Here is a 113,105-nt window from a genome sequence, read left to right as displayed (position 1 = left end):
CATGCAGGCAACCATCGTCGAGGCGCTCAACGACGCACTGCACGAGGAGATGGACAACGACGACCGGACCATCGTGTTCGGCCAGGACGTTGCCGAGTCCGGCGGCGTCTTCCGCGTCACGGAGGATCTGCTTGAAACGTACGGCGAGAAGCGGGTTCTCGACACGCCGCTGTCGGAGATTGCGATCGTCGGCGGGGCGATCGGGCTGGCAACCTTCGGCTACCGTCCGGTCGCGGAGATCCAGTTTTCGGGCTTTCTGCCGCCCGCGTTCGACCAGTTGGTGACCAACGCCAGCCGGATCCGGTGGCGGACCCGCGGGGAGCTCACCGCGCCGATGGTGGTCCGGACGCCGTACGGCGCGGGCGTCCGGGCGCTCGAGCACCACTCCGAGAGCCTGGAGGCCGCCTACGCGCACATCCCGGGGCTGAAGCTCGTGATCCCGAGCACCCCCCACGACGCGAAGGGGCTGCTCGTCTCGGCCATCCGCGACCCCGACCCCGTCCTCTTTTTCGAGCCGAAGCACGTCTACCGCTCGTTCCGCGAGGAAGTACCCGAAGGGAGCTACACCGAACCGCTCGGCGAGGCCGCCGTCCGCGAGGAGGGCGAGGACGTGACCGTGATCTCCTGGGGTGCGATGATGCACCAGACGCGGGAGGCGGTCGATCAACTGGACGTCGATTGTGAGGTGATCGACCTCCGGTCGATCTCGCCGCTCGACAGGGAGACGGTGCTCGAGTCCGTAAAGAAGACCGGCCGGTGCGTGATCGTCCACGAGGCGCCGAAGACCGGCGGGTTCGCCGGGGAACTCGTCGCGACGATCAACGACGAGGCGCTGATGTATCTGGAGGCGCCGATCGAGCGGGTCACCGGCTTCGACGTGCCGGTGCCGCTGCTGTCGATGGAGGACTACTACATCCCGCACCCGCCGCGGATCGCCGCGGCCATAGAGGACGTTATCGAGTACTGACCGCTGCAGCGGGCTCGATCTATTTCGTCGACTTCGACGACGAACGAACGAGTTTGGTTCGGCGAATACCGTCAACAGATCGGTAGCGGGCGGGACTGGAAGGGGCCGCGTTCTCGCTGATCGAGACGACGCAAGCACCGCAGGAGCGAGCGTAGCGAGCGACGAGGCGCGCAGCGAGTCGCAGTCAGCGAGAACGCGGGGGCTTCCCGGATATTCACGTCTCCGGTCGTACAATTCAATGTTGGACTAAACCCGACGGAAAAACGGCTGATTACCGGTTCAGCGTGTGGATCGCCTGCTCCATCGCGTTCTCGGCGGCCTCCATCGTCGCCTCCGACAGCGTCGGGTGGGTGTGGATGGTGCTGGCGACGTCCTCGATCGTCGCACCCAGTTCGATCGCCAGCCCGAGCTCCGCGATCAGTTCGGAGGCCTCCGGGGCCACGATCTGTGCGCCGAGCAGGAACCCGGTCTCCCCGTCGCCGACGAGGCGGACGAAGCCCTCCGATTCGTTCATCGTGAGCGCCCGGCCGCTGGCGCGCATCGGCATCTCCCCGACCACGGGGTCGTAGCCGGCGTCGGCGGCCTCGGATTCGGTCATCCCGACGGTCCCGATCTCGGGGTCGGTGAAGACTGCGGCGGGGATGGCCTGGTGGTCGAGCGCGGCGGGTTCGCCCGCGGTCGTTTCGGCGGCGACGACGCCCTCGGCGCTGGCCTTGTGCGCGAGCATCGGCTCGCCGGCGACGTCGCCGACGGCGTAGATGTGGTCGACCTCGGTCCGGGCCCGGTCGTCGGTCGCGAGAAAGCCGTTTTCGTCGGGTTCGAGCCCGATCGTATCGAGTTCGAGCGTGTCGGTGACGGGCTCGCGGCCGACCGCGACGAGCACCTTGTCGGCGTCGTAACTGGCGGTTTCGCCCTCGTCGGTCTCGGTCACGACCTCGATTCCGTCTCCGGTCTCGTGCCACTCGCTTGCGCCCTCGCCAAACTGGAAGTCGACGCCCAGATCCGCCGCACGGGAGCGGACGACCCGCGTGACGTCCTCGTCGTACGCCGGGAGCGCGGAGTCGAGCATCTCGACGACGGTCACGTCGGCACCGACCTTCGCGAACGTCGTCGACAGCTCCATTCCGATGTAGCCCGCGCCGACGACCACCAGTTCGTCGGGGACCGCCTCGGCCGCGAGCGCGTCCTTCGAGGCCCACACGGGCTCGTCGGCGAAGGAGAACCCGGGGATCTCCAGCGGCCGCGAGCCGGTGGCGACGATGCACTCTTCGAACTCGACGGATTCCATCCCCTGGCCCTCGCCGCCGTGGGCGATGCGGGCAGTGTGGTCGTCTTTGAACGCCGCGGTTCCCTCCAGCAGGTGGACGCCGTTGGCCTTACACAGCTTCTCGACGCCGCTTGTCAGCTGGTCGACGACGTCGTCCTTCCAGGCGGCCAGCCCGGCCATATCGACCGCGGGGTCGGCGTGGATCCCCATCGCCTCCGCGTTGCCGGCCTCGTGTGCGAGGTCGGCGGCGGTGATGAACGCCTTCGATGGGATGCAGCCGTGGTTCAGGCAGGTGCCGCCGTAGGCGTCCCTCTCGACGAGCGTGACGTCGAGGTCGTGCTGTGCGGCGCGGATGGCGGCCACGTAGCCGCCCGGTCCGCCGCCGATCACCAGTACGTCGGTCCCGGTCGCAACGTCTCCCATTACCATCGTTACTCCAACAGAAGCAGGTCGGGGTCGTGAAGGTACTGTTTTACTTTGTTCGTGAACCGCGCCGCGATCGCGCCGTCGACGATCCGGTGGTCGACCGACGCCGAGATGGTGAGGATCTCCCGCGGCACGACCTCGCCCTCGTGAACGGCTGGCTTCTCCTTGATCTCGCCGAGCGCCAGAATCCCCGCCTCGGGGTAGTTGATGATCGGCGAGGCGTGCTCGCCACCGACCGCGCCCAGGTTCGTGATCGTGAACGTGCTGCCCCGGAGTTCGTCGACCGAGATCGTGCGATCGCGGGCGCGCTTCGCGAGGTCCTGGACCTCCCGGGCGATCTCGAGCAGCCCCTTCCGATCGGCGTTCTCGACGACCGGGACCATCAACCCGGCGTCGGTTGCGACCGCGATCCCGATGTGGTACTCGTCGTGGAGGACGATCTCCTCGGCCTCCTCGTCGAGTTGGGAGTTCATATACGGCTCCGCCCTCAGCCCCGCGATGACCGCTTTGATGACGAACGGGAGGTACGTGAGGGTGACGCCGGAGTCGTCGGCGACTTCCTTGAGCCGGGTTCGGGTCTCGACCAGATCGGTCACGTCGACCTCGTCGTGGTGGCTGACGTGCGGCGCGGTGTACTTCGATTCGGCCATCCGATCGCCGATGGTCCGGCGGATGCCGGTGTACGGAACCCGATCGCCGGGTCGAGGGCCGGACTCCTCCGCGGCCGTGGTCGCCTCCACGTCGGTTCCGGGTGTCGCCTCCGCGTCGGTCTCGGGTGCCGTCTCCCCGTCGACTGTGGATTCCGTCCCCGCCGACGCCGACGACTCGGGTGCCGAGGCTGTCGGCAGCGTCGCTCCCTCCGGTGTCGCCTCTCTCCCCGCGTCGGCGTAGGATCGGACGTCCGCGGGCGTCACGAACGCCTCGCCGTCGCGCTCCTCGCTTGCAGGCACCGCGTCGAGGTCGACGCCCTCCTCCCGTGCGAGCTGCCGGGTCGCGGGCATCGCGAGCGTCCGGTCGCGGTCGGCACGGGAGCGGCCGGCGGCGCCGGACTGGATCGACTCGCTTGTGCCGTTGGTGCTCGCCCCGGCGGTGACCGTTCCGTCGCCAGGACTCTCCCTGGAGCCGTCATCGGCAGCCGCCCCGGACCCGGCGCCCGCAGCGGCCTCCACGTCAGCCTCGGTGATCCGCCCGCCCGGACCGCTGCCCGCGACGTTCCCGAGGTCGACGCCCTCCGCCCGCGCGAGCCGGCGGACCCGCGGCGGGGCGAACACGCGACCGTCGGGGACCGCCGCGTCGTCGGTCGGATCGCCACCCACGGCGCCGGCGGAGCCCTCATCCGCCGCCCCCGCCGTTGCTGTATCGTCGCCCGCGGCGTCGTCCTCGTCGGTCTCGAAGACGACGAAGACCTCGCCCACCGGCACCATCTCCCCCTCCTCGGCGCGCAGTTCGGAGACGACGCCGTCGTAGGCCGAGGGGATCTCGACCATCGCCTTGTCGGTCTCCACCTCGGCGATGGGCTGGTCCTCCTCGACGCGCTCGCCCGCCTCGACGAGCCAGGTCACGAGCTCCCCCTCGGCGACGCCCTCGCCGACGTCGGGCAGCGCGAACTCTTTGAGTGCCATCTTCGCTTCCCATCTCCGCCGCGACCACTATACGTCCTTCGGTGGTCGGCGTGAAGAGAGCGGCGTGACGACACCGGGGACCGATAGCGACCGCCGTTCATCATCGTCGAAAGCTATATGCCCCGAGTCCATCCACACGTGGGTATGGGACGCGGTACGAAACCGATCGGCGCAGTCGAGCGATCGTTGGAGATAGTCGCGGCGCTCGACGAACTGGGGTCCGCGGGGGCCTCGGCGGTCGCCCGCGAACTCGGGCTCTCGAAGAGCACGGCGTATACCCACCTGCACACGCTGGACGAAGCCGGATACGCGGTGAAAGAGAACGGCGAATACCGGCTGAGCTGTCGGTTCCTCGAACTCGGATCGAACGTCCAGTACGGGATCGAACTCTACCGCCGGGGGAAAGACGAGGTTCAGAGCCTGGCCGCCGACACCGACGAGCGGACGAACCTCGTCATCGAGGAGGACGGGATGGGAACCTGCGTTTACACGACCGACGCGAAGGGGTCGATGGACATCCATATGGGCCCGGGCGACAGGTACCATATGCACGCGACAGGCACCGGTAAGGCCATTCTCGCCCACCTCCCGCCCAGCCGCGTCGACGAAATCGTCGCCGAACACGGGCTGCCGGAGTTCACCGAAAACACCGTCACGACCCGCGAGGAACTCGACCGGACGCTCGCGGAGATCCGCGAAGACGGGATCTCCCTCGACGAGGAGGAGACCGTCGAGGGGCTCCGGTGTATCGCCGCGCCGATCGTCGTCGACGGCGACCCGCTGGGCGCCCTGAGCGTCTCGGGCCCGTCGGAGCGGTTCAGCGATGCGGAACGGGAGGCCGAACTGACGGAGGCGGTCAGGGAGGCCGCAAACGTCGTGCAACTGAACTTCGTTTTCTCCTGAGACCGGACGTTTGCCACGGTTCGGTTCGAACCGTGCGGACTGAGCGAGTTATCCGAACGGTCCGGTCAGTGGGTCCAGGCCGCTCCGAGCCGGTCCAGTCGGCGGCGGTCGTTCATTCAGATTGAACGAGTGGCTATCGGGGCCGGCGGCTTGCTCACGGGCGAGCCGTGGAGCCGACCGTGAGGTCAGGAGGCGCCCTGCACCGCCGTACTTCGACGGCAACAGGAGAAAGCTAACAGATGTACGTCTGTTAATTCTGACCGCCAGGACTGGGCTACGCCGAGTTTACTACCCCGTGGTCGAAGCACGGATGTCGTCGTGTGTAAACCGGCGTAAAGCCCGCTCCGAGCGCAGTAGTTCTTTTGAATTGGTAAGTAGTAATTTTGATAAGATAATTGGTGGGAATAGTGTTTTCGAGTTTCGGTTATCGTAACGTTGAAAGGGTACTGAAGGTACCTGAAGGGATGACTGCTAAATCGAATTATTTGAAAATTGTACTTTTAGTATATTTAATATGATCGCATCCCGTCGCGAGTATGTGACGATCCACGTGTCGGGGTCAGTACCTGCGACACCGACTGCAGCGAGACCACGACCAGCCTCGTGCGAACCCGTCCCGGGAGGCCGCGTGGTCTGCCCGGAGTTGATACCGTCGGCTGTAGTCGCGTGACGGATTTCGACACCCCGGGGGTGTGGAAAATCTTCACGTAGTTATAGCCGACAGTATGAGTCGACCGTGCTCGCGGGAGACGACGGGCGCACGGGTATCCAAGGCGGCCCCGGGACCGCTCGGGAAGGGAGATCAGTACGGACGGATCGACTACCTTGGAGTCCGACAGTCTCCGCTACGCTGCTGTCTGCCCGTACCGTCGGCTACAGCGCGCTACTGTCGCGGCACGCCGCCGACCGTCCCCGGTCGGCTCCCACCCTGAAGTACCCCGACCCGGCCGGCGACGGCCCCGATTGCGAACCCGACGAAGTGGGCGACCACCGCGACGCCGGGGCCGGCGGTCAGAAGCGTCACCGCGGCCGCGACACCGAGCAACAGCGCCACTGACCCGCGTCGGCCGATCTCGATCCGCGCGAGGACGCCCTCGGCCAGGCGGTTGCCGGCGAGCAGGTAGCCGAACCCCGCGAGGAGGGCCCCGCTGGCACCGAGTACCGCGACCGGCGTTCCGAGCGCCGCTCCGACGAGGAACTCCACGCCGGCCGAGACCATCCCCGTGGCCAGGACGAACGCGTGAAATCGGATCCGGGAGGTCGACCGCTCGAGGACGAGCCCGACCAGAACGAATCCGACGGCGTTGGCGAGCAGATGACCCAGCGACGCGTGGGCGTAGACGGTCGTGACCAGCGTCCAGGGGCGTCGCACCGGCGTCGCCAGCGCGAACCACTCGATCCCGAACCCGACCGCTCCCGCGACCTGCTGGAGGCCGAAAACCGCCGCGAGGACGACGAGGAGATCGACGGTCGCCCGGCGGGAACGGGGCATATCCGTGTTATCGGGGGCGCAGGCAAAACTCCGCCGGCTCAATCGTCCGCGTCGACCGCCCTGGCATCGTCGACCTGGGCGTCCCACAGGGCGGCGTACTCGCCGGACTCGGACAGCAGGCGGTCGTGAGTCCCCGATTCGACGACCTCGCCGTCGTCGAGCACGACGACCCGGTCGGCGTCCCGGATGGTCGACAGCCGGTGGGCGATCACGAACGCGGTCCGGTCCTCGATCAGCCGGTCGATGCTCGCTTTGATCTCCTCTTCGGTCTCGGTGTCGACGTCGCTCGTTGCCTCGTCGAAGATGATGATCGCGGGGTCGTTGAGCAGCGCCCGGGCGATTGCAATCCGCTGTCGTTGGCCCCCGGAGAGTTTGATCCCCCGCTCGCCGATCTGTGTCTCGTACCCGTCCGGGAGCTCCGAGACGAACCCGTCGGCGGCTGCGGCCTCCGCGGCGGCGACGACCCGTTCCCGCGCGGCTCCGGGGTCGCCGTCGCCGCGTTCGCCCGCCAGCACGTCGCTGTCGCCGTACGCGACGTTCTCGGCGACGGTGCCCGAAAAGAGGTAGGGGTTCTGCTCGACCACCGCGATCTCCTCCCGCAGCGCCTGGAGGTCGTACGCCCGGACGTCGCGGCCGTCGACGGTGACACGGCCCTCGTCAACGTCGTGGAGCCGCGGCACGAGTTTCACAAGCGTCGACTTGCCGGCGCCGGTCGCGCCGGCCAGCCCGATCGTCGCCCCGGCCGGTACGTCGAGCGACACGGATTTCAGGACCGATTCCCGCTGGTCGTAGCTGAACCACACGTCCTCGAAGGCGACGTCGCCGTCGATCCGGTCGGGGACGTACGGGTCGTCGGGCTCGGTGACCGTCGGCTTCCGGCCGAGCAGCCCGAACACCCGCTCGGCGCTGGATTTCGCGAGCTGGTACTTGTTGGCCGACCGGCCGATCCGTCGCATCGGGGAGTAGAGCCGCCGGAGGTAGAGGAAGAAGGCCGCAAACGCTCCCGTGGAGATCAGCGCGGCCTCCCCGGGCGGCGTCGTGATGATAGCCCGTCCGCCGACGTACAGGATGAGCACGAACACGACCCCCGTGAGCAACCGGAGCGTGGCGAAGAAGCCCCGGCGGATCCGCAACGCCGCCACCTTCTCGTCGTGGTACGCCTCGCTCCGTTCGGCGACCCGGTCGCGTTCGAAGGCGTAGCGGTTGAACGCCTTCACCACGGCGACGCCCCCGAGGTTGTTCTCCAGCCGGGTGTTGAGCCGCGCGACCGTCTCCCGGAGGGATTTGTACCGCGGCTCGATCCACCGGAGGAAGGCCGCGCTCGCGAGTCCGATGATCGGGACCGGCGCCAACGCGATGATCGCCAGCGTCGGCGCGTAGTACCACAGCACGGCCGCGATGCCGCCGACGGTAGCGACCACGCGGATGAGCTGTCGGAACTCGGTGTTGAGGAACTGCTCCAGCCGGTTGATGTCGCTGTTGAGGATCGACATCATCCCCCCGGTCTGGTGGTTTGCGAAGAAGTCCATCGAGAGGTGCTGAAGATGGTCGTAAGTGTCGTTCCGGAGGTCCCGCTGGACCTTCTGTGCCGACGACTGAAGCAGGTACCGCGACCCGAACCGGGTGACCGACCGGAGCAGGTACGCGAGCGCCGCGATGGCGATCAGCCGCTGGAGGAACGCCAGCCGGGCGGCCTCGCCAGTGATCGCGCCGCCGGGGAGGAGTCCGGCCTCCGTCAGCAGCCCGGGGTCGGCCGAGTCGAGGACGACCCGGTCGATGGTCGTCGCGACGATGACAGGCGGTACCAGCCGGGCGAACCGCGTCAGCATCGCCGCGAACACGCCGAGCGTGATCCGCGGCCAGTACGCTCCGGCGTACCCCAGCAGCAGCCGCATCGGGTGACCGTCGACGGACTCACGAATCCCGCTGAACCCGCCGTCCTCGTCGCTCACCGGACCACCGCCCCGACGCGGGTGGTGCCGGGCCCGCACTCCCGATCGAAACCGAGTGTCATCACGTGGATACCCGTTGGTTCGGGCCCGACGAACCCAAAGCTGTTGTTTTGGTGTCGGCCGCGGCCCGACGCCGGACGGCAGGGCTATATGTATAGCCCCGGACTCGGACCGAGTCGATACGTGTAGTGGAACCACTTCCGGGGGTGGGGACCGACCGGAGAAGTATGAGCGCGCTACTCCCACGACGCTCGCCCGTCGAACCGACCACGGACGAATCACAGGTCGTCAGCCTCGACGACGTCGGCTCCGAGGCGGTGTTCTCCGTTCTCTCCTCGGAGGTCGCCCGGACGCTCCTCGCGGAGCTGCACAATGGGCCCGCGACGCAATCGGAGCTAGCAGACAGCGCCGACACCTCGATCCAGAACGTCAGCTACCACCTCGACAACCTCGTGGACGCTGGACTCGTCGACGTCGTCGACCAGTGGTACTCGGAGAAAGGTCGCGAGATGGACGTGTACGCGCCGGAGGGGTCGCTGGTGTTGGTGGTCGGCGACGCCGGCGACCTGACCGAGTCCGACTCGGAGCCGGAACCGCAGCCCGTCGAGACCCCGCCGAGGGCGGGCGACTGATCCGATCAGGATGCCTTTCGACAGGGGGGGTCCGGAGCGTACCGCTTCGGAGGCGCAATCGGATCGTCGCGTTCGGGGGCACTCCTCGAACGACCCAGTCGACGGGACGGCAGCCACAGACCGGATCCCGCGGCCGTCCTGGGTTCCGACCGACGGCGTGATCGCCCCGTCCCACGACAGGCAGGTGCTGGTGGTCGGGACGACGCCGACCGGACTCACGCTCGCTCGCTTGCTCCGTGCGGCGGGTTACGATCCGGTACTGGCACGCGGGTCCGACGCGACGCACCCCGCTCGAATCACCTACCTCCCACCGGCCGCGGTCGAGGTGGTGGGCGCACTCGACCTCGGGGAGCGACTGCTGGACCGCGCTCGCCGGATCACACGGGCGACGGTTCGGGTGGCTCGCGGCGACGGCGACCGGCGCGGAGAACCGGGCGGATCCGAACCCGGCACGCCCGACAGGGCACCGCCGGTCGTCGTCCCGACACGGACACTCCGTCGGATCCTCCGCGACGGGATCGACGACGCGGCCGTGGCCGACGGACGCACGGTCGGATCGCTCTCGCCGGGCGATGACGGCGTGGCGGCGACGTTCGGCGACGGCGTCAGGGAGTGCTTCGACCTGGCCGTCGACGCCTGTGGGGCGGCTACGCGACCCGAACACGGCGTCAAACGACGGTCGCTCGTACGGTACGAGGCGACTCACTCGGCGGGGAGCGGCGGGAGTGCGGTCGAGGAGGTCCGGGGGCCGGCGGTCGCGGTTCGGCGCCTCCCCGGAGTCGGGGGGACCGACGCAGTCGTCCGGATCACGACGTCGGAGACTGAGGCCACCGTCGACGGAATCCGGCGTCGGGTCGCGGCCGACGACCGGGTTCCCTTCGACGTTCCCGGCGCCGACTCACTCGAAGGGGTACGCAGCGAGTTCGCCCCCCTTCCGGAGCCGCCGCTTCCGGACCGGTGGTGGGGGTGTGGCCGGATCGCACGGTGCGGTCCCGCCGCGTGTCCGGCCGCCTCGGCCGCCGGGATGGGGGCGGCGCTCGGGATCACGGACGCACTCGGGGTGGTGTGGGCGCTCGCCCGGACCGAGTCGGCGGTGCGGGCGGCGGTCGACGGTTACAGCGCCCGTCGGGCGCAGCGGCTCACCGGCCTTCGGAGTGCGGCCACCGCCGGCGACCGAGCGGCCGCCGCTCCGGACCCCCCGGACTCGGGGCTCGAATCGGTGTACGCGCTGCGGGCAATCGGGCTCGAACCGTTCTTCGGGACCGCACCGACAGCGTTGCACACGGCCGGGAAGGCGTAACCGTACCGCTCCCTCAGCCGTCGGGCCCGAACAGGAACTCGAAGGTCTCCCGCTCTGCGACCCGGAGGTGTTTGTTGAACGTCGGCTGGGTGATCCCGAGCCGGCTTGCGACCTCGCTGCTGTCGTGTTCCCGCGGCCACTCGAAGTACCCGGCCGACAGCGCCGTCTCGATCACCTCCAGCTGCCGGTCGGTGAGCTCCTCCCGAAGCGTCCCCGCGAGTTCGGTCGGCGATTTCGACCCCTGGGTCCGCTGTCGCTTGGCCGCGAGTTCGAGCGAGGGGGCGACCTCCCGGAGCCGATCGGCGAACGAACGGACGTCGGTCTCCCCCGGAACTTCCACCCTGATGGTAGTGCCGTCCGGCTCCGCGGACGCCTCCCGCACCATCCCGCCGTACTCCGCGATCGGCGCCCCGAACCACTCGTCGGCCCGAACCTCGACCAGCGTCGTCCCCCCGTCGTCGACGACATCGACCGATCCCGGCAGCGTCCGGCGGGCCACCTCCGGGACGTCGTCGGGGACGGCCCCCTCGAAGCTGTAGTAGACGCTCGACGGGCCCGTCTGGCGCGCAACTGTCCGCTGGAGACGTACCCGACAGCCCGCCCGCTCGGCCGCCCGCGCGAAGGGGAGGTCCTCGCCCGGCCCGTGGAACTCCAGTTCGACGGTTTCGTCCGATTCCAGCGCCCGCCGTCGCTCGATCGCCGCCAGCGCGTTCGCGATCGACGTGCCGAGTTGTGCGAGCGTCTCCCGCTCCCGGTCCTCAAAGGAGTTCGGGGCGTCGGTCCCGATGGTCAACACGCCGTGGGTCACCCCGTCGTAGGTCAGCGGCACGGCACACAGCGACTGGTAGCCCGCCGACAGCGCGCGCTGCCGCCACTCGCTCGCCGGGCCGCCGCCGACCAGGGAGTTTGCGGTCCGCACCGAATCGGTTCGCCACGCCTTGACCGCGGGGTGAGGGTCGGCCCGCTCCTCGCCGGTCCGCAGGCGCATCGCGTCGATATGTTCCTCGGGTTCACCCGAGACGGCCCGGCAGGAAAGGCGGTCGGCACCCACCTCGACGCCGCCGACCCACGCGAGGTCGTAGGGTCCGGAGGTGGCGAGCCGGTCACACACCGCCCGCTCGATCTCTCCGGGGCTCGTCGCCTCGGTGATTGCGGCCTCCACCCGGCGGGTGAGCCGGGCGATCCGATCCAGCCGCTCGGCCCGTTCCGTCTGGGTTCGGAGCTGCTGTTCCCGATCCGCAACGCGCTTCTGTCCCTGGAGGTGCGCTAGCGCGGCTTCGAGGGTCGCCGCCAGGACGTGCGCCGTCTGGACGACGTCCGACCCCAGCGTTCCGTCCGGCGAGCCGACCACGAGCACGCCGTGCGTCCCCAGCGGGATGGCGCGCCACGCCGCGAGGTCGTCGACGCCGCCGGGCGCTGCCGGTCGGTCGTCGCCTCCGACATCGCGCTCGGCGTCGTCGGGCCCGACGACCGTCCGGGACGCGAACGCCTCCCAGAGCGGTCCGTCGTTCGGCCCAACCGGGTTCGCCTCCGTCTCCGAGAGCGCCCCCGCGAGCACCTCCGGGCGGAGGACGCCGGCGCCGTCGTCGTAGAGGAACGCGCCGACCGCGGGCAGCTCCAGCGTCTCCCTGGCCGCAGCGACCGCCGTTTCAGCCGCCTCCGCCGTCGAGTCGGCGGTCGTCAGGTCCTCGGTCGCCTCGTCGAACGACGCGATCCGTCGCTCCCGGGCCTTGCGGTCGGTCACGTCGCGGTTGACCGCGATCCACCGGTCGACCGAGCCGCTCTCGTCCGTGACCGGATACCCGCGGACGTCGATCCAGCGGACCTCGCCGTCGCGGTGACGGACCCGGTACTCCAGTTCGTAGGTGTCCTGTGGCTCCCGGTCGGGGTCGGTGAGGTCCGCGCGGATCCGGTCGTACTCCTCGCGGAACCACTCGCGGTCGTCGGGGTGGACGCGGTCGATGAACGCCTGCGGGTCGTCGTACACCCGCTCGATCGGCAGGTCCCAGAGGTCCTCGAACGACGGCGAGGCGTAGTACACCTCGCGTTTGTCCGGCGAGGAGAGATAGATCGCCTCGTCGACCCGCTCGGCGATCGTCCGGAGGTTCCGCCGGACCCGCTTCCGTTCGGTGATGTCACGGGTCACCACCACGATCCGGACCGGCCCCTGGCCCCACTCGAAGGGGTAGTATTCGGAGCGGACCCACCGGACCTCGCCGTCGGGCCGCTCGATCCGGTACTCGATGTCGTAGCTGTCCGCGTCGGCGCCGGCGGTCACCTCGTCGGCGACCCGCTCGACGAACTCGCGGTACGCCGCCCTGTCGTCGGGGTGGAGGGTGTCGAAGAACCCGTCGTCGTACCGCCTGCGGATGTCGTCGAGCGACTGCCCCCAGATCTCCTCGTACCCCCCGCTCAGGTAGTCCGGCCCGCTTTCGGCGGTCGCGAGGTTCGCCGCCGGCGTGATGTAGACCGCGTCGTCGATCCGGTCCAACACCTCGCTGAGGCGTCGTTCGGTGCTCCGTCGCTCGGTGATGTCCCGGACGCTCCCGAGTACGCGCTCCTCGCCGCGGATCTCGACGACGCTCAGGTGGACCTCCACGGGGAAGGTCTCGCCGTCCGCGGTCCGGTTCCGCCACTCGAAGAGCTGTGGCCCCTCCTCGCGGGCCGCCCGGATACGGTCCCTGGCCTGTTCGTACCCGTGGTCCGGGCCGGTGACGACGTCGACGGTCTCGCCGATCAGCTGCTGGCGGTCGTAGCCGTTCATCTCGCAGAACTGCTCGTTGACGTCGCGGATCTCCCCGGTTTCGGGGTGGTGGACGACGAGTCCGTCCGAGACGTTCTCGAAGATCCCGCGGTAGGTCGCCTCGAGTTCGCGACGTTCGGTGATGTCCTCGACGACACCGACGAACCGGGTCTCATCGCCGACCTCGACCGGGTAGCCCGTCGCGCGAACCCACCGGACCTCATCGGGGTCGGGGCGGACGCGGTACTCGAAGACGTACCGGTCGTCGGCCTCGCCGGCCTCGATGTCGTCGAGCATCGCGGCGAACTCCGACTCGAACGTCTCCCGATCCCGCTCGTCGATCCGATCGACGAAGCTTCGGGGCTCCTCGTAGAGCCGCTCGACGGGTTCGCCCCAGATCTCCTCGTAGGCGTCGTTGACGTAGAACACCTCCGAGAAGTCCGGTTCCGAGAGGAAGATCACCTCCTCGATCCGTTCGGCGATGAGCCGGAACCGTCGCTCGCTCTCGCGGATCTCACGGCGGTTTTCCACCCGATCCAGCGCAGTGGCGGCGTGTCGCGTCAGGATCCGGACGGCGTCCAGCGTCACGTCGTCGACGCCGTCGGCGCCCGCGGTGGCGCCGAGGACCCCGTGGTCGCCGAGCGGGACGAACACCCCGCCGTCGGCGCCATCCGGACCCGTTTCCTCGGGGCCGACGGTCGTGACCTCCCCGGAGTCGAGGGCGGCTTCGGGTCCGCCGTCCGCCGGGCCGTCCCCCACGCTCCACCGGGACGTCGCCCCGGCGACCGGCGTCAGTCGGCCCTCCTCCGAGGCGATCCAGCAGGCCGGTGCGTCGAGATCGAGCACCGACCGGGCCGCCTCCGCGGTCGCCGCACACACCGCCCGCTCGGAGTCGGCGTTCTGGATCCGCTCGGTGGAGTCGTAGACCCGGCGCACGAGCCGTTCGCGTCGTTTCCGTTCCGTAACGTCCGTATACCAGACGTACGCCTCCGTGTCCGACTCGGCGTCGGGGGCGGCGAAGTGGATCACCCTGAACAGGAACTCGCGTGGCCCCGTCGCGGTCAACCGGGTGGCCTCCATCTCCAGCGGCTCCCCGCGCTGGACACGGCTGCGGATCCGGTCGTGGTCCGGCCGGTCGGCCGGCGGGACGAGCACGTCGACGAGGCTCTCACCGATGATCTCCTCCGGTGAGAACCCGAACACGGACTCGAAGGCCGGGTTGACGCTCCGCACGATCGGCTCGTCGTTCTCGAAGCGGATCCGGATCACCGGGTCGGGGTTGTTCTCGAACAGCACCGACCGGCGCTCGCGGTCGGCCACCGGGTCCGGGGCGTCGGCGTCAGCCGCCGATGCGACCCGGTCGGCCACCGCTTCCGGGTCCGTTTCGAGGAGCTCACGCGGGAGGGCCGCGTCGACTCCCGTCGACAGCGCGTCGGCGACGCGGTCGGATGCCCAGTCGTCGACGAGCGCGACCGCCGGCAGTGGCGTCTCCCGTTCGTACCGGACGGCGGTCTCCGCCGCGTCCACCCCGTCCGCGGTCCCGTCGACGAGGACGCAATCGAAGCGGTCGGTGTCGAACGTCCCCGGGTCGGCGGTCGGCGGGAGCGCCTCCACGACGAGTCCGGTCGGTGGGTCGTCCGTCCGGTCGGGGAGGGCGTCCCCGACGCGACCGCCCCCCACCGCCCCGATCCGGAGCGTACGACCCTTCGCCCGATTCATACCATCGCTAATCGGAGCCACCGACGTAAATCGTTGGTTCCGGAGGGGCGCGACGCGGGCTGGTGGGCCGTGGGAGGTGTGACCCGACGGTCGGTCGCTCGTGGGCGCCGGGTTTATGTCCGGCTCCCGCCTGGTTCCAGCCAAATGGACGGTGAACCGCCGGAATCCGAGGACCCAACCGAGACCGCCGGGATCCGGGACGTGTTCGACCGTCTCTTCCGGAACGGGCGGACGAACGCCGTCATCGCGTGGGCTCTCGTCGCGGTCCTGGCGGGTGTCCTCGTCGACAGCGCGGTCGACGTGGACCTCGCGTGGCTGCTTTTCACCTCGTTCGTCGCCGTCGTCGTCCTGTTACCGCCGGTCGCCTTCCGGGAGTGGCGCGTGATGTTGCCGTGGGAGCTGCTCGTGGTGTCGCTGTTCCCGATCCTGGTCCGGGGGCTGTTCGGCGGAACGCTCGGGACGTTCGCCACCTACGTCGCGCTGGCCGGGCTGGCGCTGCTCGTCGTGGTCGAACTCCACACGTTCACCGCGCTGCGGGTGACACACTGGTTCGCCGTCGTCTTAGTCGTCCTGACGACGTTGGCTGCGGTCGGCGCGTGGACGGTGTTCCGGTGGAACGCCGACAACCTGCTCGGGACGAACTACCTCGTCGACAACGAGACGTTGATGATGGAGTGGCTGTACGTGACGCTTGCCGGGATCGTCGCCGGACTGCTCTTCGACGGGTACTTCAGGTGGCGCGACCAGTGGCTCTGGCGGGCGATCCGCCGGGTGGTGCGCAGATGAAGCGGCTGCTGCCCCGCCCCTCGACGCGAACGCAACGTCGGCTCACCCGCGTGATGCAACTGCTCCTCTCGGCGCTTGTGGTGTACGGCGTCGTGGCCGGCGAGCCGAAGGCGATCATCAACGGCGGCGTCACGCTTTTGATCACGTTCGTGCCGGCGCTTCTGGAACGGAACTACGACCTCCCGCTGGACCCGTGGCTCGGGTTATGGATCACCACCGCGGTGTTCCTGCATACGCTCGGGTCGGCGGGGCTCTACACCCGAATCTTCTTTTGGGACAACATCACCCACGCGGTGTCGGCGTCGCTGATCGCGGCCGCGGGGTACACGACCGCCCGCGCGGTCGACCTCCACAGCGACGAGATCCACATCCCCCGGCGGTTCGTCTTCGTGTACATCTTCGTGATCGTGCTCTCCTTTGGCGTGGTCTGGGAACTGTTCGAGTTCGGCCTCGACATCGCGGCGGAAGTCACGGGGCTCACGATGCCGCTTGCCCAGCACGGCCTCGACGACACGGTCAAGGACATGATGTTCAACTCCCTGGGCGCCCTGCTGGTTGCGGTCTTCGGCCAGGCGCACCTGACCGGGGTGGCGCAGTTGGTCGAACAGCGCTTACTGACGCCCGAGTGATCGCGCGGGCGGCGAAGGGTCGAATGACCACATCGGGCCGTGACCGATAGCAGTTTGTCGAGCATAATTGTATTTCTGCCATTATATAATTCAAACAGGTATTTTTCAGTGAAACTGTCCGTGAATCAACTTTTGGACGATATCGACCGGAATGACGATGAGATTTCGAAGTCGGTTCAGATACTAATAACGAGAAATAAAGAATTAGCAATACTAATTCAGAGACTCTAACGCCCCTGGCGTGTCCCCGAGTCAGTACGGTTTGCTGAAGTACGGTTCTTCGAACATCGTCAGCGTCTGTCCCAGGTCCTGTTCGACCGCGTTCTCGTAGACGCGGGTCGTCCACGCGACGTCCTCCATCGGGAGCCCCGGCGAGTAGAGGATCGACCGGCCCGCGGTCGAGGCGGTGTCCTCGCCGCCCACGACCTCGTGGAGCGCCCGCAGGTCCGACTCCTCGAGGTCGAGGCCGATTCCGTCGTCGACGGCGGCGGCGAGCGCGTTCATCACCTGCCAGTCCATGTGCGCCGCGAACTCCAGCGTGTTCCGCCGGACGTCACAGAATACCAGGTCCTCGTCGAACGACGAGAGGTCGGTCCGCAGATCGCCCAGCGGGACCACAAGACAGTCGTCTTGCAGCCACGAGCCCTCGATCTTCGGCGGCGGGCTCCCGGTCGCGGCCACGACGGTCACGTCAGCGCCGGTCACGGCCTCCGCAGGGGAGCTGATCGGATCGATCTCGGCGTCGAGGTCGCCGGCCATCTCGGCCTCGAACGCCTCGGCCTTCCACAACTCGGGGTGGAAGATCCGGAGCGTCTCCAGGGAGTCGAGCGCGGAATCGAGCGCCAGCGCCGACGTCTGCCCGACCACGCCCGGGCCGATCACGGTTGCGGTCGTCGCGCGGTCGCCCTGGATCCGCGCGGCGCCGACGCCCGCGACGGCGCCCGTCCGCATCGCGCTTGCGACCTGCCCGTCGATCAGGAACTCGGGTTTGCCGCTCAGCGGGTCGTTCAGCGTGATCGTGTGGATCGACCGCGGGAGCCCCCGTTCTGCGGGGTTCGTGATGTTGGACCCGTACCACTTGATCCCCATCTCGTGGATGTCGCCGCCGACGTACGCCGGCATCGCGCTGAACCGCCGGTCCGGGCCGGACTCGAGCCCCTCCGCGTTCGAGAGGTTTCCGGGGAACGACGTCACGTGGCCGTGCATATCGTGCCCCGGATTGCCCATCAGGACGCGGCCGTCGTTGTACAGCCCGAACACGTAGTCGATCGTCTCGACGCACCGGTCCATGTCCGCGAGCCCGGCCTCGATTCCCTCCTCCTGTGAACAGAATCGAAGCTCTACTGGCTGTTGCTCGGTCATCGTTCCGTTCGAGGATATAAAAGTATATATTTGTTTTGCATACGGCCGTGTTTTCGGGACGAATCGGCTGCGGCAGCTCCGGATTCCCGCCGGACAGTCACTCGAACCGTGACACCTCGAACATCTCGGTGGGGTGGTCGGTCCGTCCGTCGATCGCCAGGTCGGCCAGGACCTCGCCTACCGCAGCCGCGAACTTGAACCCGTGACCCGAGAAGCCCGCCCCCAGCACCACGTTCGGATGGTCGGGGTGGACGTCGAGGATGAAATCCCGGTCCGGCGTGTTCGTGTACATACACGTCGACAGCCGCATCGTCGGCCCGGTCCCGGCGGGCATGTACCGCTCGGCGAACGACCGGAGGGTCGCCTCGTCCTCGCGCGTCGGCGCGCGGTCGAGGTCCTCGGGGCTCCCCGTCTCCCCGTGGTGGTGATGCTTCCCGAACTTGAACCCGGGCACCTCGAAGGTGGGGAAGCCGTAGAAGTTGCCCTCCGGTACGTCGGCGACGAACACCGGGAAGTTCTCGCGGTCGAACTGCGCGGGGTCGGTCGGCTGGAACCACCCCAGCACGTTTCGTTCGGGCGTGAGATACTCCGCGACTGCCGGACAGAGCCGCCCCGTCCACGCGCCCGCGGTCATCACCAGCGTCTCGGCAGCGTACTCCCCGCGGTCGGTGGCGACCCGCACGCCCGACTCGTCGGCGCTCCAATCGGTGACCGCTTCCCTGGCCCTGATCGTCGCGCCCTGTTCGTGTGCCGCCTGGACGTGCGCCACGATGCACTGATCCGAGTGGAGGAAGCCGCCGTCGGGCTGGTAGACCGCCTCGTAGTCGTCGGGGACGTCGTGACCGCCCGGCCGCGCACTCAGCTCCGCGCCGGTCAGGATCTCGTGGTCGAGGTCGTGGACCGCACACGACCGCTTCGACCCGCTGACGACGTCGCTGTCGGGCGGCCCGAAGTCGATGGTGCCGGTCCGGTAGAGCAGCTGTCGGCCGTAGGACTCCTCCAAGTCGGTCCACAGGTCCAGCGACCGCTGCACCAGCGGGACGTACCCGGAGTCCTCGAACAGCGGAACCCTGATGATCCGGGTGATGCCGTGCGACGAGCCCTGCGAGTGCGGGATGTCGTATCGCTCGATGCCGAGGACGTCCTGGCCCCGCGCCGCGAGGTGGGACGCCGCGGCGCTACCCATCCCCCCGACACCGAGGACGATCGTGTCGTACGTGTCCACACGGGAGGATCGACGGTCTCCTTTGAGTGTGTACCGGATCCGTCCCCGCGGGACGGGGTTGAATCAACGGCGGCGACGGTCGAAATAATGCGCGAGCGACGGACCCGCGATCACCCGAAGTCGAACGTCCGGACGGCGCCCCCGCCCATCCCGTTCGTTCGGAGGTGTTCCGCGAGCGCGACGTCAAGGGAGCCGAGCCCGATGGGCACGAAGACCACGCGCTCGTCCGGACCGGCGTGGGAGTCGTTGTCGCCGTTCAGGACCGCCCCGATGGTCGAATCCAACTCCGCCGCCGTCACCTCCCCTCGGTTCGCCAGATCCGACAGCGCGCCGCGCTGGAGACACTGCTCGGTGTGGTCGACGACGATCCGGTCGGCGCCGAGCACGGTCCCGTCGGTGAGTTCCCGGTAGGAGCCGAGCGCGATCACCAGTCCGCCCGACCCCAGCCACGACTCCTCGACCACCGGCGTCTTCGAGTCGGTGACCGTCACCACGACGTCGGCGTCGGCGGCCGCCTGTGGGCTGTCCGCGGTGACGACGTCGGCGGCCATTCCCGGTCCGAGGTCGGCCGCGAGGTCGGCCGCACGCCCTTCGGAGACGTCGTACAGTCGGAAGCGTCCGACGTCGACCAGGTGGTCGATCACCCGGAGTTGGAACCGTGCCTGGAACCCGGCGCCGAAGACGCCGATCGATTCCGGCGGCTCCGCGAGCAGGTGTCGCAGTCCGACCACGGACTGGAGTGCGGTTCGGACGCCCGTGATGTGCATCCCTTCCAGGATCGCGGTGAACTCCCCCCGCTGGAGGTCGAAAAGCAGGATCTGCGAGCTGATCGGCGGCTCGGTGTCCGTGTCCCAGGTCGCGACCGCCCACTTCATCCCGGCGACGTCGAGCCAGTCGACGTACGCCGGCATTCCGATCGAGAAGGCGTCCCTCCCCGGCCACTCGCCGTCGTCGCCGAGGTGCATCGTCGACTTCGCGGGGTTGAGAACCCGCCCGCGCGCTCCTTCGACGTAGGTCGTCTCGACGACGTCGAGGGCCGCCGGCAGTTGCAGGTGTCGCTCGACGTCACGCTTCGAGTACAGTTCGGTTCCGGCCCCTCCGAGACGCTGACTCATACGTTCTGGGAGGTCATATGGGGCTGTTGGTGGTGGGTCGACGGGGGAACGCCGTGCCGTTGCGGCGTCACGGGTCGGTCCGGTAGATCGCCTTCTCGTGGGTGTAAAACTCGTAGGCGCGGTGGCCGAGTTCCTTCTGGGTCTCCGAAGAGGACGCCTTCATCCCGCCGAACGGCATCTGGATCTGCGATCCGGTGGTGGTGCCGTTGATCTTGACCACGCCGGCCTCGATCCCCTCGGTGAACCGCCGTGCCGACGCCATATCGCCCGTAAAGAGGCTGGCGGACAGCCCGTACTCCACGTCGTTGGCGACGTCGAGCGCCTCCTCGAAGTCCGACACCGTCAGGATCGACAGCACCGGTCCGAAGACCTCCTCCTGAGCGATCCGCATTTCCGATTCTACGTCGGCGAACACCGTCGGCTCCACGAAGTACCCGGAGTCGGTACCGGCGGGTCGGCCGCCACCGGTCAGGAGCGTCGCGCCCTCGGACTCCGCGACGTCGATGTACCGGAAGTTGGTCTCGTCTTGGCCCGCGGAGACCGCCGGTCCCATATCCGGGTCCGACATTCCCGGCCCGGTCTCGATGTCCTCGGCGCGTTCGACCACGGCCGCGGTCACCTCGTCGGCGACGTCCTCGTGGACGATGAGCCGGCTCGTCGCCGTACACGCCTGGCCCGTCAGCCCGAACGCGCCGGCGGCGGCCGCGTCGGCGGCCGTCTCGACGTCCGCGTCCGGCAGCACCACCTGCGGGTTCTTGCCGCCCATCTCCGTCTGGATCGGGATCCCGCGCTCGGCGACTGTGCCCGCGATGTGGCGCCCGACGTCGGTGGAGCCGGTGAAGGAGACGGCGTCGATCCGGCCGTCGGTGAGGATCCCGTCGCCGATCGTCGATCCCGACCCGACGACGAGGTTCACGACGCCCTCGGGGAGCCCCGCGGCCTCCAGGTGTTCGACTAACGCCCGCGCGATCATCGGCGTCTCCGAGGACGGTTTGAACACGACGGTGTTGCCCGTGGCGATTGCCGCCGCGAGCTTCCAGGTCGGGGTCGCGATCGGGAAGTTCCACGGGGTGACCAAGGCGACAGTCCCCAGCGGCTCCCGAACGGTGTAGGTGACCGTCTCGGGGTCGGTGGAGGGCAGGGTGTCGCCCGCCGCCGTCCGTGCGAAACTCGCGAAAAAGCGGAACAGCTCCGCCGCCCGCCCGACCTCCGCGCGGCTGGAGGAGATCGGTTTGCCCTCCTCGCGGGTGAGCGTCTCCGCCAGTTCCTCGTGGTGGTCGTCGATCCGATCTGCGACCGCGTACATCACCGCGTCGCGCTCGTCGGGCGTCGTCGCCCCCCAGGTCTCGCTTGCGGCGTCGGCGGCTCCGATTGCGGCCGCCGCCTGCGACCGGCTGGCGCCGGAAAACGAGACGATGGGATCGTCCGGGTCGGCCGGATCGCGGATGACCAGTTCGTCGTCGCTGTCGCCGTCGCGCCACTCGCCGTCGATGTACTGAAACTGTGTGTCTGTCATTCGTGTGTCCTGTCGGTCGCGCGTCCGGTCCGCGTGCCCGCCGCATCGACCCCCGACGCCGGGACGCTCGGCAGTCGGGACGGGACGTGAGCGGACGAGCCATCGACATACGGGGCCGCATCCTCCCCGGCCGATCCGGGACTCACGGCGGACCGGCGGCTGCGCCGACGTTGGAGAAGCGTACCGCACACCGCGTGGTAAAAATTTCGGTAGTCCGGACGACACTCCCGGAGGCGTCCCCGTTCTACTCGTTGATGTTGAAGCCCGCACCGCGGTACGATCCCTCGAACTCGGGGGCGAGGACCTCGCTGCTCCGATCGAAGATGTCGCGCCAGACAGCCTCCTCGATTGCGACGCCCTCGTTGAGGGCCGCTCCCGCCCGGTCGCTGATCTCCGCCGGCCGGAACGTCCGGGTGAGGGCCGCCGTGCGTTCGTCGACGAACCGGTCTACGACACGGCGCAGGTCGCCGGAGTGACGGGAGTGGTCGGGGTCGAGACAGAGCAACGTGAACCCCTGATCGACGTCGGCTTCGCCCCCCGACGGCGCCGTCGACTGCTGCAACAGCCGGTTGAGAAGCCGTTCGCCCGCAGTGCCGTACTCCGTTTCGGGGGCTCCGGTGAAGAACGCCTGCGTCAACGGGTTGTCCCGGCGGTCGTAGGCGCCGCGGCCGATCACAGCGGACAGTTCGGCGTGGCCGGCCGAGGGGGAGTCGAGTTCGCGTTCCGCCAGAACCGGGTGAGGATCGTCAGGTCGGCCGAGGATCGTCCGCGGCCGTCCGTCACCGCCGGTGGCCAGCACGACCGACAGCAGCCCGCGTTCGGCAGCCGCGTAGGCGGCGTGGCCCAGTGTCGGGGCGGTCTCGTCTTCCGGATCCGTCCCGACGTGGACGACCCCGACGCCGTGTCGACTCGCCCCGGCACACGCCAGGTCGACCGCGGGCGTACTCGCGACCAGGCTCGGCTGGGTCGATCCGTCGATCACCGACACGAACGCGCTCCGGTCGGCGATCGTCAGTGCGTTGGGATCCCACTCGGGGAGGTCCGAGAGGAGAGCGTGCAGCGTCGTCAACCCCGACCCGCGGTACAACTCGGTCCACCAGACCGACTCCGCGGCCGCCCGGGCCGGTCCCTCGTCGAACCCCGCGGCGACGAAGCACCGCTCGGCCAGTTCAAGCACCTCGCGGACGGCGAGCCGGATCACTGCTCCCTCCGGGCTTCGGTCCGCTGCGGCTTCGAGGGGTACAGCCAGTAGTTGTCGGCGCCGTTCCGGAGGTCCTCCGGCAGCGGCGCCCCCTGATAGAACGTCCCCCGGACCCAGCCCTGCGATTTGGGGTGGGCCTTCTGGATCCCCCAGATAGCCTTGAGACACGAGATGAACGATAGCGGGACGAAATCGGCGTCGAGCGGGTTCGCACGGATCTCCGCGTACCGGAGGTCGCGGACGGTCTGGATCCGCTCGACGATGCTCCGGTGTTCGGGGTGCTCGAACAGGAACGCCGCCACCGTTCCGGTGCCGTCCCAGGCCCCGAGGTCGACGTGGAGCGCCTGGACCTGCCGGGCGACGTCGATGGGGAAGCCGTACTCCTCGTACTCGTGTTCGCCCCTGATCCCGAGCCGCGGCTCCTCGCTGTCGATCGACCGGTACCAGAAGTACCGCTCGGCGCCGGGGGCGTCGAAGTTGATGTCGAGCGCCCACTGGTAGTCCGTGGTGACGATCGATTCCAACGTTTCGAGGGTCATCTCCGGGACCACGTCGCTGCGCTCGGAGACTGTCATCGACTCCTCCAAGCCCGCACACGCCTCGGGGTAGACGTCGAGGAGCAGCGAGTGGACCAGCTCCTCGGTCTCGGCTTCGAGTTCGTCGCCGGCCCACGCACAGAGCCGCGTCCACAGGGGTTCCCCGCCCGGGTCCCCGCGGAGTTCGTCCATCCGGCGTTCGGTCCGTTCCAGCCCGGCGGCGATCTCGTCCTTCGAGAGGAAGTAGTCCTTGGTGTCGCACTCGTCGTCGGTGAACCACTGTTCGGCGCGCCGGAGGACGGTCCGGAACCGGTCGACCTCCTCGGGGGTCGGGTCGATGGTCTCGGCCCGCGCTAAGGCGACCTCCCGGGCGCGGAGCCACGAGTGGAGGAGCTGGGGGTGGTTGATCAGGTAGTGGACGATCCCGATCCCCGAGGAGTTGCCCGTGCCGAGGTACCGCTTGATGTCGTGATCCAGCGTGACCGCGTCGTCGCTCCTGGCGGCGGCGACGTGGTCGGCGAGGTCGTAACTGAAGACCCGGAGCAGCCACACGGTGAGCATCTGGGCGAAGTACGGTTTCTTCAGCGGGTGATCGCCGTCCATCGACTTGAACTCCTTCGTCCCGTTGAGGCCGTTGCCGTAGTAGCCCGACGAGCGCATCAGGTAGCCGCCGCGGGCGCAGAAGTCCACGTCGGGTTGGTGGCCCTCGGCCAGCGCGTCGACGACGTGGCCGAAGAAGCGGGAACTCCGGTTCGCCCGGGTCCAGATCAGGATGTCGGCGGTGGCCCGTCCCTCCCGGACGTGGGGGAGCTGTTCGTACTGGGCATCCATCAGTTCGGGCGTGGCCCGCCCCTCACACAGGAACCCCCACATATCCCAGTCCTCGGCGATGATGCGGTCGGTGTTGGCCTCCTCGCCGGAGGCGTGCGAGAAGACGCCGAAGGAGAACAGCCGGTCGGGGGTTTCGATGGTGTAGACAACGCGGCCGACGCCGTTTTCGTCCAGATCCATCCGGGTCGGGCGGACGTCCCACTCCTCGTCGACCATCTTGTCCATCAGCAGCCGGGCGAAGCTCAACCGGGTCTGCTTCAGCGAGGCCAACCGCCCCGGCTGCATCAGCTCCGCGGGGTCGCGAAGCCGGTTCGGGTCGTATCTCTCCGGATCCCGATTGGTAGCCATTACCGGATGCGACTTTGCCACTCTAATTAAAATCTTCGGTAAAGCGCAATAGATTATGTAGGTTCCCGCGAGTTCCGACGCCGACTACACCGCACGCCCCCAGAAGCGGAGGAAGTTCTCGCCGAGGATACCCTCGGCCGTTTCGAGGGGGAACCGATCCTCTATCGCCCGTCGGACCGCGGGCCACTCCTCGTAGGTGGTGAACTCCCCGAGTCCGGCGGCGATCTCCCGGGCCTCGACCGCCTCGCGATCGAACCCGAGTTCGATGATGTGCTGTTTGTAATACGCCAGTAGCTCCCGGGGAAACCGGGTGTCCGCGGGGAAGAAGTCGGTTCCGAGCCCGATCCGATCGTGGCCGACGATCGACGCGGCGTGCTCGAGGTGGTCGAGCAGAACGTCGAGGCCGGGATCGTCCGCGCCCGGCGCGATGAACCACGGAAGGCTCACGATCCCCAGATAGCCGTCCCCGTCCGCGAGGGCTTCGAGCTCGGCGTCGGACTTCCCGCGGTAGTGGTAGTCCACCGCCTGGCACGTGGCGTGGGTCACAGCCACGGGGTCGTCGGAGTACTCGATCGCATCGAGGGTGGTCTGTCGCCCGCAGTGGGACACGTCCACGACCCCGCCGAGGTCGTTCACGCGGTCGACGGCCGCACGCCCGAACGTGGAGAGGCCCCCAGCCGAGGGGTCGTTACAGCCAGTGCCGAGCAGGTTCTGGTAGTTGTACGTGAGCTGAAACAGCCTGACACCCTCGTTGTACAGGGTGTCGATCCGGTCGAGCGACCCGTCGATGGCGGCACCGAGGTTCTGGGTGTTCAGCACGATCCCCACGTCGCCGTCGGCGGCGACCCGGCGGGCCTCCGCGGGCGAGGTGACCTTCCGCAGCCACTCGGCCGCGTCGAAGCGGGACTGCCACCGGGCGAGGTCGCGCCGCTGGCCGGTCCGCTCGGGGACGTCGTCGTGGGTCCAGGGGGTGACGCTGAGGAGGTTCACGCCGGCCGCGGCGTAGATGTCCCGGACCGACGACCGGAACTCGGGGTCGCGCTCGAACCGGCGGACCTCGTGGTCCCAGATCGCCTCCCAGGCCTGCGCTTTCGTGTTCCCCTCGGCGACCAACTCCCGAACCGCGCCGTTGAGCGCCTCGGCGGAGCCGTAAGCGCGGATGACCTGTTCCCACGGGGCCGACGAGGTGTAGTCGAAGATCGGTTGCTCCGGGGACATACTCCGAGGTGGGAGAACTACTATATAAAAATTCGGTAACACGGGCGGCCGTAGTCCCGAATGAGACCAGGGAAACATATATATGTTAGTAGCAAAACGTACTCGGTAGAGTTTAGTATGGCTCAAGCTAGCGATCAAGGAGCGCTCGCAAACTTCGTCGACGAAATCGACCCGATCCCGTTCGCGCTCGGGGCCTTGGTCACGTTCGTCTTCATCGGACTTGCGGCGTTCAGAACCGACTGGGTGTCGAGTCAAATAACGACCGCGTTCTCCGTGTTCGGGGAGGGGTTGGCGTGGATGTACCTGCTCGCAATGTTCCTGATGCTCGCGATCTGCGTCTACCTGATGGTCAGCCCCTACGGCCGGATCAAACTCGGCGAGGGCGACCCCGAGTACAGCAACTTCTCGTATCTCACGATGTTCTTCTCGGCAGGGTTGTCGGCGGGGATCGTGTTCTTCGGCCCGGTCGAGGCGCTGACACACTTCAGTTCGGTCCCGCCGCTGTTCGCGGGGAGCGCCGAAGCCGGGACCGAGAGCGCGATGGTGCCGGCGCTCGCGTACTCGATCTTCCATTACGGGGTCTCCGCGTGGGGCGGCTACCTCGCGATCGGGATCCCGGTGGCGTACTACGCCTACAAGATGGACGCCCCGTTCCGGACGTCGACGGTGCTGGTCCCGGTTCTGGGGAAGGACGGCCTCGACGGCGTGATCGGGAAGACGATCGACACGCTGGCGGTGGTCGCCACCCTCGGCGGCATCGCGACCGGGTTGGGGTTCATCGCGACGCAGATCCTCACCGGGATCACCTACCGGACGGGGATCCAGTTCGGGAACTTCGAGACCCTGCTTGCGATCACGGGGATCACGATCATCTTCACGCTCTCGCTCGTGGCCGGGATCGACCGCGGCATCCGGCGGCTCTCTGACTTCAACATCGTGATGATGGGGATCCTCCTGGCGGCGACGCTCGTCGGCGGGATGGTGATGAGCAACATCTCGGCGCTGAGCGTCCTGAACACGGGGGCGCTTGCGGTCGGGACCTACGTGCAGAACTTCTTCAGTATGAGCCTGTTCACCGGGACCGGCGTCGAGGGCGGCACCGGGTGGACGTCGTTCTGGACGGTGTTCTACTGGTCGTGGTGGATCGCGTGGGCTCCCTTCGTCGGCCTGTTCCTCGCCCGCATCTCCAAGGGCCGGACGATCCGCGAGGTGCTTTTCACCGCCCTCATCACGATGACTACCGTCTCGGTCGTGTGGTTTACCGTCGTCGGCGGCACCTCGATGTGGATGCAGTTCGCGGGCGTCTCCGACATCCTGGGTGCGGTCGGCGAGTTCGGGAACGGCGTCGCCGGCTACGCGCTGTTCGGGGCGCTGCCGCTGGGCGCGCTGTGGCAGCCGCTGTTCCTCATTCTGGTGGTCACCTTCTTCGCCACGTCGGCGGACTCCTCCACGCTCGCGGTCGCGATGCTGACCACCGGCGGCAAGGAGAACCCTTCGAGCGTCAACCGCGTGTTCTGGGGCGTCCTGCAGGGGCTCATCGCGTCGATCCTGGTCGTGCTCGGCGGTGCGAGCGCGCTCCGGTCGTCGGTGATCATCACCGGCGCGCCGTTCGCCATCGTCTGTGTCCTCTCGCTGTTCTTCTTCCTCCGGCAGCTCAGCGACGACCACGGTCACGTTCTGTTCGACGGCGACCGGTCGTGGTTCCGGAGCCCCAAGAAGACGACGTCGAAGTCGCCGGTCGACGACGTCGCGGCCGGGGCGCAGGACGACGACTGAACGGCGCGCTTTCGCTTCGAAGGCCGTCTTCGTCCGTGGCTCCCCTCCGTGGTTACGGTTCTGGAAAGCGGTATTACAGCGATGCCGAACAGGAGCCAACTCTTATTACAATACTCCGTGTATGCCGGGTATGGCCGGAAACCAGGGACCCGAACCCGGGACCGTCGGGGCGACCGAGACCTCGTTCGCGATCCTCTCGTACCTCAAAGAGCAGTCGGGGGCGAACGTGACCGAGATCGCAACCGGGCTCGATCTCTCGAAAAGTACCGTCTACAACCACCTCCGAACGCTCAACCGGCTCGGATACGTGGCAAAGGAGGACAAACGCTACCACCTGGGGCTGAAGTTCCTGGACCTGGGGAACGCGGCCCGGGACCGGCAGGACCTCTACGAGGTTGCGAAGGGGGAGATCGACGACCTGGTTTCGACCATCGGCGAACACGGGTACGTGATGGTCGAAGAGATGGGCCGAGGGGTGTACATCTACCAGTCGAAGACCGCCCGGGGGATCCAGACGGACTCCCACATCGGCACCACGGTCGACCTCCACGCCACTGCCGTCGGGAAGGCGTACCTGGCGCACCTCCCGGAGGACCGACGCGCGAGTATCCTGGACGACCTCGACCTCCCGTCGCGCACGGAGTCGACGTACACCGACCGCGACCGTCTGGAGGCGGAACTGGAAGCGGTCCGGCGCCAGGGGGTCGCGTTCAACAACGAGGAGCGGTTCGTCGGCCTGCGTGCGGTCGGCGCCCCGGTGTTGGGCCCGGACGACGAGGTGCTCGCGGCCATCAGCATCTCCGGCCCCACGACGCGGTTGACCGGCGACCGATACCGGAGCGAGATCCCGGAGAAGGTGCGGGAAACGGCCCGGATCATCGGGATCCGGGCGACGTACTCGTGAGACGCTATCTCGATAGCAAACGACTGTTTTGCAGCGCTGTACTCCGTTGGTATCGACTGCTCGTTGGCCGGGCGCCGAGCGTGATTTGCCGGCTGTCCCCGTGACATACGTACGCCTGTTATTTTCGGCGCCGTTTCGAGCCGCTTCACCTCGATATCGACGGGCCGGGACCCCGAAGTCGAAATATAGAAACAGCAATATGAGTTATTCTTGTAATATTATATATTATGACATAATTTTCGTATCTTTGGCGAATGGCCTCGCCTCGAAGCTCGAAATCGAATTTTGTGGCCTTTCAGACGTATTGAATGTAGCTCCGAATTCCCTTGCTTTCGTCCGTTACTGATACCAGTCTGATATTATACTCGTATGATTGCTTTTCATAATTAAAGCGCAGTAGTAGGAGATTGACATCTAACAGCAACCGACACCCCGCTCGCTCAGCCGTCGACGAAATCGACGCCGGTGATCCCGTAGCGTGCACCGCCGTGTTCGCCATCGGTAAGCGCCACGTCCCAGCCGTGTGCCTCGGCGACTTCCGGGACGATCGCGAGCCCGAACCCTGTTCCTTCCTCGCCTGTCGTGTAGCCCACCTCGAAGACCCGCTGGCGCTCCGACGCGGGGATGCCAGGTCCGTCGTCCTCGACGGAGACGCCGTCGGGGAGGTTGTCCTCGACGACTGACACCCCCTCCGCCGTGGACGGCCGCGTTCCGGACGAGGTTCCCGGTCACCTGTCCCAGCACCGTCGGGTCCGCGCGGATCCGGCGATCCGCCGCCACCGTGAGGGAGGCGTTGTCGGTGGACACCACCTCCCGGGGGCGTTCGACGATCGTCCCGAGGTCAACGACCTGAATGTCGGGATTCATCCCACCCGATCGGGCGAGTTTCAGCAGGTCGTCGATCGGCGCCCGCGTCCGGTCCAGCGTCGACTGGACCCGATCGAGGTGTGCCATCTCCCCAGTCTCCTGTGCCAGTTGGACGTAGCCGGCCGCGACGTTCAGCGGGTTCCGGAGGTCGTGGAAGACGACGGAGACGAAGCGGTCGAGCCGTTCGTTCTCCCGAGCGACCCGGTCTCTGGCCCGCTGGGCTTGCAGCCCGTAGCTCACCCACCGGCTCATCAGGTCCACGAGGGTCGCTCGTCCTCCGCGGCGACCTCGCAGTCGGTCGCCGACACCGGGACGATGTCGCCCACCTCGACGGCGTCGACGACCTCGAAAGTGTACTCGTCGCCCGCGATCATAGAGAGCGAGCCGAAGGCGGTGTCCAGCTCGTCGCGCCCGAGTGCGAGCAGCGACTCAACCTGCTCGGTGAACGTCCTCTCCCGGTCGGGTCGGCGACGACCTCGTAGATCGACCGCAGGGTCCGCTGTCGGCGTTCGGGTTCCCGTTCCCGGGCCTTCCGCTCGGAGACGTCGCGGAAGTGAAACCGGAGTCCGCCGTCGAAGTCGGGGGAGACGTACACCTCGAGCCACCCGTCGATCGGTTCGTAGTAGCCCTCGGCGTTATCGGCCGATCGACGCTCCATCGCCGTCCGGTAATACTGTCGGCTATAGTCCCGTGACGGAGTTCGACATTTCGGGGTGTCGAAACTCTTCACGTAGTTATAGCCAACAGTATGAGCCGACTCGAACTCGGTGTCCGTGACCTCGGGGAAGGCCTCCCGGAAGTCGGAGTCGACGACCGCCTCGGCGTCGACGCCGAGGACGTCCCCGGCGTGCGTATCGAGGACGGTGACCTGCCAGGACCGGTCCGCTTCGAGGACGGCGTCGGTCATCCGGTCGATGATGGTACGGAGCCGCCGTTCGCGGGCTTTCAGGTCGTCACGTCGATTCCGCCGGGTCGTGCGGTCTCGGAGGCAGAGAGCCCGACAGTGACCCCCGTGTCCTCCGACCCGCTGTCGAAGGAGAGGGTCCCGCCGGCACCCTCGATGACCCACTTGCTCGGCCACACGCCGACCCCGCTGCCGTGTGTCAGCGGCGACATCGAGAGCGCGGGGGTTTCCGTCCCCTTCCCGCCGATTTTCCTCTCACCTAACGCGTCAGGATTCGTGCTCGCATCCGGAATCGCGGGCGACCGACGGTGGCTTTTTGCGGTGTCGGCCGAACATCGGGGTGTGACAGACGACACCGACAGGTCGGGCGTCCACGTGGTCGCGCTCTGCGGCAGCCTCCGGGACGGAAGCTACACCAGACGCGCGCTGTCGCGGGCGCTCGACGGCACCCGAGCGGCCGGCGGCACCGGGACGGTGATCGACCTGCGGGAGTACGACCTCCCGCCGCTGGACCCCGACCGGGAAACGCAGGGCGACAGCGACGCGGTGGTTCGGCGGGTTCGGGAGGCCGACGCCGTGCTTCTGGGAACGCCGATGTACCACGGCTCCTACTCGGGCGTGCTGAAGAACGCCTTGGATCACTGCGGGTTCGACGAGTTCGAGGGCAAGACCGTCGGGCTGTTGGCCGTCGCCGGCGGCGGGTTCCCGGTGACGGCCCTCGATCACCTCCGGTCGGTCTGTCGAGCGCTCGATGCGTGGGTGCTCCCCCACCAGGCGGCGCTCCCGAGCGTCTCCTCGAAGTTCGACGCCGAAGGGATCGTCGACGACGGGCTGGACGAGCGCGTGCGGGTGCTCGGCCGGCGCGTCGTGGAGTACGCCCGCATCGAACCGGACCCGTCGTCGTTCGAGGCCGGCGAGAACGTCGGCGCCGGCGACTGAGCGGGCCCCGGCGACCGGGACGAGTCCGGCCGGGAGCCACATCCGAACGGCAACCGTTTTCCCACCCGCGGGTATCTCCGCATCGTATGCACGCCATCACGAACAGCGGGTGGATCGAGGTCGTCACGGGGTCGATGTTCTCCGGCAAGACCGAGGAGCTCCTCCGGCGGCTTCGACGTGCGGAGATCGCGGGACAGGCGGTCGCGGTGTTCAAGCCCGCGGTCGACGACCGATACGGCGATGCGACGGTCGGCTCCCACGTCGGCCGACAGTGGGAGGCGTCGGTCGTCGAAAGCGAAGACGTATGGGAAATCAGGGAGGGACTCGACGACCAGGACATCGTCGCGATCGACGAGGCGAACTTCTTTTCGACCGAACTTCTCGAAGTCTGCCAACGGTTAGCCGACGACGGCCGGCGGGTGATCGTCTCCGGGCTCGACCAGACGTACCGCGGCGAGCCGTTCGAGCCGCTCCCGCAACTGATGGCGGTCGCGGAGTACGTCGACAAGCTCCGGGCGATCTGTGCGGTCTGCGGCGAGCCCGCCACCCGGAACCAGCGGCTGGTCGGCGGCGAACCCGCACACGCGGACGACCCGACCATCGTGGTCGGCGCCGAGGAGTCCTACGAGGCGCGGTGCCGGAACTGTCATATCCTCCGGCGCGATTAGTTTCGACCGTGACAACCTGGGTAGAGAACCCGACCGGCGGCCGGGACCGCGGGCCGCGCGGCCTCCTTCGAGCGTGGCTCGAGGTCCTGATCCGGCCGCGGCAGTTCTTCCGGAACGGCGTCGCCCCCGGGGACCAGGCGCCGGGACTCGTGTTCGCCGTCGCCGTCGCCGTCGCGTACGTCGCCGGGCTGTTTGCGTTCGTTCCCGCACGGATCCCGGGGTTCGCGCTCGGACCGGGCGTGTCGGCCGCGCTCGGACTCGCGTTGGTTGCCGTGGTGGTCGCGCCGGCGACGCTGCACCTGGCAGCGGCGCTTCAGACGGTCATCCTGATCGTCGTCGTCCCCGGTCGCGCGGGCGTCAGCGAGACCGTCCAGGTGATCGCGTACGCCGCTTCGCCGTGCGTGTTCGCGGGGGTCCCGATCCCCGCAGTCCGCGCCGGGTGTACGGTCTACGCCGCTGCCCTCCTGACTGTCGGGCTTCGGGAGGTCCACGGGACGACGACCGCACGGGCCGCAGTCGCGGGTGCGGTTCCCGCGACGCTCCTGTTCGGGACCGCCTTCGGCGGGATCGACGCCGGAACGGCCCTGGTGCGCGCTGCAGGACTGATCTGACCCCGGCGGAGGCGGCCGTGTTCCGACAGCGGAGATTCGACAATCGTTTTAGGCCCCACACGTTTTACACACCTAATGGATTGGATTACGCACGACGAGGACGTCTGGTTCGATTTCCGCGGTAGCTCCCCGAAGCAACTCACGCCCGGCCGGTACTACAAAGGAACCGTCGACGGATTTGCGGACTTCGGTGTCTTCGTGGATCTCGCGCCCGGCGTCACCGGGCTCCTGCACCGCAGCGAACTCGACCGCCGGCTGGAGACGCTCGATTGGGAGTCCGGCGACACGGTGTTCGTCCAGGTGAAGAACGTCCGGAGCAACGGCAACATCGACCTGGGATGGTCGATCCGGCAGTCGGAGTCGGAGTTCCGCGGGGCGCGGGTCCACGACCCCGACGGCGACGCCGACGGCGAGGAGATCGAGAACGGCGATTCCGACGGGCCGAGGGCCGTCAAGAAGACCCCGAAGGGTATCTCGACGAAGTCCCGGGCGTCGAACGGGACGGACTCGGCGGAAACGACCGGCGAGTCGACCACGGCTGACGAGGAGGGTGGCGGGCGAGCCGGTTCGGCGGCGGACCAAGGTCCCGACGCGGGATCCGATGCCGTCGATGCCGACCACGACGCCGCCACCGACACCCCGGAATCAGGACGGCAAGCAGGCGCCGTCGAAGCGGAGCCGGAGGCGACCGAGGCCGAGGCCGAACCGGAGCGGGTCACCGTCGACTCCCTCGGCGACCGCGTCGGCGAGACCGTCCGGATCGAGGGCGAAGTCGTCGGCGCGCGACAGACCGGGGGGCCGACCATCTTCGAGGTCCGCGACGAGACCGCCGTCGTCGACTGTGCGGCGTTCGTCGAAGCCGGCGTTCGGGCGTACCCCGAGGTTGAGGAGGGTGACGTCGTACGGCTCGACGGCGAGGTCGAACTCCGTCGCGGCGAGCTTCAGGTCGAAACCGAGGCGCTTGCGGCGCTCGACGGCGAGGACGCGGAGGCCGTCGAGCGTCGGCTCGCGGACGCACTCGCCGAAAAGGCACGGCCCGACGAGGTCGATCCGCTCGCCGGCGAGCCCGCCGTCGAAGCGGTGACCGACCAGCTCGCGGACGCCGCGGAGGCGATCCGTGGGGCGGTGCTGGAGTCGCGGCCGATCGTGATCCGGCACGCCGCCACCGCCGACGGCTACGTGGCCGGCGCGGCGATCGAGCGGGCCGTCCTCCCGCTCATCCGGGAGGAACACGCCCGCGCCGACGCGGAGTACCACTTCTTCACCCGCCGGCCGCTCGACGACCCGGTCTACGGGATGGACGCCGCGACCAGCGATGTAACGCGGATGCTCCAAGACAGCGAGCGTCACGACGAGAAGCTGCCGCTCGTGGTCCTTGTTGGAATCGGCGGGACTACGGACTCACTGGATGGCCTCGGGCTGCTCGGCGTCTACGGCGCCTCCCGAGTCGTCGTCGATGCGAACGCAGTCGACACGGGTGTCGTCGAGGAGACGAACGTGCTGGTGTCGCCGTCGCTCAGCAACGTCGACGCTACGGGCCTCTCCACCGGCGCTTTGGGTGCCAACCTCGGGGCGGCGGTGAACGCCGATGTCCGGACGGACCTCGCGCATCTCCCGGCGGTAAGCTACTGGGAGTCGCCTCCGGCGGCGTACACGGAACTCGCGGGTGAGGCAGGGTACAGCGCCGACCGGACGCGTGACCTCCGCGAGGCCATCGCGCTCGAAGCCTACTACCAGTCGTATCAGGACAAACGCGAACTCATCACGGACCTGCTGTTCGAGGACGACGGCGGACTTGCGGGCCACGTCTCCGAGCAGTTCCGGAACAAACTCGACACGGAAGTCGAGACCGCCGAAGCGAACCTCGAACTGCGGGACGTCGACGGCGTCTCGGTTGGCGTGCTCGACGCCGACTCCTACAGCCATCAGTACGACTTCCCGCCGACGGCGCTGCTGGCGGACGAACTCCACCGCCGGGCCGACGGCCGGACGGCTACGGTCGTCTACTCCACCGACGAACTGTTCGTCAGAGCGGACGACGCAATCGACGTCAGGGCGGCAGCGGCGGCCGCCCGTGAGGCGGTTCCCGAGGGCGGAGTTACCGCGTCCGGGATCCGACAGAACCGCATCGAGTTCCTGTCGGGCGCCCGCAACGCGGTCGTCGACGCCGTCGCCGACGCGGTCGTCGCGCAGCGCTGAGCCGCGGGCCACGTGCGGCTCCGACGTGGCCACAACCCACCCCGGAGCGACACGCTTAACCGCAAAACGGGCGGAACGACGCGTAATGAATCGTCGTCTACCTGGCCACCGAGGGGGGAGCCGCCGGTGAGCACCGACGCCGACGCGGAGCTGGAGCCGACGGAGACCGAGGCGTTCCGCCGGACCTGCCGGGAGCTGGTCGACCGGATCCTCGACGGGGAGGTCGGCCGCGACGACCTGGAGTCGGCGAAACTGGAGGCGTGTTCGACGTACTCCTCGCCGAAAGTGCCGAAGAACACCGAGATCCTCGGATATGCCCCACAGGGTCGACGCGAGGAGGTGAAGGAGGTCGTCCAGCGGAAGCCGGTCAGGACCGCCTCGGGCGTCTCCCCGGTCGCAATTATGACCTCGCCGCATATGTGCCCACACGGCAAGTGTCTCTACTGTCCCGGGGGGCCGGCCTCGGAGTTCGACTCCGCACAGTCGTACACGGGTCACGAGCCGGCGGCCGCCCGCGGTGAGCAGAACGACTACGACCCCTACGGCCAGGTGACGCTCCGGCTGGAGCAGCTCAGACATATCGGCCACCCGGTCGACAAGGTCGAACTCATCCTGATGGGCGGGACGATGACCGCGCGCAGCCACGACTACCAGGAGTGGTTCGTCAAGCGCGCTCTCGAAGCGATGAACGACTACGACCTCGACGCGGAGCCGGCGCCCGACGATCAGGAGTCGTTCAAGCCCGACCCCGACGACGTGGAGTTCCGCTACCTCGAGGACGTGATCGCCGAGAACGAGACTGCCGACATCCGGAACATCGGGACGACGTTCGAGACGAAGCCCGACTGGTGTGATCCCGAGCAGATCGACCGGATGTTGGACCTCGGGGCCACGAAGGTGGAGGTCGGGGTCCAGACAACCTACGAGCGGATCAACCGGGAGATGCACCGCGGCCACGGCGTCCAAGCGTCGATCGACGCCAACCGGCGGCTCCGGGATGCGGGGTTCAAAGTCGGGTTCCATATGATGCCGGGACAGCCCGGGATGACCGAGGAGATGATCCTCGAGGACTTCCGGCAGCTGTTCGAGCGCGAGGAGTACCGCCCGGACTACCTGAAGATCTACCCGACGCTGGTCGTCCGCGGGACCCGGGTATACGACCGGTGGCGACGCGACGAGTTCGAGCCGCTGGACAACGAGACCGCGGCCGACATCGTCGCGGAGGTAATGGGAATGATCCCCGAGTACACGCGGCTCCAGCGCGTCCAGCGCGACATCCCGGCGGACTTCATCGACGCCGGCGTCTGGAAGTCGAACCTCCGGCAACTCGCCGAACAGCGTGCCGAGGAGAAGGGGATCGACGTCCGCGACATCCGCGCCCGCGAGGCCGGAATGAACGACGCGACGCCCGACCCCGAGCGGGTCGAACTCGACATCGAGACGTACGGCGCCGGCGGCGGGACCGAGTTCTTCCTCGCGTTCGAGGATCCGGTGGCGGACCTCCTCGTCGGGTTCTGTCGGCTCCGGTTCCCGAACGATCCAGTTCGACGGGAGCTGGCGAACGCCGCGATCGTCCGCGAACTCCACGTCTACGGGAGCGAGGCCGGAATCGGGAGCGGCGCGGGCGAATGGCAGCACAAGGGGTACGGCCGGCGGCTGGTCCGTCGGGCGGAGGAACTCGCTGCTGAGGCGGGCTACGACAAACTGGCGATCATCTCCGGGATCGGGGCCCGCGAGTACTACCGGCAGAAGCTGGGGTACCGCCAGGACGGCCCGTACGTCTCGAAGCGCCTGGGATAGGGCGAACAGTCGGCACTCCCGCGTGGCCCAGTCGTGGCCGACCGCTCCCCGCGTCGACGTGCCGAGCAACCGCGACCCGACGCGGGACTGGTGTCAGGTCACGGGGACCCTGGCCGCGCGTTCGTATATAAGCGTCCGTGTCGGGCGACCGCGAGTAACGACCGTCAGGCGTCGCCGTCGAGTTCCTTCTCCATCGCGACGTGTGGGATCCCGGCCTCCTCGAACTCCGCGCCGTAGGCCTCGTACCGCAGGCGTTCGTAGAACTCGCGGACGTGCGTCTGCGCGTGGAGGGTGAGTTCGTCGAACCCCTCCTCGCGGGCACGAGCTTCGACGGCGTCCATCAGCCGGCGACCCCACCCGTCGCCGCGGCTGTCGGCGGCGACGGCGACCCGCTCGACCTTGCCGACGGGTCCGTCCACGGGTTCCGCCGACGCTGCCTCGCCCGCGGGTCGGAGCCGCGCGGCACCGATCGGCTCCCCGTCGGCGTAAGCGACGAAGTGGGTCGCGTCGGCGTCAGGTTCGTCGTATTCGTCGTACTCGATTCCGGGGTCGACGCCCTGCTCGTCGACGAACACCGACCGCCGTACCGTGAAGGCGTCGTCGCGCTCCGCGTCGGTTTCGGCGACGAACACGCCGGTGTCCTCCGCTCCGTCGGAGCGGGCGGTCGGCGCGCTGTCCCGGTCGCTCTCGGAGGTCACACCCGCTCGAACGGCCGGCGGGGAACTGAGCGTTTCGGATCAGCCCCGAAAGCCGGTCCCACAGGGGGCGCGTCTGCTCGGCGTGTAGCGATCCACCCGGGCGAACCCGGGCAGAAAGTCCAGTCGTGTCGCCGGAGGGCGACCGCAGTCGGTAGTTAGTTACGGACGAGATTCGCCGCGCGGGGTCCCTTGGGGGAGGATTCGATCTCGAAATCGACGTCCTGTCCCTCTTCGAGGTCCGGGCCGCCGACATCCTCCATGTGGAAGAACACGTCGTCGTCGGAGTCGTCAGTCGAAATGAAACCGTAGCCGCCAGTGTCGTTGAAGAAATCAACAGTTCCGTTTGCCATTGCAAACAAACGTAGACCGTACTCGGGTATAACACTTCCGAGGGTCGCGGTGTCACGGACCGTCGGGGCGTGTCGTCGTCACCGGAGCCGGCGGATCGACTGCCGGACCGGCGGCTCCGGGTCACAACTTTCGAAAAGAATGTCGGGGTGTACCGGGTCGTTGCTTACTCGAAGAGTTCGACGGCCTGCTCGTACCGGGCGCTGGGTTCCTCCCAGTCGACGACCTCGAAGAAGTTCTCCACGAAGTCGCCGCGGGCCGGACCGTAGTCGTAGTAGTAGGAGTGCTCCCAGACGTCGAGCGCGAGGATCGGGTGGCCGCCCCAGAACGCACCCTCGTCGTGGTTGTCGACGGCGACGTTCCGCAGCTGGTTCGAGTACGAGTCGTAGATCAGCAGCGCCCAGCCGGAGGCGTCGCCGGCTGCGGCCTCGAACTCACCCTTCCAGGCCTCGTAGGAACCGAAGTCCTCCTCGATCCGGTCGCCGAGCGCGCCGCCCGGCTCGTCGCCGCCCTCCGGCGACATGTTCTGCCAGAACAGCTCGTGGAGGATGTGTCCGCTGGAGTTGTGGGTGACGTTCCGGATGGCGCCGGCCGACGACGAGAAGTCGCCGGACTCGCGGTTCCCCTCGAGCGTCTCCTCGGCCGCGTTCCAGCCGTTCACGTAGCCCTGATGGTGGGTGTCGTGGTGCCACGTCAGGACCTGTTCGGAGATGTGCGGCTCGAGCGCGTCGTAATCGTATGGAAGTGGATCTAGTTCGTAGCTCATAGTTCTGCCTCCGATTCTACTATAGGTCGTATTCCTGTTAAACGTTAAGAGAGATGTGGTAACACGTTACACTACACGCGACACGACGACGCGATCGGTTTCGTCGTCGGGGAAGCCGTTTTTGCGTCCACGGGTCCGAACCGTGAGTATGTCGAGTCCGAGCGATCACGAAGAACCGAACGTGTACGGCGAGCCACTCCAGCCCTGCAATCACGACCCCGAGACGGGCTTTCTCCGCGACGGACACTGCCGCCACCTCCGGCGCGACCCGGGCCGCCACGAGGTGTGTGCGGTTCTCACCGCGGAGTTTCTGGAGTACAGCAAAGCACAGGGCAACGATCTGATCACGCCGCGTCCCGAATACAACTTCCCGGGGCTCGAACCCGGCGACTGCTGGTGTCTCTGTGTGCCGCGGTGGGTGGAGGCCCACGAGGCGGGGCGTGCGCCGCCGGTGGTCCTGGAGGCGACAAGCGAGGCGGTCCTGGAGGACGTTTCCCTCGCGACGCTGGAATCGTACGCGGCAGTGGAGTGATCAGCGCCGGACGCCCTCAATCGTCGCCGCGGGCGGCCTCGAACATCGACAGCGCCTCCTCCCGACGCTCGCTGTGGTCGACGATCGGCGCCGGGTAGTCGGTGTCGACCTGCGCCCGTTCGACCGGCGAGAGCTCGTGCCACTCGTGGATGGTGTCGGCGTCGACGCCCCGGAGTTCCGGGACGTACTGTGTGATGTACTCGGCGTCCGGATCGTAGCGTTCGCCCTGACTCATCGGGTTGAAGATCCGGAAGTACGGCTGGGCGTCGGTGCCGGTGGACGCCGCCCACTGCCACCCGCCGTTGTCGTTTGCGGTGTCGTGGTCCACGAGGTGCGTCCGGAAATGATCGTAGCCCGCCCGCCAGTCGATCCGGAGGTCCTTCGTGAGGAAGGAGGCGACGATCATCCGGACGCGGTTGTGCATGTACGCTTCGTCCAAGAGCTGTCGCATCCCGGCGTCGACGATGGGGTAGCCGGTCTCGCCGCGCTTCCACGCCCGGAGCTCCTCGGGGTCGTCGCGCCACTCGATGTCGTGTTCGTACTCCTTGTAGTTCTCCGTGACGACCTCCGGGTTGAAGTACAGCACGTGGGTGTAGAACTCCCGCCACGCCAACTGGGACTGGAACTCCTCGACGGAGTCGACCTGCTCCTCGGGCGTGAACCCGGCCACGTCGGCGCCGCCGTTCTCGGCGCGTTCCATCGCAGCCTCGGTCGCCGCGTACACCTCGCGGATGCCGATGGTCCCCCACGCCAGGTGTGCGGAGAGCCGGGAGACCGCCCCGCGCGTGGGGTAGTCGCGGTCCTCGTCGTACCGGAAGATCCCGTCGGCGCAGAACGTATCGAGCCGGTCTCTCGCCGCGTCGGTCCCTGCCGTCTCCACGTCGGCGTCGGGAGCAGCGAACCCCAACTCCTCGATAGCCGGAAGCGGATCGCCGTCGACATCCGCTAGCGCCGAGGCATCGGGGGCGTCGACCGGATCGGCCTTCGGGCGGTCCAGCCACTTCCGCCCGAAGTACGTGAACACCGAGTAGGGATCGCCCGCGTTGGTCGTGATCGACCCGGGTTCGTGGAAGATGGCGTCGTGGAAGGAGTCGTATTCGACGCCTTCGTCGTCGAGCGCGTCGCGCACCCGGTCGTCGCGGTCGCGTGCGAATCCGGAGTAGCCCTTGTTCCAGACTACCCGGTCGGCGTCGTGCTCCCGGGCGAGGGCGGACAGGATCGACGCGGGGTCGCCGCGGACGACGAGCAGGTCCGACCCGTGGTCGCGATACCACGCGCGCAGCGAGTCGAGCGCGTCCAGCATAAACCGGACACGCGCGTCGCCGGCGTACTCGAGGACGCCGTCGTCGAGGACGAACACCGGGAGCACCCCGCCCGAGGGCGCCGTCCCCGACGCCCCGTCCGTTCCCGCGGCCGCGTCCGCTGCCGCCGCGAGGCCTCGGTTGTCGGCCGCCCGGAGGTCGTCGCGGTGCCAGTGAATCTGCATAGCGGTGCCAGGGACTCGGGTGCCGTAACCGTGTCGGCGGCGGAAGGAGAGGCCGGTCCGAGGCGGCGACGCGACGGATCAGCTCTCGGGCATCGGGATCGGGTCGATGGCGTCCCGCCGGCCGTCGAGAACGCGGAATCGCTCGGCTCGTCGGCGTTCGAGCAGGTGAAGCAGGCGCTCGGCCCACCGGAGCTTCCGGGCCTTTTCGGCGCCGACCCCGGGGTCGTCGAAGTCCCACCCGACGAATCGGAGTTCCGCCGCGCCGAGTTCGTCGGCGAGGAACGCCGCCCGATCGCCGTCGGTGAACCCGCCGAAGTTGTACACGGCGTCGACCGGGGAGGCCTGCGTTGTCGCGACCGTCTCCGACGCGTCGAGCCGCGGCAGCCACTCCTCCACCAGATCGAGGTTGTCGCCGTGGGCGTGGGCCGCCACCGGGACGCCGGTCGCGGTCAGGTCCCGCGCCGTCTCGGGGTTCTTGTCGAGGTCGGTGACGTGGAGGTCCACCGCCAACCCGGCCTCTCGGACCACGTCGGCGGCCGTCGACGCCGCAAACACCAGATCCGCGTCACCGACGCGGTCGACTTCCTCCGGAAGCGACGGGGCAGCGCCCACTACCGCGACGACGTCGCCGGCGGCAGCGAGGCGGTCGAAGTCGAACGGGGTCGCATACGTTGCGATGGCGTCGCGGGCGCGTTCGTCGCCCTCGCGGGGGTAGCCGAAGTCCGCGAGGATCGACTCGTAGACCGGCTCCCAGGATTGAAATCTCATAGCTGTGGCTCCGGGGTGTAACGGTGCGAGCCGGAATGGCACCAAGTACCCCTACCCGAATGCCCTTCCGGCCTCCAGTCGTCCGGTTCTTGTGGGTTCGGTATAAGCTTTCTCGTGTTTTGCCGTGTGAGACGCTCACGGGCGGGTCGGGGTCCCCGTCGTGCGTATTCTTCGGTCGGCGCTGCCGCCGCTCGGAGCGACCGATGCGTCGGGAGGTCACGGCCCGTCGGAGGCGGCCGCACCCGGCGACCCCCGCTTTCGCTCATCTGACGGCCGAGCCGACAGTCGCAAGCGCCCCGTCCAGCGCGTCGCTACGTCCTCCGCCGACGTCGAGTTCGGAGAGCGCCCGCGACGTGCCGAAGACGAGGACCGACCGCCCGCCGTCGGCATCGCCCGCCCCCGACACGACCGTTACGTCGGCGTCGGTCGCGGCGGCGGCGAGCGCGCCTATGTCGGCGTCTGAGAGCCCGTCGAACTCGAACACCCGGACGACCGCGTCGCCGGAGACCGACGCGGCGTCCGTCGCGTCCGATCCGGCCACGTCGTCGACGCCGACGCGGTCGAGGTGCCGTTCCGCCTCGCGCGGCGTCGTCACGTCGAGTTCCTCGACCGAAACGTCGCCGGCCTCGCGGACCCGGCGCCGGGCGAACTCCTTGCCGATCAGCGCGGCGTCCCGTGTTTCGGCGACGTCGTGGGTCCGGATCACGTGTGCGCCGCGTTCGACCGCCATCGACGTCGCCGCCAGCGAGACCGGCAGCGCCGCCTCGGTCGAGCGGCCGGCGACCTCCCGAAGGAAGTTCTTGCGGTTGATCGACACCAAGATTGGATACCCGAGGCCGCGGAACTCCCGGAGCCGCCGGAAGGTCTCGCGGTCGTCTTCGAGGGTCTTCTCCTCGGACCACCCCCCGAAGGCGGGATCGATTATGGTCTTGTCGGTGAAGCCGTTCCGCCCGAGGGCGTCGTAGATATCGTCGACGTCCTCCACCGCACCCGGCCGCGTCAGGTCCGGCGGCGACGCCATCTTCCCGACGGCGACGTCGTGTTCCGCACACACCCGCGGCATCTCGGGGTCCGCGAAGCCGCAGATGTCGTTGACCATATCGTACCCCCGGTCGAGGGCGGCCTCCGCGACCTCGTGGTACCGGGTCTCGATCGAGAAGACGGCCTCCCCGGAGACGCTTTCGAGGGTCTCGACGGCGGTGTCGAGCCGTTCGAGCTCCTCGTCGGCTGAGAGCACCTCGAAGCGCTTGTTGGCCGACTCCAGGCCGACGTCGACGATGTCGGCGCCCTCGTCGATGAGTTCCTCGTCGACGTAGGCGGCGGCCTCGCCCGGGTCGTCGAAGACGCTCGGGTCGTAGGGCGACTCCTTCGAGACGTTCAGAACTCCCATGATCCGCGGCGGCTGCTCGTCACCGATCCCCAGTCCGGCGGCGTCCACAGTTCGCATACCCGTTTCTGGAACGGCGGACACATATACTGTGTGTCCGCGGCCCGCCCCGCCGACGCCGGCCGCTCGGCGCCGACCCGGCGGGACTTTTGTCGGTCGACCACAACCGGGAGGTGTGCCCAGGCCCAAATCCGCCTTCGACACGCTGTACCCCTACCGGCTGTACGAACCCGAGGAAGTACTTGACCCCGACCTGATGTACACGGTCCCGGAGATCGCGCGGCTGCTCCAGGGGATCGACCCCGAGGTCGAGTTGGCTGCCGATGCCGAGGACCGGGTGGTCGCGTGGACGATCCCGTGGTTGATGGCCCACGCCGAGGAACTCGTCATCAACGATCCTGTGGGCGACGAACCGGGGTACTTCGGGCTGGCGAGCGAGGGGCGGCCCGCCGACGAGATCCCCGACGACATAGAGGACGTGCACGCGCCGGAAGATCCCGAATGAGGCGCTGAGGGCGGCGACGCCGATCCGTTCGCCTCACCGGGACCGAACCGAGCGGGCAGCCATCTCGATGTCGTCGAGTGGGGCGTCGGTCGCGCTCGGCCCGTGACCGACGTGGAGCGCGGCGAGGTCGTCGCCGACGGCCGCTCGGAGCCGGTCGACGCTCGCGACCAGGGCCTCGAAGTCGCCGCCGGGGAGGTCCGTCCGGCCGACCCCGCCGTTTGCAAACACCAAGTCGCCCGCGAAGCAGACCCCCGAAACCTCCGAATGGAAGCAGAGGTGATCGGACTTGTGACCCGGGGTGTGCAGCGCCTCGTAGTCGTGGTCGCCGATCTGAACGAGGTCGCCATCCGCGACCGCGTTGTCGACGAGGTCGTGATCGGGGTCGTAGCCCCACGTTTCGACGTCGAATGCGGTCCTCACGTCGGGGACGTTGTCGACGTGGTCTGGATGGGTGTGCGTGATGTAGACCCGATCGAGCGTGTCGATCTGCTCCCGGATGCGGGCGACGACATCAAAGTTCGCGCCGGAATCCACCAGCGCGGTCGTCTCCCCGGTCACCAGAAACGCGTTCGAGGTGAACGCCCGGACGCCGGCTGCGAGGTTCGTGATCACATCCGGGGTTGACGGTCGGCCGACTTGCGTCTTTCCGCTCGGGGCGGGGTCGACTGCTCGTCGCCGTGACGGGGGCGCGACGCTTTTCACCTCCGACTTCGAGATGCGGGTGTGTACCGCAAGGGCCACTACGGCGTCTCGCTGCTCGTGTTTGCTCCGGTCGCGTTCGCACTGCTCGCAGTCGAGCGTGCGGACCTCGCGGTCGTCACCGGCGGCGCGATGCTCTGGCTGGCGATGCTTCCCGACCTCGACCACCGGATTCCCGGGATCTCCCACCGCGGACCGACCCACTCGCTGCTCTTCGCGGCGCTCGTGGGCGGAGTGTTCGCCGCTGCAGGGATGGCGCTGGAATCCGTCGGCGGCGGGGTGGGTTCGATCGCCGGACTCCCGATTCCGGTGCTGGGGTTCGTGATCGGCGCGTTCGCGGTCGTCGCACACCTGCTCGGGGACGCGTTGACACCGGCGGGGGTCAATTTCCTGTGGCCCGCCTCGACCCGCACCTACACGATCGGCCTCTGCCGGGCGGACAACACCGTCGCCAACTACGGGCTCTTCGCGGTCGGCGTCTTCGCCGCGGGAGCGGCCGCATATCTCGGCGTTACGGTCTGAGGCCGCAGTATAACCCGTTCGGGAGGCGGCGACCCGACGACACAAGCGTTATATGTCCCCTTCGCGTTCGCTAGACTGCAATGGCGACAGGCACGGTTGCGTTCTTTAACGACACGGGCGGTTACGGTTTCATCGAAAGTGAGGATTCCGAGGAGGACGTCTTCTTCCACATGGAGGACGTCGGCGGTCCGGACCTCGAAGAAGGCCAGGAAGTGGAGTTCGACATCGAGCAGGCCGACAAGGGCCCGCGCGCGACGAACCTCCAGCGCCTGTAAGGACGCACCACGGAAGCGGTACTGCGGTCGGCGGTCACGTCGATTCTCACCACGGTTTTCCTTTTCTCACGCCCGCGAGCGACGCGGCCGCCGGGTCACAGGTCGCCGTCCTCGGCCCGCGCTCGCAACTCCGCGGCGCGGTCCCGGATCGCGGCCCACTCCTCGTCGTCCTTCCGGTCGACGTGTGAGTACATCAGCCCCATCCGGCCGGTCCCGCGGAGCGTCTCCTCGTTGCGCTTCAGGAAGTCCCAGTAGAGCGCGTTGAACGGGCAGGCGTTCTCGCCGGTGGTCTTCGATTTCGCGTACGGACAGGCCGCACAGTGGTCGCTCATCTTGTCGATGTAGTTCGCCGACGACGCGTACGGCTTCGAGGAGAGCACGTCGGTCCCGAACGACCCCATCCCGACGACGTTGGGCGTGGTCACCCAGTGGTAGGCGTCGACGAACCCCAGGTGGAACCACTCGTTGAGTTCGGCGGGGTCGACGCCGTAGAGCAGCGCGAAGTTCGACAGCACCATCAGCCGCTCGATGTGGTGGGCGTACCCCCGGTCGTGGACGTGTTCGACGGCCTTCGAGAGACACCGCATATCGGTCTCGCCGGTCCAGTACGCCGGCGGGAGCGGCTCGGTCTGGTCGAGTTGGTTGGCGTCGGCGAGGTCCGGCATCGACCGGCGGTAGACGTGGCGCATAAACTCCCGCCACCCCACGATCTGCCGGACGAACCCCTCGACGCTGTTGAGCGGGGCCGATCCCGACTCGTAGGTGTCGACTGCGGCGTCGACGACCTCTCGGGGACGGATGAGTCCGAGGTTGAGCGCCGCCGAGAGCAGCGAGTGACACAGCGCCCACTCGTCGTCGAGCATCGCGTCCTGGTAGGCGCCGAACTCCGGGAGCCGGACCGAGACGAAATGCTCCAGCGCCTGGAGCGCCTCCGTCCGGGTGACTGGCCAGACGAACCCCTCGGGATCGCCCCAGTGGTCGTCGTAGCGGTCGGCGACGAACGTCTGGACCTCCCGGGTTATGTCGTCGGGCTCGAACCGGGGCACGTCCGGCGGCGTCCACTCCGCCGGCGGCGTCTCCCGGTTCTGGTCGTCGTAGTTCCACTCGCCGCCGACCGGGTCCGAACCGTCCATCAGGATGCCCGTCTCCCGGCGGACGTGACGGTACCAGTGCTCCTGGCGGAAGGTCCGCGACCCATCGTCGCCGCTGCCCGTCTCGTCGGCCCACGCGTCGAACTCCTCGCGCGTAGTCAGAAACAGGTCGTTCTCGACGAGAGTCAGCGTGCCGCCCCGCGCCTCGACGAGCCGACGCCGCCGGTCGTCGGCGCCGTGGCTCGGCGACCGCAGCCCCACCAGGTGGTCGCCCGGGTTGGTCTCGAAGTACCGATCGAGACCGTCGCCGAACGTCTCCGCTCGAAGGTAGGTAACGTCGTAGCCGCGGTCCCTGAGCTCGTCGCGGAAGTGTCGCATCGCGCTAAAGACCAGCGTGAGCTTCTGCGGGTGGTAGCGACGCCGGTCCGCGAAGGCGTGGGCCTCGATCAGGAGGACGTGATCGGCGGTGTCGAGCGGGGCGACCCCGGGACCGAGTTGGTCGCCGAGCAGCCAGACTGTCATCATCACCCGTTGGGTTCCCGGAGACAAAACCGCCACGGTGACCCCGGCTGAGAGTCGGTCGCGGGTCCGATCGATCGGCGGTACCCGAGGGCAAGAATTTAGACACTTGGCTGGGATGGTAATAATAACTTCACATGGACGGCCCCACACCCCAGGTCCTCATAGTCGAGGACGAAACCGACCTGGCGGACCTCTACGCCATCTACCTCTCGGATCTTTACGAGGTGCAGACGGCGAACGACGGCCGTACGGCGTTGGAGCTCGTCGAAGACGAGACCGACGTAGTCCTCTTAGACCGCCGGATGCCGGATATGACCGGCGACGAGGTGCTCTCGGAGATCAGATCCCGCGGGATCGACTGCCGTGTCGCGATGATCACGGCCGTCGAACCGGACCTCGACATCGTCGAGATGCCGTTCGACGATTACCTGGTCAAGCCCGTCACCCGCGAGGACCTCCACGGGCTCGTTGAGGTACTGCTCCGGCGCGCCGGGTACGACGAGCGAACTCAGGAGTTCTTCCAGCTCGCCTCGAAGAAGGCCGCCCTGGAATCGACCCCGGACGTCTCCGTCGAGGAGGAAAGCGAGTACCAGGAGCTCACCGCACGGATGGAGGAGTTGCGGGAGGACTTAGACGAGACGCTCTCCGAGCTGACCGACGACGACTTCCGACAGGCGTTCGCGTCGTTCCCCGATATGGACGCCGAGATCGACGACGACGCCGCTTTCGGCGACGAGACCGACTCCTGAGACGGAATCCCCTCCCGGTCCGATCGACAGAACCCGAGAGGCCACTTCGGTATCGGGCGTTAGCGGCTCCCATCGGCGCCGGAACCGGCCCGGTCCGGACGCCGACTCCCCGGTTGCGGATCGACGTGGGCCGGCGCCAGGAGGTCGTCGATCCGCTGGTCGTCGAGCCACTGCAGGAGCCGCACGAGTTGGTCGGCCGCCGCCTCGAACAGCCGCTCGCCGATCTCGGGCGTGGCGTCGGTCTGGTCGCCGAAGACGCCGTTCCCGGAGTTCTCGATCGCGTCGTAGAACGTCCGCGCGCCGTAGCGCTCCAGGAACTCGACGTCGTCGACGTCGCGGACGCCGCCGTCGCGGGCGGCCGCAAGCTTGTCGTCGCGGACGAGTTCCGGGGCGAGATGCTGGATCATTGCGGTCTCCTTCGGGCCGCCGTGGGGGCCGTTGAACTCGAAGGCCTCGTCGACGAGCTCCGGGATCGACTCGTCCCACATCCACTCCACCGCATAGATGGTGCCGTCGTCGCGGAGCCGACGGCCGACCTCCCGGAGGTGTTCGACGTTGCCGCCGTGGGCGTTGACGAAGACGACCCGGTCGATCCCGTGGTACGCGAGGTTCCGGGTCATCGACTCGACGTAGTCACGGAAGACGGGGGCGTCCACCCACATCGTGCCGTGGAACTGCCGGTGGTGTGGGCTGACGCCGACGTTCACAGTGGGGGTACAGAGGAACCCCGTCCGGTCGGCGGCCTCGCGGGCCAGTCCCTCGGCGATCAGGTGGTCGGTTGCGAGCGGGAGGTGCGGGCCGTGCTGTTCGGTCGATCCGAGCGGGACGATCGCAACCGACTCCTCGGCGACGTACTCGCCGAGCTCCGGCCAGGTTCGGTCTGCGACGTACATACCGGGGCGAGACAGCCGCCCGTAAAGAAGGTACGGCACGCCGCGGACGACGAGGGTGGCGGTCGCCGTGGCGAACAGTCGGCACTCCCCGGTCCCGCGCCGACGTGCCGAACAGCCGCGGCCCGACGCGGGGTGACCCCCTACGACATACGGCGGGTGGCCCCCCGATCCGTGATAAAGTTACTCCGCAAGGGTCGCTTGGTCGGCACCCACGTCTTCGGCGTCCGCTCCGTCGTCGGCCCCGCGGAGTTCGTAGAGTGCGGCTGCGAGTGCCCCGAGACCGAGGAGGAGCACCGCAAACTGGGCCAGCCCGCCGACGATGGGGATCCGTCCCAAGACGGCGACGGCGGCCACGCCCGCCACGAGCGCGGCCCACCGGTTGCGGTAGTCCCCGAGCGACAGCAGCCAGGTTCCGGTCACGAACGCGCCGTACACCGACGCCGCGAGCAGGACGGCGCCGAAAACCAGGACCCCCACGAACGACAGGGGGATCCCAACGATCGTCACGAACAGGATCAAGAGTGCGACCGGCGTTCCGACGAGCGTGAGGAGCCCGATTCCGCCGCTCCGGAGCGGCCGCGTCGTCCCGACCTCGGCGACGCGGCCGCCGAAGTTCGGCATCGCGAGAAGCAGGATCACGCCCAAAAGCAGGCTCGACAGCGCGGAGTAGACCGCGCCCACCCACGGCGGGATCGACGGCAGGTCCGGGCCGGAGCCGCCGCCGAACGCGCCGGGGCTCGCGACTTCGAGATCCTCGTCGCGAGTCACCTCGCCCGAGATGGCGGCGCCGTCGGCGATTGTCGCGTCCTCGGACCGGTAGGTCAGCGACCCGTCGACGGTGGCTGTCGGGGTGACCGTGAGGGTGGTCGCGTCGACGGCGGCGTCACTGCCGACCGATCCCGCGAGTCTGGCGTTCGCGACGCCCGCGTCGAGGGCCCCGCCGATCGTCGCTCCCTCACGGAACTCCAGCGCCGCGGCCGAGACGACGATGTCGCCGTCGACGGTGCCTTCGAGGATGACGCTGCCGGCGGCGGCTTCGAGGTCGCCGGTCACCCGGCCCGTCTCGGTGACGAGGACCGACCCGGCTCTGGCGGAGACGTCGCCGTCGACCGTTCCGGCGACGACGACCGCGCCCGCGGTGGCGTCCAGCGAGCCGTCGAACGTCTCGTTCTCGTCGATCCGGACGACCGCGCCCGAAGTCTCGGACGCAGGGCCATCCGTGCCGGACTGCTGTGCGACCGCGACCGTTGGGAGGCCGCCGAGGACCACGAGAACCGCGAGGAGGGCGACGACCACCCGGCGTTGCTGGCGTGGCATCGTTGATCGCTGGGAGGGACCGATCATCCGGGGGTTACGTGGCCGTCCGGATTAATTCCCCGGGGTCACCTGCCGGGTGGCTTTTTGTCAGTTCGCCGTATCCGGGAGGTATGGAGTACACGACCCTCGGCGACACCGGCACGACGGTCTCGAAGGTCTGTCTCGGCTGTATGAGCTTCGGGGACCCCGACTGGCGGGAGTGGGTGCTCGGCCCGGAGGCCGGCCAGGAGCTGATCGACCGCGCGATCGAACTCGGCGTGAACTTCTTCGACACCGCCAACCTGTACTCGCTCGGCGGGTCCGAGCGGGTGCTCGGGGACGCCCTCGCGGAGTACGACCGTGACAAGTTCGTGGTGGCGTCGAAAGTGTTCCACCCGATGGACGAGGAGGACCCCAACTCCCAGGGGCTCTCCCGGAAAGCCGTCGAACAGGAACTCGACAACTCCCTGGATCGACTCGGGATGGACACGCTCGATCTCCTCCAGATCCACCGGTGGGATTACGACACGCCGATCGAGCGGACGATGCGAACCCTCGACGCCGCCGTCGACCGTGGAAAGACGCGGTATCTGGGCGCCTCATCGATGTGGGCCCACCAGTTCGCGGAGGCCCAGCATATCGCCGACCGCGAGGGGCTGACGCCCTTTTCGACGATGCAGAACCACTACAACCTCCTGTATCGGGAGGAGGAACGCGAGATGCTGCCGCTGTGCGACGAACAGAACGTCGGCGTCATTCCGTGGTCGCCGCTGGCGCGCGGTCGCCTCGCGCGCCCCCACGAGGAGGCGCAGGCGACGACGCGGGGCGAGACCGACCAGCACGCCATCAGACACCCGTATCTCGAAGGCGGCGGCCCCGACGTCAACGAGCGAGTGGAGGAACTCGCCGCCGAGAAGGGCGTGAAGATGGCACAGATCGGGCTGGCGTGGCTCTTCGAGAAGGAGATCGTCGACGCACCCATCGTCGGCACCACGAGCGTCGAGCACCTCGAAGACGCCGTCGAAGCCCTCTCGATCGACCTCTCGGACTCGGAGGTCGAGTACTTGGAGGAGCCCTACCGACCGGTACGGGTGGCCGGGCACGAGTAGCCCCGGCCCGCTCGACCCCGCCCGCCGGAGCCGACTCACTCCGCCGGCCGGGCCGACGCGTGACCCGTTCCGTCCGGACCGCCGGAGAGCCGCCACACCGCCCGCGCGGCAAGCACCGCGATCGCGACCTCCGAGAGGCCGACGGCGAGGAACGCCGCGAGGTAGCCAGCCGTCGACGTGGCGAGGCCGCCGATCAGAAAGCCCGCGAGGAAGCCGAGGCTACCGAAGACGTTGAACCCCCCGAGCGCCGCGCCGCGGGTCTCGGTCGTCGCGACGTCGGTGACGAGCGCCATCGTCGCGGGCGCGACCAAGGCGCCGAGCATCCCGACCACGACCATCGCCGCGACCGCGAGCCACAGCGCGGGTGCCACCCCCACGGCGACGATCCCGAGGCCGTAGCAGACCGAGCCCGCGACGACCGGAACCGCGCGGCCGATCCGGTCCGACAGCATCCCGGCGGGGTACTGCAACAGCGCGAACGGCACGAAGAAGGCCGCAAGCGCCAGCCCCGCCCCCGCGGCGTCGAGCCCGAAGGTGGTCCGGAAGTAGAAGACGCCGACCAGCGCGAAAAAGCCCGCCGTCATCCGGTCGATGAACCCGAAGGCGTAGGGCACGGCGAGCACCGGCTGTCGGCGCAGCCCCCGGAGCGCGTCGCCGGGGTGGAGCCGGTCGCTGCCGAGTTCGTCCTCCGGCACCGTCAGGAACAGCACCCCGACCGCGGCGAGGGTCGCCGCCGCAGCGTACAGCGGGTACAGCGGGTCGGCGTCGGCCAGCCGACCGCCGATCACCGATCCAAGCGCCGCCCCGAGTCCGATCGCGATGCCTGCGGCGCCCATGTTCCGGCCGTTGCCGCCCGCGAGGTCCGCAAGGGCGGTGATCGACAGCGAGAACGCCCCGATGGTGGCGGCGCCGCCGACGACCCGGACGACGAGGACGGCGGCAAAGGGGAGCCCGAGCGTCGGCGCGGCGGCCAACACCAGGTAGCCGGCCGCGCCGCCGAACGCCCCGCCCGCGGCCAGCGGCATCCGGCGGCCGAGGGCGTCGCTGGCGGCGCCCCACACGCTCGCGAACGCCACGAACGCCGCGAACTCCGCGACCAGGAACCACATCCCCGCGGCTACGGTGGCCTCGCCGCCGAGCGCGACGACGACGTCCTCGATCCCGGGGTAGAGAAACACCTGCGAGAGCAGGACGCACCACACGCCGACAGCCAGCCGGAGCCGTGTCCCGCGGCGAGTCACGGGCGCGTGTTGTGGCTCCTGGCGCATAGCCGCGTCGTTTCGTCCGGCGCAGGATCCGGCCACGGCAGCGACGCGAGGGGGCGAACGGAACCCACTTTACCGTCTGTGCCCACGGGCCGATATGGACGACGGCGGAGCCGACACCTCGCGCCGGGACGTGCTGAAGGCCGCGGTCGCGGCCGGCGGCGCGTCGGCGCTGTCCGCGTGTCTCGAATTCGCCGAGGACGAGGATCCGGTTCCGACGGGGCCCGACGACCGCTCGTCGCTGCCGGCGCGACAGCACGCCTGGAACGACCGCGTTCGCACCGACGATCACGGCAACACGCTGCTGCCCCGGCACCAGGTGCTGCTGTACCTCTCGCTTTCGGAGTCGGGCCCGCCCGGGGAGTCCGACCGGCGGGCGGTCGAGGGCGTCCTCCGGACGCTTGATCGTGCCTACGAGCGGAGCCACGACGGACTGCTGTTCTCGATCGCGTACTCGCCGCGGTATTTCGATCGGTACGAGGCGTCGCTGCCGGCGTCGATCGACCTCCCGGAGCCGCAGGCGTTGTCGCCGTTCGAGTCGCCCGAGTTCGACCGGCAGGATGCGCTGTTGCACCTTGCGTCCGACCGCGCCGAGGTCGTACTGGCGGCGGAGGCGGGGCTCACCGGTGCGGAAGCGACGGTCAACGGCGTGGCGATGGAGCACACGCTCATCGACACCCTGGAAGTCGTGGACCGCCGAACCGGCTTCGTCGGCGCGGGGATGCCCGCCGAACGGCAGGACGGCCTCGAGGGGATCCCCTCGTCGAACCCTGTGCCCGAGGCGTCGCCGCTGTTTATGGGGTTTATCGCCGGCTTCCGGCAGAACCAGGCCTCCGAGGACTACGTCACGCTCGCCGACGGCCCCTTCGCGGGCGGCACCACCAAACACGTCTCGAACCTCCGGATGCGGCTCGAGGACTGGTACGGCGAGCAGTCCTACGACGACCGGGTCGCGGAACTGTTCTCGCCGGTCCACGCCGAGCAGGGGTTGGTGGAAGGCGTCGGCGAGAACCTCGGCGACGACAACGGGGTGACGCCGGAGATCGTCGACTCGATCCGCGAGCACGCCCGGGAGTTCGCCCGCGTCGGCCACGCCCAGAAGGCCGCCCGCGCCAACCGCGACGACGAGGGGCGGGTCCGGACACTGCGCCGACACTTCGAGTCGACCGACGACGACGAGGCGAGCCTCCACTTCCCGAGCCTCCAGCGGAAGATGACGACGTTCGAGGAGGTCCGGCGGGCGATGAACGGCACTGACCTTGCCGACGAGCCCGCGATCCGCCAGCGGGTGAACAACGGCATCCTGGAGTACATCTTCGTGAAGCGGCGGGGGAACTTCCTCGTCCCGCCGCGGTCGCTGCGCGCGCTCCCGACGCCGGACGGGCGGGTGCCGGGGCTAGAGCGATAACGGATCAGTTCGGACCGGCGCCGGTCAGCCGGCGTCTTCGAGTTCGCTCCGGATCGCCACGTCGACCGTCCCCCACTCGTAGCCGCGGAGTCCCTCGCCGTTCACGAAGATCGCCGGCGTTCCGGGCACCTCGCGGGCTCTCCCCTCCTGTCTGTCGGCCTCGACGACCGACCGGTAGGGCTCCTGTTCGGCCGCCGCGGCGACGGTGCAGCCGTCGACGCCGAGGCCGTCCGCGACCTCGCGGACGACCTGGTAGCCCTCCTCGGGGAGCCGGCTCTGGTCGTCGAAGACGCCCTTCGCGAACGCGAAGAACGTCTCTGCGTCCGTCCGATCCTGGACCGCGCGGGCGGCGGAGGCGGCGCGCCAGGACCACTGCTCGTCGACCGGGATCGGGAAGTCGAAGAAGCGGTAGCGGATCTCGCCGGGGTCGATGTACTTCGATTTGATCTCGGGGTAGGTTTCCTGCGTGAACGTCTGGCAGTGCGGACAGGCGTAGTCCTCGAAGACGTCGACCGTCACCGGGGCGTCCGTGGGGCCGAGCGTCGGCCGCGGGAGCGACGACACGGTATCGAGAGACCCGACGTCGCAGCCGTCGGGGAGCGCGCTGGCGGACCCGCCGCCGAGACAGCCGGCCGTCGCTCCGACCGCGGCGGCGCCGCCGACCGCGGCGAGGTAGGACCGTCGCGTGGTGGGCATACCTGCGGCAACGGCGCGGACGCTTATATACTATCGGGCAGCGGGATCGCCGGTCGCAGGCACCACGAACCCGGGGTGACGGCCGTCACCGTGGTGAATCAGTCGACTTTTTACCGCCGCGCGTCGCCTTCGAGTATGGAGTTCGAAGAGGACGACACCGTGGTACTGCACGACAAACACAGCGAGTTCGACGGCCAGGCGGGGACGATCACGCAGGTGGTCGAGACGATGTTCGGCGACGCCACATACACGATCAGCTTCGAGGACGGCCAGGAAGTCGGGATCGCGGCCGACCAGCTCGAACCCGCCGAGGCCGAGGAGTAGACGGAGTTTTCCCGTCGGCGGTGCGAACGTGAGCTATGCCTTCGATTCCGTTTCACTACGTCGACCTGCGGACCTTCTGTTACGAGACCGAGCAGGTCACGCGGGTCGAACGCGCCCTCCGAACGTTCCTCCCCGAGGAGTTCGAGGTGACGCGAGCCGAGAGCGAGGGCCACCACGGCGACCGGATCGTCGTCCTCTCGGCGCGGGTGGAGAACGCCGACGGCGTGCGGCACGTTCTCTCGAAACTGGCGGAACTCCCCGAGTTCGACCGGCTGCTCGGGGAACTCGACGACCGCGTCACCGACAACACCGAACTGTTCCTGCGGCTGAACAAACAGGCCGCCTTCCGCGGGACGGTTCGGCGCGGCGACGGGATCACCCTGCGGGCGAAGGTAGAAGCGTATCCCGCGACAAAGGAGGCCGCCGTCGAGAACGCCCGCGAGGCGCTCGGCCACGCGGAAGCGCTGGATTCCGGCGACGATGAATGACCGTGGACGGGGAGCCGTCGGCGCGCGGCGTCGAGACCACGGGTCAGCGGGCACTCCGGCGTTTCACCCCCCCGGCGCGCGACCACAAGAGGTATTTTCATAAACCCACGCGGAAAACGAGGTCACATACGGTGGCGTGAGGCCACCACGACCAACCTATGAGTGCTGAACCGCCGCTGGTGCTCGTCGTCGAGGACGAACGGGACCTGGCCGACCTGTACGCGACGTGGCTGAGAGGCGAGTACCGCGTCCGCGTGGCCTACGACGGCCGCGAGGCCATCGAGAAGTTCGACAGCGAGGTCGATGTCGCGCTGCTCGACCGGCGGATGCCCGACCTCTCCGGCGACGAGACGCTGGAGGCGATCCGCGAGAAGGGGGGCGACTGTTGGGTCGCGATGGTCACCGCGGTGGAACCCGACTTCGACATCGTGGCGATGGGGTTCGACGACTACCTTGTCAAGCCCGTCACCCGGGAAGCACTCGCAGGCACTGTCGAAAACCTCCTTCTCCGCAGCACCTACGACGAGGGGATCCAGGAGCTGTTCTCGCTGGCCTCCAAGAAGGCGCTGCTTGAATCGGAGAAGGATCCGGCTACCCTTGCGGCCAACGAGGAGTACCAGCGGCTCTCCGAGCGGGTCGCCGAACTCAGAGCCGAACTCGACGAGACCCTGGCGAACTTCGACGACGGTCACGACATCGAGGCGATGTACCGCGACCTCGGCGACGCGTTCGACGACGAGTCGGATCCGGGATAACACGTAGTCGCGGACCCCCGTCGATACGGTATTCAACCGTTCTCCACGCCCGAGAGCATCGCTCGACGCTACCCGTCTTTTTGTATTAGAATTGAACACTAAATTAATATAGTATCATATCAGAAAATGTCAGAAAAATTTAATTTAAATCCGCCGTATGTATCTGATGTCATGTCCGAAAATGACACCAACGCTGTCGCAGAATACCTCGCCAACCACCCCCGCGCGATGGGCGTCCTGTTCACCGCCCTGCTCCTGCTCTCGCAGGCCGGCTCCGCCGCTGCCGGGAACAATGTCGGGATCTCCGGCCCCTGAACCGGTCAGAACGAATCGAGATCCAGCGTATCGCTCCACTGAAGCTTTCCGTCGACGACAACCGGGTTGTTCTCCAGTGAGAGGAAATCCTCCAGCTCCGACTCCGTCAACTCGAACGTGTCGGCCGTTCCTGGGGTAAGGTAGTACGGTCGATCGCCCGGAAGAACTGGGCTCACGATGCTTCCGAGGTCGAACTCGACAACCGGGTACGTCGTGTAATCCACCTTATAAACGTCGCCATCGTTCCTGATCTCACACAGGTTCGGGAGCGCCCCTTGTGCTTGTGTCACGTGGTAGCTCCCGTCGCCGACCACGATGTAGTCGCTCCCGACGTAGGAGTCGCGGCCGGCGATCTCCAGCGAGGGCCGGATCGGGAAGCCGTAGTTCAACAACCGCGCGAGGCTTCGCCCGATGTCGATCGCACCGTCGTTGACGACGTCGCTCAGGGTGACGATCCCCGCGATCGCCCCCTGCTCTATGAGCTCCATCCCCTGCTCGTAGGACTGACACGCGTTGAGGAGGAAGGAGTCGACGCCGACCTCCTTGAGGGTCCCGACGTCGAGTGCGCCGTCGGGGCACTGGAACCCCTCGTCGTCGATGTGGCCGATGTAGTGGAGGAACTCGGTGTCTGCTTTCAGCACCTCCCGGAGGGAGGCGGCGGGGAGTTCGTAGTAGGTTCGGACGTCGAACGGCAGCGACTCCCGGGAGCCGTACACCGCCTCGACCGCGTCCTGCTCGGCGGCCATCCGCGGGTCGTTACAGACGACGGTGATACTGATGTCGCCCTCGACCGGCTCCCGTGACAGCCGGTTGCGGTACGCGGCCGTCGAGGCTTTGCTCGCACCGATCGGGACGCCCGGCCCGGCCCAGGCCTGTTCGAGCGCGTCGGTCTCGGGCGGTTGGACGTAAGTCCGTGTCCCTCCGGACTGCCGAGGTTGGACGCTCGTACTCCGCGTGAACGGCTCGGCGTCCGCCCCCGCTCGGGGGGTTGCGGTCGGATCCGGCGACGACGACGGCCGGCGGAGGAACCCCTCGACGGCGTCGGCCTGAACCGCGGATCCGGTCGTCGGCGCCGTCGTCTGGGTGGTTACGACCGCCAGGTCGTTGGCGAGGAAGGGGAGGAGTTCCACGTTCGACGCCGACGGCGCGACGTGAGCGCCCAGTTTCCACTTCGGGGCGTTCGCCTCGATCGCCCCGTACGGGACCTCCAGGTACGATTCGAGCTGGGCCCCGGTCGACCGGCCGTAGAGGTCGGGGAAGTCGAGGTCGACGTCCGCGGCGAGATCGGATTCCAGCGCGGTCCGCTCGTGGAGGTCGACCTGGTAGTAACCCTCGGTCCGGGTGAGACAATCCAGGAGGAACGTCCGTTTGAGCAGTCGTTCCACGCCGGTCTCGAAGTCGCGGCCGACGCCCAGTTCGTGGGTGAACCCCTCGTCGGTGACGAGACGGGCCGTCTCGCCGGGAACGACCGTCGCGCCGAGGTAGTACGCAAGCGGCGCGACGGTGTAGACGTGCCGCCGCGTCTCCGGCAGTTCGATCGTCACGCCCGTCTCGGGGGACGAAAGGCCCGCGGGAGCCTCGAACGCGTCGCCGCGATCGAGGAGCGGCGGGTGCCCGCGAAGCGTCGGGTACGAGCGCTCGACGCTCGTCGTCTTCAGCGCCGAGCCCAGCAACGAGACCGCACGCATCGCGTCCCGCGGCCGGTCGGTGGTCGTGATCGTCGCCGCGGGCCGTTTGTGGTGGGAGCGTGCGCCGACAGTCACGTCGGTCTCGGAATCGAATTCGATCCGGGTCCGCGTCGCGTTGGAGACGACCCGGAACGGGGCGTCGACCCGCAGGTACAGCTTGATCGGCGCGAACAGTTCCACGCTGTAGCGTCCCGCGCCGAACGACTGCTCGTCGAAGTGTTCGGTCCGGGCCAGCAGGTCGCCGTCGTCGTTCCGGATGCACACCGAGACGACCGTTTCGAGATCCAGCCTGTCGGTTCGGACCGCCGCCGCCGCGTCGGCGGGGAACCGGAAGCGGCCGGGGTCGGCGTCGCCGATCTCGACCGGGTCGGGCGTCGAGAGCACGACCTGGCTGCGTTCGATCGGGTCCGATACGACGAGGCCGCCCGCCTCCGCGTGGGCGAACTCGATTTCCAGATGGCGCCCGTCGTCGGAGAGACCCCCGTTTGACCCCGCCTGATCGGCGATCCGTTGCATCGTGTGAGCCTTTCACTCACGCCGGATAAAAAGGTGCTGGGGGTGTTCCCGTCGGGTCACGCGGTCCCGTCGATCGGGAGCCACTCCGAAGTGACCGCGGCGTCCCGGAAGTGCCAGCGGTGGATCGGCTCGCTTCCGTCGAGGTCAAGCTCGACGACCGCGTCGAAAAGCGGCGCCAGCCGTCGGACGGCCGCCGAGTCCACCGGCCGGGACAATCGGACGTGGCCCATCCCGTTGGCGGCCCGGATCTGATGGGTGAACAGGTGGAGAAACCGGAACACCGTCTCGGGGGAGTACGCCGACAGGAGGGGGTTCACGCAATCGAACGCCACCCGGAGCTCCGCCGGGTCGAGTCCGCCAGCGACGTCGTCGAACCACCCGATCGCGCCGCAGACGGCGACGCCGAGGTCCGCGATCGACCCGTCGACGGTCTCGACGGCGCGGTCGTATCCGCCCCCGTCGGACGGCAGGGCCGCCGAACCGGGCCCCGCCCCGGAACCGCTTTGACTCTCCGCGACCCCGGCCGACGACCTGGCGGACGCGACCTGACACCTGAACACCCGGGTCCACTCCGGGGTCCAGCGGTCGACGGCGGCGAGTCGCGCGTCGGGGCTCCGCCCCTGCTCGACGAGTAGCCGGCGTCGATCGGCCCCCTCACCGAGCATCCCGGCCGACAACCGCGAGTAGATGGACCCCGGAACCGCGCCGGCGACCAGAAGCGCACTCCCGTCGGATTTGAGCTCCTCGAGGGCGGTCGCAACCCCCACGGTGGTGCCGACGGCTTCGTCGTCGACGCCGTCTCCACGCGTCATTCGTTCGTACCCAGGACCGAATCCAGTAATAGGTTCTGCTTCTCCTGTGACATTACAGCCGGTGGCTTCCGAGAGACCCGGAGGGTTCCGGCGAGCGAGCGGTTCCGGCGGCGGCGCGGGCCCCACTCGGTCGGCGGCCGCGTCAGTCGGCCCGGAGGAACGATTCGATCCGGTCGAGTGCGGTCTTCAGTTCGGGCATCCCCGAGGCGTACGAGACCCTGAGGTGGCCGCCGCCGCCCTCTCCGAACACCCGGCCGGGGACCAAGGCGACCCGCTCCTCGCGGATCAGCGCCTCGGCGAACGCCTCGTCGTCCTCCCACCCGGGCGGGCACTCCGGGAAGACGTAGAAGGCGCCTTTCGCCTCGAAGCAGTCCATTCCGATGTCGTTGAACCGGGAGATCACGAAGTTTCGGCGGCGGTTGAACGCCTGCCGCATCTCCGCGATGGCGTCGTCACAGCTCTCTAAGGCTTCGATCGCGGCGTACTGGGCGGTCGTCGGCGCCGACAGCATCGTGTACTGGTGGATCCGGTTCATCGCTCCGATCACGTTCGGCGGCCCCAGCGCGTAGCCCAGCCGCATCCCGGTCATCGCGTAGGCCTTCGAGAAGCCGTTGAACACGACGGTGCGGTCGGCCATCTCGGGCAGCGTCGCGATCGACACGTGGTCGTCCTCGTATCTGAGCGCCGCGTAGATCTCGTCTGAGAGCACGAAGATGTCGTGTTCGCGGGCGAACTCGGCGACCTCCCGGAGTTGCTTTCGCGTCATCACCGCGCCGGTCGGGTTGTTCGGGTAACAGAGCACGAGCACCGACGCCGACGCCGCGCCGGCGCGGTCGAGGTCCTCGTAGGTGAGCGCGAACTCGTTTTCCAGCCGGGTGCCGACCGGGAGGACCTCCCCGCCGGCGAAAGAGACCGTCGGGCCGTAGGAGAGATACGACGGCTGCGGGACCGCGACCGTGTCGCCGGGGTCCACCAGCGCCCGCATCGCGAGGTCGACCGCCTCGCTGGCGCCGGTGCTCACGAGGATCTCCTCGTCGGGGTCGTAGGAGAGATCGTACCGCCGGACGTGCTCGCCGATCGCCTCCCGGAGGTCGCGGCGCCCGCGGTTGGCGGTGTAGGAGGTCCGGCCGCGCTCCAAGGAATCGATCGCGGCGCTGCGGGCGGCCCACGGCGCCGAGAAGTCGGGCTCGCCGACGCCCAGCGAGATCAGGTCGTCCATCTCCTCGGCCAGCTCGAAGAACCGCCGGATTCCGGAGGGTGGCGTCTCCCGGGCCCGCCGGGACAGCGGGCTCGACTCCCCGTCGGATTCCCTGGCCGTCATGGCGAGATGGCGAGGCGATCGTCGTCGTCGCCGTCGCCGAAGTAGACGCCGCGTTCCTTGTAGGTCGTCATCACGAAGTGGGTCACCGTCTGGGTGACCTCCGGGATCGGAGCGATCTGCTCGGAGACGAACCGCGAGACGTCGTGCATCGACTCGCCCTCGACGTCGACCGCGAAGTCGAAGCTCCCGGAGACCAAGCGGAGCGACGAGACCTCGGGGAACTTCGCGATCCGAGTGGCGATGTCGCGGTACTTCGTCTCCCGGTCGAGTTCGACGTTCAGCTCGACCTCCGCCCGGACGTGGGACTCGTCGACCTCATCCCAGTCGACGACCGCCTGGTAGCCGCGGATCGCTCCCTCCGACTCCAGCTCGTCTACCAGCGCCTCGACCGTTGCTGCGTCGGTGCCGAGCTGCCGCGCAATGTCCTCGGTGCTCTCGCGAGCGTCACTCAGCAACAGGTCGAGCAGTTCCCGCTTCGCTTCCATACCGGACCGAAGTGTGCCCCGTTGAAATGGTTTGCTCTCCGGGAGAGACGGAGTGAGCGGGGCCGCGGCGTGCTGCACGCGAGCGATGTCGGGGGTCGCAACGGGGCCAGTGGGAAAGGTCCAATACCCCGGGGCGCACCCTCCCCAACGATGGCCCTCTCGGACGTCTTCCTCTCCCCGCTCGGCCTCGCGGCCCTGGTGGCGGCGCTCCCCGTCATCGTCCTCTATCTGATCCGGCCGGATCCCCGCCGACTACGGCTGCCCACGACCCGGTTCCTGATCGACGCGGAGGGGACGTCGTCGTCGCGGCCGCTGTTCGAGCGGCTGAAACGGAACGTGATCCTCCTGCTGCAGTTGCTCGCGATCCTGCTTTTCGCGGTCGCGCTGGCGGCGCCGTACGTCCCGGCCACCCAGTCGGAGACCGTCGAGGAGACCGTCGTGGTCGTCGACGCCACGGCGAGTATGACCGTCGAGTCCGGCGGCGCGACGCGGTTCGAGCGCGCCGTCGACGCCGCCGGCGGGGTGGTCACGTCGACCACCTCCGTCGTGGTCGCCGACGCGGGGGCGTCGGTGCCGCTCCGGGCCGGGACCGCCGCGGACGCCGCGGGGACGCTCGGCCGCCTCCGCCCGACCGGCGCACCCGGCAGCCTCCGGACCGCGATCACGCGGGCGACGAGCCTCGCCGGCGAGAACGCCCGGGTGGTCGTCCTCAGCGACTTCGCCGGCGGCAGCGACTGGCGGGGCGCGGTGCAGGCGGCGGAGGCGCGGGGCCTCACGGTCGATCTCCGGCAGTTCGACGGCGGCGGCGCCGACAACGTCGGGATCGTCGACCGGCGCTTCGCCGGGGCGGAGGTCACGGTCTCGGTGCAGAACTTCGGGCGCGAGGCCGCGACCCGCCAGGTGTCGCTGGGCGGGGAGTCCGAACGGGTGGCACTGGCGCCGGGGGACGTCCGGAGCGTTACGCTCCCCGTACCGCCCGACGGCGGCGAGGTCAGGCTGTCGCCGCGGGACTCGTTCCGAACCGACGACGTGGCGTACGTGGCCGCGCCCGCCGACGCGACGGTCGACGTGCTCGTTGTCTCGAACGACCGGAACCGGTATCTGGAGACCGCGCTGTCGGTCATAGACCCGGTGGAGACCACGGTGGTCGCGCCGCCCGAGCCGGTGCCGGCCCCGCCGGAGGACGCCTACGACGTGGTGCTGTACACCGGGGTCGACGAAGGCGAGATCCGCGAGGAACACGTCGCTGCGGGTCGGGCGGCGCTTTCCGCCGGCGGCGGCGTCGGGATCCAGGCGGGCGAGTCGATGCCGGTCGGAGCCTACGGCGATCTGCTCTTGGTCGACCCCGCCGCCGTCGCCTCGAACCCGACGCTCGGGAGCCCCGCCGAATCGGAACTCACCCGCGACCTCTCGTTCCCGCCGCCGGAGCGGTACGTCAGGGGGCAACTCCGCTCGGGGCGGGCGCTCGTCTCGACGACCGGCGGGACCCCGATCGTCGCAACCGACGCCCGAAACGGCGGCCGGATCCTCTACTACGGCTACGTCGAGTCGGCGTCGACGTTCAAGTACGACTTCGAGTACCCCATCTTCTGGAAGCGGAGCGTGTTCGCGCTTGCGGGCCGGGAGTCGCTGCCGCGGTTGAACCTCGCGACCGGCGACCGGCTCCCGATCGACGGCGAGGCCACGGTGCGGACGCCCCGCGGCGAGGTGACGGCGGCGTCGCTGACCGCGTCGGAGCCGGGGTTCTACACCGTCGATGGGGTTCGGTACAGCGCGTCGCTGCTCAGCCCGGCCGAATCCGACGTTGCCGCGCCCGACGTCGAGGAGTCCACGGACGGCGGGGCGACGACCAGACGGGAGCAGCGGCGGGGGCCGGAGCCGCTGACCGAGTTCGTCGCGCTCGGCGTGATCGCGGCGGCGTTGGGGGAACTGCTCGCGCTCCGCAGGCGGGGTGATCTCTGATGGTCGCGGTCGAACTCACCGAGACGCTGTCCGTGGGACTGTCGCGGCCGGCGTTCCTGCTGGTGTTCCCGGCGGCCGCGGCCGCGGTGTGGGCGCTGCTCTACCGCGGGGCGTCGGGGACGGCCTCGCCGCGGTCCCGGAAGTGGCTGTTCGCCGTTCGCCTCCTGATCGTCGCCCTCGTAGTGCTCTCGGCGGCGGGGCCCTACACCGTCCAGCCCCGCCAGACCGCGGGCGACCCGAGCGTCACGCTGCTCGTCGACCAATCGGACAGTACGGCGGTCACGCCCGATCTCGCCGACCGGCTCTCCGAGGACATCGAGGCCGAGGGCGTGGCGGTCCGCCGGGTGCCGGTGGGCGCAAACGACTCCTCGCCGGTCGGCGACGCGGTCGCGGCCAACCTCAAGGAGAACGGGAGCATCGTCCTTCTCAGCGACGGCCGGGTGACCGAAGGCCAGTCGCTCGGGGAGGCCGCGGACCTCGCGCGGGCGGTCAACGCCTCGGTCTCGGTGGTGTCGCCCGAACCCCGGACCACCGAGCGGTACGTGACGGTCGCCGGGCCCGAGAAAGCGAGCCTCGGCGTCGAAAACCGGTTCGCAGCGAGGGTCGACGGCGTCGGCGGGAACGTCTCGACGACGCTTACGGTCAGCGTCGACGGCGAGCAGGTCGTGGAACGATCGTTCGAGACAGCGCCCACGACAGTCGAGTTCAACCACACCTTCGAGACCAACGGCACCCACACGGTGACAGCCGAGATCGACGCACTCGATCGGTTCTCCGAGAACGACGTCTTCAGAAAGACCGTCCGCGTGGTCGAACGGCCGAAGCTCCTGTACGTCTCCTCGGGCGAGTACCCGTTCCGCGAGTACCTCGGCGACCTCTACGACGTCGACACGGCCGAGGCGGTGCCTGCGGATCTCTCGCCGTACTACGCGGTGGTGGTCCAGGACACGCCGGCCGACTCGGTCGGGGACGTCGACCGGCTCCAGGAGTTCGTGATCGACGGCGGCGGGCTGTTCGTCGTCGGCGGCCCCAACTCCTTCGAGCGCGGCGGCTATCGGGGGTCGAACCTCGCGTCGATGCTCCCGGTGACAGTCGGGGAGGGCCAGCGCAGCGCCACCAACATCGTCCTGGTGGTCGACGTCTCGGGCAGTGCCGAGGATGGGATGCGGATCCAGAAGGCCGCGGCGCTGTCGGTGCTTGAGCAGCTCGGCGACGAGAACGAGGTCGGGCTGGTCGGGTTCAACTTCCAAGCCTACCGGGTCTCCGAGGTCGAACCGCTCTCGGAGAACCGGCAGGAACTCGAGGACAAGATCCGCCGGCTCCGCGCGGGCGGCGCGACCGACATCGCCGCCGGCGTCCGCGGCGGCGGTGAGCTCCTCGGCGACCGCCGCGGGTCGATCATCGTCGTGAGCGACGGCGGCGACAGCCCCGACGAGGCCGCCGCGGCCGCGGCCCGGCTCTCCGAGCGCGGCGTCCGGGTGATCACCGTCGGCGCGGGCGAGCGGATCAACGAGCGGACCCTTCGGACGGTCGCCGGCGCGGGCGGCGGGAGCTACTTCCGGGCGACCGACACGACGCGGCTGGGGATCCTGTTCGGCGGCGCCGGCGCCGCCGGCGGCTCCGGACTCGTCGTTCTCGATCGGCGCTCCTTCGTCACCTCGGGGGTGACGCTCACCGCCTCGCCGGGGTCGTTCAACGACGTGTCGGTCCGGCGGGGCGCGAACTACCTGGTCGCGGGCGGCGACGGGCGTCCCGCCCTGGCGACCTGGCGGTACGGCCTCGGCCGGGTCGCGACGCTCACCGCCCACGGCGAGGACGGCACCCTCGACGGGTTGCTGCGGGAGCCGGACTCCCTGCTTCTGACCCGGACCACAAACTACGTCGTCGGCGACCCCGAGCGGAAGGCCACCGGGATCGTCGGTATCCCCGACACCCGCGTGGGCGAGCCGACGACGGTGACGTACCGCGGGGCCGACCGGCCGGCCGTCGACGACCCCGCGTTCCGGCGGGTGGGCGAGGAGACGTTCCGGGCGAGCGTCACGCCCGCCGAGCCGGGGTACTACGAGGTGCTGGGCGCGGCGTACGCCGCGAACTACCCCCGGGAGTACGCCGCCTTCGGGCCGGCACCGGAGCTGGACACCCTGATCGAGGAAACCGGCGGCCGCGAGTTCACCGCGGCGCAGGGCCGCCGAATCGCCCGCTTTGCGGCCCAGGAAGCCAGCGGGGTGCGTCCGGTCGAGACCGACTGGACGTGGCTCCCCCTCCTCTTGGGGCTCGTCGTCTTCACTGCGGAAGTGAGCTATCGGCGGCTTCAAGTCCGTCGCCGGAGTACCACGCCCGACGGAGGCCTCCAGTGACGTTCGTCGGCCGACCCCTGAATCTCGTGGTCGTTGTCGCCGTGCTGGTCCTCGCGGCGGGGACCGTGGGAGCGACGGTGCTGTACAACTCAGGCGTCTCGGAGGTCGAAGACCAGAACGAACAGCTCAGGGCGCAGAACGAACAGCTCCGGGAGGATCTCGCGTCGGCGCGGGAACGGGTTCAGACTCTCCAGAAGCGGGTCGGCTCGTTACAACGGCGGTTGGCGGCCCGAAACGAGACCCTGACCGAGGTCCGCGCGGAGCGCGACGCCGCACAGTCGGACCTCCGGGCGGTCTGCGAGCAGGTGCGCGGGGAGAACGCCAGCCTCCCCGAGGAGTGTGCGAATGTCGGATCCGAGTGACGGCCGCGGCGACGAGGACCCCGTCGAGTGGCTGGAGGGGATCGAGTGGTCCCAGGACCCCCCGGACGACGGGATCGGCGAGGCCGGCGAGGCGACGGATACGGAGTCGGCCGCGACGGGGACGACGGACGTCGACTCCGGCGCGAACCTGGACAGTGGGGCGGCGGAAACGACGGACACGGGGACGGATCCGGATTCGCGGGCGGCCCCTTCCGTCGCCGACGCCGAGGCCGCCACGACTGACCGGATCGCGGCGGCACTGGCGGAGGTGCGAAGCGAGGTCCGGAAGGCGGCTCTGGTCCACGCCGCGGTCGAGGGGGCGTTGCTCGCTGTGGTCGCGACGCTTCTGCTGTCGCTTGCGACGCCCGCGGTGCTGTCGGGGACGCTGCCGCTGCCGGCGCTCGCCTTCGAGGTGCTCCGGGGCCTCCCGGTGATCGGCCCGGTCGCGCCCCGGACTGTCGGCGTCGCTTCGCTCGCGGCCGCCGGCGTCGGCGCCGCCGGGTTCGCGGGGGCGTACCTCCTCCGGCTCCGCCGACCGCTGATCGAGCAGTTCGAGGCGGCCAACCCCGCCGTCCGGGAGGCGCTGCGGACCGCCCGCGACGCGGTCGACGGCGGCAACGACACCGAGATGGCACGGCGGCTCTACGGCGACGTGATCGCGACCCTCCAAGAGACCTCGACCCTGGAACTCGTCGACGCGCGGCGGCTGACGGTCACGGTCGTCCTCGTGGCGCTGGTCGCGATCGCGAGCGTCCAGGTCGCGGTGATCGACCCCGACCTCGGGGGCATCCTCGCCGGCGGGAGCGATCCCGAAGCCGACATCGAGCAGCCCGACGACGACGAACTGCAGGACGGCGACGAGATCCTGGGCGACGCCGAGGACGTCGAGGCCGGCGACGAGGTCCGGAACATCACCGTGCCCGGCACCGGCGAGGGCGACGGGGAGGGGTCGGTCGCGCCGGGCGGGGGGACCGGCGCCGGCGGCGGCAGCGGCGGGTTCGACAGCCAGCAGGCCGGCTTCGCCGGCAACGAGCGGATCGAGGACGCCGAACTCGTCCGGGAGTACAACCTCCGGATCAGGGAGTTCGACGACGATGGAACCGACGACGCGGCGTGATCACACTCAGATTATGAACGGCTCACACGACGGCACAGTATGAACGGCTCCGACGACGAGATCGACCGGATCCAGCGCCGGCTGGCCGCCCTCCGGAAGGAGGTCGGCAAACGGATCGTCGGTCAGTCCGACGTGATCGAACAGTTGCTGGTCTGTCTGCTCTGCGACGGCAACGCGCTGATCGAGAGCAACCCCGGGCTCGGGAAGACGACGCTGATCCGCACCGTTGCGGAGGCGACGGACCTCTCCTTTTCGCGGATCCAGAACACCCCCGACCTGATGCCCGCGGACATCACCGGCACCGAGATCATCCGCGAGGCGGGCGGCTCCCGGGAGTTCGTCTTCGAGAAGGGGCCGGTGTTCGCCAATCTGGTGCTGGCCGACGAGATCAACCGCGCCACGCCGAAGACCCAGGCCGCCCTGTTGGAAGCGATGCAGGAAAAGCAGGTGACGACCGCGGGCGAGACGCGGGAACTCCCGAGGCCGTTCTTCGTGCTCGCAACCCAGAACCCGATCGATCAGGAGGGGACGTACCCACTGCCGGAGGCGCAGACCGACCGGTTCCTGCTGAAGATCCTGGTCGAGTACCCCGACCGCGACGAGGAGCGGGCGATCGTCGACCGGTACACCACCGGCGCGCCCGACCCCGCCATCGACCGGGTGCTCTCGCGTGAGGGGCTCCAGCGGGCGCAACAACTCACCCGGCAGGTCCCGATCGCCGACGACGTCCGGGACCGGGCGATCGACCTGGTGCGGGCGACCCGTGAGGCCGACGACATCGAGTTCGGCGCCAGCCCGCGGGCGAGTATGGGGCTGGTGCTCGCCGCCAAGGCCCGAGCGTTCCTCGCCGGCCGGTCGCACGTCTCGGAGGCCGACGTCGAGGCGATGGCCCAGCCGGTGTTGCGGCATCGCCTGATCGTCGACTTCCGCGCCGAACGGGAGGGGATCACGCCCGACGACGCGGTCGCGGCGCTGCTGTGACGATGGGGATCGACGCCGACTTCCTCGAGGAACTGGCGCGGCTAGAAGCCACGCTCCGCCGCGAGACCGACTCCCGCCGCCAGGGCGAGCAACGCTCCCCGAACGTCGGAGAGGGGCTGACGTTCAGCGACTACCGCCGGTACACCCCCGGCGACGACGTTCGGCTGATCGACTGGCGGGTCCACGCGCGGACTGACGAGTACTTCATCAAGCAGTTCGAGGCCGAGCGCGACCTCACGGTCCACATCCTCGTAGACGCGTCGGCGTCGATGGCCTACGGGGAGGGCGACGCCGACAAGTTCGAGTTCGCCGCGAAGGTCGCGCTCGGGTTCGCGTACGTCGCCGCCGCGGGTCACGACACGTTCCGCGTCGCCGCGATCAACGACGGCGTCGAACGGCTGGACCGCCGCCGGTCGACTCGCGGGGAGATCCTCCGACTGCTCGAGGTGCTCTCCGGAATCGAACCCGACGGGCGGACCGACTTCCGTGCCGCCGTAGAGTCGTACGCGGGGACGATCACCTCGCGGTCGCTCGTGGTCGTCGTGAGCGACTTCCTCGAGGATCCCGACGCGATCGAGGACGGCCTAGCCGCCCTCGGCGACAGCGACGTGCTCTTGGTCCACACGGTTGCCCCCGCTGAACGGGACCCCGAGGCCACAGGCGACACCATCTTCGAGGACCCGGAGACGGGGGCGACACACCGGGCGTACTTCGCGGGCTCGACTGTCGACTCCTACCGGGATCGACTCCGATCGCACGTCGACGACGTGGCGGCGCTGGCCCGGACCCTCCGGGCCGAACACGCCGTAGTCGACACGGGCTCGGAGTTCTTCGAGACCTTCGCGGAGCTCTGGCGGCAGAACGCCGAGCGCGCCCGCGTCGACCCGCGCCGGTGACACTCGGGAACGCGGCCGGGACCGGTGGTGGCCCTTCGAGGGATCCGGCGGGTATACGTCGGTCCGACGCAGATCGCACGCCGTGACCGACGCACAGAGCCGCCGGGTCGTCTGGCTTGTCGCCGGGCTCACACTTCGTCAACCACGCCTATTTCGTGCTGCTGGCGCCGCTTGTGGGCGTGCTGGCATCTCTCGGTTCGACGTCAGCATCGCCGCCGTCGGCCTCGCGATCGGCGTCCAGAACGCGGTCGTGCTCGCCCTGCAGCTTCCGTTCGGTTGCGTCTCCGACGCCTACAGCCGGACGCCGGTGCTCGGACTCTCGCTGGGGGTCGGGACGCTCGGCGCGGCGGGGACTGCGCTCGCATCCTCCTACGCCTGGCTGCTCGCCGTGCAGGTGGTCGTGGGCGTCGGCGTCGCGGGCCACCACCCGGCGCACTACCCGCTTCTGGCGGCGGTCTCCACCGAGGGGACCCGCGGTCGGGGCTACAGCGCCCACGCCTTCGGCGGGTCCGTCGGGTTGGCCGCCCCGTTCGCGGTGGTCGCCGCCACGGCCGCGCTCGGGTGGTCCTGGCGGACCGCGGTCGGGACCGTCGTCGCCGTCGGGGCGACGTACTCAGCGTACTGTCTCCTGCGGTTCCGGGGCGTCGACGACGCGATCACCCGGCCGGGGCTGGCCGAGCGTCCCGACGGGCGGCCGAGGCTGCGCTCGGTGCCGGGTCGACTCGCCGGGTTGGCGCGGACGCGCGGTGGCCGACGGGATCCTCGGGCTCGCCGTCCTCGCGTCTCTCACGTCGGCGGCGTGGGCGATCCGGACGTACACTCCGGCGTTGCTCGCGACGGGCTATGGGCTCCCGGACGGGACCGCGAGCGCGCTCACCGCCGCGATGCTCGCGGTCGGGGCGGGCTGATACTCGTCGGCGGCGACCTCACCGACCGGGTCGGGGCCGACCCCGACGACTGATCGAAACCGTGAATCCCCGGGCGGGACGAGGCCGTGTATGAACTACCTCCCGTGGGCGCTGCTCGCGCTTTTCACCTACTCGCTCGTCCCGCCGCTGATAAGCGTCGCCACCACCGGTTCGGTCCGGATCCCGAGCAACGTCGCGGCGCTTTTCACCAACCTGATTCTCGTGGCGGGCACCGTGATCGTGGTCGCGTACAACCGCGAGGAGGCGCTGACGTACGTCTCTCACCCGATGTTCAAGTACGTCGCCCTCGCGGGGGTGTTCCTCCTCGTCGGGATCCTCGCGTACTACCGCGCGCTGTCCCTGGGCCCGGTGTCCATCGTCACGCCCATCTTCGGGATGTTCCTCGTGGTGAGTTCCGCGATCAGCATCGCGTTCCTGAGCGAGTCGCTGACCGCGCGGAAGGTCGCCGGAATCGTGCTAGGTATCGTCGCGGTCTACCTGGTCAGCGTGGAGTGATACGGATTATTGTAGTCAATTACCGGTCATCGCGACACCGTCTCCGGCGATGACCGGTAATTCGTTACAATAATCCGTATGAGGGTCAGACGGCGGGGACGCCTCCGGACGCACAACGTCTATGCCCGTCGGCGGCGTAGTCTCGCGTATGGTTCTGCTCGAATCCGACTCCGAGCTGTCAGTAGGTGACGACGCGCCCGACTTCGAGTTGCCCGCGGCCGGCGGCGGGACGTACGCGCTGTCGGAGTTCGCCGACCACGACGCCCTGCTTATCGTCTTCACCTGCAACCACTGCCCGTACGCCGAGGCGAAGCGCGAGGAACTGAACCACCTCGCCGGAGCCTACGGCGACCTCGCGGTGGTCGGGATCAACCCCAACGACGCCGAGGCCTACCCCGACGACTCCGTCGAGCGGATGGAAGAACGGGTCGAGGACGGCGAGGTCGAGTTCACGTACCTCCGCGACGGGTCCCAGGAGGTCGCACGCAGGTACGGTGCGGTCTGTACCCCGGACCCGTTCCTGTTTACGAACGACGGCGGGAGCTTTCGGCTGGCGCTGCACTCCCGGCTCGACGACGCGATGTCGCCGGATGAGACGCCCGACCGCTACGAGATGCGCGAGGCCGTGGAGGCGGTGCTTGCGGGCGAGGAGATCCCCTTCGAGGCAACGCCCTCGCAGGGCTGTTCGATCAAATGGAAGGACGAATAGCCGGACTCGGCCGAGCCTGAACCCGGACGGTCAGTCCCGATCGGGGCTGTAGTTGGGCGCCTCGTCGGTGATCATCACGTCGTGGGGGTGGCCTTCGGCCTGGCCGGCGCTGGAAACGCGAACGAACTCCGACCGCTGCTTGAACGCGGGGATTGTCGCGGCGCCGACGTACCCCATCCCGGAGCGCATCCCGCCGACGAGCTGGTGGAGTTCGGAGGCGAGCGTGCCCTTGTACGGCGTGGCGGCCTCGACGCCCTCGGGGACGAACTCCTCGCCCTCGTCTGCCTCCTTGAGGTAGCGCTCGCCGCCGCCGGACTTCATCGCGCCGACCGAGCCCATCCCGCGGTACTGTTTGTACTTCTTGCCGTTCATCGTGATGACGCGGCCGGGCGCCTCCTCGGTGCCGGCGAAGTACGAGCCTAACATTACGGCGTCCGCACCCGCAGCGATCGCCTTGATCGCGTCGCCGGAGTAGCGGATCCCGCCGTCGGCGATCACGGGCACGCCCTCGGGCGCGGCCACGTCTGCGACCTCCGCGACCGCGGTGATCTGTGGCATCCCGGCGCCGGAGACAACGCGGGTCGTACAGATCGACCCCGGGCCGATCCCGACCTTCAGCCCGTCGGCGAAGTCGACCGCGGCCTCGGCTGCCTCCTCGGTGCCGACGTTGCCGACCACGACGTCGGCGTCGACGGACTGCTTGATCTCGCGGGCGCTGTCGAGGACGTCGAGGTTGTGAGCGTGCGCGCAGTCGATGAACAGCACGTCGGCGCCGGCGTCGTCCGCGGCTTCGGCCCGGTCGGTCTCGAAGGGCCCGACCGCAACCCCCACGCGGAGCCGGCCGTCATCGTCGCGGGCGGCGTTTTCGTGCTCGCGGCGCTGGAGGATCCCCTGCATCGTCACCAGCCCGACCAGTCGCTCGTCGCCGTCGACGATCGGGACCCGCTCGATCTTGTGGTCGTACATCAACTCCAGCGCCGCGCGGGCGTCGACCTCCCGGGGCGCGGTGATGACCTCGTCGGTCATCGCTTCGCGGACCTGGTCGGACTCGCCGACTTCGAGATACGGCCGGATGTCGGTACCGGAGATGATTCCGAGGACGGTGTCGTCGTCGTCGACCACGGGCGCGCCGGAGACGCCCTCCCGTTCCATCATCGCGTCGACCTCGCGGACGGTCTGGGTCGGGCTCGCAGTCACTACGTCGTCACGGCGGATCACGAGTTCGTCTGCGCGCTTCACCCGGCTGATCTCGGCGACCATCCGCTCGACGTCCATATTCCGATGAAGGACGCCTAATCCCCCCTCGCGGGCCATTCCGACGGCCATCTCGCCCTCGGTGACGGTATCCATCGCGGCCGAGAGAATCGGGATGTTGAGTCGGACGTTCTTCGAGACGTGCGTCGATACGTCGGCGGCGTCGGGCTCGACCCGGCTCTCGGCGGGACGGAGCAGCACGTCGTCGAACGTCAACGCCTCCGGGACGCGGAGCTTCTCCGAGAACGGCTCGGTATCCGGAACGTCGTTCGCCATATAAACGGTCCACAGCCGACCGGCAAAAGCGTTGCGAGAACGCCGTCGGCGGTCCCGCCGTTCCGGGGTGGCCGCCGCCGGCCTCGCCCGTCGATGGCACCCGCCGGCAGTCTCCGCCGACCGATCCCGGAAGCGGACGTTCGTCCGCGCCTCGTGATACTGTCGGCTATAGTCGCGTGACGGATTTCGACACTCCGGGGTGTCGAAAGTCTTCACGTACTTATAGCCAACAGTATGAGGACATCCCACGGTCCTACGGTTTTCGGCGCCGTGGCTTCGGGGGTCGGGTGCCGTGGGCACGCGTCCCACGCAACGTTTAATATCCAGTCGGAGTCATCTTCTGGTATGGACTTCGAGTGTCCCACTGCATCGCGCATCGCGGGTCAGCCGACCTCCGCATTCAGCGCGAACTTTACATTTACAGCGATGCAGTCGTCCAAAAACGGGAACGGTGTTCCCGCGGACGTCGACCTCGGAGTGTCCGGCCGAGCCCGCGGCGCGATGCCGTCGGGCCCCCGGCCGTGTCGCCGTTCGGCCGATGGTGACGGCCTGTAGCTCCGGATGAGCGTTTCCAGACATCCGGTCGCGCTCCGGCTCGAACAGCGCGTCGGCCGCGGAACGCGGCTCCTGGCGACGGTGATGTCGCTGCCGTTGGTCGACGGCATCTTCCCCGCACTGATCATCGCGGGCGCGCTGAGCAGCCCGCTCGGGATCCTCGAAACCGGACTCCTGATCTTCGGCGGGTCGGCGACGGTCGCCGTCATCCTCGCGGAGATGGAGGGAAGCCGCCGGGAACAGATCACCTCGATCCTGCTTTTGGGCGCCCTGCTGCTCCCGCTTGCGGCCGTCGAGGCCCTCTTCGCGGAGACCCTGAGCACGATGCTGAACTTCGCGGTGTTCCAGCGGTTCGCGGGGCTGGTGATCCTCGCAGTCGCCGCGAAGACGGCCTCCGCGAAGGTGGGCGAGTACCTGCCCTCGCCGAGCATCATCATCGGACTCGGGCTGATCGCGAGCCTGGAACTCGGCGGCGCGGCGCTCGTGGTCGACCCCGACCTCGCGACGGTCGGCCGGGCGGTCGCGGCCGCCGGCGTCGGCGTGGGGTTCGCACTCGCGGTTGCGGCCTTCGGCCCGACGCTCCGCGGCGCGGTCGACCTCGACCGGTTCCGGTTCGGGAGTTCCGTGGCGCTCGGGATGCTCGCGATCGACGTCCTGGGGCTGTTGCCCACGCAGGCGCCGGTCGCGCTCGGCGTCCTCGGGGTCACGGCGCTGTTCGCGTACGACCCCTCCGCGGGGGGCGTCGACACCGAGTCGGTTGAGGCCGACCCCGAACCTGACGACGCGCCCGCCGAATCCGCCCCCGAGACGGACCCGTCGTCGGTCGCCCCCGACTCGGGGGTGCTGGCGTCGTTGTCGGAGGCGGTCTCCGGCGGCGACGAGCCCACCGAAGCGGAGTCGAACGCCGACGCCGCCGAGGACGCCGAGTCCGGCGGTGACGTCGGATACGGCTACCCCGAGACTGACAACTCCCGGTCGCCGTGGCTCTGATGCGGCCCCGGGCACGACGGATTTAGAAGCCTCCACACCGACAGACGGGTATGAGCAATCGCGTCGTGGAAGGCCGGATGGTCACTCCCGAGCGGCTCGCGGAGCTGGTCGAGGGGGAGCCGCCGCTCGAAGCCGAGTCGATCGAGGATGCTGAAAAGGCGTGTCCCGAGTGCGGCGAGAACGTCCTCTCGGTGGGGTATATGCCCAGCGTGACCGAGTTCGTGACGGCGTACAAATGCCAGGAGTGTTCGTGGTCGGACACCGACCGGTGACCGCGAACCGATCGAAATCCATTTATGACGGATCGGCATACACCGGGACGCAGTGGGGTCGTGGCCAAGCCCGGTATGGCGACTGACTCCAGAGGCAAAGCGCCCGGTGACGAGACTCCAGACTGATATACCGAGCGACCGACTGATCATCGGCCGCGACGACGACCCTCTGGAGTACCGAGGCGCGCACCGGAGATATCAGTCGATCGGGGGTTCAAATCCCTCCGACCCCATTCGTTCTGCGAACGATTACTAATCGCATTACGGGGTAGACCTTCTTATAAAGAAGACCCCCGTCCCGCCACTCCAATTCAACCACTCATCGAACGGTCTCCCGTCGCGTCTGGCGATTAGTTTCACGACGTGTAAGCACCAATAGCTTTACCCGGCAGAAAAGACCACAGAAGCGCCTGAATAGTAAACTAAGACACCAGTCAGCACAAGCAGGTGCTGTATCATATTGGATGTCACCCAATATATAACAAACAATAATGTTTAATCCCTTCGGCTGCTCTCCCGCGTTTGAGCAGGGAGGTAAGTATGGGACTACTTCTCATTAAACCGTGTTTTGATACTGTCGGCTATAGTCCCGTGACGGATTTCGACACCCCGGGGTGTCGAAAATCTTCACGTAGTTATAGCCAACAGTATGAGTTTTGACAGCTAGTTAACCCCTCGGCAACATACACAGACGTATGCTAAGCCACATCCTACAGACCCTGTACCCGGCCTTGCTTGCCGCAGTGAATTTCGCAATCGGCGGCGGGTTTCTGTATTTGAGAGGAGTGTCCCTGCTTGGAGTGCTGATGAGCGTTCTCGGATTTGCAGTGGCCTGTCACATCGTATGTCAAGCAGTAGGTCGAAGCGATGCTGCTCTCCGCGAAGTTACGCAGTCGTAGTCGTGAGAAAGTCGTCTCGTGTTGCTCTTAGTTAATGCAGTGAAGCAGCTATCGGCCTGATGGTATTGGTACTGGTTGTCGTGCAAGGTACGGAGGATGTAGTCACCACGGGAACTGCGTTATTTTCTCCATCTAGATTCTGAACCAACCGATAGAACGTGCCCACGGGCCGGGTGGTTTAGATGTGTGCAGTACTTATACTGTCTATCGCATCATTCCAAAAAGCGACTATTACCAGCGTCACCGAAATCAGTTCGGACTGCAAGCAGTATATTATAGAACTGAACGAGGGTACGTTCACCGGTGAGGCCGGGCAGCACACAGCACTTCAGACTGACAACGGCGTGAAACCGTATAGTGTCCTCGCGGTCGACGACACGAGGATCGGGCTGATGATCCGTGCGTACGGAACCGACGGTGTAGCCGACTATATGAATGCACGGTCGGTTGGAGATGTCGTTCAGGTGAACCCAAAGTTAACCGGGAGTCTCACCCTCCGGCGGACGGACCGACCAGCGGTGTTCATCGGCACTGGCACTGGTATTACTCCGATTATCGGGTTACTTCAGGCATACATCGCGGACGACGGTCCACAGGCAGTATTCATGTTTGGAGAAAAAACGCGCGATCAATTACTGTATAAGTCACTGCTTGAACAGTACGCGCTCACGAGATCGGTTGAAACCCGGTTTTCACTTTCTCGTGAGGAGTGGCACGGCCACACCGGATACATTCAAGAGCAACTTCCCGAAGTGATCAACACGGTCGGACAGGATGCAGATTACTACGTGTGTGGGGTACCAGCGGCAGTCGTCGCCACAAAAGACCGACTAGACGAGTTGGGCGTTCCATCGAGTTGCGTTCACACCGAGGGCTGGGAAGACGCTCACGTATCGTGATATCCGAAGTCGCACTCATTCGTTGCTGGCGACGGTTCGTTCACCGGTCAACGATCAGGCGATTCAGTGCTCGTGATCTGTCAGCCAGAACTGTTCCGTAGATCCCCTGTGCTGACCGATCCCTATCCCGTTGGCATTATACTATTGGCTATAACTACGTGAAGATTTTCCACACCCCGGGGTGTCGAAATCCGTCACGTGGCGATAGCCGACAGTATCAGTTCGTACCACATTCGCGCCCTCCGTCTTGCATAGCGCGCCCTAACAGAATACAGAGAGAACTGCTTCGGTGTCTTCGGTAAGGGCTTCTCGTGTTTGTCTGACCATATGCGCTGTGACGAAGTGCTGATACTGTTGGCTATAAGTACCTGAAGATTTTCGACACCCCGGGGTGCCGAAATCCTTCACGCGACTATAGCCGACAGTATGAATCAAACGAGAATGCTCCCACAAGCCTCAACCGTGCCAGTGTATAACAGGCTGATACGGTATGACTCAACCCATTGTGCGTACAGACAGATCAGCATTTGAGCGCGTTCGCGATGCAATACTCAATCGTGGCAACCCCGATGATAATCAAGAACAGACAGGACCCGGAGCGCCCACGTCTGGATGAGAGGGCGTCGGGTGTTCTATAGCTCTTCTAACACCTGCTTCCGGTTGGCTGCTTTTTGATCTTCAGTTCGAGCATCATAGTGGGTTTCGAGAACGCTGACGCTCACGTTCGCCCTGCCACTAATCTTCTCCTTCGGGATGTCCTGATTGAGATGATACGTGATTGCTGATCGCCGCAGTGGGTGTGCTGAAAGCGACGAGGGACAGCCGGACGCTTGTTTCTTTGTGGTCGCATCACACCCGTCGGGATCTCTGTCGTGAGGACAGCCCGTCCCGACACAGCAGGGCCGAGTGATTGCATAGAGATCCTTGCGAAGGATTGAGTCGTACAATCGGCGAGTGGGTGTGGTGAACAGCGGTTCTCTCCCGCCCTTCTCGGTGACGGATTCCCTGTTCATAGAGCGTGTTATAGAACTCTTCACACACTATGGTCAGTCTACTTACTTTTATAGTAGGTTATTAGCTTAGAAGTACGTGCACTTAGTGCACGAAGTTTAGAATCGGCCAGAGAGTGCCTCTTCGTTTCCGAATAATGATTTCTCGAACCCGTTCAACGTGGTCCGTTTCAGATTGAACGAATGCTGTGAGGATGGCTTCGACGATCTCGGAGCGGCTGGCTCCGGGATCGTCACACTCAGCGACCAGTTCATCCACTTCTCGCACGATTCCCTCGTCAACAGCGATGCCAAACTTCTCTTTCGGCACAGCTAAGACAATCTAAGAACAGCGTGCAGCAAGTATACGGCGGTTTCAATTTGTCTAAGCTGATTCAGCGAGCTCTGTGAACTCTTCTGTGACACGCTCGTTTAGAAGGTAGGATGGAGCTACAAGAACTCGACAGGGTTGGCTCGGCGTATGTTGATACTGTCGGCTATAGTCGCGTGAAGGATTTCGACACCCCGGGGTGTCGAAAATCTTCAGGTACTTATAGCCAACAGTATGAATTGCGTAGGTGGTTTCACACACCGTCTCGGTGGACGTATCTCCCCGACGCGAAGCGACGGTCACCCGGTGCCGACGGATCGGCGTAGTCAAGCGACCCCGCTGTCGAGGGGGCGGCCGGACGCCGTCGCCCGGGTCGACGCCTCGTACGTATTATTGTTGCCGGTCATCGCCGGAAACAGCGTCGGCGATGACCGGTAATTGACTACAATGATTCGTATCAGTACTCGTGGAACACGCGCCCGCAGTCCGTGCACTTGATCTTGCTCGACCGGAACCAGGAGCTGGTTTTGAGTACCGCGCCGTGGCAGTCCGGACAGACACCCATTGAGTTCCCGTCCGCCACCCGCGTCGAGAGGTCGAGCAGCAGGTCCTCGAGTTCCTCGATGCGCTCTTGCTGCTCGTTGACCAGCTCCTCGAGGTCCTCAACGCTCTCGGTGTCCTCGATCGCGTCGGCGTCGAGCACCGCCCTCGTCTGCTCGTCAGTTGACTCCGTCTCGGCGTCAGCCTCCCGGGTCTGGGTCTCCTCCGCTTGGGCCTCGTCGGACATACTCTACCATTAGAAAATTATATGAATTGAATCTATTGGTAGAGTCGGATTCGTTCGCTCTCCCGGATCCGACCGGCGATCTCTTTCCATCCGATCGCTCACACCCCACTAGTTTGGGTGTTCCTTTAATATGAACTACTGGTAACGATAGACTGGGTTATGGTGCTAGGTAAACTACAAACGTTGCAGGCATCGCTCGGCGTCGAGGGCGAGGGCATCTGGCTCGCGCTCGGGACAGTCGGAATGCTCCTCGGTATGTTGTACTTCATGTCCAAGGGGTGGGACGTAGAGGATCCCGAAGAGGAGGAGTTCTACGTCATCACCATCCTCATCGCGGGGATCGCGGCCGCGTCGTATCTGTCAATGTTCTTCGGGTTCGGCCTCACCGAGGTCGAACTCGTGAACGGCCGGGTCATCGACGTTTACTGGGCCCGGTACGCAGACTGGCTGTTCACGACGCCGCTGCTGCTGCTGGACATCGGCCTGCTGGCCGGTGCTAGCAACCGCGACCTCGCGACGCTCATCACCATCGACGCCTTCATGATCGTCACCGGCCTCGCCGCGACGCTCATGAAGGTCCCGGTCGCCCGCTTCGCCTTCTGGACGATCAGCACCATCGCGATGCTGTTCGTCCTGTACTACCTGGTCGTCACCGTCGGCGAGGCCGCCTCGGCCGCCGACGAGGACACCCAGTCGACGTTCAGAGTCCTCCGGAACCTGATCCTCGTGGCGTGGGCGGTCTACCCGGTCGCGTGGCTCGTCGGGACGGAGGGCCTCGGGCTCCTCAGCCTGTACGGCGAGACGCTGCTGTTCATGATCCTGGACCTGTCGGCGAAGATCGGGTTCGGGTTCATCCTGCTCCGCAGTCGGGCCATCGTCGGTGGTGGCTCCGCCCCGACGCCCTCGGCTGACGCCGAAGCCGCGGACTGATCCGCGACCCACCCGGCTTCGATCCGCGCGGTTTTTTATTGCCTCCCCCGACAATAGTGTATGAGTACCGCTGACGACGTCCCCGATTCGCTGAGTTACCAGTCGCTCGCCGGGCTGCTGCTGTCGACGGGACTCGCCATCTTCGGCCTCTTCGCGCTCCCGCTGTTCCAGTCGTTCGGGTTGGCGTTCCGGCCCGCGTTCTGGCTGGTCTTGGGGATCGAGGCCATCGCACTGGCGGGCGTCGTCGTCTCGATACTGACGCTACACCGCAGGCGGACCATCGAATAGCCCGCTCCCGCTACTCGAAGCGGTCGAAGGACTCGTAACGCGACCGCGCTTCGGCCGACAGGGAGGGACTGACGGCGTCGAGCCCGTGTCGCAAGTGCTCGGCTTCGATCCTGATCGCCGGGTGACCGTCGCCGGTGGCGGGCGGGTCCGACGCGTCGGCCAACCGCGATTCGATCGCCGCCAGCCCGGCCTCCCGGACCACCGCGGCGATGTCGCTACCGGTGTACCCGTCGGTCCGCTCGGCGAGCCCGTCCGAATCGAACGGCGCTGTATTCTTGTCCGCCAGGTGGATCCGAAAGATCTCGGCCCTGGCCGCGTGATCGGGAAGCGGGACCGACACGACGCGGTCGAACCGACCCGGGCGGAGTAGCGCGTCGTCGAGCCGCCGCGGCCGGTTAGTCGCCCCGAGGACCGTGATTCCCTCCCGGCCCTCGACCCCGTCGAGTTCGGTCAGGAGCTGTGAGACGACGCGCTCGGTCGCGGGGGAGTCGCTGTCCTGCGTCCGGGTGGCGCCGATGGCGTCAACCTCGTCGAAGAACAGCACGCTCGGCGAGTTCGAACGCGCGCGCTCGAACACCCGGCGGACCGCACGCTCGCTCTCGCCCACGTACCGGTTCATCAGCTCCGGGCCGTTGACCGCGACGAAGTTCGCCTCGCTCGAGGACGCAACCGCGCGCGCGAGCAGCGTCTTCCCCGTCCCGGGTGGGCCGTACAGGAGCACCCCCGCGGGCGGTTCGATGTTGAGGTCCTCGAACAGCTCCGGGGCAACTAGCGGCCACTCGATGGCGCGCGTCAGCTCCCGCTTCGGCTCCTCCAAGCCGCCGATGTCGTCGAACGTCGTCGTCGGCACGTCGACCGTCGTTCCGTCGAGCCCGCTCGGCTCGGTCTCCGCGAGCCCGCGTTCGAGGTCGGCCTCTGAGACGGCCACGCGGTCGCCGTCGGACCGCTCGATCGCGGACTCGACCGTCGTCAGCCACAGTGAAACGAGGTCGGCAGCGACGTACCCGAAGGCCCGCCGGCTCACCGACTCGATTTCGATGGACGACCTGGTCGGCGTCCCCGCCGCCAGCGTCGAGAGGACCGCGCGTCGGTCCGCCCGGCCGGGCTCGGAAACCTCGATGCACTTCGAGAGCCGGGCGCCCTGCCGCAGGTCCGAGGGAATCTCGGAGGGATCAGTCACCTCGGCCACGACGGCGGTGTCGACCACCGTCCGCAGCCGGTCGAGCCACGACCGGATCGCAGCCACCGTGTCCGCGCCGGCCTCCTCGACGACCGTATCGAACGCGTCGACGTGGACGATCCCCCGGCCGCTGGCCTGTGCGGTCGTCGCGACCGAGTGGAGGTACTCGTCGGCCGCCGACGCCCCCGCCGACAGCAGCCGCTGGGGGTTGACCCGGTTGATCGTGGCGTCGGTGGCCCACGCCGCGTACCGCAGGAGGTGAGTCTTGCCGACGCCGTGCGGACCCGACAGTAACAGCCCGACCCGGCGGGCGGTGGCGTCGGTTGCGTCGTCGCTGGCCTGAAACAGGGTATCGAGCGCCGACACCAGCTCGGCGGCGACCTCGTCGTAGCCGCCGACCGCGGAGTCCGGGATCGGAGTGGCGTGTGCCGCGGTGCCGACCGGAGCCGGGCCGGGATCGATCCCGATCTCGGTTTCGGAGCCGACGACGACCGGACCCGGGGGCTCGGTCGACAGCACCCGGAACGGGACGTCGAGCGACCCGTCGAACAGCGAGACCGACACCGTCTCGCCCTCCGTCACGGGCGTGTCGCCCATCGCCTCCCTGAGCAGGGCCTCCCCGCCGCGAACCGACAGCCGCGGGATCGGGGCGACGGTCACGCTGTCGGCGTCGGCAAGGTCGACGGCGGCCACCGCGATCCGCTCGCCGCCGTCGACATCGAGCCGGTCCGCGACCGACGGCGCGAGACGGACAGTTCCGCCCGCGAGGTCATCGGCGGGACGCACGGACGCAACGACCTCGCGGTCGATACCGTACCGGAGCGCGACCACGTCGTCCTCGGCGACCCCGAGCCGGTCGGCGATCGCCGACGGGACGGCGCATCCCTCGATCGTATCGTCGATCGCGGCGGTGAGTGTGACCGACTGCGTCATACGCCGTCCGACAGGACATCCGGGAGCGGACTCCCGTACAGAGCGTACCGAACGATCATAAACGCCGCAATCGCGAACGGCGTCGCCAGGATCGTCGTATAGATCGTCACCTGGAGGAGGTAACCGACGACGTTGGCGACGACAACGGTAGCGACCGCCGCCGCTATCGGGAACTTGTCCTCGGAGTGGAGGCCACTCATCGAATCACCTGCCGGATCGGCCGGACGTGTGTGTCGTGTCTCCTGAACATAGTGGGTTCCGTGCGTTCACCGCCGCGCCGCGAGGCTGCTGGCGTACCGCCCCATCACCACGAGCATCGCCGCGATCGCCCCGAAGATGACGATCTGGATCGAGTTGCCGTTGAGCCCAACAAAGAGCCCGAACCCCAGCACGAGCACCGCCCCCACAACGTGAGCGCCGAACACCGCTTGCGGGCCGTTCATCGTCGCGGACCGATCCCTCCGCAGGAAGGTCGGGGTCGGTCCGTCGTACGGCCGGCGGTCGAGGCTCGATCCGCCGCAGCCGTCTCCGGCCGGCTGTCGCCGGGGGCGGTCGGTCGTCTCGCGGGACAGGGAGGCCCCGGCGGGATCGGTGCGGGCGTCCGCCGACGCGCGGCGGGGGTCCGGGTCGGGTGTGGGTCTCCGTTGGACATACGTTTTCACTCCGGGGGGCGGTCGCCGAGGCGACGCTCGGCAACCGCTGCGGCGTGTTACCCGTACTTTGCGCCGCCCCGGTTTGTTCTTTGCGGGAGCGGACTCGGAACACGGAGCCGCCGGACGCGCAGCCGACCGGTCGGCGGCCGGAACCCGGGTTCATACTGTCGGCTATAATCGTGTGACGGATTTCGACACCCGGGGTGTGGAAAATCTTCACCGAGTTATAACCGACAGTATCAGTCGCACCACCGTGGCGTCAGGTACGGACCGGCAGCGTCTCGCGGCGAGTGCCGGCCTCGTCGCCCTCGTGGTCCCGAGAGTGGTCGTTTGCCGGGCGGATCCCGTCGAAACCGGCCGGCCTCTGGAGTCGGCCGTCCGGTCCGCCGCGGGGGGACCCACGGATCTCGCTGCCGGGCCGCTCTTGCCCCCGAACCGGCCGTTTTAGTGTCACGCGTGCTATTCATACGTACCGAGATGTCGGAGCAGTTTCGCGGCGAGGTCCTCCACATCGTTTCCCCCGAGGAGGCCTCCGACCACGACCTCGAACCGGCGATGGAACGGCTGGTTGGCTCCCGGTCGATCCTGGTTTGCCGCCGCGGCGGCGCCCCGTCGCTGCTGGAGCTCCTATGGGCGTTCCTCCGCCGGGATCCGATCGAACCGGTGACTATTCTTGCCGATGTCGACGAGGGGACCATCACGGAGGGCGACGAGATCACCGCCCAGGTCGCCGGGACGGAACTCGCGGGCGTCTACACGACGTCGGGGCCGGTGACCATCGGCTCCGGCCACGCCGGGGGATGAAAGCCGTCCCGCGGGGAGGTTTTTGCCCGCGCCCGACGTGCGGAGGGTATGCAACCGATCGCACCCGATCTGAACGTCGAATCGGCACCACTCTCACCGGCGATGCGACACGACGGGCGCATCTACGTCTCCGGGCAGGTCCCGATCGATCCCGACACCGGGGCGATCGTCGGCGACACCATCGAACCACAGGCCGGACAGGCCCTCGAGAACGTCCGGTCGGTCCTCGCGGAAGCCGACGCGTCGCTCTCGGACGTGATCAAAGTCCAAGTGTTCCTCGTCGACACCGACGACTTCCCCGGGTTGGACGCCACCTACGCCGAGGTGATGCCGGAGCCGTACCCCGCCCGGAGCGCGTTCGAGGTCGGCGGCCTGGCCGCGGACGTGCGTGTCGAGATCGAAGCCATCGCGGTGGTGTGACCGCGGCGACCGGCACAAAAGCGGGAGACCGCGGCGGCGACCACTCCGGGCCCGAAGCGCACTGGACCGGCGGGGCGAGGACCCGTCGACCGGCGCGTTCAGGCGGCCGTAGTTGATTCGTTTGTCGTAGTCGCCGAGTCGTTCGTCGCGGTCGCCGTCCCGTTGACGACAGTGACGCGGTCGTCGTCGGGCGGCACGATCGACGTATCCTGGCCGGACCTGACCGGGATCCGCTCGACGACCTCGCCGGTCTGGTTGGTGACGACGATGTAGTAGATGATGTCGCTGTCCGTCCCGTCGTCTGGCGCGCCCTCGTCGTCCCGGTCACCGTCGGTCGTCGACTCGTTGATGTCTCCACGGATGAACGCGCGGGTCTCGTTGTCGGTCTCCACTGCGATGGCCGCCCCGGAGTCGGCGTTCACGAACACGTTCCGGGTCACGTCGGTGAAGTCTACGGGGGAGACCTTGATGTGCCACCAGAGGTCCTCGTCGACGATCGTCGGGACGGGTTCGGTCACCACGAAGTTCCGCCCCCAGTTGGTCTGGGAGTCCTCCGATCGGGCGATCCCCATCGCGCGCTCCGGTCCGGTGAGCGTCTCGCGGTCGGTCCCGAAGAAGGTGTACTCGCCGGTTTCGGCGTCGGCGAACCACACCTCGTCGAGCCCGCGGCTGTCGGCGCCGTAGGGCTCCATCGCGGTCACGTACGACAGCCGCTCGCCCGCCAGGTCGATGATGAACGGCTGTCTGTTGTCCGCGCCGTCGGGAAGCGTTGCGAGCTCGACCTCTCCCCTGTGGGCACCGACGACGGGCAGTTGGTTCACGATCCCGTTGCGGTACCCCAGCGACCCCATCTCGGCCCGCGTGAGCGAAACCGGGTAAAGCCGCTGGCCGTCGAGGATCTCGCTCGATTGGGCTTCCTCGGGAGCCAGGTGCCGGATCTCGCCGTCGGGGAACACCAGGGCACCGCCGTCCCACACCGGAACCGTGTGCGGGAACGGGACCAGCCGCCACTCGTGGCCGGTCTTCGGGTAGTACATGTACGGCGTCCCGTCGTGGGTGAACTCCACGGCGTCGTCGTTGTACCGCGCGAGGTAGTCGGTCTTCTTCAGCTGCCAGTCGGCAGAGCGGTGGAGGAACATCCCCTCGCCGTAGGTGAAGTCCGTGTCGTCGAAGGTTTCGGTCCGGCGCTCGTCGATCCGGGTCATGTCCGCGAGCAGCACCCCGCGCTGGTTCTCGAGGAGCGTGTTCCGGAAGCCGTCCGGCTCGATCGGATACGACCACGCCAGCGACCCGTCCTCGCGTCGTGCGATGTCGCTTGTCCCCAACCGGTGCTGCCGGTAGGAGACCTCACCGCGGGTCGTCACCTCCGAGACACGTCGGGGGACGACTCGCGGGTTCTCCGGGTTGGCTTCGGGGAACGCCTCGACCTCGGTGGCGTCGGCCATCGTCTCCTGCGCGAGGGTACGCTGTTCGAACGTGCCGCTGATCCCCCCGACGAGCAAGGAGACCGCGATCAGGAGGCCGACGATCACGGCCAGCAGCCGGAATTTCGCGGCCGCGGTGCCGTTGTCCGTCCCCACCAACTCCCCCAGCGAGTCTGGGCCGTCGGACACCACGTCGAGGTCACTCGACCCGCCTACCCCGGACCCGGCGGACCGAAGCCGATCCGGCGGCAGATACCAGAGCACGACGGCGGCGAGGCTGCCGCCGCCGACCACGAGGAGGCCGGTCGGCGAGTAGATCGCCGAGTAGACCAGTCCGTGCCAGATCGGCCGCGTGACGTAGCCGAACGCGACCACCACGACGAGGACGAGGGTTCGCACACCCAGGTACGCGAGTATGGCTCGGTCCGGGCCAGGGGTGTCGGTCGGAGGGGTCCGTTCGGGACCGTCGTCAGGGGGCGGCTGAGTACCCATCCTCCTCCGGTTCGTGCTCCGGGTACGTATGTGGTCCGGCCCGGACCGCGCGGGCGCGGCACGGAGCCGCCGCTCGATGGGACCACGACGTACACAGGACCGAGGCGGCTCACCCCTGTGCTGCGCGCGACAGTTCCGAAAGCGTCGCCGCGGATCGGAGGTCGCCGACGGTGCAGTACCACGCGCCACGGACGCCGTTGCGGTCGTTGACGACCGGCTCCGCCAGCGGGATCAGCGCCCCGAGTTCGAACACGACCACGACGCGTTCCTCCGAGAAGGGATCGATGGTGGCGACCCAGTCCGATTCCGTCATCGGCCCGGGCTCCCTGCGGGTCTGCTCGGTCCGCTCCGAGACCGGCGCGTAGTGGGTCACCGCCGAGACCGGATCCGTCCGGTAGAACGCCATGTACGCGAACGCCTCGCGGGTCCGGTCGTACGACCGCGGCGCGGGGTACAACCCCCGTCGACACCGCTCGAACGTGTCGGGTTGGACGGCGACGACACAGACGGATGCGTCCGTCGGAGCGTCGTCGGCAGGCCGATCCGACGCGAACCGATCGAGATCCATACCGCTTACAGGGCCCGCACGGTCAAGAGTTCCCGCCCTCGTCGGTGTCGGGTGAACGCTATCGGGGGGTCGATAGGACAATCAGGTACCGACCGGCTGATACGTCCCGGAAGTCGGTGGACGTAGACCTCCGGGATGTCGACGGGGAGCCGTTCGGCGACGTCCTGTCGGCACTCGAAGGTCTCGCTCCCGGCGAACCCCCTCCTCGTCAACAGCTTCGAGCCCGAACCCCTCTCCGAGGTGCTGGAGCGCCGCGGGTTCGCCCACGAGACACGCACCCGGAGGCGAACGTCCGGCACGTCGGGATCACGCATACCTGGCCGGCATCCAGTGATCGCGAACGCGGCAGAACCGCCCGGGATGCACCCGGCCGCATCGGGACTGGCGGCCGAACATCTTCGCAAACACCCCTATTCGGGCCGGGACGCGACCTCCGTGCATGGCGAGCATCTCCGGCCTGTTCGGCACCGAAGCGGGGTTCGACGACTACGACGAGGTCGTTCCCGATCACCTTCCGTCGGTCGGCCCGTTCCTGGCGGACCACGACCTCCTGACCGGGCGGGAGCACGCCGCGTTTCACCGATTGACTCGGGAGTCGTTCGAGAAGCGAACCGTCTACGATATGACGTTCGACTACAACCTGGCCCGGTTGAACCTCGATTCCCGACACGAGGCGGCGGGCTACCGGTACGCCCGGGAGCGCCCCGACGCCGGCGACGCGGTCTCCCGGGACGGCACCGATCGGGTGTTGCGCGCGGAGTTCACCCCGACCACGCCGTTCTGCCCGCAGACCCACACGCTGACGGTCGGATCGTTCCGCGCGTGGAACGGCCTCGGCGGGCGCCACGAGTACGATCTGGTCCGGGTACGCGCATCCCCGATGCACCACGAAAGCGGGGCGATCAACGACGAACTCGCGTCGCTCGAAGCGTCGTATCTGGAACGCGGCGAGGTTCCCGACGGCGGCGAAACTGGACTCGCGGATGCACCACCGACGGGGCGACCGACCGGATAATCGAGCGGAACACACCCGTTCAACGATCCGTTCTGAGGGGAACCGGGGCCGTCTCATACGGATTATTGTGACTAATTACCGGCCATCGCCAGAGACGGGGTCGGCGATGACCGGCGATTGACTACAGTAATCCGTCTCAGTCCTCGGAGTTTTCCTCGTGGGCGTCGGGGTGGTTCTCCTTTGCGTGCTGTTTCAGGTCTTCAAGCGTATCGAACGTTGCCCCGCAGTCGCAGGCGTGAATGTCGTCGTCTGACATCGCATCTGATACTCGGGCGCCAACGATTAAGTATCCCTCTCCACTGTGTGGCAGTATCGCACAGGTGACGGATCGTAACCGCTGACACACAGACTATGTCACGCAGAACTGAGGCTGACGCGAACGATGCGGGCGCCGGTTCGGTGGACGAACTCGCAACCGACCACGCGGAACTGCTGTCGCTGATCGGCACGGAGTTCAGCGAGTCCAGCGAAGCCATCGAGGCGCTGTCGCGGAACGCCGCCGCCGCCAACAGATCGAGCTCCGAGACCGTGGACCGCGCCGAAACCGCACAGTCGTCGGCCGAGGATGCCCGCGACGACGTAGCGGAGGCGAGGGATGCCGCAATCGCGGCACAGGACCGACTGGAGACCCTGCAAACGACGTTAGACGAGATCGGCGAGATAACCGAAATCCTCAACGAAATCGCGGAACAGACGAACGTTCTCGCGTTGAACGCGTCGATCGAAGCCGCTCGCGTCGGCGACGACGGCGACGGGTTCGCAGTCGTTGCAGACGAGGTCAAGAGCCTCGCGGAGCAGGCCAGCCGGCAGGCGACTGAGATCGACGACATCGTCGCGGAGGTTGAGTCGGAGGCCGACGCCACGATCGATCGGATCAGGGCGGTCGACGATCGAACCGATGCCGCCGCGGATTCGATCGCGGGGACCGTCGACGACCTGGACGAAATTGCCGCGAGCGCCGTCGATACCTCGGAGAGTGTCGACGATATGGCTGACACGACACAGGTCTTCGCCGACGACGTCAACGACCTCGCAAACAGGATTATGAACGCGATCACGCAGGCCAACGAACTCGACGAACGTCTCGGCGAGTGATGCGGTCCCGGTCGGTTCGGAGTACTGGGCGCCGGGGAGGGGACCCGGGCTCCCGGTTTCGGCGGTTCGTTCCACGGTGCGTGCCGTTTAGTGTCTCCGCCCCGTATCGCTGGCAATGACCTTCGAGGCGGTGGTGTTCGACCTGGACAACACGCTCTGCCGGCGGACCGGCGACGTCGACACCGCCTACCGCCGGGCGTTCGATCTGGTCGGGGCCGAACCGTTCGGGGCGCCGGAGGAGCTGTGGGCCGCCCTCGACGGCCCGCCGGATCCCGACGACCGGACGGGGTATCTGGGCGCCGGGTTCGCTCGCGTCGCCGCCCGTCACGGCCGGTCAGAAGTCGATCCGATCGCGCTCGCTGCCGCCCTGCTCGACGGGATCGACGACGCCGACGTCGAGTTCCTTCCCTGCGCGGAACGGGCGCTCCGGGCCTCCCGGGCGGCGGGGGAGGTTGGGATCCTCACGAACGGCCCGGAACGCCGCCAACGCACCAAGATCGACGCGCTCGGGCTCGAAAGCGGGACGGACGCGATCGTGTACGCCGGCGACCTCTCCCGCCGGAAACCCCACGTCGACCCGTTCGAGGCGATCCTCTCGGAGCTGGGCGTCCCCGCCGATCGGGCCCTCTACGTCGGCGACTCGCTCGGGTACGACGTCGCCGGCGCGCACAACGCGGGGCTTTATGCCGCGTGGCTCAGCGGCGGCGACGGCCCGGGTGAGTACACCCCGGAGTACGTGCTCGAATCCCTGTGTGACCTCGAAGCGGTACTCGCGGAATGACGGAGGCGCCGTCGAAACTCGGCCGGATCGCCCGACGAGTTCGACCGGACGCCGTCGTCGAGCGGATCGAGCCCATCGACGTCGGAACCCGGCGCCGGACTGCAGTCGTCGGGTTCGCCGACGCGGAGCCGATGGTGGTTCAACTCGCCGACAACCCGGACGCGGCCCGGGTCGAGACGCGGTTGCTCGACGCGATCGCCGAGCGGACCTCGATTCCGGTGCCGACACCGCTGGGGAGCGGCACGGTCGATTGCGACGGGTGGCTGGCAACCGCGCTGGTGGCCGGCGACGACCTCCACCAGTCGTTCACCGACCTCGATCCCGCGGGGCGGCGCCGTATCGCACGCTCGTTCGGCCGGTATCTCGCGGCGCTCCACGGGGCGTTCCGGTTCGAGGGGTACGGCCCGCTGACGGTCGCGGACGGTGAACTCTCGATCGCGGACGCGTCCGCCGCGGGGGTCGCGGGGGATTCTGGTACCGGGGCTGTCGGTGGCAGGGGAGAGGACGAACGACGCGGCGCCGGGAGAGAGTGGCGGACGTGGCTCGCGAGGTTCGGGCGGTCGGGCCTGGCACGGCTTCCCCCGGAGTTCGACGCGCTCCGCGCCGACGTCGCTGCCGTGCTCGACGGCTTCGAGGCCGACCGGGCGCCGGTCCCGCGGCTGTTTCCGTGGGACCTGCGGCCGGGCAACGCCCTCATCGCCGACGGCCGCGTCGCCGCCGTCCTCGACTGGGAAGCGCCACTTTCGGCCGCGCCGGCCCTGTCGGTCGCAAAGACCGAGTATCTAGTCGCCGACTGGTACGTCCCGGATGCGGCGACGGAACCGCTCCGCGAGGCGTTCCGCGCGGGCTACGAGTCAGTCCGCGAGTACCCGCGCGTCCGGCCGGTCCACCGGGTCGCCGCGGTCGTGAGCACCGCCGTCGACTCCCGGGGCGCGGTCACCAACCCCGGATACCCGCCGGTCCCGCGGGCCGACGCGGTGCGGTTCCACCTCCGGACGTTGCGGACGCTGTTGTGATACTGGTGGCTATACTCACGTAAAGATTTTCGACACCCCGGGGTGTCGAAATCCGTCACGGGACTGTAGCCGACAGTATGAGCACGTCGCAGTCGCCGCGGCTGGTCAGCCCGGGAGGCACTCCAGCGACACGCTGACGTCGTAGAACTCCGTGTTCTCGATGTCGGCGGCGTCGTCGGTGGCCGAAGCGACCACGGTTTCGCCCGGATCGAGCCGCCCCGAGAGGGTGTCGCGTCCGGTCCGAGCCGGGATCCCGAGCGACGTCCCCTGCTCGAATATCACGGTCACCTCGTACCTGATCGGGACCTCGCCCGTGTTGCGGAATCGGAGCCGCACGGACGGCTGTGACCCGAGTTCGATCCGCGCCGCCTCCTCTACGACCTCGAAGTCGTCGGCGCAGGGGGCGTCCGATCGGAAATCGAGGTCGTCGGACGGCGCCGCGACGGCTCCGGAGCGAGCGCACCCGGCGAGTCCACCCGCGAGCGCGACCCCCGCCGCCCGCAGACACCGACGCCGGGCCAGGCTTGGCTCTTCGGACATACCCGCAGTACGGGGCCAGACAGTGTAAGCCCGGTGGCCGACCCCCGCGTGTGGGAGCCTACGCCGCGACGGTCCCGACCGTCAGGCCGCCGCGGTCCGCTCGTGCACCGCCCGGAGGGCGAGCGCCGCCGCGCCCGCCCAGATCGCGACCTCGACGAAGAAGGAGGGCGACCAGAGGTAGTAGAAGACGAACTCTCCCGGGGGGATGGCGAGTGGGTCCGGGGGGATCGCGAGCGGCCACAGAAGGAACAGCGCGTCGCCGGCGCGGCCGTTGACGATCACGTGAAAGGCGTCGAGAAAGAGGTGCAAGCTCCATCCGAGCGCCGCCGCGACCCCGGCCCGACCGACGAACGCGATCGGAAGCACCACGACCGCCAGAAGCGCGCTGTGACCCACCGAGTGGAACAGGTCGACGACCCCAAGCGAGGCGAGCGGCTTGTCGAGGAGGTCCGGAAGCGCCGCGCCGACGACCGCCCACCCGACCGGGAGCCGGAGCCGACGACCGAGGAGTCCGGCAGCCAGCAGGTGGGTCGCAAAGAGCACGGATCGTCTACGCCGGTGCGGTACTTGTGGGCTCCGGCCCCGGGGGCGTCACGCCGATTCCGGGAGACGGGCCCGAAGCCGCGGCGCCAGCGACCGACCCACCGCGAACGCCGCGATCCCGAGCGCGACGCCGACGAGCGTGTCGCTGAGGTAGTGGGTGCCGAGGTACATCCGCGAAACCGCGACCGTCGCCGCGAGCGCGGTCACGATCCGGAACGGGAGGTTCTCGGACCCGCGGGAGACCAACGCGAGGACCGTCACCGCCGCGGCGTGTCCGGAGGGAAACGAGTGGGGAGTGAGTCCGGAGCCGGAGGTCTGACACACCGGGTCCGCGGGGAACGGCCGCTGGACGAGATACATCAGCGCCGGAACGACCACGCCCGAGACGGCCAACGCGACGGCGCCGACCGCGAACTCCCGCCGCCACCCCGCGAGATAGAAGATCCCGAGGAACACGGCCGCCGCAGAGGCCGACCCGAGGCCGGTGACGGAGGTCATCACCTTCGTCAAAAGCGGGTGTCTGATCGCGACGAACAGGTCCGCGACGGCGGTGTCGACGGCGATGATCCACGCGAGGAGGTCGGCCGCGGCGCTCATCCGTCGACGTGGCGTGTCGGCCGATCCGCCCGGCGTCGACCCGACAGAACCGGTGTGGGAGGCTGCCAGTACATCGTTGTCGGGCCGAGTGAGGGACCCGCCGCGGTTTACCTTTTTGTTCCTGACCGTCGGTACCGGTTCACTCGGTAGCCGACGACCAGAGCGATCGCCAGCACCCCCGACGTTGCGGCCGCGAGTGCGGCGGCTTGCCCGAGCGACGACAGCCACAGCGGGGCGACGAACCCGACGGAGTTCCGGACCACCGGCGGGAGGAGCGCGGCAGTGAGCCGTCGGCTCGTGGACCCGCCGAGGGTCGCCGACGTCGACGACCGGTTTTCCAGGCCGAGTCGGTCCGCCGGGGCCGTCTCGCTCCGGTTCCAGTCGTTGCCGATCCGCTCGACATCGTAGACGCCGACGCCGTCGATCTCCCAGACCACCTCGCCGTCGGTGTCGACTTCGAGGACCCGCCCGCTGTTGGTGTCGCCGACGAGCGTGTGGCCGTTCGGGAGTCGGTCGGCGTCCCGGGGCCACGCCATCCCGGTTTCGGTCCAGGTCCACGTCCGGACCCACGCGCCGTCGTGTCGGCGGTACTCCACGATCCGGTCGTTCTGGGAGTCGGCGATCAGGACCGCCGGCCGCTCCCCGGCGGGGATGTAGTCGGGGTTGTGCTGCTCGTTGAGGATCCGGTAGTCGTCGTCGCTGCCGAGCGTCCACGCCCGATCGACGCCCGAACCTGGATCGACGAACACGACCGAATCCTGGTTCCGGAGGCTCACCATATACCGGCCGTCCGGGAGGCGTTCGACGTCGTTGAGGTGGGTCCAATCGTACGGGAACGGCCCGCCGGAGTCGAGGGCGTACGCCGACTGTGCGGACCACTCGTAGGTCCGCTCGCCGGTCCGGGTGTCGACGACGAAGATCGAGTCATCCCGGATGTCCGCGACGGCGAGCCTGTGGGGGCCGACCCTGTCGACGTCGTGCCACCGGTGGGGACGGTCGGTCCGCGGCACTGCGTGCCGGTACACGTCCGTCGTCTCCCCGGTGGTGAGGTTGACGCGGCGGACGACCTGGACGGTCGTGTCGCCGTCGTACTCGGCCCCGACGAACTCGACGGTGTGGCTCCCGCTCGGCGCGGGGTCGACGTCGTGGTACCGATCCAGGGAGTCGTCGAAGTACCGCACCCGCCCGTCCGGGCTGAACGCGACGAGGAAGTTGTGGCGGTACTTCTGGGTGGTGACCACGGTCGTTCCGTCGGCCGGCGGCGCGATCGGGTCGCGATCCGCGTACGGCAGTTCCGCCTGCTCGGCGGCGGCAGCGCCGACTGAGGGGTCGAGTTCGCTCCCGACGAACTCGACGGCGACGACCCCGGTCGAGGCGACCGCGATCACACAGAGGACGACGACCGCGGCGCGGAGACGGGGCGGAAGTCCGAACATCGGGTTGTTGGGACCGATACGCCAACCCGCGGGAGCCGGGATTAATACGCTATCGGTTGGCGACTCCGCCGGAGGGTCGTCGCGGAACCGCCCGACGGCCGCCGGCAGCTCGCTGTCGAAGGACCGATCTTTTATGATTTTTCGGTCCCACTGCACGAGTATGAGCACGGCGACCGACTCCGGACTGTTCGACCTCCAGACGCTCACCCCGTTGCACTACCTCGGAATCCTGTTTGCGCTGGTCAGCGGCGTGATCCACCTCAGACTCGGCGTCGGGTTCGCGCCCAGCCCGCTCGGGCTGTCGTTCCTGTTTGCGGGCGTGGTGTTCCTCGTCGCGAGCGCCGCGATCTTAGCGGACTACCGGCGTCGGCTGCTCTACGGCCTCGGCATTCCGTTCACCGCAGGACAGATCGTGCTCTGGTATCTGATCAACTTCGCCGGGGGCGGGAAGTCGTTCCCCGCCGACGTGGGCACGTTCGGGTGGATCGACAAGGTCGCGCAGGTACTCCTGATCGTCGTGCTGATCGCGTTACTCCGCCGGGAGTGATGGGGGAGGCGGTATCCGAGGTATGGGGCCCGTTGCCGGATCCGGGGCGCCATTCAACGGACAAAAGACCCCACCCCCCGTAGACACGGTAGATGAAACCGAACCAGGTCGATTTTGCCGTCGATATCGCATACGGCGTTCTGCTGTTTCTCGCGATCGTACTCATCCTCACCGTCGGGACCGCCGTCGGGATCGCGTTCGGGCTGGGTGCGCTGGTGTCGTATGCGATCCACGTCGGGTGGAAGATGTCGCGGTTCGACCCCGAGTGGATGACCACGGAGGTCGCCGAGCAGGTCGGGGAGACGATCACCGAGGAGGTCACAGAGACCGTCGGCGAGCAGGTATCGAAGGACGTCAGCGGCAACGTCGAGGCTCAGATCACCGAGCAGGTCTCCGAGGAAGTCGGCGAGAAGGTCACAGAACAGGTCACTGCAGACGTCGGCGAGAAGGTCACAGAACAGGTCACTGCAGACGTCGGCGAGAAGGTCACAGAACAGGTTACCGAGGACGTCGGTGAGGAGGTCGCAAAGCAGGTCAGCGACGACGTCGAGGAGAAAGTGGCGGAGAAAGTCACGGACGACGTTGCGGAGAAAGTCAGCGACGACGTCGAGGAGAAAGTGACTAAGGAAGTCACCGAGAACGTCGAAGAGACGATGTCGAAGGAGATCGCCGAAAACGTCGAGGGGGTGCTCTCCGACGAGATCACGTCGATCATCGAACAGTTGGAGGAGGTGAACGACCGGATCGAACGCCGGCCGAGCCGCGAGGAGATCGAAGCGGAACTCACAGAGGACACCGAGAGCAAATGACGCGGTCCGATCCGCGCGCCCGGAACGCGTCCAGCCGCAAGCGACGGCCGCGGCGGGTGCGGTAGCGATGCTCAGCGGCCTCATCCTGCTGGGCCTGGCGGTCGCGCTGTTCGTCGGGTTCAACATCGGGGGATCGAACACCGGCCCGTCGTTCGGGCCGGCGGTCGGGGCGGGCGTCCTCTCGAAGACCCTCGCGGGCGTCCTGATGTCGGTGTTCTTCTTCATCGGCGCGTGGACCATCGGCCGGCGGGTCGTGGACACGCTGGGGAGCGAACTGGTGACGAGCCCGGGGGTGTTCACCGTTGAGACCAGCATCGTAGTGCTGTTTTTCATCGGCGGCGCGCTGTTCGTCGGCAACTACGTGGGCGTTCCGGCCTCGACGTCGATGACGGCGGTCGGCGCGATCGCGGGGCTCGCGCTCGCCGCGGGGGAGTTGAACCTCGCGGTGATGGGCGAGATCGCGGTGTGGTGGATCGTCGCGCCGCTGGTCGGCTTCTGGGTGTCGGTGATGATCGGTCGGTACGTCTACCCCACGATCAACGAGTGGATCGCGATCACACAGAGCGAGGGCGCCCTCCTCGAAGTTGACCGCTCGGGGGCGATTCCGGTCCCGCGTCCGGGGCCGAACACCACGCGCCGGGAGTTCTTCGGCACGTTCACCCTGGTGTCGATCAGCTGTCTGATGGCGTTTTCCTCGGGCACCTCGAACATCGCAAACGCGGTCGCGCCGCTGTTCGGCGCGGGCGTCGACCTGAACTTCCTGATCCTCGTGGGGTCGGGCGCGGTCGCGGTCGGCGCGCTCACGATCGCGCGGCGGACGCTCGATACGCTCGGCAACGACCTCACCGACCTCCCGCTGACCGCCGCGATCGTCGTCGCCGTGGTGGCCTCCGCGATCGTGATCGGGCTGTCGGCGATCGGGATCCCGGCGTCGTTCGTGATCATCGCCACGATGTCGATCGTCGGGCTCGGCTGGGGCCGCGCCACCCGGACCACGACGCTCTCGGAGGGACTCCGGGGCGGCGAGGACGCGACGGTTTCGGTCGGTGCCCTGGCGGCCGAGGAACCCGGGGAGGCGGCCCCGGGAGTAGGCGAGGAGGAAGCGTCGGACATCCCCGGCGCCTCCGACCTGTTCGATCCCGCGACCACCGGCCGGGTGATCCTGATGCAGAACCTCGTCCCCGTGCTCGCGACCGTCGGTGCGTACGTCACCTTCTGGGCGCTCTTCCGTTTTGCGTGGTGACGAAGAGGGAGCGGCAGCCGCCGATCCCGTGCGTTCGGCGGCGGGAGCGCGGAAACGCCACGCTTACTCCCACCGATCACGAGGTCCGGATATGTCGGTTCCCTGCGTCCGCGTCCCGACCGAGCGCGGCGAGGAGACCCGAAAAGCCCTCGCGGCCCGGGACCTGCTCGACCGACGGTACGAGATCACAGCAGCGGAGGGTTCGCTCTACATCCCGGTCACCGACCCCGAGTCGGTGCCGGCAACGCACGAAGTCGTCGACAGGGAGGTCCCGGAACGGGAGACACAGACCACGCCCGCGGACGTCCTCGGGTTCGAGCCGTCCTACGAACGCCTGGGTGATGTCGTCATCCTCGACGAGGACGACCCCGACCGCGCGCGGCGGATCGCCGAGGCGATCGCGGCGTCGGATCTCCGGGCGACCACGGTCGTGAACCGTGCCTCGAAGGTCTCTGGGGAACTCCGGGTTCGGGAGTGGGACGTGCTCTTCGGCGAGTCGACGGAGACGGTCCACCGGGAGTACGGCCACGAGTTCGCCTTGGACATCGCGGAGGTATACTTCTCGCCGCGGCTCGCAACCGAGCGCCACCGCGTGATCGAGCAGGTGACCGAAGGGGAGCACGCGCTGGATACGTTCGCGGGGGTGGGGCCGTTCGCGGTGCCGATGGCGAGCCGCGGGGCCGACGTCGTCGCCTGCGATCTCAACCCCGTCGCCGTCGAGTACCTCCGGGAGAACGCCCGCCGGAACGGCGTCGAAAGCCGCGTGACCGCGATCGAGGGCGACGCACGCAACCTCGTCGGGGAGTATCGGGGGTGGGCCGACCGACTGGTCATGAACCTCCCGCACACCGCAGGGGAGTTCCTCGACACCGCGGTCGCACTCGCCGGCGACGAGTGCGTCCTCCACTACTACGACATCCAGCACGAGGACGACCCGTTCGGCCCCGGGATGCGGGCAATCCGCGAGGCCGCCGAACCGAGCTACGACGTCGCAGTCGAGACCGAACGGGTCGTCCGGTCGTACGCACCCCACGAGTACAACGTCTGTCTCGACGTCCGGCTCACGGCACGGTGATTCGGAAGCCTTTTTTAGGTCATCACAGTAGCAGAAGGTGCCCTTCGACGGGCGCGCCGGCGTAGCTCAGCTGGCAGAGCGATTCCTTCGTAAGGAATAGGCCGAGGGTTCAAATCCCTCCGCCGGCTTAAGATCGCCTCCGGCTCCCTTATGACCGTAATCAACCGTAAGAGGGGCTAATACTTGAATATTCCTCTCGACACCCCCTGATTCGAGAGACATTTGATTCGGTCTCACCGCCCACTTTTGCCGGAAACATTTGATTCGGTCGCCGATACGTGGCCCCTCCGTCTTGCGTTTTGAAAAGGGAGTACTATTCTGGCGGAGAGACAAAGATCCCACGTCGGAATTAGAAAAGACAGCACCGGGAACGGTCTCGCCACAATCCAGACAACTGTTCTCCAGTTGCTACTGAGTCATCTAATCTGGCCGCTTCCCAGAAGTACAACGCCCGATCAGAGAATTTTCGACTTCTTTAGTCAATCGTCTGAGTCGGGGTAAAATGGCGGTTTCTACGGTTGATCCACTCATAGTAATATTTGTTTTTGTACTATTATATCCGTTAGTGTCCACCGATTTCATATTGATAGGTTGACCGTCGATATTCACTTGATATGAATTTAAGCCCTTTTCACGGTACGTTATTTTCTCAAAACTCTGAACAGCGTTCTTGAGGGAAGGATTCTTTCGTATATCGTTTAGTGTTCGGTTATAGTCATCTATGTGCCCGAGAATACGTCCGGGATGGTAGCGTTCATCGTATTGTAACTCGTGTTCAATATCCTCCCGTAATTCCCTGAGACGGAGGATGTATCCAGTAGCCTCCCGAAAAAGTCTTATAGCCTCTGTAGACTCAATCTCAAGCCCCTGTTCTTTTTCTTTGGCGACCCCTGCACGTCTCAGTGCTTCAAGTTCTAACTGGTGTATCTCCTGTATCTTATTTGCTATTTTTTCTTCGTAATCATCTGATGCGTCCATACCCCACAGTTGAGAAGCCAGTAGTATAATTTTAAAATGACCGAAGTGAAAGTGGAGCAATGTTACTGGCTGTGAGTTCTGTGACCTCTGTAACCGATGAGCAGGAAGTAGAACCACTAATTCCCACCAGAATTATGATTAAGGGTTGTAATTTGCCGGACTATGTCTCGGACAATCCGGCTCTCCGAAGAGGAACGTGAAGAACTGGTAGCAGATATTGATCCTGAGTTTCCGAAGTATACGACTCAGATAATGAATACTGCGAATCAGAACTCACAGGGGACTCGCCCACCTACTGTTGGTCAATTAAGTGCGATTATTGAAGAATACAAAGAGGAACATCCAGAGGGAGAGTATGAAGACTGGGTCAATTTCTATTTTGAAAATTATGATGGTGAAAAGAGAATTGAAGAAGCGACCGATAAAGTATTTGAGATGGTCGTAAAAATGCGGGAGGCGGCAGAAGAAATTGACCGGGAGATGGTCAACCGGTGGGTAAAAGATCTCGTACTCTACAAAACGTACACCGGATTAGGTCGCAATGAGGAAGCGATCTTAAACAAACTATCCCAAGAGTACGATCTTCCGTATGAGGTTGGGACTGCTGAAGACGAATCAAAAGGTATTGATGGCTATCTTGGAAAACAGCCCGTCTCTATTAAGCCTACCACTTATAAGCAAAAAAGTAGACTACAAGAGGAAATTCAGGCACCAATTGTCTACTATGAAGACTATTCGACCACAGAGACTCTCAAACTCCATTTGGACGAACTCGATGAAGTACTCAACTGAGGAGTCTACGAAAACTTAAGGAAGCACCGTTTGGTATCAGTATCTAATGGAAACTAAGCACAGAGTAGTTAACGCTGATTCCCGTTCACTTTCTGGATTGGATAGTAACTCTGTTGAACTAATCGTCACTTCACCGCCGTATCCGATGATTGAAATGTGGGACGAACTATTTTCTGAACTCAACTCTGAGATAAGCGACCATCTGGAGAACGGGAATGGTCAGTCTGCGTTTGCCCGAATGCACGAAGAACTTGAGAAAGTCTGGGCTGAGGTGAGTCGCGTACTCGTTGATGGGGGTATTGCGTGTATTAATATCGGTGACGCCACTCGAAAAGTTGACGGAAGTTTTCGTGTCTTCCAAAACCACTCGGAGGTTATCAACAAGTTTGAGAATCTTGGGTTTGAACCTTTGCCAGAGTTGTTGTGGCGTAAGCCGGTCAACTCGGGTGCGAAGTTTATGGGTTCGGGTATGCTTCCCCCGAATGCCTACGTGACGCTTGAACACGAATACATTCTGGTCTTCCGGAATGGGAAGGAGAGTCGGGAATTCGAACCGGGGTCAGAACGTAGATATAACTCAGCGTATTTTTGGGAAGAGAGAAATCAATGGTTTTCGGACGTTTGGATGGATATTAAGGGAGAATTTCAATCACTTGAAGAAAATGAGTTGAGGGAGCGTTCCGCGGCCTATCCATTTGAGGTTCCATATCGCTTAATCAATATGTACTCAGTCTATGGAGATACAGTTCTCGATCCATTCTGGGGAACGGGTACCACATCGTTCGCCGCAATGGTCGCTGGGCGAAATTCTATCGGATATGAAATGGAAGAAGAATTCGTACAACTGTTTCAGAGTCGTGTCGAAGAGGTTCCTAAGTACTCCCGAGAAGTCGCCAGACAGCGATTAGACGGTCACAAAGAGTTTGTTGAGGAGCGGTTGTCCAACGGCAAAAACCTCAAATACGAAGCCGATAACTACGATTTCCCAGTCACAACGAAACAAGAGAAACCAATACAGTTCTATACTGTTTCGGACGTTCGGGAAACGCAAGATGGCTACGAACTTTCACACGAGCCAGTTGAACGAGCAAATATTCGAATCGAGGAAAGCGAACAAACTGGGGAGGTTACTTCTCTCTCGGATTTTTGACCCAACTACAGGTCAGTGTATATTAACACGAATGAATGATAATTGAAATGAAATTGTACCGTGCTATCCAAATCGATTATCCCTACCCTCGGTGGCAATCGAAGCAGGAGAGGTCGTCACCGTCTGGGCCGTGGCACTTGGGGTCTCCATTCGGAGAAGTCCCCGGCTCCCCACCATCGGGCTTCAGTTTCTCGGCTATCGTCGTAGTCTCGGTCTCCCCAGACGGCGTCGAGGCGACCGAGTCACCGACAGTCGCGGTCGATCTGCCCGAGGGCTTCCGCGAGACCACGGACCCGACGGCGGTGGTGTCGAACACTCGTAGCGGTCGCCCGGGTCGCCGACGTCCATCTCGTCGCCTCTCGGATCGACCAGTCGTGGCTCGCCGATCGGCATCGACAGGGTCTCCCTGGCGTCGGTGAATCGTGTACCCGACAGCAGGAGGGCTCAGACACCGGTGCTGCCCTCGACGTCGCGGCGCCCGGTACGCGCGGCGGCACTTTTTCGCGCGCTCGCGAGGACGGATACCGAGACGCTGCCGTACACGGCGCTGTACAGCCGGAGGACAGTCTCGACGGGGCGCGTCTGTCAGGTGATCGGCGAGCTCGCCGACGCCGTGCCGGTCCGGCCGTTCGGCCCGACGGACGAGCGCCGGGTGGAGCCCACGCAGGCCGGTTGCGAGTTCTACGAGGCCGGGATCGCTGTCCAGACGCGACTCGCCGAGCGCGTTAGCGAGCCCGGAACGTTCTCCAACGATAGTGTCGACAGCGGTGATGATGTTCTCATCGAGGAGCGGGAAGAGCGGAGTCCGGCTATCTAACTCGGCTGTGGGTGGTACATACGAACTACACACGAACTATCTTGTACCAGGGTAGCTAACAACGAGCATAGTGAGTTCGTCGTCACGGGCTGTTTCACCAGTCATAGCGAGCGTGCTGATGATTGCTGTCGTGGTGATACTCGCCGCGACGGTTTCGGTGTTTGCGCTCGGATTTACCGACGAGGTGAACCAGTCCAGCCCCGTCGTTGGTCAATCGAGCGGCGAACTCGTTCCGCAAGATGGGAGTGATGACGGTATCATTCGGGTAACTCACGTCGCCGGCGACACGATTCAACTGTCTGATATGGAGGTCATCGTGGATGCATCGGATGCCTGCGGGAAACGAGGCCGACTAGTCGACCTGCCGGTACCCTCGGGTGGCAACGACATCGAGCAATCGAACATCGAGGGCGATGACATCTTCGACCAGAGAGCGTACGGATTTGACGCCGTCCCCGGTCCGAACGCGATTCATAACCCGGAGTACGCAGCCGGCGAGGAGATCGCATTCCGGATCACCGGTGGTTCGTGCCCGATCACTCAGGGGGATGAAATTACTGTCCGTGTCGTCCACCTCCCCACAAACTCGATTGTGATCGAAGAAACGCTGACCGCGACGTAGGAGCCGTGTAGGCAACGGCTCTCGGTCACGATCTGCTGCGGGGAAGTACTCAGCCCTCCGTTTCGTCGACACGCCCGTCACCAGGTATCAGGGGACGGGAGGGGTAATCACGGCGACTCCGAAAGTTGCATCCGTTCCGGAAGCTCCTGAGACCGAGTGAGAGTGATTACACACACACCGTGGGTCACTGCACGCTCGATCGAGCCATCCGGGTTAAATACGCAGCTCACGCAGTTCTCGTCCGGTGTAGGGCGAGTTCGTTACCACTGATGTCGTAGTCCCCAGCCGGCTCGACGGGGTATGAGCGATCGCTCAGGGCTGCAATGGAATCGCCCTCCGGCAGGGCGGCCGCGCAGAAACCTACAGCCCGTCAGGCGCCCCGCCCCCGTCCTTCTGCGGCGGCCGAACGAGCAAGTAGTCCTGTCTTGCTTCGATACGATCGGCTGGCACCAGGAGGTGGCCATCGTCAGTTCGATTGTAGCCACCGCCGCCGCCACCGTGCGCTTTCAGCCGGAGATTCCGGAGGTCTCCCGTTTCCGGATCCATCGTGACGCTTTCGATGACACCGAGTTCAGTACCTTCGACCGTCATTACCTCATTACCCCTCAACGAGGATGCGAGGACCATACGTGATCAACCGACGCGACCCGTTTAACCTCCGACATAACTGAAACGACCGCTTCAGCAACTCGTCGCTGGCCCCTCCGGGGGCCGGCGAGATCCGCCGGACACGCGGCAGTTATGCTCAACGGTACCTATACCCTCATACTGTCGGCGATAACTACGTGAACATCTCCCAGACCTCCGGGGTGTCGGGATCCGTCACGCGACCACAGCCGACAGTATCAGTATCCGATCTGTAGACGGTCGCGTGATCCGTCGTTCACAGCGGCGGCCCGTTGTAGCCGTTCGTATACTGTTGGCTACAACTACGTGAAGATTTTCGACACCCCGGGGTGTCGAAATCCGTCACGGGACTATAGCCGACAGTATATCCTCCCTCGTGTCCGCGATGCCCGGGAGACGTACTCGCGTCGCCACTGCGGCGGCCCTCGTGCGGCCGCCGCCGGCGTCGACGGGTCGTTCCGCTCGGAGCGCTGCCTCTATCGGCACCGCAGTGAGAAAACGCTCCGCCGGTTCTTCTCCCGCCGAAGTCAGTCTGTGTTTTCACGCCCGATTCCGGAACTGCTGACGGGGAACTCCCTTGCCAGCCGCGCTCCACGCTGTTCGAGAGTGTCCACTGAAGCCTCGATCGGTGCAGATATCACGGCTGGGAGTTCGGACAATGCCGGTGTTTAAATGTGAAGCCGCCGATACTATTCGGTAACACCGTCCAGCGCAGATGTCACGGTACCCGTCCGAACGACCGATGCCGGCCACACCGCACCCGTAGCCGATGGTGTGGCAACAGACCCCGTACACGCTGCCGCTGGCGGCGACGACGGCGTTCCTCTTCGGGTTCGCGACGTACCTGTGGTCGCTGGACCGGAGTCGGTGGGGGTCCGGCACGTTCCTGGGTGGACTCCTGCTTTTCGCCGGCGGAAGCTGGACGGGGCTCTACACCCTGCGACTCTCGGCGGCGACACTCCCCGGGAAGCTCCTCTGGATCCGATTGGAGTTCGTCGCGGTACTCGCGCTGTCGGTGATCTGGCTGGCGTACGTCGTCCAGTACACCGGCCGGACCAGGTGGCTCACAAGGCGGGTGTTCGGGCCGCTGGCCGCCATCGCGGCCGGGATCGAACTCCTGGTTCTCACCGACGGGAGCCACCACCTGATCTACCGCGAGTACGGGCTCACACAGGTGGCGTCGTTCACCGTGTTCGATCCGGTGTACGGCCCCGCGTTCGCGGTGTACCTCGGCTTCTCGTACACGCTGTTGGGAGCGTCACTGCTGTTTCTGGCCACCGCAGCGGTGCACGCCCGCGGGGTGTTCCGGTGGCAGATCGGCGTGCTCGTCCTGTTCTCGGTGGTGCCGGGAGCGGCGGGGATCCTCTACGTCACCGACGTCACCTTCGTCCCCGGGCTCAACGTCGCCGCGCTGTCGTTCGCCGTGTCGGCGGCCGTGGTCGTGGTCAGTTTCGCCCGGTTCCGGTGGACGGAGATGACCCCGATCGCCAGGGATCAGGCGTTCGAGGCGATGACCGAAGCGGTGGTGGTGCTCGACGCGAAGCGGCGGATCATCGACTTCAACGCGGCGGCGGAACGCGTCCTCCCCGAGTCGGGCGACGGCCTGATGGGAGATCCCGTCACCGAGCCGCTTCCCGATCTCGCGGGGGCGCTCGACGGGCTCGACGGGGCCGACGACGCAGAGGCCGAGGTCAGAACGGAGCTCACGGGTTCGGACGGCGACGACAGGCTCGAACTCGACGTCCGCGTCTCGCCGATCGGCGTCGGAGAGTCGACGGGGTACACCGTCCTCCTGCACGACATCACAGCCCGAACGGTCGCCGAGGAGCGCGCCGAGGAGCGGCGGGAGAAGATCGAGGAACTCCACCGGATCGCCCGTGATCTGACCGCAGCCCGGACCCGGGAGGAGGTCTTCCAGCGTGCCGTCGACGGCGGGGAGGCAGTCCTCGGCGCCGACGTCTGCCGGCTGGCCGTCGTGGACGACAGCCACCTGATCCCGGCTGCGAGTTCCGGCGAGGACCCCCTCGACAGCTACGACCCACAGCCGATCGACCGCGGGGTCGCCGGGGTGACGTTCCAGTCGGGGGCGCCGGTCGTGGTCGACGACCTCGCGGAAACCCGGAGCGCCACGGCGCCGGCATCGGGGTCGGATGGAGGGCCGTATCTGGCGGACGGGGCGGCGGCGCCCGAACCCACCCACCGCGCGCTCCTGAGCGCGCCCGTCGGCGACATCGGAACGATCCAGGCGCTGTCGACCGAGCCAGGGGCGTTCACCGACGACGACCGCGAGGTGATGGAGCTTTTGACCACCCACATCGAGACCGCAATCCAGCGGGCCGACGCCGAGGCCGACCTCCGGACCGAACGGGACCGCTTAGAGGAGTTCGCGAGCGTGGTCAGCCACGACCTCCGGAACCCGCTCAACGTCGCACAGGGGCGCATCGAACTACTCAAGCGGGAGGCGCCCGCGGAGCACGTCGAACCGATCGATCGGTCGCTCTCGCGAATGGAGGATATCATCACGGACATCCTGACGCTCGCTCGCGAGGGGGAGGCGGCCGGGGACACCGACACAGTCGACCTCGAACTCTGCGTCGGGGATGCGTGGGCCATCATCGACACGGGGTCGGCGGTGATCGAGCACGCCGACGAACTCGGCACCGTTGAGGCTGACCCCAGTCGGCTCCGACGGCTGTTGGAGAACCTCTTTCGGAACGCAATCGAACACGGGTCGACGGTCTCCGAAGGCGACGACGGCGCCGGAATCGGGACCCAGGCCGATCCAGCGGTGACGGTCCGGGTCGGCCGGCTTGACGACCGGGAGGGGTTCTACGTCGCCGACGACGGGCCGGGGATTCCGGCGGAGGACCGTGGATCCGTCTTCGAGCAGGGGTACACCAGCCGGGAGGAGGGAACCGGACTGGGTTTGGCGATCGTCGAGCGGATCGCCGACGCCCACGGCTGGACCGTCGTGGCCGCCGAGTCCGACGCCGGGGGCGCGCGGTTCGAGATCCGGACGAACGAGTGACCGTCCCCGGGACGACTCCCACGCTCACTCCGGCGGCGGCCGGAAGACGATCTCCATCGGCAGCCCCCGGGGGTCCGTTTCGGGGTCGGCGGGGAGGGTCTCCAGCCCGGTCGCGTCCCCGCGGGCGGTGAGCGCGACCACGAAGGCGTCGAGCAGGTCGTCGTCGGAGGCGTCACAGCCGAGGCCCGATGCGGCGTCCCACAGGTGGTCGTAGACGTCCGGTTCGACCGCCCGCAACGCGGCCGCCCGCTCCCAGAACGCACGCTCCGGCTGTCCGGTCTTCGAGTACGCCGTCGGCGCGCCGGCGAACGCCCGGAAACACACCTCGGGGTGACACTCCTGGATCGCGTCCCGTGCGGCGGGCGTGTCGAGCAGGAATCGGTCGACCTCGTCGATCTTCGGGACGATCCCCCAGGTCTGTCGGTTGAGGCTGCCGTCGGTCAGCCGCTCTTGGACCGCCTTCGCGGCGTCGTAGGACTCCTCCCGGGCGGCAGCCCGCACCGGCGTCGGGAAGACGCTCGCGTGACGATCGGGCGAGAGGGCCTTCCGGGCCGCGGTATCACACGCCCGTGGCTCGCCGGAGTCCTCCCTGAGCCCGATCGGAACGTCGATCAGGATCCGGTCGGCGTCGCAGTGGTCGGCCCAGAGGTCACCGACGGTTCTGTAGAAGCGGCTTCCCTCGTAGCCGGATCCGGAGTAGACGACCGCGAGCCACCCGTCCGGACAGCCGTCGACGCCGACGTACATTGGCTGCGTTTCCCGCCGCGCTCACTTCAACGTCACGTAGGTGAGGACGACGAGCGCGACGGTCTGGATCGCACGGAGGGCGACGACGGCCTGCTGTGCGGTCGGATCGCCGGCGTACAGCATTCCAGTGCTGAAAAAGAAGACGATCGCAAGGAGGTTCTCGACGAGCATCGTCGCCGCGAAGCCTGCGAGGCCGGCGGTCATTCCGGAGCCGAACGTACGGTAGTTGCGAACCCACACGGCCGTCAGGGTCCCGAGGAACAGCGCGTTCACCGCCGAGAGTCCGGTGGCTACGAGTAGCCACGGTCCCATCGCTCCCGCCATTCACATCGCCTCCAGTACGCGTTCGAACTCCTCGCGGTGGCGCTCGAAGCGGTCGGTCAGGAAGTACAGCTTCCCGTAGTCGTCCCCGCCGGACTCGATCACGTCGTGTTCCTGTAACATATCGATGTGGTGTCTGACCGTGTTGTAGTCGACGTCGAGACACTCCGCGAGCTGGTTCGCGTTCCGCGGCCGGTCGTCGATGGCGTCGATGATCCGCGCGCGGTTCTCGCCGCCGCGCGTCCCGACCAGCAGATACCAGAGTGCCTTCTCCATCCGTTGGCGTGTGGTCTTTGCGAACGGCCCTTATACTGTCGGAATCCGGTACACACGGCCAGCGAGCCCTCGCTCGGTGGCTGTCGCGGCGGGCACCGAACGCGGATGGACGGCGTCGGCCCCCTTGATCACGGATCTATCGGCTGTGTGACCCACCCCGTCGCGCCGCTGGGGAACGGGTCTGCGGCCTCGCCGGTCTGTACCGTCCCCTCGCCGTCGACGGCCCTGACGGTGACCGCCTCGACGCCGTCAGGATCGAAGACGTACCGCCACTGCCGCCACACGTCGTCGCCGGGCAACGGCTCGGAGAGGTCGGCGTCGAGCCAGGTGTCGCCGTCGTCGAGGGAGACCTCGACGCGGTCGATACCGCGGGTGCCGGCGTAGGCGTGACCCGCCACCTCGACCCGGCCGTCGTCGAGTTGGGTGGTGTCCCAGAGCTTCGCGACGGTGTTGACCGGGCCGGTGCCGTGCCACCCCCGTTTCTCCCAGTAGCCGTCCATCTCCTCGTCGAGAAGTTCGATCTCGGTGAGCCACTTGACGTTGGTCTCCCCCCAGTGGCCGGGCACGAGCACCCGAACCGGGTGGCCGTGGGACTTCGGCAGCGGCTGGCCGTTCATCCTCCACGCCAACAGCCCGTCTTCGAGGGCCTCCACCGGGAACTGGACGAAGTAGCCGTCCTCGGCCCGGAGCATCACACACCCGCACTCGCCGTCGGGGTCGGCGGCGTCCAAAAGCGGCTTGATCGGCGTGCCGGTCCAGACTGCCGTGTCCAGCTTCCGGCCGTTGAGTCGCTCGCCGACGCACCGCAGCGTGACGAACCGGTGTTCGATCGGCATCCCGGTGAGTTCGTCGTAGGTGACCTCTACGTCCTCGCCGACCTCCCCGGTGATCGACATCGACCAGGTGTCGGCGGGGACCTCCGGGTCGAACTCGTTGATGTCGACGCCGTAGAAGTTCCGGATCTCGCTGACGAGCCCGGGGACGTCCTCGCCTGCGATGTCGAGTTCACGGCCGTCGGCTTGCCGGAGCCGTTCCTGGACCGCGGGGCTCGGAACGACGTCCGCCGAGGCCGACCCGACGGCGCTGTCGGACTGCCGTCGGCCGAAAATCCCGGCGACGCCGAGGAAGCCGAGCACGCTCGCCGTCGACGTGATCGCACGCCGGCGGGAGGGATCGTGACCGGGGTCGGCCCCCGGCGCCGCCCCGACGCCCGTGAGGACCGCGACCGGGACGCCGGCCGCGACCGCGAGCACCGGCTCGGCCGTCGTGCCCGCCGCGACAGTCCACGCCAGCACGCCGGCGAGAACGCCGCCGAGCGCGGGGCCGGTGGTTGGCTTCGCCACCCGTCTGGCGGCGACGATACCGACGATGGCGGCACCGCCGAACAGCGCCCCGGCGATCCCGAACGACAGCGCGATGTGGAGGAGGTGCCCCTGGTCGCCCACGTTCTCGATCATAAACGCCACGATCGGCCCGGGCGTGAGCCGAACCACCAGAGCGTCGATCGGCGCGACGACGAACTGTCGGGTGTACCCCGCGGCGGCGAACGACCCGGCGACCCCTGCCAGTCCCGCGAGGAGCGCGAACAGCGCGTCGGTCCGTGAGACCGGTTTGTCCATACCGAAAGAGCCGGTGCCGACGGGTAAGTAGATTGTTCAAACTCCCACCAAAATTCGTTCGGCATCCCGTCCGAGCGGGGAGCCGCCGGTAGTCACCCCTCGGGTTCGTCGGCGAAGCGGTCCGGATCCAGCCGGTCGAGTTCCGCGGTCGGATCGCCCCCGTCGTTGAGCGGCGGGGGCGCCGCGACGCCACCCGGCTTCACGGCCAGCCGACGGTCCGGCTACCCCTTGATGTTACACACCGGGAACGTCCGCGCAACCGTGTCGCCGATCCCGAGCGCCTCCGAGACGCGGACGACCTCGTCGACGTCCTTGTACACGCCCGGCGCCTCCTCGGCGACCGTCGCGCCCGACTGGGCCTTCACGTGGATCTGCTGTTGGTCGCGAAGCTCGTCTTGGACGGTCTCGCCCCAGAACTCTTTTTTCGCCTGGGTCCGGCTCATCGTCCGCCCTGCCCCGTGGGCCGTCGACCCGAACGCGACGTCCATCGAGTTGCGGCCGCCGCGGAGCACGTACGACCCCGCGCCCATACTCCCGGGGATGATCACCGGCTGGCCGACGTCGCGGTAGGCTGCGGGGATCTCGGGTCGGCCCGCGGGGAACGCCCGCGTCGCCCCCTTGCGGTGGACGTAGAGCTCCCGTTCCGCCCGCCCCACCGCCTCGGCGGCCGTCGTCGGCCGGCCGTCGGCGTCGACGTCGACCTCGTGGACCTCCTTCTTGCCGATGTTGTGGGCGACGTCGTAGAGCAGGTCCATCCCGAGGGTCTCCCATTCCTCCTCGAACACCCGCTCGAACACGCGCCGGGTCCGGTGGGTGATCAACTGGCGGTTGACCCACGCGAAGTTGATCGCCGCACACATCGCGCCGTAGTAGTCCTCGGCCAGATCGGAACCGGCGGGTGCGGCCGCCAGCTCCTTGTCCGGGAGTTCATCCAGCAGGTCGGCGTGCTCCGTTTCGATCCGCCTGAGGTAGTCGTTGCAGGTCTGGTGGCCGAGCCCCCGGGAGCCGCAGTGGATGAGAACCACGATCCGGTCGGGTTCGAGTCCGTACGCCTCCGCGACGTCCGGGCGGTAGACGTCGGTGACGCGCTGAACCTCGAGGAAGTGATTCCCCGAACCGAGGCTGCCGACCTGGGTGCGGCCGCGGTCCTTCGCTTTCTCGGAGACCGCGTCGGCGTCGGCGTCGGGGCGTCGCCCCTCGTCCTCGCAGTGTTCGAGGTCCGCACGGACCGCATAGCCGTGTTCCAGCGCCCAGTCGACGCCGCGTTCGAGGATCTCCTCGACCGTGTCGCGGTCGGTCTCGACGATCCCGCCGCCGCCGAGTCCGGAGGGGATGTTCGCGAAGAGGGCGTCGACGAGTTCGGCTTCTCTTCCTCGGAGGTCGTCGTACGTCAGGTTCGTCCGCACCATTCGGACGCCGCAGTTCACGTCATAGCCGATCGCTCCCGGGGAAATACAGCCGGTTTCGGCGTCGACCGCCCCGACGCCGCCGACCGGGAAGCCGTACCCCTGGTGGCCGTCGGGCATACACACCGCGGGTTCGGCGATCCCCGGCAGGTGGGTTACGTTCCGCAGTTGCTCGAGGGTCATATCGTCGCCGATCTGTTCCAGCAGTTCCTCGCTGGCCAGCACCCTGGCGGCGACCCCCATCTCGCCCTCGCGGGGGATCTCCCAGACGTGTTCGCGGACCCGTTCGAGCCGGATCCCGTCGAACTCCCGAACCGCAGCGTCGTCGGTCATACGTAGAGCAACGCCGGCCCCGGAGGAAAGCGTTCCCTTCCGCGTCGGGCGGCCCCGCGACGACGTGAGCGCGGACGGCGCTCACGCCGCCCGCTCGGACACGCGATCCACCCACTCCGCGGCCGACTCGGTTCGCTGGCTGAGCCACGCGTCGACCGACCACCCGCCGGCGCCGGTCACGAGCAGCGCCGAGGCCAGCCCGAAAAGCGAGATGTGCGCGAGCACCGGGTCGTCGGGGAGGCCGAACAGGGTGGTGGTGAAAAGCAGGAACGCGACCGCCGACGCCGCGCGGGTGAACGCGCCGACGACGAGGACGGTTCCGACCGCCGCCTCGGTGAGCCCCGCGCCGACGACCCACAGTTCCGGGGTCACGGGAACCACCGCGGTCAGGTTGTACTTCGCGACCACCGCGGTCGCGTTGCCGGGGTTCATCAGCTTCTGGGTGACCCCGAGGTAGATGAACGACAGCCCCAGCCCGATCCGGACGATCACCGGGACGAGCGCCCGGTAGGGGTCCACCCGCTCGACGAACGGAACCGCCACCTTGCGGTAGAAGGGGTCGATCCGGGCGTAGACGGTGTCGGCCGACGCAAGCCGGGAGACGACGTGGTCGGCGCTCGGCCGGCCGCCGCCGAGCAGCGCGATCGCGGCCAGCGCGGGGACGTACTCGAACGCGAGCAAAAGCGTCGGATGGCTCGGAAGCGCGGCGAGGTAGCCGACCAGCCCCGTGAACGCCATCAGACGCGTCCCGAACCCGAACAGCAGCAGGAACCCGACCGTGATCCCGAACAGCCGGACGAAGGTGGGCGCCCCGAGGGTCACTGCCGGCGAGAAGAAGTAGCCCGAAAAGCCCGCGCCGACGAGGGGAAGCCCCACGCTCAGCCGGAGCAGCCACGGCAGGAGGTCGCGGTACTCCGCCATCGCCTCCCGGAACACCGCGAGGTCGTGCTGAAACGGTCGCAGTCGGAGGTACGTCGCCGCGGCCGCGGCGCCCGCGAGACCGCCGGCCCCGAGAACGGCGAGGTTGAACGGATCCATCAGCGCCCCCGCGAGGAACTCCGCGACCGCAAGCGGGTCGCCGCCGGGGGAGACATACCGGACGTGGGCGGCGGCCCGGCCGGCGAGGGCGGGGAGTGTGAGAACGACAGCGAACGCGAGGAGGGCGCGTCGGGGGAGGGATTCGGTGTCCATACCCGGAGGTCGGCACCCGGGACTCAAATGAACACCGACACTGATCCGAGCGACGCGGCCGCCGCGTCACTCCTGGTAGGCGATCCGGACCTGCTCCCACTTGTTCTTCGACTCCAGGTGGCTCTGGAGCGCGTCGGCGTACGCCTGCGTGAGCCTCTCGGCGGCGTCGACGCGGTCTTCGTCCACGCCGCCGCCACCGCCGCCCAGTCCGAGCGCGCCCTTCAGGGAGTCGACGATGCCGCCCGCGCTCGATCCCGTATCGCCACCGGCCCCGGCACCCATCTGTGACATCTGCGAACGCACGTTCTCCAGTTCGGGCATGATCTGCGGGAGCTTCTCGGTGTCGGCGACGATCCGCGCCCGTTCGGGATCGTCGGCGTGTTGGATGTCCAACTCGATCGCGGTCATGATCAGCCCCCACTCCTGGCTCGTGAACTCCGAGTTCTCCACGCGGTCGTTGAACTCCCTGTCGACAGTCATCCGGTCCCCGACGATGCTGTCGGTCCAGTCGGTCATACCGCCTCGTACGGCAGTCGTCGGTTTGAGCGTTTCCCCGTGAACGCGGTGCAGTCCCGGGATCGGCGGCTGTGGTCCCACGGAAAGGGATTTTTGTCCGCGGGCGGACTGACGGGTATGGACCGCTACGATCTCCTCTATCGTCTCTATGAGACCACCGAGACCGACACCCTCCGGGACCTGCAGAACTTCGTCGACCTGTTTCCCCCCGTCGACTCGCGGGTCGCCTTGGAGTACTGGGAGGACGCCAGCGACGAACTCGACGCCCGGAAACGCGAGATCGCCGCCGAGTACGACGCGGGGGAGATCCTCGCCGACATCGCCGCCCGGGCAACCAGGGAGCAGACGTTCACCGCCTTGGATCTCGCCTCGAAGTACGAACGCCGGATCAACGCCCTGGTGCTCGACGTCGACGAGACCCTCCGTTCGGCCGGCCGGACCGACAACGAGATCCCCCGGGAGACGCTGCATCTCCTGACCGAACTCCACGAGTCGGGGCTGCCGATCGTGATCTGTACGGGCCAGACCCTCGAAAACGTCAAGGGGTTTATGATCCAGGGGCTGGGGACCGAACTGGTCCACTCCGGGCAGTTCAGCATCGTCTACGAGGCCGGGACCGGGGTGTTCACGCCCGGCCACGGATCGGACACCAAGCGGCTCCTCTACGAGGGGCTCGACGAACCGGTCCAGGCGGTGTTCTCGCGGGTCCGCTCGCGCGTGTTGACCGCCGCGTCCCCGGAACTCCGTCGCTCGGTCCACCTCCAGGGCAACGAGTTCAACGTGACGCTGAAGCCGAACTTCGACGTCGGAACCGACGACGCCGCGGCGGTGATCGACGAGGGGCTGGTCCACCTCGTGGATCTGCTGGGTCGGGCCGTCGTCGAGTCCCTGGCGGAGGGCGGCAACGTCGGGATCGACGCCCGAACCGACGACGGCGTCGACCGCGCTGCGGACTGGGCGCGGGCGTACTACGCCGACGCCGACCCCGAGGTCGCGGGCGTGCTCGACGGTGAGGACGCGGCCCCGGAACGAGCAGTCGACGACGTTCCCGGGGCGGTCCGCGAGCGGTTCGACCGGATCGACGTGGCGTACTACCACGCCGACGCCGCCGAAATCGGGTCGCTCGACCTCGACAAGCCCACGGGCGTCCGGGCCGCCCTCGACGTCCTGGAGATCGAAGATCCGTTCGTGTTGGTGATGGGCGACAGCAAGTCCGACCTCCGCGTGATGGAGTGGGCCGAGCGGACCGACGCCGGGATCGCGGCCGCGCCGAGCCACGCCTCGGAGTCGGTGCTCGCACACGTCCGGTCGACCGACGACCTGGTGTACGAGCCCGGTGACGCGGGGTCGGTACTTCGGATCGCCGCCGTGTTGAACCGGCTGGAGGAGTGGTAGCTCGCCGGGGAGTATATGCCTCCATCCCGCCAAGGGAGCCCGATGACCGACTGGATCGGCGAGACCTTCACGAGCGATGTCGGATGGACCCACCTGGAGACGCTTGTCGACCTCGACACCCGGATGGCCGGTACGGATGGGGAGCGGCGCGCGGCGGAGGCGACACGCGACGCCCTCGCGGACGCCGGCGCGCGGGACGCCCGTCTGGAGACGTTCCCGATACAGGGGTGGGAACGCGGGCGCTCCGCGATCCGGGCCGGCGACACCACACAGGACTGTATCGCGCTTCCCCGCAGCCCCAGCGGTGACGTAACGGGCGAACTGGTCGATCTCGGGTACGGGCTGCCCGCGGACTTCGAGTGCGATCTGGAAGGGAAGGTCGTGATGGCGGCCAGCGACGTGCCCGACTGGTACGACCGCTACCTCCACCGGCGGGAGAAATATTATCGGGCGGTGGAGGCCGGCGCGGCGGCGTTCGTCTACGCCAACCACGTCGAGGGGTGTCTGCCGCCGACGGGCAGCGTCGGCACCGACGGGGCGCCGATCGGCGAGATCCCGGCGGTCGGCGTCTCCAAGGAGGTCGGCGCGCGGCTCGGTCGACGGTTCGAGGGCGACCCGGTCTCGGTGTCCGTCGAGGCCGACACGCCGGAGGCGACGAGCCAGAACGTCCACGCCGAACTGGGGCCCGACACCGACGCCGCGGTGCTCGTCACCAGCCACGTCGACGCCCACGACATCGCCGAGGGCGCGGGCGACAACGGCGCCGGGACCGCGATGGTCGTCGAGATCGCGCGGGCGCTGGCAGGGCGCGAACACGAACTCGACACCCGCGTGCACTTCGTCGCGTTCGGGGCCGAGGAGGTCGGCCTCGTTGGATCGCACCACGACGCCGAGCGGCGGGACCCCGAGTCGGTCGTTGCGGTCGTGAACAACGACGGCGTGGGCCGCGCCCGCGATCTGGTGTGTGAAACCCAGGGGTTCGACGACCTCGCCGACGCCGCCGACAGGGTCGCCGCCCGGCTGGACCACCCGATCGATGCGCCGCCCGAACTCGGCCCCCACAGCGACCACTGGCCGTACGTGACGCGTGGCGTCCCGGGCTATCACGTCTACGCGGACACCGGCGACGTCGGCCGCGGGTGGGGCCACACCTACGCGGACACGCTGGACAAACTCGACCCGCGTGACCTCCGGGAGCAGGCGATCCTCCTGACCGAACTGGTGGTCGAACTCGCGGCCGAGGGGACGGCCGTCGCCCACAGGTCGACCGGAGAGATTGCCGAACAGTTGGAGGCCGAAGACCTCGCGGAGGGGATGCGGGTGATCGGCGACTGGCCGTACTGATTCTGGGTCCCGGACCCCCGTCGCCCCGTCCTCCAAAGGTTTACCTCGTATCGAGTAAAGAATCGACTATGGGCGTCGACTACGCCGACCTACACGATCCGAACGCGGAGTACACGATGCGGGAGCTGTCCGCCGGGACGATGGGCGTGACGAACGACCGCGGCGGCGGCCGCGACGTGGCGATCACCGACGTCCAGACCACGATGGTCGACGGCAACTTCCCGTGGACGCTTGTCCGCGTCTACACCGACGCCGGCGTCGTCGGGACGGGCGAGGCCTACTGGGGCGCGGGCGTGCCGGAACTCATCGAACGGATG

At 67.4% G+C, this 113,105-nt stretch carries 110 protein-coding genes, 2 tRNA genes and 1 pseudogene (1 of these 113 cut by a window edge); 58 read left to right on the top strand and 55 right to left on the bottom strand.

Annotated features, from left to right (window positions below; genetic code table 11):
- The first annotated feature begins 1 nt into the window (after position 1).
- Positions 2-967 carry an alpha-ketoacid dehydrogenase subunit beta gene (locus H5V44_RS07770; RefSeq protein ID WP_185192534.1) on the top strand — a complete coding sequence of 322 codons (966 nt, stop codon included), beginning with the start codon at positions 2-4 and terminating at the stop codon, positions 965-967.
- Positions 968-1,238: 271 nt separating this feature from the next.
- Here H5V44_RS07770 and lpdA read toward each other — a convergent pair whose 3' ends face one another.
- Positions 1,239-2,663: a dihydrolipoyl dehydrogenase gene (lpdA, locus tag H5V44_RS07765; protein WP_185192533.1), complete on the bottom strand. Its 1,425-nt coding sequence runs from the start codon at positions 2,661-2,663 to the stop codon at positions 1,239-1,241.
- Between the two features lie 2 nt (positions 2,664-2,665).
- Complete coding sequence (locus tag H5V44_RS07760) at positions 2,666-4,282, bottom strand: 2-oxo acid dehydrogenase subunit E2 (protein ID WP_185192532.1); 1,617 nt, start codon at positions 4,280-4,282, stop codon at positions 2,666-2,668.
- A 144-nt stretch (positions 4,283-4,426) separates the two neighbouring features.
- Here H5V44_RS07760 and H5V44_RS07755 point away from each other — a divergent pair, with 144 nt between their 5' ends.
- Positions 4,427-5,185: an IclR family transcriptional regulator gene (locus H5V44_RS07755; protein ID WP_185192531.1), complete on the top strand. Its 759-nt coding sequence runs from the start codon at positions 4,427-4,429 to the stop codon at positions 5,183-5,185.
- An 883-nt stretch (positions 5,186-6,068) separates the two neighbouring features.
- Here the strand turns inward: H5V44_RS07755 and H5V44_RS07750 are convergent.
- Together H5V44_RS07750 and H5V44_RS07745 are read right to left on the bottom strand one after the other, a co-directional pair.
- Positions 6,069-6,677 carry a rhomboid family intramembrane serine protease gene (locus tag H5V44_RS07750; RefSeq protein ID WP_185192530.1) on the bottom strand — a complete coding sequence of 203 codons (609 nt, stop codon included), beginning with the start codon at positions 6,675-6,677 and terminating at the stop codon, positions 6,069-6,071.
- A 38-nt stretch (positions 6,678-6,715) separates the two neighbouring features.
- Positions 6,716-8,629: an ABC transporter transmembrane domain-containing protein gene (locus H5V44_RS07745; protein WP_185192529.1), complete on the bottom strand. Its 1,914-nt coding sequence runs from the start codon at positions 8,627-8,629 to the stop codon at positions 6,716-6,718.
- A gap of 227 nt (positions 8,630-8,856) precedes the next feature.
- Here H5V44_RS07745 and H5V44_RS07740 point away from each other — a divergent pair, with 227 nt between their 5' ends.
- Both H5V44_RS07740 and H5V44_RS07735 read left to right on the top strand, forming a co-directional pair.
- The gene (locus H5V44_RS07740; protein ID WP_185192528.1) at positions 8,857-9,261 is read left to right on the top strand and encodes an ArsR/SmtB family transcription factor; all 405 of its coding nucleotides are present in this window, start codon (positions 8,857-8,859) and stop codon (positions 9,259-9,261) included.
- A 10-nt stretch (positions 9,262-9,271) separates the two neighbouring features.
- The gene (locus H5V44_RS07735) at positions 9,272-10,561 is read left to right on the top strand and encodes an FAD-dependent oxidoreductase (RefSeq protein ID WP_185192527.1); all 1,290 of its coding nucleotides are present in this window, start codon (positions 9,272-9,274) and stop codon (positions 10,559-10,561) included.
- A 13-nt stretch (positions 10,562-10,574) separates the two neighbouring features.
- On the opposite strand, the gene H5V44_RS07730 is transcribed toward H5V44_RS07735, so the two are convergent.
- Complete coding sequence (locus H5V44_RS07730; RefSeq protein WP_185192526.1) at positions 10,575-15,023, bottom strand: PAS domain S-box protein; 4,449 nt, start codon at positions 15,021-15,023, stop codon at positions 10,575-10,577.
- Between the two features lie 144 nt (positions 15,024-15,167).
- On the opposite strand from H5V44_RS07730, the gene H5V44_RS07725 reads away from it, so the two are divergent.
- Complete coding sequence (locus tag H5V44_RS07725) at positions 15,168-15,809, top strand: hypothetical protein (protein WP_185192525.1); 642 nt, start codon at positions 15,168-15,170, stop codon at positions 15,807-15,809.
- On the top strand, positions 15,806-16,438 hold the full coding sequence (locus tag H5V44_RS07720) for a hypothetical protein (protein WP_185192524.1): 633 nt from the start codon (positions 15,806-15,808) through the stop codon (positions 16,436-16,438). The genes H5V44_RS07725 and H5V44_RS07720 overlap by 4 nt, the downstream gene beginning before the upstream one ends.
- Positions 16,439-16,690: 252 nt before the next feature.
- Here H5V44_RS07720 and H5V44_RS07715 read toward each other — a convergent pair whose 3' ends face one another.
- The 7 genes from H5V44_RS07715 to H5V44_RS07685 form a co-directional block, all read right to left on the bottom strand.
- Positions 16,691-17,800, bottom strand: a complete 1,110-nt coding sequence (locus H5V44_RS07715; RefSeq protein WP_185192523.1) for a hypothetical protein — start codon at positions 17,798-17,800, stop codon at positions 16,691-16,693.
- A gap of 97 nt (positions 17,801-17,897) precedes the next feature.
- The gene (solA, locus tag H5V44_RS07710) at positions 17,898-19,025 is read right to left on the bottom strand and encodes an N-methyl-L-tryptophan oxidase (protein ID WP_343067699.1); all 1,128 of its coding nucleotides are present in this window, start codon (positions 19,023-19,025) and stop codon (positions 17,898-17,900) included.
- Between the two features lie 110 nt (positions 19,026-19,135).
- Complete coding sequence (locus tag H5V44_RS07705; RefSeq protein ID WP_185192522.1) at positions 19,136-20,140, bottom strand: ornithine cyclodeaminase family protein; 1,005 nt, start codon at positions 20,138-20,140, stop codon at positions 19,136-19,138.
- A gap of 67 nt (positions 20,141-20,207) precedes the next feature.
- On the bottom strand, positions 20,208-21,656 hold the full coding sequence (locus H5V44_RS07700) for an aldehyde dehydrogenase family protein (RefSeq protein ID WP_185192521.1): 1,449 nt from the start codon (positions 21,654-21,656) through the stop codon (positions 20,208-20,210).
- Between the two features lie 244 nt (positions 21,657-21,900).
- Entirely contained in the window at positions 21,901-22,857 is a 957-nt protein-coding gene (locus H5V44_RS07695; RefSeq protein ID WP_185192520.1) for a hypothetical protein, read from the bottom strand.
- Positions 22,854-24,572 (bottom strand): hypothetical protein, encoded by a 1,719-nt coding sequence (locus H5V44_RS07690; protein WP_185192519.1) that lies wholly within the window; start codon positions 24,570-24,572, stop codon positions 22,854-22,856. Before H5V44_RS07690 ends, H5V44_RS07695 begins: the two co-directional genes overlap by 4 nt.
- Positions 24,573-24,656: 84 nt before the next feature.
- On the bottom strand, positions 24,657-25,790 hold the full coding sequence (locus H5V44_RS07685) for a dipeptidase (RefSeq protein ID WP_185192518.1): 1,134 nt from the start codon (positions 25,788-25,790) through the stop codon (positions 24,657-24,659).
- A gap of 117 nt (positions 25,791-25,907) precedes the next feature.
- On the opposite strand from H5V44_RS07685, the gene H5V44_RS07680 reads away from it, so the two are divergent.
- Positions 25,908-27,566: a BCCT family transporter gene (locus tag H5V44_RS07680; protein ID WP_185192517.1), complete on the top strand. Its 1,659-nt coding sequence runs from the start codon at positions 25,908-25,910 to the stop codon at positions 27,564-27,566.
- A 130-nt stretch (positions 27,567-27,696) separates the two neighbouring features.
- The gene (locus tag H5V44_RS07675; protein ID WP_185192516.1) at positions 27,697-28,470 is read left to right on the top strand and encodes an IclR family transcriptional regulator; all 774 of its coding nucleotides are present in this window, start codon (positions 27,697-27,699) and stop codon (positions 28,468-28,470) included.
- 440 nt (positions 28,471-28,910) lie between these two features.
- Here the strand turns inward: H5V44_RS07675 and H5V44_RS17510 are convergent, their stop codons facing one another.
- The 5 genes and pseudogenes from H5V44_RS17510 to H5V44_RS07655 form a co-directional block, all read right to left on the bottom strand.
- Positions 28,911-29,156 carry an ATP-binding protein gene (locus H5V44_RS17510; RefSeq protein WP_185192515.1) on the bottom strand — a complete coding sequence of 82 codons (246 nt, stop codon included), beginning with the start codon at positions 29,154-29,156 and terminating at the stop codon, positions 28,911-28,913.
- Between the two features lie 199 nt (positions 29,157-29,355).
- Positions 29,356-29,589, bottom strand: a pseudogene (locus H5V44_RS18110) (histidine kinase dimerization/phospho-acceptor domain-containing protein); the annotation flags it as partial.
- Positions 29,589-29,711, bottom strand: coding sequence for a hypothetical protein (locus H5V44_RS17795; RefSeq protein ID WP_281381247.1), 123 nt, complete (start codon positions 29,709-29,711; stop codon positions 29,589-29,591). The pseudogene H5V44_RS18110 and the gene H5V44_RS17795, both read right to left, overlap by 1 nt.
- Positions 29,708-30,244 (bottom strand): hypothetical protein, encoded by a 537-nt coding sequence (locus H5V44_RS07660; RefSeq protein ID WP_185192704.1) that lies wholly within the window; start codon positions 30,242-30,244, stop codon positions 29,708-29,710. The genes H5V44_RS17795 and H5V44_RS07660 overlap by 4 nt, the downstream gene beginning before the upstream one ends.
- A gap of 38 nt (positions 30,245-30,282) precedes the next feature.
- The gene (locus H5V44_RS07655) at positions 30,283-30,453 is read right to left on the bottom strand and encodes a hypothetical protein (protein ID WP_185192703.1); all 171 of its coding nucleotides are present in this window, start codon (positions 30,451-30,453) and stop codon (positions 30,283-30,285) included.
- A gap of 130 nt (positions 30,454-30,583) precedes the next feature.
- Between H5V44_RS07655 and H5V44_RS07650 the strand changes: the two genes are divergently transcribed.
- The 5 genes from H5V44_RS07650 to H5V44_RS07630 all read left to right on the top strand — a co-directional run bounded on the left by H5V44_RS07650 (position 30,584) and on the right by H5V44_RS07630 (position 36,458).
- Positions 30,584-31,180, top strand: coding sequence for an NADPH-dependent FMN reductase (locus H5V44_RS07650; RefSeq protein WP_343067698.1), 597 nt, complete (start codon positions 30,584-30,586; stop codon positions 31,178-31,180).
- An 86-nt stretch (positions 31,181-31,266) separates the two neighbouring features.
- On the top strand, positions 31,267-31,848 hold the full coding sequence (locus H5V44_RS07645; RefSeq protein ID WP_185192514.1) for a thymidine kinase: 582 nt from the start codon (positions 31,267-31,269) through the stop codon (positions 31,846-31,848).
- An 8-nt stretch (positions 31,849-31,856) separates the two neighbouring features.
- On the top strand, positions 31,857-32,459 hold the full coding sequence (locus H5V44_RS07640) for a YIP1 family protein (RefSeq protein ID WP_185192513.1): 603 nt from the start codon (positions 31,857-31,859) through the stop codon (positions 32,457-32,459).
- A 75-nt stretch (positions 32,460-32,534) separates the two neighbouring features.
- Positions 32,535-34,658, top strand: coding sequence for a DHH family phosphoesterase (locus tag H5V44_RS07635; protein WP_185192512.1), 2,124 nt, complete (start codon positions 32,535-32,537; stop codon positions 34,656-34,658).
- Between the two features lie 126 nt (positions 34,659-34,784).
- Positions 34,785-36,458: a tRNA uridine(34) 5-carboxymethylaminomethyl modification radical SAM/GNAT enzyme Elp3 gene (locus tag H5V44_RS07630; RefSeq protein ID WP_185192511.1), complete on the top strand. Its 1,674-nt coding sequence runs from the start codon at positions 34,785-34,787 to the stop codon at positions 36,456-36,458.
- A 164-nt stretch (positions 36,459-36,622) separates the two neighbouring features.
- Here H5V44_RS07630 and H5V44_RS07625 read toward each other — a convergent pair whose 3' ends face one another.
- The 3 genes from H5V44_RS07625 to sod form a co-directional block, all read right to left on the bottom strand.
- Positions 36,623-37,156 (bottom strand): GNAT family N-acetyltransferase, encoded by a 534-nt coding sequence (locus tag H5V44_RS07625; protein ID WP_185192510.1) that lies wholly within the window; start codon positions 37,154-37,156, stop codon positions 36,623-36,625.
- Between the two features lie 155 nt (positions 37,157-37,311).
- Entirely contained in the window at positions 37,312-37,506 is a 195-nt protein-coding gene (locus H5V44_RS07620) for a cold-shock protein (RefSeq protein WP_185192509.1), read from the bottom strand.
- Between the two features lie 164 nt (positions 37,507-37,670).
- Entirely contained in the window at positions 37,671-38,270 is a 600-nt protein-coding gene (gene sod / locus H5V44_RS07615) for a superoxide dismutase (protein ID WP_185192508.1), read from the bottom strand.
- Positions 38,271-38,418: 148 nt separating this feature from the next.
- On the opposite strand from sod, the gene H5V44_RS07610 reads away from it, so the two are divergent.
- Positions 38,419-38,802, top strand: coding sequence for a DUF2237 family protein (locus H5V44_RS07610; protein WP_185192507.1), 384 nt, complete (start codon positions 38,419-38,421; stop codon positions 38,800-38,802).
- A 16-nt stretch (positions 38,803-38,818) separates the two neighbouring features.
- Here H5V44_RS07610 and H5V44_RS07605 read toward each other — a convergent pair whose 3' ends face one another.
- From H5V44_RS07605 to folP, 3 genes are all read right to left on the bottom strand, one after another.
- On the bottom strand, positions 38,819-40,288 hold the full coding sequence (locus H5V44_RS07605) for a cryptochrome/photolyase family protein (protein ID WP_185192506.1): 1,470 nt from the start codon (positions 40,286-40,288) through the stop codon (positions 38,819-38,821).
- 78 nt (positions 40,289-40,366) lie between these two features.
- Entirely contained in the window at positions 40,367-41,056 is a 690-nt protein-coding gene (locus H5V44_RS07600; RefSeq protein ID WP_185192505.1) for a 6-hydroxymethylpterin diphosphokinase MptE-like protein, read from the bottom strand.
- Positions 41,057-41,318: 262 nt separating this feature from the next.
- Positions 41,319-42,503, bottom strand: coding sequence for a dihydropteroate synthase (gene folP / locus H5V44_RS07595; RefSeq protein WP_185192504.1), 1,185 nt, complete (start codon positions 42,501-42,503; stop codon positions 41,319-41,321).
- A gap of 115 nt (positions 42,504-42,618) precedes the next feature.
- On the opposite strand from folP, the gene H5V44_RS17505 reads away from it, so the two are divergent.
- Entirely contained in the window at positions 42,619-42,948 is a 330-nt protein-coding gene (locus H5V44_RS17505) for a DUF5827 family protein (RefSeq protein WP_185192503.1), read from the top strand.
- Positions 42,949-42,981: 33 nt separating this feature from the next.
- On the opposite strand, the gene H5V44_RS07585 is transcribed toward H5V44_RS17505, so the two are convergent.
- Complete coding sequence (locus tag H5V44_RS07585; RefSeq protein ID WP_185192502.1) at positions 42,982-43,560, bottom strand: MBL fold metallo-hydrolase; 579 nt, start codon at positions 43,558-43,560, stop codon at positions 42,982-42,984.
- A gap of 111 nt (positions 43,561-43,671) precedes the next feature.
- Between H5V44_RS07585 and H5V44_RS07580 the strand changes: the two genes are divergently transcribed.
- The gene (locus tag H5V44_RS07580; protein ID WP_185192501.1) at positions 43,672-44,169 is read left to right on the top strand and encodes a metal-dependent hydrolase; all 498 of its coding nucleotides are present in this window, start codon (positions 43,672-43,674) and stop codon (positions 44,167-44,169) included.
- Positions 44,170-44,249: 80 nt separating this feature from the next.
- On the top strand, positions 44,250-44,444 hold the full coding sequence (locus H5V44_RS07575; protein ID WP_185192500.1) for a cold-shock protein: 195 nt from the start codon (positions 44,250-44,252) through the stop codon (positions 44,442-44,444).
- A gap of 95 nt (positions 44,445-44,539) precedes the next feature.
- On the opposite strand, the gene H5V44_RS07570 is transcribed toward H5V44_RS07575, so the two are convergent.
- Complete coding sequence (locus H5V44_RS07570; protein WP_185192499.1) at positions 44,540-46,057, bottom strand: cryptochrome/photolyase family protein; 1,518 nt, start codon at positions 46,055-46,057, stop codon at positions 44,540-44,542.
- A 134-nt stretch (positions 46,058-46,191) separates the two neighbouring features.
- Between H5V44_RS07570 and H5V44_RS07565 the strand changes: the two genes are divergently transcribed.
- A complete protein-coding gene (locus tag H5V44_RS07565) occupies positions 46,192-46,806 on the top strand; it encodes a HalX domain-containing protein (RefSeq protein WP_185192498.1) in 615 nt (204 codons plus the stop codon).
- Positions 46,807-46,865: 59 nt separating this feature from the next.
- Here H5V44_RS07565 and H5V44_RS07560 read toward each other — a convergent pair whose 3' ends face one another.
- Together H5V44_RS07560 and H5V44_RS07555 are read right to left on the bottom strand one after the other, a co-directional pair.
- Complete coding sequence (locus H5V44_RS07560; protein ID WP_185192497.1) at positions 46,866-47,699, bottom strand: creatininase family protein; 834 nt, start codon at positions 47,697-47,699, stop codon at positions 46,866-46,868.
- A 180-nt stretch (positions 47,700-47,879) separates the two neighbouring features.
- The gene (locus H5V44_RS07555; RefSeq protein ID WP_185192496.1) at positions 47,880-49,016 is read right to left on the bottom strand and encodes a bactofilin family protein; all 1,137 of its coding nucleotides are present in this window, start codon (positions 49,014-49,016) and stop codon (positions 47,880-47,882) included.
- A 110-nt stretch (positions 49,017-49,126) separates the two neighbouring features.
- On the opposite strand from H5V44_RS07555, the gene H5V44_RS07550 reads away from it, so the two are divergent.
- The gene (locus H5V44_RS07550; protein WP_185192495.1) at positions 49,127-50,104 is read left to right on the top strand and encodes an aldo/keto reductase; all 978 of its coding nucleotides are present in this window, start codon (positions 49,127-49,129) and stop codon (positions 50,102-50,104) included.
- Between the two features lie 35 nt (positions 50,105-50,139).
- On the opposite strand, the gene H5V44_RS07545 is transcribed toward H5V44_RS07550, so the two are convergent.
- Positions 50,140-51,372, bottom strand: a complete 1,233-nt coding sequence (locus H5V44_RS07545) for an MFS transporter (protein ID WP_185192494.1) — start codon at positions 51,370-51,372, stop codon at positions 50,140-50,142.
- A gap of 94 nt (positions 51,373-51,466) precedes the next feature.
- On the opposite strand from H5V44_RS07545, the gene H5V44_RS07540 reads away from it, so the two are divergent.
- Positions 51,467-52,777, top strand: coding sequence for a DUF7405 family protein (locus tag H5V44_RS07540; RefSeq protein ID WP_185192493.1), 1,311 nt, complete (start codon positions 51,467-51,469; stop codon positions 52,775-52,777).
- Between the two features lie 24 nt (positions 52,778-52,801).
- On the opposite strand, the gene H5V44_RS07535 is transcribed toward H5V44_RS07540, so the two are convergent.
- A complete protein-coding gene (locus H5V44_RS07535; RefSeq protein WP_185192492.1) occupies positions 52,802-53,473 on the bottom strand; it encodes a DsbA family protein in 672 nt (223 codons plus the stop codon).
- A 135-nt stretch (positions 53,474-53,608) separates the two neighbouring features.
- On the opposite strand from H5V44_RS07535, the gene H5V44_RS07530 reads away from it, so the two are divergent.
- From H5V44_RS07530 to H5V44_RS07515, 4 genes are all read left to right on the top strand, one after another.
- Positions 53,609-53,797: a DUF1918 domain-containing protein gene (locus H5V44_RS07530; RefSeq protein WP_185192491.1), complete on the top strand. Its 189-nt coding sequence runs from the start codon at positions 53,609-53,611 to the stop codon at positions 53,795-53,797.
- Positions 53,798-53,832: 35 nt separating this feature from the next.
- Entirely contained in the window at positions 53,833-54,285 is a 453-nt protein-coding gene (locus tag H5V44_RS07525; RefSeq protein ID WP_185192490.1) for an RNA-binding protein, read from the top strand.
- A 158-nt stretch (positions 54,286-54,443) separates the two neighbouring features.
- The gene (locus H5V44_RS07520) at positions 54,444-55,040 is read left to right on the top strand and encodes a response regulator transcription factor (RefSeq protein ID WP_185192489.1); all 597 of its coding nucleotides are present in this window, start codon (positions 54,444-54,446) and stop codon (positions 55,038-55,040) included.
- Positions 55,041-55,211: 171 nt separating this feature from the next.
- Positions 55,212-55,355, top strand: a complete 144-nt coding sequence (locus H5V44_RS07515; protein ID WP_185192488.1) for a DUF7503 family protein — start codon at positions 55,212-55,214, stop codon at positions 55,353-55,355.
- Positions 55,356-55,360: 5 nt separating this feature from the next.
- On the opposite strand, the gene H5V44_RS07510 is transcribed toward H5V44_RS07515, so the two are convergent.
- The 4 genes from H5V44_RS07510 to H5V44_RS07495 all read right to left on the bottom strand — a co-directional run bounded on the left by H5V44_RS07510 (position 55,361) and on the right by H5V44_RS07495 (position 60,177).
- A complete protein-coding gene (locus H5V44_RS07510; protein ID WP_185192487.1) occupies positions 55,361-57,559 on the bottom strand; it encodes a hypothetical protein in 2,199 nt (732 codons plus the stop codon).
- Positions 57,560-57,615: 56 nt separating this feature from the next.
- Positions 57,616-58,371 carry a DUF7504 family protein gene (locus H5V44_RS07505; protein WP_185192486.1) on the bottom strand — a complete coding sequence of 252 codons (756 nt, stop codon included), beginning with the start codon at positions 58,369-58,371 and terminating at the stop codon, positions 57,616-57,618.
- A 142-nt stretch (positions 58,372-58,513) separates the two neighbouring features.
- A complete protein-coding gene (locus H5V44_RS07500) occupies positions 58,514-59,692 on the bottom strand; it encodes a pyridoxal phosphate-dependent aminotransferase (protein ID WP_185192485.1) in 1,179 nt (392 codons plus the stop codon).
- A complete protein-coding gene (locus tag H5V44_RS07495; protein WP_185192484.1) occupies positions 59,689-60,177 on the bottom strand; it encodes an Lrp/AsnC family transcriptional regulator in 489 nt (162 codons plus the stop codon). Before H5V44_RS07495 ends, H5V44_RS07500 begins: the two co-directional genes overlap by 4 nt.
- Positions 60,178-60,327: 150 nt before the next feature.
- On the opposite strand from H5V44_RS07495, the gene H5V44_RS07490 reads away from it, so the two are divergent.
- From H5V44_RS07490 to H5V44_RS07450, 9 genes are all read left to right on the top strand, one after another.
- A complete protein-coding gene (locus H5V44_RS07490; protein WP_185192483.1) occupies positions 60,328-62,139 on the top strand; it encodes a DUF7408 domain-containing protein in 1,812 nt (603 codons plus the stop codon).
- Positions 62,139-64,496, top strand: a complete 2,358-nt coding sequence (locus H5V44_RS07485; protein WP_185192482.1) for a VWA domain-containing protein — start codon at positions 62,139-62,141, stop codon at positions 64,494-64,496. Before H5V44_RS07490 ends, H5V44_RS07485 begins: the two co-directional genes overlap by 1 nt.
- Positions 64,493-64,858 carry a hypothetical protein gene (locus H5V44_RS07480; protein ID WP_185192481.1) on the top strand — a complete coding sequence of 122 codons (366 nt, stop codon included), beginning with the start codon at positions 64,493-64,495 and terminating at the stop codon, positions 64,856-64,858. Before H5V44_RS07485 ends, H5V44_RS07480 begins: the two co-directional genes overlap by 4 nt.
- Positions 64,842-65,975 (top strand): DUF7502 family protein, encoded by a 1,134-nt coding sequence (locus H5V44_RS07475; protein ID WP_185192480.1) that lies wholly within the window; start codon positions 64,842-64,844, stop codon positions 65,973-65,975. Before H5V44_RS07480 ends, H5V44_RS07475 begins: the two co-directional genes overlap by 17 nt.
- Positions 65,976-66,014: 39 nt before the next feature.
- Entirely contained in the window at positions 66,015-66,956 is a 942-nt protein-coding gene (locus H5V44_RS07470; RefSeq protein ID WP_185192479.1) for an AAA family ATPase, read from the top strand.
- Between the two features lie 2 nt (positions 66,957-66,958).
- The gene (locus H5V44_RS07465) at positions 66,959-67,852 is read left to right on the top strand and encodes a DUF58 domain-containing protein (RefSeq protein ID WP_185192692.1); all 894 of its coding nucleotides are present in this window, start codon (positions 66,959-66,961) and stop codon (positions 67,850-67,852) included.
- Positions 67,853-67,934: 82 nt separating this feature from the next.
- A complete protein-coding gene (locus tag H5V44_RS07460) occupies positions 67,935-68,813 on the top strand; it encodes an MFS transporter (RefSeq protein WP_185192478.1) in 879 nt (292 codons plus the stop codon).
- Between the two features lie 37 nt (positions 68,814-68,850).
- Positions 68,851-69,276, top strand: coding sequence for an EamA family transporter (locus tag H5V44_RS07455; RefSeq protein WP_185192477.1), 426 nt, complete (start codon positions 68,851-68,853; stop codon positions 69,274-69,276).
- A 148-nt stretch (positions 69,277-69,424) separates the two neighbouring features.
- Entirely contained in the window at positions 69,425-69,985 is a 561-nt protein-coding gene (locus tag H5V44_RS07450) for a thioredoxin family protein (protein ID WP_185192476.1), read from the top strand.
- A 30-nt stretch (positions 69,986-70,015) separates the two neighbouring features.
- Here the strand turns inward: H5V44_RS07450 and guaB are convergent, their stop codons facing one another.
- Positions 70,016-71,515 carry an IMP dehydrogenase gene (guaB, locus tag H5V44_RS07445; protein ID WP_185192475.1) on the bottom strand — a complete coding sequence of 500 codons (1,500 nt, stop codon included), beginning with the start codon at positions 71,513-71,515 and terminating at the stop codon, positions 70,016-70,018.
- Positions 71,516-72,076: 561 nt separating this feature from the next.
- On the opposite strand from guaB, the gene H5V44_RS07440 reads away from it, so the two are divergent.
- The 4 genes from H5V44_RS07440 (at position 72,077) to H5V44_RS07425 (ending at position 75,130) form a co-directional block, all read left to right on the top strand.
- Positions 72,077-73,060, top strand: coding sequence for a DUF5794 domain-containing protein (locus H5V44_RS07440; RefSeq protein ID WP_185192474.1), 984 nt, complete (start codon positions 72,077-72,079; stop codon positions 73,058-73,060).
- Positions 73,061-73,110: 50 nt separating this feature from the next.
- Complete coding sequence (locus tag H5V44_RS07435; RefSeq protein WP_185192473.1) at positions 73,111-73,332, top strand: DUF5795 family protein; 222 nt, start codon at positions 73,111-73,113, stop codon at positions 73,330-73,332.
- Positions 73,333-73,386: 54 nt separating this feature from the next.
- A tRNA-Trp gene (locus H5V44_RS07430) sits at positions 73,387-73,565 on the top strand.
- 848 nt (positions 73,566-74,413) lie between these two features.
- Positions 74,414-75,130, top strand: coding sequence for an FAD-dependent oxidoreductase (locus H5V44_RS07425; RefSeq protein WP_185192472.1), 717 nt, complete (start codon positions 74,414-74,416; stop codon positions 75,128-75,130).
- A gap of 632 nt (positions 75,131-75,762) precedes the next feature.
- Here H5V44_RS07425 and H5V44_RS07420 read toward each other — a convergent pair.
- Positions 75,763-76,143, bottom strand: coding sequence for a hypothetical protein (locus H5V44_RS07420; protein WP_185192471.1), 381 nt, complete (start codon positions 76,141-76,143; stop codon positions 75,763-75,765).
- A gap of 764 nt (positions 76,144-76,907) precedes the next feature.
- Positions 76,908-77,237, bottom strand: a complete 330-nt coding sequence (locus H5V44_RS07415) for a hypothetical protein (RefSeq protein ID WP_185192470.1) — start codon at positions 77,235-77,237, stop codon at positions 76,908-76,910.
- A 183-nt stretch (positions 77,238-77,420) separates the two neighbouring features.
- On the opposite strand from H5V44_RS07415, the gene H5V44_RS07410 reads away from it, so the two are divergent.
- A complete protein-coding gene (locus tag H5V44_RS07410; RefSeq protein WP_281381246.1) occupies positions 77,421-78,167 on the top strand; it encodes a bacteriorhodopsin in 747 nt (248 codons plus the stop codon).
- Between the two features lie 60 nt (positions 78,168-78,227).
- Complete coding sequence (locus H5V44_RS07405) at positions 78,228-78,455, top strand: hypothetical protein (protein WP_185192468.1); 228 nt, start codon at positions 78,228-78,230, stop codon at positions 78,453-78,455.
- A gap of 10 nt (positions 78,456-78,465) precedes the next feature.
- Here the strand turns inward: H5V44_RS07405 and H5V44_RS07400 are convergent, their stop codons facing one another.
- The 3 genes from H5V44_RS07400 to H5V44_RS07390 form a co-directional block, all read right to left on the bottom strand.
- Complete coding sequence (locus H5V44_RS07400; protein WP_185192467.1) at positions 78,466-80,568, bottom strand: AAA family ATPase; 2,103 nt, start codon at positions 80,566-80,568, stop codon at positions 78,466-78,468.
- A complete protein-coding gene (locus tag H5V44_RS07395; RefSeq protein ID WP_185192466.1) occupies positions 80,565-80,768 on the bottom strand; it encodes a hypothetical protein in 204 nt (67 codons plus the stop codon). Before H5V44_RS07395 ends, H5V44_RS07400 begins: the two co-directional genes overlap by 4 nt.
- A gap of 66 nt (positions 80,769-80,834) precedes the next feature.
- A complete protein-coding gene (locus tag H5V44_RS07390) occupies positions 80,835-81,011 on the bottom strand; it encodes a hypothetical protein (RefSeq protein ID WP_185192465.1) in 177 nt (58 codons plus the stop codon).
- 687 nt (positions 81,012-81,698) lie between these two features.
- Here H5V44_RS07390 and H5V44_RS07385 point away from each other — a divergent pair.
- Positions 81,699-82,025, top strand: coding sequence for a DUF7526 family protein (locus H5V44_RS07385; protein WP_185192464.1), 327 nt, complete (start codon positions 81,699-81,701; stop codon positions 82,023-82,025).
- 48 nt (positions 82,026-82,073) lie between these two features.
- The gene (locus H5V44_RS07380) at positions 82,074-82,445 is read left to right on the top strand and encodes a RidA family protein (protein ID WP_185192463.1); all 372 of its coding nucleotides are present in this window, start codon (positions 82,074-82,076) and stop codon (positions 82,443-82,445) included.
- A gap of 98 nt (positions 82,446-82,543) precedes the next feature.
- On the opposite strand, the gene H5V44_RS07375 is transcribed toward H5V44_RS07380, so the two are convergent.
- The 3 genes from H5V44_RS07375 to H5V44_RS17970 form a co-directional block, all read right to left on the bottom strand.
- Positions 82,544-84,268: a hypothetical protein gene (locus H5V44_RS07375; RefSeq protein ID WP_221625617.1), complete on the bottom strand. Its 1,725-nt coding sequence runs from the start codon at positions 84,266-84,268 to the stop codon at positions 82,544-82,546.
- 202 nt (positions 84,269-84,470) lie between these two features.
- Positions 84,471-84,929 carry a hypothetical protein gene (locus tag H5V44_RS07370; protein ID WP_185192461.1) on the bottom strand — a complete coding sequence of 153 codons (459 nt, stop codon included), beginning with the start codon at positions 84,927-84,929 and terminating at the stop codon, positions 84,471-84,473.
- Positions 84,930-84,934: 5 nt separating this feature from the next.
- Complete coding sequence (locus H5V44_RS17970) at positions 84,935-85,243, bottom strand: hypothetical protein (protein WP_185192460.1); 309 nt, start codon at positions 85,241-85,243, stop codon at positions 84,935-84,937.
- Between the two features lie 125 nt (positions 85,244-85,368).
- Here H5V44_RS17970 and H5V44_RS07360 point away from each other — a divergent pair, with 125 nt between their 5' ends.
- The 4 genes from H5V44_RS07360 to H5V44_RS07345 all read left to right on the top strand — a co-directional run bounded on the left by H5V44_RS07360 (position 85,369) and on the right by H5V44_RS07345 (position 88,836).
- Entirely contained in the window at positions 85,369-85,944 is a 576-nt protein-coding gene (locus tag H5V44_RS07360) for a hypothetical protein (protein ID WP_185192459.1), read from the top strand.
- A 351-nt stretch (positions 85,945-86,295) separates the two neighbouring features.
- Positions 86,296-87,039: a methyl-accepting chemotaxis protein gene (locus H5V44_RS07355; protein ID WP_185192458.1), complete on the top strand. Its 744-nt coding sequence runs from the start codon at positions 86,296-86,298 to the stop codon at positions 87,037-87,039.
- Between the two features lie 115 nt (positions 87,040-87,154).
- The gene (locus H5V44_RS07350) at positions 87,155-87,820 is read left to right on the top strand and encodes an HAD family hydrolase (protein WP_185192457.1); all 666 of its coding nucleotides are present in this window, start codon (positions 87,155-87,157) and stop codon (positions 87,818-87,820) included.
- Positions 87,817-88,836: a phosphotransferase family protein gene (locus H5V44_RS07345; protein WP_185192456.1), complete on the top strand. Its 1,020-nt coding sequence runs from the start codon at positions 87,817-87,819 to the stop codon at positions 88,834-88,836. Before H5V44_RS07350 ends, H5V44_RS07345 begins: the two co-directional genes overlap by 4 nt.
- 105 nt (positions 88,837-88,941) lie before the next feature.
- Here H5V44_RS07345 and H5V44_RS07340 read toward each other — a convergent pair whose 3' ends face one another.
- The 4 genes from H5V44_RS07340 to H5V44_RS07325 form a co-directional block, all read right to left on the bottom strand.
- On the bottom strand, positions 88,942-89,376 hold the full coding sequence (locus H5V44_RS07340; protein WP_185192455.1) for a hypothetical protein: 435 nt from the start codon (positions 89,374-89,376) through the stop codon (positions 88,942-88,944).
- Between the two features lie 81 nt (positions 89,377-89,457).
- Positions 89,458-89,919, bottom strand: a complete 462-nt coding sequence (locus tag H5V44_RS07335; protein ID WP_185192454.1) for a metal-dependent hydrolase — start codon at positions 89,917-89,919, stop codon at positions 89,458-89,460.
- A 48-nt stretch (positions 89,920-89,967) separates the two neighbouring features.
- Complete coding sequence (locus H5V44_RS07330; RefSeq protein ID WP_185192453.1) at positions 89,968-90,516, bottom strand: phosphatase PAP2 family protein; 549 nt, start codon at positions 90,514-90,516, stop codon at positions 89,968-89,970.
- A gap of 107 nt (positions 90,517-90,623) precedes the next feature.
- Entirely contained in the window at positions 90,624-91,952 is a 1,329-nt protein-coding gene (locus tag H5V44_RS07325; protein WP_185192452.1) for an arylsulfotransferase family protein, read from the bottom strand.
- Between the two features lie 160 nt (positions 91,953-92,112).
- Between H5V44_RS07325 and H5V44_RS07320 the strand changes: the two genes are divergently transcribed.
- From H5V44_RS07320 to H5V44_RS07300, 5 genes are all read left to right on the top strand, one after another.
- The gene (locus H5V44_RS07320) at positions 92,113-92,499 is read left to right on the top strand and encodes a DUF7475 family protein (RefSeq protein ID WP_185192451.1); all 387 of its coding nucleotides are present in this window, start codon (positions 92,113-92,115) and stop codon (positions 92,497-92,499) included.
- 92 nt (positions 92,500-92,591) lie between these two features.
- Entirely contained in the window at positions 92,592-93,308 is a 717-nt protein-coding gene (locus H5V44_RS07315) for a hypothetical protein (RefSeq protein ID WP_185192450.1), read from the top strand.
- Positions 93,309-93,375: 67 nt separating this feature from the next.
- The gene (locus H5V44_RS07310) at positions 93,376-94,551 is read left to right on the top strand and encodes an inorganic phosphate transporter (protein ID WP_185192449.1); all 1,176 of its coding nucleotides are present in this window, start codon (positions 93,376-93,378) and stop codon (positions 94,549-94,551) included.
- Between the two features lie 91 nt (positions 94,552-94,642).
- Positions 94,643-95,626 carry a class I SAM-dependent methyltransferase gene (locus H5V44_RS07305; RefSeq protein WP_185192448.1) on the top strand — a complete coding sequence of 328 codons (984 nt, stop codon included), beginning with the start codon at positions 94,643-94,645 and terminating at the stop codon, positions 95,624-95,626.
- Between the two features lie 55 nt (positions 95,627-95,681).
- Positions 95,682-95,754 (top strand) — tRNA-Thr (locus H5V44_RS07300).
- Between the two features lie 292 nt (positions 95,755-96,046).
- Here H5V44_RS07300 and H5V44_RS07295 read toward each other — a convergent pair.
- A complete protein-coding gene (locus H5V44_RS07295; protein WP_185192447.1) occupies positions 96,047-96,604 on the bottom strand; it encodes a hypothetical protein in 558 nt (185 codons plus the stop codon).
- Positions 96,605-96,766: 162 nt separating this feature from the next.
- Between H5V44_RS07295 and H5V44_RS07290 the strand changes: the two genes are divergently transcribed.
- The 4 genes from H5V44_RS07290 (at position 96,767) to H5V44_RS07275 (ending at position 99,985) form a co-directional block, all read left to right on the top strand.
- Positions 96,767-97,396, top strand: coding sequence for an MjaI family restriction endonuclease (locus tag H5V44_RS07290; RefSeq protein WP_185192446.1), 630 nt, complete (start codon positions 96,767-96,769; stop codon positions 97,394-97,396).
- Between the two features lie 46 nt (positions 97,397-97,442).
- A complete protein-coding gene (locus tag H5V44_RS07285; protein WP_185192445.1) occupies positions 97,443-98,546 on the top strand; it encodes a DNA-methyltransferase in 1,104 nt (367 codons plus the stop codon).
- 454 nt (positions 98,547-99,000) lie between these two features.
- On the top strand, positions 99,001-99,363 hold the full coding sequence (locus H5V44_RS07280) for a hypothetical protein (RefSeq protein ID WP_185192444.1): 363 nt from the start codon (positions 99,001-99,003) through the stop codon (positions 99,361-99,363).
- 70 nt (positions 99,364-99,433) lie between these two features.
- The gene (locus H5V44_RS07275; RefSeq protein WP_343067697.1) at positions 99,434-99,985 is read left to right on the top strand and encodes a type IV pilin; all 552 of its coding nucleotides are present in this window, start codon (positions 99,434-99,436) and stop codon (positions 99,983-99,985) included.
- A 360-nt stretch (positions 99,986-100,345) separates the two neighbouring features.
- Here the strand turns inward: H5V44_RS07275 and H5V44_RS07270 are convergent, their stop codons facing one another.
- On the bottom strand, positions 100,346-100,612 hold the full coding sequence (locus tag H5V44_RS07270) for a PRC-barrel domain-containing protein (RefSeq protein WP_185192442.1): 267 nt from the start codon (positions 100,610-100,612) through the stop codon (positions 100,346-100,348).
- Positions 100,613-101,381: 769 nt separating this feature from the next.
- Here H5V44_RS07270 and H5V44_RS07265 point away from each other — a divergent pair.
- On the top strand, positions 101,382-103,640 hold the full coding sequence (locus H5V44_RS07265; RefSeq protein ID WP_185192441.1) for a histidine kinase N-terminal 7TM domain-containing protein: 2,259 nt from the start codon (positions 101,382-101,384) through the stop codon (positions 103,638-103,640).
- Between the two features lie 24 nt (positions 103,641-103,664).
- On the opposite strand, the gene H5V44_RS07260 is transcribed toward H5V44_RS07265, so the two are convergent.
- From H5V44_RS07260 to H5V44_RS07230, 7 genes are all read right to left on the bottom strand, one after another.
- Positions 103,665-104,387 (bottom strand): DUF429 domain-containing protein, encoded by a 723-nt coding sequence (locus H5V44_RS07260; protein WP_185192440.1) that lies wholly within the window; start codon positions 104,385-104,387, stop codon positions 103,665-103,667.
- A 21-nt stretch (positions 104,388-104,408) separates the two neighbouring features.
- Positions 104,409-104,699, bottom strand: a complete 291-nt coding sequence (locus H5V44_RS07255; RefSeq protein WP_185192439.1) for a hypothetical protein — start codon at positions 104,697-104,699, stop codon at positions 104,409-104,411.
- Between the two features lie 12 nt (positions 104,700-104,711).
- The gene (locus tag H5V44_RS07250) at positions 104,712-104,984 is read right to left on the bottom strand and encodes a winged helix-turn-helix domain-containing protein (RefSeq protein WP_185192438.1); all 273 of its coding nucleotides are present in this window, start codon (positions 104,982-104,984) and stop codon (positions 104,712-104,714) included.
- A gap of 128 nt (positions 104,985-105,112) precedes the next feature.
- Positions 105,113-106,603, bottom strand: coding sequence for a molybdopterin-dependent oxidoreductase (locus tag H5V44_RS07245; RefSeq protein WP_185192437.1), 1,491 nt, complete (start codon positions 106,601-106,603; stop codon positions 105,113-105,115).
- A gap of 221 nt (positions 106,604-106,824) precedes the next feature.
- On the bottom strand, positions 106,825-108,342 hold the full coding sequence (locus H5V44_RS07240; RefSeq protein ID WP_185192436.1) for an RtcB family protein: 1,518 nt from the start codon (positions 108,340-108,342) through the stop codon (positions 106,825-106,827).
- Positions 108,343-108,423: 81 nt separating this feature from the next.
- Complete coding sequence (locus H5V44_RS07235) at positions 108,424-109,533, bottom strand: DoxX family protein (RefSeq protein WP_185192435.1); 1,110 nt, start codon at positions 109,531-109,533, stop codon at positions 108,424-108,426.
- A 66-nt stretch (positions 109,534-109,599) separates the two neighbouring features.
- On the bottom strand, positions 109,600-110,049 hold the full coding sequence (locus tag H5V44_RS07230; RefSeq protein WP_185192434.1) for a DUF5799 family protein: 450 nt from the start codon (positions 110,047-110,049) through the stop codon (positions 109,600-109,602).
- 117 nt (positions 110,050-110,166) lie between these two features.
- On the opposite strand from H5V44_RS07230, the gene H5V44_RS07225 reads away from it, so the two are divergent.
- From H5V44_RS07225 to H5V44_RS07215, 3 genes are all read left to right on the top strand, one after another.
- A complete protein-coding gene (locus H5V44_RS07225; RefSeq protein WP_185192433.1) occupies positions 110,167-111,444 on the top strand; it encodes an HAD hydrolase family protein in 1,278 nt (425 codons plus the stop codon).
- Between the two features lie 42 nt (positions 111,445-111,486).
- On the top strand, positions 111,487-112,788 hold the full coding sequence (locus tag H5V44_RS07220; RefSeq protein ID WP_185192432.1) for a M28 family peptidase: 1,302 nt from the start codon (positions 111,487-111,489) through the stop codon (positions 112,786-112,788).
- Positions 112,789-112,856: 68 nt separating this feature from the next.
- Positions 112,857-113,105, top strand: partial view of a mandelate racemase/muconate lactonizing enzyme family protein gene (locus H5V44_RS07215; protein ID WP_185192431.1) — the start only. It continues 984 nt past the right edge of the window; only the first 249 of its 1,233 coding nucleotides appear in the window; its start codon is at positions 112,857-112,859; the stop codon falls past the right edge of the window.

Origin of the sequence: Halobellus ruber (assembly GCF_014212355.1) — an archaeon.
GTDB classification, from domain to species: domain Archaea; phylum Halobacteriota; class Halobacteria; order Halobacteriales; family Haloferacaceae; genus Haloquadratum; species Haloquadratum rubrum.
The sequence above is the reverse complement of the archived record's forward strand: the minus strand, read 5'-3'. Positions and strand labels throughout refer to the sequence as shown.

Coding starts and splice junctions, on each gene's coding strand:
- H5V44_RS07550 (WP_185192495.1), top strand. CDS start 49,127: ATGGAGTACACGACCCTCGGCGACACCGGCACGACGGTCTCGAAGGTC.
- H5V44_RS07675 (WP_185192516.1), top strand. CDS start 27,697: ATGGCCGGAAACCAGGGACCCGAACCCGGGACCGTCGGGGCGACCGAG.
- H5V44_RS07720 (WP_185192524.1), top strand. CDS start 15,806: ATGAAGCGGCTGCTGCCCCGCCCCTCGACGCGAACGCAACGTCGGCTC.
- H5V44_RS07355 (WP_185192458.1), top strand. CDS start 86,296: ATGTCACGCAGAACTGAGGCTGACGCGAACGATGCGGGCGCCGGTTCG.
- H5V44_RS07250 (WP_185192438.1), bottom strand. CDS start 104,984: ATGGAGAAGGCACTCTGGTATCTGCTGGTCGGGACGCGCGGCGGCGAG.
- H5V44_RS07770 (WP_185192534.1), top strand. CDS start 2: ATGCAGGCAACCATCGTCGAGGCGCTCAACGACGCACTGCACGAGGAG.
- H5V44_RS07440 (WP_185192474.1), top strand. CDS start 72,077: ATGAGCGTTTCCAGACATCCGGTCGCGCTCCGGCTCGAACAGCGCGTC.
- H5V44_RS07400 (WP_185192467.1), bottom strand. CDS start 80,568: ATGACGCAGTCGGTCACACTCACCGCCGCGATCGACGATACGATCGAG.
- H5V44_RS07360 (WP_185192459.1), top strand. CDS start 85,369: ATGGCGAGCATCTCCGGCCTGTTCGGCACCGAAGCGGGGTTCGACGAC.
- guaB (WP_185192475.1), bottom strand. CDS start 71,515: ATGGCGAACGACGTTCCGGATACCGAGCCGTTCTCGGAGAAGCTCCGC.
- H5V44_RS07370 (WP_185192461.1), bottom strand. CDS start 84,929: ATGGATCTCGATCGGTTCGCGTCGGATCGGCCTGCCGACGACGCTCCG.
- H5V44_RS07255 (WP_185192439.1), bottom strand. CDS start 104,699: ATGGGACCGTGGCTACTCGTAGCCACCGGACTCTCGGCGGTGAACGCG.
- H5V44_RS17795 (WP_281381247.1), bottom strand. CDS start 29,711: ATGATCGCGGGCGACGAGTACACTTTCGAGGTCGTCGACGCCGTCGAG.
- H5V44_RS07240 (WP_185192436.1), bottom strand. CDS start 108,342: ATGACCGACGACGCTGCGGTTCGGGAGTTCGACGGGATCCGGCTCGAA.
- H5V44_RS07415 (WP_185192470.1), bottom strand. CDS start 77,237: ATGTCCGACGAGGCCCAAGCGGAGGAGACCCAGACCCGGGAGGCTGAC.
- H5V44_RS07700 (WP_185192521.1), bottom strand. CDS start 21,656: ATGACAGACACACAGTTTCAGTACATCGACGGCGAGTGGCGCGACGGC.
- H5V44_RS07540 (WP_185192493.1), top strand. CDS start 51,467: ATGGACGACGGCGGAGCCGACACCTCGCGCCGGGACGTGCTGAAGGCC.
- H5V44_RS07685 (WP_185192518.1), bottom strand. CDS start 25,790: ATGTCCCCGGAGCAACCGATCTTCGACTACACCTCGTCGGCCCCGTGG.
- H5V44_RS07245 (WP_185192437.1), bottom strand. CDS start 106,603: ATGGACAAACCGGTCTCACGGACCGACGCGCTGTTCGCGCTCCTCGCG.
- H5V44_RS07510 (WP_185192487.1), bottom strand. CDS start 57,559: ATGCAACGGATCGCCGATCAGGCGGGGTCAAACGGGGGTCTCTCCGAC.
- H5V44_RS07610 (WP_185192507.1), top strand. CDS start 38,419: ATGTCGAGTCCGAGCGATCACGAAGAACCGAACGTGTACGGCGAGCCA.
- H5V44_RS07575 (WP_185192500.1), top strand. CDS start 44,250: ATGGCGACAGGCACGGTTGCGTTCTTTAACGACACGGGCGGTTACGGT.
- H5V44_RS07495 (WP_185192484.1), bottom strand. CDS start 60,177: ATGGAAGCGAAGCGGGAACTGCTCGACCTGTTGCTGAGTGACGCTCGC.
- lpdA (WP_185192533.1), bottom strand. CDS start 2,663: ATGGTAATGGGAGACGTTGCGACCGGGACCGACGTACTGGTGATCGGC.
- H5V44_RS07690 (WP_185192519.1), bottom strand. CDS start 24,572: ATGGCTACCAATCGGGATCCGGAGAGATACGACCCGAACCGGCTTCGC.
- H5V44_RS07235 (WP_185192435.1), bottom strand. CDS start 109,533: ATGGACACCGAATCCCTCCCCCGACGCGCCCTCCTCGCGTTCGCTGTC.
- H5V44_RS07345 (WP_185192456.1), top strand. CDS start 87,817: ATGACGGAGGCGCCGTCGAAACTCGGCCGGATCGCCCGACGAGTTCGA.
- H5V44_RS07380 (WP_185192463.1), top strand. CDS start 82,074: ATGCAACCGATCGCACCCGATCTGAACGTCGAATCGGCACCACTCTCA.
- H5V44_RS07470 (WP_185192479.1), top strand. CDS start 66,015: ATGAACGGCTCCGACGACGAGATCGACCGGATCCAGCGCCGGCTGGCC.
- H5V44_RS07340 (WP_185192455.1), bottom strand. CDS start 89,376: ATGTCCGAAGAGCCAAGCCTGGCCCGGCGTCGGTGTCTGCGGGCGGCG.
- H5V44_RS07265 (WP_185192441.1), top strand. CDS start 101,382: ATGGTGTGGCAACAGACCCCGTACACGCTGCCGCTGGCGGCGACGACG.
- folP (WP_185192504.1), bottom strand. CDS start 42,503: ATGCGAACTGTGGACGCCGCCGGACTGGGGATCGGTGACGAGCAGCCG.
- H5V44_RS07325 (WP_185192452.1), bottom strand. CDS start 91,952: ATGTTCGGACTTCCGCCCCGTCTCCGCGCCGCGGTCGTCGTCCTCTGT.
- H5V44_RS07715 (WP_185192523.1), bottom strand. CDS start 17,800: ATGACCGAGCAACAGCCAGTAGAGCTTCGATTCTGTTCACAGGAGGAG.
- H5V44_RS07285 (WP_185192445.1), top strand. CDS start 97,443: ATGGAAACTAAGCACAGAGTAGTTAACGCTGATTCCCGTTCACTTTCT.
- H5V44_RS07385 (WP_185192464.1), top strand. CDS start 81,699: ATGTCGGAGCAGTTTCGCGGCGAGGTCCTCCACATCGTTTCCCCCGAG.
- H5V44_RS07315 (WP_185192450.1), top strand. CDS start 92,592: ATGAAACCGAACCAGGTCGATTTTGCCGTCGATATCGCATACGGCGTT.
- H5V44_RS07760 (WP_185192532.1), bottom strand. CDS start 4,282: ATGGCACTCAAAGAGTTCGCGCTGCCCGACGTCGGCGAGGGCGTCGCC.
- H5V44_RS07735 (WP_185192527.1), top strand. CDS start 9,272: ATGCCTTTCGACAGGGGGGGTCCGGAGCGTACCGCTTCGGAGGCGCAA.
- H5V44_RS07260 (WP_185192440.1), bottom strand. CDS start 104,387: ATGTACGTCGGCGTCGACGGCTGTCCGGACGGGTGGCTCGCGGTCGTC.
- H5V44_RS07220 (WP_185192432.1), top strand. CDS start 111,487: ATGACCGACTGGATCGGCGAGACCTTCACGAGCGATGTCGGATGGACC.
- H5V44_RS07330 (WP_185192453.1), bottom strand. CDS start 90,516: ATGAGCGCCGCGGCCGACCTCCTCGCGTGGATCATCGCCGTCGACACC.
- H5V44_RS07755 (WP_185192531.1), top strand. CDS start 4,427: ATGGGACGCGGTACGAAACCGATCGGCGCAGTCGAGCGATCGTTGGAG.
- H5V44_RS07450 (WP_185192476.1), top strand. CDS start 69,425: ATGGTTCTGCTCGAATCCGACTCCGAGCTGTCAGTAGGTGACGACGCG.
- H5V44_RS07505 (WP_185192486.1), bottom strand. CDS start 58,371: ATGACGCGTGGAGACGGCGTCGACGACGAAGCCGTCGGCACCACCGTG.
- H5V44_RS07730 (WP_185192526.1), bottom strand. CDS start 15,023: ATGAATCGGGCGAAGGGTCGTACGCTCCGGATCGGGGCGGTGGGGGGC.
- H5V44_RS07490 (WP_185192483.1), top strand. CDS start 60,328: ATGGCCCTCTCGGACGTCTTCCTCTCCCCGCTCGGCCTCGCGGCCCTG.
- H5V44_RS07525 (WP_185192490.1), top strand. CDS start 53,833: ATGCCTTCGATTCCGTTTCACTACGTCGACCTGCGGACCTTCTGTTAC.
- H5V44_RS07555 (WP_185192496.1), bottom strand. CDS start 49,016: ATGCCACGCCAGCAACGCCGGGTGGTCGTCGCCCTCCTCGCGGTTCTC.
- H5V44_RS07425 (WP_185192472.1), top strand. CDS start 74,414: ATGTGTGCAGTACTTATACTGTCTATCGCATCATTCCAAAAAGCGACT.
- H5V44_RS07310 (WP_185192449.1), top strand. CDS start 93,376: ATGCTCAGCGGCCTCATCCTGCTGGGCCTGGCGGTCGCGCTGTTCGTC.
- H5V44_RS07485 (WP_185192482.1), top strand. CDS start 62,139: ATGGTCGCGGTCGAACTCACCGAGACGCTGTCCGTGGGACTGTCGCGG.
- H5V44_RS07520 (WP_185192489.1), top strand. CDS start 54,444: ATGAGTGCTGAACCGCCGCTGGTGCTCGTCGTCGAGGACGAACGGGAC.
- H5V44_RS07535 (WP_185192492.1), bottom strand. CDS start 53,473: ATGCCCACCACGCGACGGTCCTACCTCGCCGCGGTCGGCGGCGCCGCC.
- H5V44_RS07270 (WP_185192442.1), bottom strand. CDS start 100,612: ATGGTCCTCGCATCCTCGTTGAGGGGTAATGAGGTAATGACGGTCGAA.
- H5V44_RS07645 (WP_185192514.1), top strand. CDS start 31,267: ATGCACGCCATCACGAACAGCGGGTGGATCGAGGTCGTCACGGGGTCG.
- H5V44_RS07500 (WP_185192485.1), bottom strand. CDS start 59,692: ATGACGGCCAGGGAATCCGACGGGGAGTCGAGCCCGCTGTCCCGGCGG.
- H5V44_RS07395 (WP_185192466.1), bottom strand. CDS start 80,768: ATGAGTGGCCTCCACTCCGAGGACAAGTTCCCGATAGCGGCGGCGGTC.
- H5V44_RS07390 (WP_185192465.1), bottom strand. CDS start 81,011: ATGAACGGCCCGCAAGCGGTGTTCGGCGCTCACGTTGTGGGGGCGGTG.
- H5V44_RS07655 (WP_185192703.1), bottom strand. CDS start 30,453: ATGTCGCCGCTGACACACGGCAGCGGGGTCGGCGTGTGGCCGAGCAAG.
- H5V44_RS07705 (WP_185192522.1), bottom strand. CDS start 20,140: ATGAGTCAGCGTCTCGGAGGGGCCGGAACCGAACTGTACTCGAAGCGT.
- H5V44_RS07290 (WP_185192446.1), top strand. CDS start 96,767: ATGTCTCGGACAATCCGGCTCTCCGAAGAGGAACGTGAAGAACTGGTA.
- H5V44_RS07680 (WP_185192517.1), top strand. CDS start 25,908: ATGGCTCAAGCTAGCGATCAAGGAGCGCTCGCAAACTTCGTCGACGAA.
- H5V44_RS07515 (WP_185192488.1), top strand. CDS start 55,212: ATGTCCGAAAATGACACCAACGCTGTCGCAGAATACCTCGCCAACCAC.
- H5V44_RS07620 (WP_185192509.1), bottom strand. CDS start 37,506: ATGGCAAACGGAACTGTTGATTTCTTCAACGACACTGGCGGCTACGGT.
- H5V44_RS07305 (WP_185192448.1), top strand. CDS start 94,643: ATGTCGGTTCCCTGCGTCCGCGTCCCGACCGAGCGCGGCGAGGAGACC.
- H5V44_RS07465 (WP_185192692.1), top strand. CDS start 66,959: ATGGGGATCGACGCCGACTTCCTCGAGGAACTGGCGCGGCTAGAAGCC.
- H5V44_RS07750 (WP_185192530.1), bottom strand. CDS start 6,677: ATGCCCCGTTCCCGCCGGGCGACCGTCGATCTCCTCGTCGTCCTCGCG.
- H5V44_RS07605 (WP_185192506.1), bottom strand. CDS start 40,288: ATGCAGATTCACTGGCACCGCGACGACCTCCGGGCGGCCGACAACCGA.
- H5V44_RS07725 (WP_185192525.1), top strand. CDS start 15,168: ATGGACGGTGAACCGCCGGAATCCGAGGACCCAACCGAGACCGCCGGG.
- H5V44_RS07530 (WP_185192491.1), top strand. CDS start 53,609: ATGGAGTTCGAAGAGGACGACACCGTGGTACTGCACGACAAACACAGC.
- H5V44_RS07420 (WP_185192471.1), bottom strand. CDS start 76,143: ATGAACAGGGAATCCGTCACCGAGAAGGGCGGGAGAGAACCGCTGTTC.
- H5V44_RS07405 (WP_185192468.1), top strand. CDS start 78,228: ATGAGTACCGCTGACGACGTCCCCGATTCGCTGAGTTACCAGTCGCTC.
- H5V44_RS07600 (WP_185192505.1), bottom strand. CDS start 41,056: ATGAGATTTCAATCCTGGGAGCCGGTCTACGAGTCGATCCTCGCGGAC.
- H5V44_RS07660 (WP_185192704.1), bottom strand. CDS start 30,244: ATGACCGACGCCGTCCTCGAAGCGGACCGGTCCTGGCAGGTCACCGTC.
- H5V44_RS07230 (WP_185192434.1), bottom strand. CDS start 110,049: ATGACCGACTGGACCGACAGCATCGTCGGGGACCGGATGACTGTCGAC.
- H5V44_RS07475 (WP_185192480.1), top strand. CDS start 64,842: ATGTCGGATCCGAGTGACGGCCGCGGCGACGAGGACCCCGTCGAGTGG.
- H5V44_RS07455 (WP_185192477.1), top strand. CDS start 68,851: ATGAACTACCTCCCGTGGGCGCTGCTCGCGCTTTTCACCTACTCGCTC.
- H5V44_RS07225 (WP_185192433.1), top strand. CDS start 110,167: ATGGACCGCTACGATCTCCTCTATCGTCTCTATGAGACCACCGAGACC.
- H5V44_RS07560 (WP_185192497.1), bottom strand. CDS start 47,699: ATGTACGTCGCAGACCGAACCTGGCCGGAGCTCGGCGAGTACGTCGCC.
- H5V44_RS07565 (WP_185192498.1), top strand. CDS start 46,192: ATGGACGGCCCCACACCCCAGGTCCTCATAGTCGAGGACGAAACCGAC.
- H5V44_RS07435 (WP_185192473.1), top strand. CDS start 73,111: ATGAGCAATCGCGTCGTGGAAGGCCGGATGGTCACTCCCGAGCGGCTC.
- H5V44_RS07545 (WP_185192494.1), bottom strand. CDS start 51,372: ATGCGCCAGGAGCCACAACACGCGCCCGTGACTCGCCGCGGGACACGG.
- H5V44_RS07350 (WP_185192457.1), top strand. CDS start 87,155: ATGACCTTCGAGGCGGTGGTGTTCGACCTGGACAACACGCTCTGCCGG.
- H5V44_RS07635 (WP_185192512.1), top strand. CDS start 32,535: ATGGATTGGATTACGCACGACGAGGACGTCTGGTTCGATTTCCGCGGT.
- H5V44_RS07320 (WP_185192451.1), top strand. CDS start 92,113: ATGAGCACGGCGACCGACTCCGGACTGTTCGACCTCCAGACGCTCACC.
- H5V44_RS07740 (WP_185192528.1), top strand. CDS start 8,857: ATGAGCGCGCTACTCCCACGACGCTCGCCCGTCGAACCGACCACGGAC.
- sod (WP_185192508.1), bottom strand. CDS start 38,270: ATGAGCTACGAACTAGATCCACTTCCATACGATTACGACGCGCTCGAG.
- H5V44_RS17970 (WP_185192460.1), bottom strand. CDS start 85,243: ATGCGTGATCCCGACGTGCCGGACGTTCGCCTCCGGGTGCGTGTCTCG.
- H5V44_RS07295 (WP_185192447.1), bottom strand. CDS start 96,604: ATGGACGCATCAGATGATTACGAAGAAAAAATAGCAAATAAGATACAG.
- H5V44_RS07570 (WP_185192499.1), bottom strand. CDS start 46,057: ATGACAGTCTGGCTGCTCGGCGACCAACTCGGTCCCGGGGTCGCCCCG.